The following is a 110060-nucleotide window of genomic DNA, read 5'->3' as shown; positions in this document are numbered from 1 at the left end:
TGCTGAAGGTGACGGCAGTGCCGGCGATATTGATGGCGATCCCTTTCGGCGGGATGGTGGCTGTGCAGATCTCCGGCCTCGTCAACCAAGTCGGAGCCAATTCATTGGTCGGATCGGTGACAGGTGTGGCGGTGCTCCGCCAGGGTGCGCCACTGACAGCCGGCTTGTTGATGGGCGGCGCTGCCGCCGCAGCGATCGCCTCTGATTTCGGGGCCAGGGCGATTCGTGAGGAACTCGATGCCTTGCGGTCCCTGGGGATCGACCCCGTGCAACGACTTGTGGTGCCGCGCGTTCTGGCGTTGCTGCTGGTCACGCCGATTCTGGTCGTGATCATCATTGCGATGGGTGTCGGGGCGGCATTCGTGATTGCGACCGCGTTCAATGGTGTGACACCAGGCAGTTTTTGGCTGTCCTTCGGGTCGTTTACCAAGGTGATTGATCTCTGGTTCACCCTCGGTAAGGGCTTCATTTTTGCCGCAATTGTGGGGGTGGTCTCCTGTCAGCGAGGCATGGAGGCCAAGGGTGGTCCGCGGGGTGTTGCCGATGCTGTGAACGCAGCGGTGGTACTCAATGTGATCTGCATTGTGGCGGTCAATCTTGCGATCACTCAGTTGCAGACGATGTTCTTCCCGATGGTGGTGGCGTAGATGGCCGGCGCGCCGCAGCATCGTCTCGACGCACTATCCACGCGATGTGTAGGCATTGGACACAAAATCCCGATGGCGCTGCGCGAACCTTTCCGTGCCACTGGGCAGTGGGTCACATTTATTGCACGGACGGTGTGGTTGCTCCCGGTCACGGTGCGGTTGTACCGGCGTGAGACGTTACGGGTGATGAACAACCTGGCCTGGGGTCGGGGGTCAGTCATTGTCGATGGCGGCGTGATCAGTGTGCTTGCGGTACTTGGCATTGCGGTCGGTGGCATGGCGGCGATCGAAGCATTCTCCATCATGAATCTGATGGGGCTCGGGGCACTCGCCGGCATCATCGGCGGGTGGGGGAATGTCCGTGAGATGGCTCCGCTGGTCGCTGGAGTGGCGTTCGCTTCTCAGGCGGGTTGCCGGATGACCGCGGAGATCGGTTCCATGCGGATCGCCGAGGAAATCGACGCCACTGAGGCCATGGGACTGAGGTCGATCCCATTTGTGGTCGGTACCCGTCTCATCGGTGGACTGATGTGTGTCGTACCCGGATACCTGCTCGCGCTGGTGGTCAGTTTCGTGACGTGTGACACCGTCATTCGCGTTTTCTACGGCCAGCCGGGCGGCACCTACAATCACTACTTCGTCGAGTTTCTCACCCCGCATGATATCGGCGCCTCGCTGATAAAAGCGGCTACCTACTGCACCGCAGTGACGATAATTCATTGCTACTACGGCTATTTCGCCTCCGGAGGGCCCGTAGGTGTCGGGGAGGCATCGGGCCGGGCTATCCGTGCCAGTCTGGTGACCATCTTGGTGTTAGACCTGGCGACCACCATCATGCTGTGGGGCCTACGACCCGAATTCGTGTTTAAGGCGTAGGGGGCCACCGTGTTGTTTCGCATGTCGGCAGAGGCTGAAGCGCGCAGGCTGAGCATCATCGGTCTCGCGGTGGTCTTATGTATTGCCGCACTAGGACTATGCATTGCCGTCAACCCGTGGGCCGGTCGGTCGGCGAACCGCCTATCTATCGTGATTGACCTGCCGTACGTCGGCGAGGGGGTGACGGCGGGGGCCCCCATGATGATGCACGGCGTAACTGTCGGAAATGTCGCCGGCGTATCAACTCGCGCCAATGGCAGGGTCCGGCTCGATGTCGACCTGGAGGCCGGCCCCACCGCGGGATTGACGGACACGATGGGCGTGGACTTCCGTCCCGCCAACTACTTTGGCGTAACCGGTATCAATTTGGTTGCAGGCCAGGGCGGTAAGCCACTGCACAACGGCATGCACATCACCGCCACGCCGCAGGGCAACTTCACGCTGCAGGCGCTGCTGTATAGGGCGGGCGAGATTACCAACGGTCTAGTGAGCCCGCAGCTTGTTGATGTGATTAACCGGGCCACTCGCTACACCGATGGGCTCAATCCTCTGATCGAGGCTGTGATAACCGCGGCCCGTTCGGTTGCGGCGGTCCAGACAGTCAGCACCGAGCAGCTGCTGAGGAACACCGCGGGAATCAGTGTGGCATTCCCAGGGTTCGTGGACGCGGCCACCGTTGCGGGTTACGGCTTCAATCAGCGCTCAGGTTTTGTGAACTTCAACATGTCTGCGGCGAACGCGATGCCCGGGCAAGATGTCGTCCCGGTTGTGGCCGAACCCGGAATGCCTGTCACTGAAGAATTTTGGAACAAACGAGCATTGCCGTCCATTGATCTGCTTGCGAAGGGGTTTTTCGGAGCTGTCGGAAAGCTGTTGTCATCACACACCGGCGAGTTGCTTCCGGTGGTCAACGTGATCCGGACACTCACCGACACGGTGCCTGGTCTGGTAACACCTGCGGGCCTCAGCGACACCTTGGTGGAATTGAGGACACGTTTCGAGAAGCTGTACGGAGGATCACCGGAACAGCGTGCTTTGCAGGTTCATATCGTGCTCGATCAGATACCCGGTGTGCAGGCACCGATTAGTGCGATGGGTGGCCCATGATCAAACCCAAGGCTGCACTGTGGCGTTTCATGGTCAGCGGTGCCATTGGCACCGTGCTGCTGATCTTGATCATCAACGTATTGCGACAACCCGTTTCCAGTGAAACCCGCTCCTATACAGCAGAGTTCACCGATGCCTCCGGTCTGAGCCTGGATGCGGATGTTCGTTTTCGTGGGGTGCGTGTCGGCAAAGTCAAGGGCATACGGCTGGTGCGCAAGGAAGGGCAGAGCATTGCTGAGGTGGAATTGAGCCTGGACAAGCGCTACGCCGTGGTATCCAAGACGCGGCTGGCGATTAAGTTCCAGTCGCTCACCGGGCTGCGCTATCTCGATCTCGCTGATCCTGTTGATTACGCACCCAGTGAGAACGTGGTGGCTCGAATTCCGTTGAGCATGACTCATTCTTCGTTTGACGTCACCACCTTGTTCAACGGGTTGCAACCGGTCTTGGCGACCTTGAGCCCCAGCGATATCGACAACTTCACGGACAATGTCGCTTCGTTTATGGAGGGCAATGGTGGCGGCCTTGGACCGATGCTGGATAGCGTCCGCAAGCTGACCCAGTTCGTGGCCGATCGACAGCAGGTCATCGCAACTCTGATGCGCAACCTCAGCGCGATCGCGGAAACGTTCGGCGGGCATTCCAGAGATCTACTACAGATCCTGGACTGGGTAAATCGGCCTGTGGACAACGCACTCGCGGTGATCGACGAGTTCCGAAAGTCCGAGTTATACGGGCCGGAGTTCACGTCTGTGACGGTTCAGCTGCTGGCCAATGCAGGCTTCACCCCGGGGAAAGCAGATATGGACAAGGGGATTGACCGGGCGATCACGGTGTTTGACGACTACAGCGATGCATTCAAACGCGTACCGGTGATGTGGGACAACGTCGAGCCGCCCGGGCCTCCCGGAATGCCGGTGCCGTGCTCCCGTGGACGGGCGCAATTGCCTGAGTCGATGGACGTACTACTGAACGGTCAACGGGTGGTCCTGTGCAATCGCTAAAGAAGCTCACAAATCCGACGATTGTCGGCGTGCTCGCGTTAGGCATGGTCGCGATGGTGGCGTTGGCCGCCGGCATCATCTATATCAACCCACTCAACCATCGGCCGGTGGTTTTCTACACAGACGACGCCGCATCGGTGCGGCCAGGCGACAGTGTGCGCATCGCCGGTATCACCGTCGGAAAGGTGGACAGCCTCGCGATCGAGCCGAATCAGGTTCAGGTTCGCCTGAGTGTGGAGAAAGACGCCTTCGTCGGCGATCAGTCACAAGTTCAGGTTCGTATGCTCACGGTGATCGGTGGCTACTACGTGAACCTGGTGTCGCTGGGCGACAAACCGTTGGGACAGAAGTCTATTCCACTTGAACGGGTGACCATGCCCTACAACCTGATGAAAGCACTGGCCGGTGCCACCAAGATTACCGAGAACGTCAATCCGAAGCCGATCCGTGAATCGCTGGACAAAATTCAGGCCGGCCTGAGCGGAACCAACGTGGAGACGCTATCGGCGGTTGTCAACGCAGGCAATGCTCTGACGGAGACGATCGACAAGCAGCGCGGGCAGATCTCGCAGATCCTTGATCTCTCGGACGAATACATCGAGTCATTGTCCGGCTACCGCGACAAGCTCAAGGATCTCATCCTGAAAATTTCGATCATGGAGCAGACACTTGTGCTGTACGGCAAGGGATTTGCTGGTGCCATGAAGGGCATGGGTGACGTCTCGGATGCGATTCTGGCGCCTACTGGCAAATTCTGGGTCAACCACCGTGAGGAGTTCATCCAGAAAGTTCGCGAGTGGCAGAACCGAGTTCGACGGTGGGTCGATAACAACAGCAGACTCGTCCCTCGACTGCGCCGGGTGCGTGACAAGCTCGAGCGCGTCCTGGACGCGCAGAACGCTCGTCCAGAGTTGCTCGCCACCGATTTGTGCATACCGATGCCTGGAAGCGGTTGCTGATGAATGTTATCGCGGTTCGTCGAACTCTCCGTTGCATCGTGGCCACCGCGGTAGCGGTCGTGGCCATCGGTGCCAACTCGTCATGCGCACCGCTAGCTCGGCATGAAGCCTCGTACTGTGCGTTCATGCCGGACGCGATCGGGCTCTATGTAGGTAACCCCGTCACTCAGATGGGTTACCGCATAGGCAAAATCGTCTCGATCCAGCCAGGTCCCAGCCATGTCCGCGTTGGCTTCTCCATAACCGGAGGACGTGAATTCCCCGGCGACGTCAAGGCGATCATCCGGTCGACCTCAATCCTCGCGGATCGCTCCCTGGAACTGGTCGGCAATTACTCCGGAGGACCACGGCTCAACGCCGCCAGTTGTATCCCGCTCAATCGGTCTGTGTCACCGAAATCGTTGTCGGAGATCATTGGGTCGGCGGACATCTTCCTTAACGCCATCAACTCCAGCGGCTCGGAGAACATCGCAGACACAGTTCGTGGGTTAGATCAATTGGCACACAACAATGGAGCAGGGTTCGGCCGCTTGCTGACCGTGTCGTCCGACTTGCTCGATGGCCCCGATCGGCAGATCAGCAACATCGGCTCGATCGTTCGGAACACCGCGCAGCTGACATCGGCGTTGGAAGACATCACAGGGCCGATGAAGGAGATTCTGCTGGATGCACCGACCACGACCGTAGACATCGTGACTGCGCTGGACGGCGCGACTCGACTGGTCGGTGCGGACGCCATCGGAAAGGTTGGCCCACTTATGGAATTGGTCGCCACACTGGAATCCAGACTAGGCGACGAAACACAGATCACATTGGACAGAGTGAGCAATGCCCTACGGAAAATCAGCCCGCATGCCAATGCCCTTGCCGGCGTGTTCAACGGGGTGCCTTGGTGGATCAACACGGCGGCAAATCACTTTAACGCCAAACAGTTCGGCACGTTCAACATCGCGTACCGACCGCCATTGTTCCGTGTCGCAACCCACGACAAGCTGGCACTCTGCGGCGCGATGAATGCGTCGATGCCCGGCAGCTGCGCGGACGCGAACGGCCAGCCTTACGCCGTCGACGTTGCGCTGCTGCAGTACGTACTCCAGCAGGCTGGCCACTCGTGAGCCGCCGTCAAATCCGGGCAGCGGTTGCCGGGGCCGCGACAGCCATGTTGGTCGTTTCTTGCTCATCGCTGTCGGTGAACTCGATACCCCAGCCAGGCGGTAACCATCGGGGTGGCTATGACGTTGTTCTGGAATTTGCCAGTGTCCTGAATCTGCCGAACCGGGCGAAAGTGGTCCAAGACGGCGCCACAGTGGGGGTGGTCACCAAGGTCGATCTCAAAAGCGATCACGTTGATGTGACATCGCAGATCGATCCTGGCATCAACATCCCGGCGAATGTTCGTGCGACACTTCAGCAATCCACGGTGCTGGGTGATACCTACGTTGCGCTCACACGTCCCCAGGCAGGTGACCCGACGCCACTGGTGGTCGATGGCGGCCGAATCCCTTTGGCGCAAACAGTGTCTCCGCCGCAGCTTGAAGACACATTGGCGAATATGGCGAACTTCGTTGGCAGTGGAGCGATCCAGCGGGTGCAGGACACGATCATCGGCATCAACCGTGTGACCCCGTCGAATCGAGAAGACCTGCGCAACCTGGTGAGCCGGGTTGCGGTGGACCTGGCGGACCTTTCCAACAACGTGGATATGGTCGACAAATGGCTTGACGGCGTATCGAGAACTACCGATGTGATGAGCCGCAACCTGCCTACATACAGGTACTGGTTCTCGCCGGAAGGCATGCTGGGATTCGACCGGTCGACAGTGGTTGCAAGCTACATCGGCACTGTACTTCCGTCGGTCGGGAGTATTTACAGCGGAGGGTTCTGGCTGGTTCCGTTGCTTAGATCGCTGAGCAATGCGGTTGGAGCGGTTCAACAGAGCAAATGGAGCTTCGAAGACGAAGCGCCTAAATGGCGAAAGTTGTTCATCGAGGACTTCTTTCCCGTCGATAAGTACCCCGCAATCAACATCACCTCGATATCCGGGCCCGACGGGCGCGAAATGATTGGCAACGTACAGGATGTGCTGCGCATACTGGGAGCGACGCCATGAGAGTCGCCAAGAACATACTGTCCTTCGCAATGTTCGCGATGATTATCGCGGTCGCGCTTACATACATCGGGTCGTTCGGTATCCGGCTGGGGTTACCGAAGAATCGCATCAATCTCACGATGGACGTACCGGATAGCGAAGGTGTGGTGGTTGGCTCCAGTGTGCTGCTGCGCGGTGTGGCCATTGGCAAGGTGACCGGTGTTTCGACCTCGGTGAGCAATGCCACCATCGATTTCTATCTCGACCCCGGGCAGCGCGTTCCCGTCGACAGTGATGTGCGTCTGGATAATTTTTCTGCGCTCGGTGAAGCCTACGTCGGCTTTCGGCCGCGGTCCGATGACGGCCCTGTGCTGACGGACGGTCAGCGCATCGCGGCGCAGACGGTAACTGTGCCGCCCTCGATCTCACAACTTGCCGCCACGGTGGTCCGCGTACTCAACCAGATGGATCCTGCGCAGCTCAAAAGGATCCTGAATGAAGCGGACGCTTCCTTGCCGGATCCAGGCCGCGTGCTACCCAACCTATCGCGCGCGAGTTTGCTTACCCGAAACATGATGATGAGCATGGACGGAAAAGGGCAGGAACTTCTTGGCAATCTTCAAAATCTGCTGCGCAATGCTGGGTGGGTCGGCCCCACGTTGGCAGAAATCGGGCCGCCGTTGCGGTCTGTAGGAGATGGAATATCGGGCGCATTTACCGCCATGATGAATGTTGTCGCCTGGAACAATCCGCACAACGTTCAGCTGTTTCAAAAGTTCCTCGCGCGCCTCCAAAACTTTCTGGACACCCGGGCGCCTGATCTCAAAGTTATTGGTAATGCACTACTTCCGCAGTTCCAGGGAATCGGGGGAGCGTTGATGAACTTCGACACGGCACAAATCCTGAGTAACGCATTATCAGGCATACCCGAAGACGGCGCGATCACCCTTCGTGTATCCATGCCCGACCGCTAGGCCGAGGCCACTCCGATAACCCGAAAGGAAGTTTCATGTCAGTTGTCGATACCGAACCCGAAAGCACGCCTGTGACGGAGAGTCATGACCGGGCTCAGCCAGACGATCCGCCTGCCGATGTGACTGCCGCAGGCGGTCGTGCGAGTCTGTCGGCTAAGCAGCCACGACAGGTGTCCTTCACGCTGCGCAGCGTGATCGTCGCGGTCGTGATCTTCCTGCTGACCGGCGTTGCGGTTGCGCTTGGCTGGCTGTATGCCGGTGCGCAGCAGAAGTTGGACGAGCAGGCCGTGGGTGCCGGCAATAGAGTGCGGGCCGAAGAGATCGCTACTGGCTATGCCACGAATGCCGCAGATATGGATTACCAGGACTTCAAGGCGTGGAAAGTCAAGCTGGTCAACGGAACTTCCCCGGACCTGAAGGAGAAGCTGACAAAGGCTGCTGACTCGATGGAGCAGATTCTGGCGCCTTTGCATTGGAAGTCGACGGCCAAGCCATTGGCTGCAAAGGTTCGCTCGGACGCCGGTGGCATATTCACCGTCGATGCATTCGTCAGCGTGCTCACCAAGACGATGCAGGCGCCCGAGGGGCTGCAGTCCACTGCTACGTACAGCATCACGATCGACAGCAACAACGACTGGCAGATCACCGACGTTGGTGGTATCGACTCTGCTCTTGGCAAATAGCCTCGGTAGCATGATGATTCGCATCTGGAGTAGCCGGTTGATGGCCGTTGTGGTCGCGACACTGATTTGTTCGGGGGAGGTTCTGACGGCGGCAGCCAGTGCTGATCCGGGTGGCGGCTACGACCCAGTTGCCCACTTCGACCAGCCGCAGCGGCTGCCCGTGATCACTCCGGTGGCCAGCAATTGGCAACCGCAGTTTCCGTTTCCGTTCGATCAGACGAGTCGATACGTGACGTCTGTGGATGTCAACGCGGTACGAGAGATGTGTCAGTGGTTCGACGCCCAATACGATGCCGTGAAACATCAAATCGAGGGACTCAACGACAGTTTGGTTCGCAACAACGGCCACTACGATGCTCCCGGGGTCCAGGAGCAGGCGGATATCGTCATCGCCAACATTGACCAGTCGGTGGATTTCCTGGCTCCGCGGGCGCAGGCACTCACCCAGAGCTATGACCACGCGGGTGATATGTATTTCCCTATATACCAAGGGGATAGCTTCTTCGGTCTGTGGCAGCAATTGTCCAATGTCGGTAACGGCATCAAGGCACGTCAACCGACCTGGTTCACGGGACCGTCGTACCACCGGGTCATGCACTGGGGAAGCAAGATCCATCGTTCCCATGCCTGCAGCTGAGTATCACCGTTGGACGCGAACGACGAGGAGATGCACATGCCGACAGCGGAGTTCGGTAGAGCGCGCCGTGGTTCAACACCGGGGCCCGTCATCGTAGTTGTTGCTTCGTTAACGATCTGCAGTGCCGCAACTATTTTCGCTGTGCCGGCCATCGCAGAACCCGCACCCGAAGTGACGCAGGCTGTCGTCGATGCACGCGGCGGCACCTCGTGTACACCGCTGCGCTACAACCCGGCCGTAGAGCACGCCGCTGACATCATCAACCGCTCCACCTACTCATACCTCAACCACACAGCCGAGAATGTCCCGGCCGACGAGCCGCACCAGAAGGCGATTGTGAAGGATCTCGGTGTCAACGCGAGCAGGACTGCATCGTTTCAGGGCGCGGGACGCAACGTGGCGGATGCCATCAAAGGGGTGTTGCTGGAGGGACGTGACGCGTTCCCCGACTGCGCCTACACCGATTTCGGAGTGAGCCGCCTCTACGAAGAACAATCGGACTTCACCCTTGTCGTGGTTGTTTTGGTGGCGACATGAATCCAGGGAAGGCTATGAGACGTCCCATGACTGCGACGGCGTGTGGCGTGGCGATGCTCATGCTGTTGGCTCCGCCACCTGAGGCGTGGGCGGATGATCCTGTCGTCTATGAAGTTCTGTCCGACAGCGTTCAGGTTGCGAATATCGAGTATCAGGCCGCAACCGGCCGGTTAGCCGTCGTGAGTGCGGCACTGCCGTGGCGCACCGACGCATTGGTGCGTTCGGCCCGTGGTGCGCCTCCGGAAGGCAGCCAGGTGCGGGCGGATTGGCGATCTTCCGCGGCTGTGGCTCGGTGGGTGACGGTACGGATCATCTACCAGGGGAAGGTCATCTGTCAGAACACCATGGACGTTGGCAATGCCGCGTGTTACGGCGTCACTCCGCGGATCACATAGGACGCCATGATGATTCGGGATACAGATGCTGAGGGCGATGTCGCGGTAGACGATCGGGATATGGAGCATCGGCCATGAAACGTCGCTGCAGGGCAATGGTCGCCCTGAGTTCGCTCCTTCTCGTCGTGGGCCCGGTGGCAGCGGCTCACGCCGAGCCACCGCCACCGGAAGTTGTCCCTGATCCGTTCCCCGATGTTCGGTACTACGACGAGCTCAACGCCAACGATTTCGCTCAGCCTGGCGGGGTGTGGTTCATCGGACCGGCCGGACAGAACTGCGGTATTTGGGGGCGGGGCAGCTTCGGCTGCTCCGGCGTGATCCCAGGAGCCCCGGCGGGAACTAGCCACATCGGCTGGATCGATGGCGACCGGGCAGTGCACTACGACTGGTCCATGGCCGTCAGATTCCCTGCCGCGGAAGCAGGACAGCCCTTGCCGGCGCGCAGCAAGATCACCCATCAGGGGACAACTTGTGCGGTAACCCCCGACGGGCGAACCTACTGCGAGCGTGGCCCGATGCGTTTCGTCCTAGAGCCCACCAGGACCTGGCTGTCGGCCGCCTGGACGGATTTGAGCTGGACGGAACTGGGGCCGGCTTCGTGCAGTCCGCCCGGTGGGGGGCGCTGTTACCGGTGAATCAGGACCGCATAACAGACTGCGTTGAGGCGTCTGTCACCTAAATTTCCGGGAACCTCCGCGTGCGCGGCAACGTTGAGCAAGGCAGACTCAACTACTACGCGGTATGGACGCCGACGTTCAGGACGCAAAGGAGAGACACATGGCGTTGTTGCTTCGAGAAGCCATCGGCGACACCCTGCGGAACGCTCGATCCGGGCAGGGGAGAACGTTGCGTGAGGTATCGGACTCGGCGCGCGTCAGCCTGGGATATCTGTCCGAGGTGGAACGTGGCCGCAAGGAAGCCTCCAGCGAGCTGCTGGCCGCGATCTGCGGCGCGCTCGATGTCCCGCTGTCGGAGGTGTTATCCGAGGTCAGCGCGAGGCTGGCGCATCGCGAGGCTGCCGCCGCGGCTCCGCAGCCGGCAGTGACGACAGCGGCCGGCTCACTCAGTGGGATCGATGTCGCGACCAAGGTGGTCATTCCGCAGGTTCGCGCAATGGCAGCCGCCTAACTTACTGTGGCGGTCGCATTGTTTTGCGCCCCGTAGGGGGTGTGGGGATCGGCATGCAACAGATAAGTTGGGACCCACGCAGTCGTAGGTGGCGACGACTACCGGCATCCAAGCAGAAGGCGGATCGATCTCATGGCTAACCCGTTCGTCAAGGCGTGGAAGTACCTGATGGCACTGTTCAACGCGAAGATTGACGAGAACGCAGACCCCAAGGTGCAGATTCAGCAGGCCATCGAGGAGGCCCAGCGGAACCACCAGGCGCTCTCGCAGCAGGCCGCCTCGGTGATCGGGAATCAGCGCCAGCTGGAGATGCGCCTCAACCGTCAGCTGGCCGACGTTGAGAAACTTCAGGTCAACGTTCGTCAGGCGCTGACCTTGGCCGATCAGGCCACCGGCTCGGGAGATGCATCCAAGGCGACCGAGTACAACAACGCCGCCGAGGCGTTCGCCGCCCAGCTGGTCACCGCCGAGCAGAGCGTCGAGGACCTCAAGGCGCTGCACGACCAGGCGCTCGCCGCCGCGGCCCAGGCCAAGAAGGCCGTTGAGCAGAACGCGATGATGCTGCAGCAGCGGATCGCCGAGCGGACCAAGCTGCTGAGCCAGCTGGAGCAGGCCAAGATGCAGGAGCAGGTGTCCGCGTCGCTTCGGTCGATGAGCGAGCTTGCCGCCCCAGGCAACACCCCGAGCCTGGACGAGGTGCGCGACAAGATCGAGCGCCGCTACGCCAACGCCCTCGGTCAGGCCGAGCTGGCACAGAACTCGGTGCAGGGCCGCATGATCGAGGTACAGCAGGCAAGTGTGCAGATGGCCGGGCATTCGCGTCTGGAGCAGATCCGCGCCTCCATGAAGGGTGAGGCCTTGCCCACCGGTGGCACGGCGACCTCGGCGCCTGCGACGGCACCAGAGCAGGCCAACCCCGCCAATCCGCTGGGCCAGCAGTAGTTTTCTCTCTTTTTCCGCTTCAATCCGCCGAGTGGGGTCGCAGCCGCGCCCACTCGGCGGATTTGTTGTATGGACAATTCACACTCGGCGACCGCCGAATTTTCGGGCACAATGTGAACATGACACCCCAGCCGCCCCGTCGCACCGCGGTGCAAGGAGGCTGGGAGCAGCTGCTGCGCCGTGTGGTCAACAACGTCAACGATCTAGGCGAGGAACTCGCCGCACGCATGCGCGTGATGTCCGACAAACGCGAGAAACTGCTGCGGAAGCGGCTGCGGGCCAAGCGGTGGAGTATCCGCTGGGCGCTGGCCTGCGCGGCCGGGCTGCTTGTCACCACGGTGCTCGCGACCACCGGCGCACCGCCCTGGCTGCTGATCATCCCGGCGCTGCTCACCGCCGGTTGTGCGATTCCGGCCACGTATCTGTTTGTGCGGTACCGATACCTCAAGGCTGAGCCGTTGCCGCCGCCGCGCCCCGGGGTGGAACGACGGTTGCCGTCAATAGGTTCGGTGGCGCGTCCGCCCATGGCGGCCCTGGATGCGGCCGAGCGCTCGCTGTTCTCTCTGCTGGGAGTGGTGGAGCGCGGCAACATGATTCCCGACAGCGAGGGGCGGCAGATTCTTGCGGCGGCCAATCAGGCTGCATATGTGATGGCCGCGACCGCCAAGGAAGTGGTGTCCATGGAGCGCGCTGCGGTCGCGGCACCGCATACCCGTGAGTATCTGCAACCGACTATCAGCGCGTTCACCGCGCAACTCGACACCGGTGTGCGTCAGTACAACGAGTTGGTCACCGCAGCAGCGCAGTTGGTGTCGGCCGGAAATGGCGGGGCGGTCCTCGCATCGCCGATGTCACGCGATCCGCTTCTCGATGACCTGGTGTCGGCGACCGACCGTCTCACCGGGTGGGCGGGCGCCCTCGACGAGCTCGGCCAGCTGTCAGGGTAATCCCCGATCTTTCCCTGATCTTCGAGTTCCGGGGTTCCTCAGGTGTCGATCTCCCTGCCAGGCTTGCTTCTATCGCAGTGAGTCGAGAGAACGGTGGGTACCTGTGTTGTGGAAGATCATTGGCGTGCTCCTGGTCGTGTGGCTGGCATTTCTGGTCGTGGGCGCCATCTTCAAGCTCGTGGTACCGATGCTGGTGGCGGGTCTGGTGATTCTCGGCGGTGTCTTGCTGTACCGCGCGGTCACCGATGCGGACAAATCCCGGCTGCCCTAGAGCCGTGGACGTACGGACGGGAAAACTATCCCCAGCAGGCCCCGCAGAAAACCGAGAGTGACGCTGAGGACGTCGCCGTAGTCACGCCAGAGCGTGATCTTTCCGTCGTCCGAGTGCTCGGTGACTCCGACGACCCAGAATCCGATGTGTAGCGGGCCCACGATGATCACGTCGGTGCGCTCGGTCATCACGGTGTTTCCGGTGGCGGTGATTCGGTGAATCTTGACGCCAAATCCTGCGCCGGGCCAGTTCGTGGCGGATAGCACGCGCAGCACCGCTTTGCGCCCACGCACCGCGGGCAGGCCTACGTTCTCCCATCGGACGTCGTCGGCGAGGACGGACTCGAGTACTGCCAAATCGCCTAGACCTGCAGCGTCCCAAAGGGTTTCGACGGCGGCAGTAGGATCGGTTCTTGCCAGAATGTCGGTCATCAGCCAACGCTAGCGAGCGGCCTGGCGCGGGAGAAGGGGCATGGCCAGATATCGGGGTGTGACCCCAGGCTCGGTCAGCGGATTCGTACGACGGTTTTCAGAACCGTGCCCGCAGTGACGGCACCACGATGCCGACGAGGCCCCGCAGGAAAGCGCGAGATACCGCCGCGAAGTCGAAGTAGTCGCGCCACAGGGTGATGGTGCCGCGCTCACTCACCTCGAAGACGCCGCACACCCAGAACTGTGTGCGTAGGGGGCCGAAGATCAGGGCGTCGTGGCGCTCGTTCATCACCGTGTAGCCGTTGGTGGTGGTGCGGTGAATGTCTACCTCGAAACCGAATGACGTGTTCTCTAGCGCCCCGAACAATCGAAGAACGGCCTGTTTGCCGCGGATGGTGGGGAGGCCGACATTTTGATAGACGATGTTCTCGTCCAATACGTCTCGTGCGAAGTCGATGTCGTCGTTCTGTACGGCCTCGAGAAATCGGGTGACAATCGCTCCGGCGTCCAGTGTGGTGGGCGATCCCGCGGTAACCATGAGACTAATTTATGTTAGATAATCTCAGTGCGCCAGAGTTGGTCGCAATGCGGGAATGGCGATACCGAGTAGGCCGCGCACGAAGCCGACCGTGATGTTCAGGACATCCGCGTAGTCACGCCACAGGGTGATGGTGCCGCGCGGCGTCACTTCGAACACCCCGCAGACCCAGAATCCGACATGTAGACGACCGACGATGAGGATGTCGGTGCGCTCGGTCATCACCGTGTTGCCGGTGGCGGTGATCCGATGAATCTTCACGTCGAAACCGACGCCGGGGAGGTTGAGTCCGGACAAGGCGCGCATCACCGAAGAGCGCCCACGAATCGCAGGCAAGCCGACATTTTCCCAGCTGACGTTCTCATCCAGGACGGTGTCGATGGACGCCAGATCGCCGAGCCGCATGGCGTCCCAGAGGCCTTCCACGATCTCCGTGGGGTTGATGGTGGTGAGAGTGTCCGTCATGCGCCCGACGCTAGCGGCTGTCGAAGGCTTTGGATAGAGGGCTGAACCAGACTTAGAAGCCGGGCCGCAGTGCGGGGATGGCGATACCGGCCAGGCCGCGCACCGTGGCCTTGAACATGTCGAACATGTCGAAGTAGTCGCGCCACAAGGTGATCTTTCCGTCGTCCGACACCTCGAAGACGCCGCATACCCAGAACTGCAGGCGAAGTGGTCCGATGACGATGGCGTCGTGGCGCTCGTTCATCACACTGTTCCCGTTGGTGGTGGTGCGGTGGATGTGCACTTCGAATCCGAACTGCGGCCTGGTGAGTGGCTCGAACACCTTAAGAGTCGCGCGACGCCCATAGATGGTGGGCAGACCTACGTTCTGATAGACGAGGTCCTCGGCCAGCACCGATCCTGCGAAGTCGATGTCCTTGGTTTGCAGGGATTCCAGGAATCGGGTGACGGTCTCGGCTGGAGTCAACGTGGTCGGAGCCAGCGTGGCGTCGGTCATGCGTTTCAACCTAGCCCGAATCGCTGTGGCAGGGTAGGGCGGTGCGTGTTGCCGTGGTCGCCGGTCCGGATCCCGGGCATGCCTTTCCTGCCATCGCGTTATGCCTGAAATTCGCGGCGGCCGGGCACGACCCTGTGTTGTTGACGGGAACACGCTGGCTCGATCAGGCCCGCGCCGCCGGCCTTGAATCGGTAGAGCTTCTGGGACTGCAGCCGCGGGTTGCCGATGACGACGCAGACGCGGGCGCCAAGATTCATCAGCGGGCAGCCCATATGGCGTTGGCCAATCTCGATCAGCTGGGAGAACTGGCGCCGGATCTCATCGTCTCCGATGTGATCACCGCCTGTGGAGGCATGGCCGCCGAGTTGCTCGGTGTGCCGTGGGCGGAGCTTAACCCGCATCCGTTGTACCTGCCGTCAAAAGGATTGCCGCCGTTGGGAAGTGGGCTGGCTCCCGGTGAGGGTTTGCGCGGCAGGCTGCGTGATGGGTTGATGCGTCGGTTGACGCAGAGGTCGATCGATGAAGGTTTGCGGCAGCGCTCGTGGGCACGAGTAGAGATCGGATTGCCCGCACGCGACCCCGGACCCGTTCGACGGTTGATCGCGACATTGCCCGCACTGGAGGTGCCGCGTCCCGATTGGCCGCACGAGGCGGTCGTAGTGGGGCCCTTGCATTGGGAGCCCACCGACGTTGCGCTGCGGCCGCCGCCGGGTACGGGCCCGGTGGTGGTGATCGCGCCGTCGACGGCCTTCACCGGGGCCGAGGGGATGACCGAACTGGCTGTACGGGCTTTGGATTCAGCGGGCGCGCGAGTGGTTGTGTCCGCGCTGGATCCGCCCGCATCGGGCCTGCCCTCGTGGGCGGTTGCCGGGCTGGCGCGTCAGGATCTATTGCTCGCCGGTGCTGATTTGGCCATTTGCGGTGGGGGACACGGCTTTCTGAGCAAGGCATTGTTGGCCGGGGTGCCGGCGGTAGTTGTTCCTGGTGGCGGTGACCAATGGGAGTTGGCGAATCGCGTTGTGCGGCAAGGCAGTGCTGAGCTGGTGCGGCCGCTGACCTGCGAGGCTATGACGTCGGCGATCGGCAAGGTGTTGGGTGAGCAGCGCTATACCGAGGCTGCTCGCCGGGCCGCTGCCGGCGCCGCGGACGTCGCAGATCCGGTACGGGTGTGCCAGGACGTGGTGGCGGCCCTAAAGTGACCGTGTGCGTCTGACGGAGTTTCATGAGCTTGTCATCGGCCGGTTCGGTGGGGTCTACGGCTCGTCGGTGCTGGTCGATCATGTGTTGACCGCCCTCGGTGGACGGACGGCGTCGCAGGCAGTCGAAGACGGGGTAGAGCCGCGGGATGTGTGGCGGGCGCTATGTGCCGATTTCGATGTCCCGCGCGATCAGTGGTGATGACTCGATGACACGCCGCATCGGCGCGCCTGCTTGATTCGAACAGATGTTCGCCTTACTCTGATTGCAGTCGAAGAGACGATCCGCGCAGGTAGATCGCTTGTCGGTGGGGTCGGTTAGCGTCCACCTCAACCGATCGGCAACCCGAATCGGACCGATCTTCGAACACCGAGACGAAATGGAGAACACCATGGCGCAGGCACCGGATCGCGAGAAGGCGCTCGAACTCGCGCTCGCACAAATCGACAAGAGCTTCGGTAAGGGCTCGGTCATGCGGCTTGGCGACGAGGTCCGTCAGCCCATCTCCGTGATCCCGACCGGATCCATCGCGCTGGATGTGGCGCTTGGCATCGGCGGCCTGCCGCGTGGTCGCGTGGTCGAGATCTATGGACCGGAATCCTCGGGTAAGACCACCGTCGCGCTGCACGCGGTCGCCAACGCGCAAGCCGCCGGCGGTATCGCCGCGTTCATCGACGCCGAGCACGCGCTCGACCCCGAATACGCCAAGAAGCTCGGTGTCGATACCGACTCGCTGCTCGTCTCTCAGCCGGATACCGGTGAGCAGGCTCTGGAAATCGCCGACATGCTGGTGCGTTCCGGCGCCATCTCCCTTATCGTGATCGACTCGGTGGCGGCTCTGGTGCCTCGTGCCGAAATCGAGGGTGAGATGGGTGACAGCCATGTCGGTCTGCAGGCTCGTCTGATGAGCCAGGCCCTGCGCAAGATGACCGGTGCGCTCAACAACTCGGGCACCACCGCGATCTTCATCAACCAGCTCCGCGAGAAGATCGGTGTGATGTTTGGTTCGCCCGAAACCACCACGGGTGGTAAGGCTTTGAAGTTCTACTCGTCGGTGCGTCTTGATGTGCGCCGTATCGAGACCCTCAAGGACGGCACCGATGCGGTGGGTAACCGCACTCGCGTCAAGGTGGTCAAGAACAAGGTGTCGCCGCCGTTCAAGCAGGCCGAGTTCGACATCCTCTATGGCAAGGGCATCTCCAAGGAGGGGTCGCTCATCGACATGGGCGTGGAGCAAGGCTTCATTCGTAAGTCCGGTTCCTGGTTCACCTACGAGGGTGAACAGTTGGGCCAGGGCAAGGAGAATGCCCGCAACTTCCTGCTGGAGAACGTCGATGTCGCCAACGAGATCGAGAAGAAGATCAAGGAAAAGCTTGGTATCGGAGCGGTGCTGACCGATGACGAAGTCGTCCCGGCCCCAGTCGATTTCTGATTCTCCTTCCAGGGAATCCCTAGACGAACTGCGAGCCCGGGTCGCGTCGGTCCCCGAAGCCCCGACGCGTGAACCGGTTGACTCGCGGGACGAGCAGGCGTGGTCATATTGCCTTCGCCTGTTGACAAGTCGCGCGCGTACCCGCGCCGAGCTGACCGAAAGGCTCACTCGGCGCGGGTACCCCGATGAGGTTTCCACTCGAATCATGCAACGATTGGCGACCGCCGGCCTGATCAATGACGCTGACTTTGCCACCCAATGGGTGCAGTCGCGGCATACCTACGCAGGAAAAGGCAAGCGCGCCTTGGCTGCGGAGCTTCGGACCAAGGGAGTGTCGGCCGAGAATGCGGCCGCGGCCCTTGCGCAGATCGACGGGGATGCCGAGCGATCACGTGCGGTACAGCTTGTCGCCAAAAAACTCAGGTCAGAAAATCTCGACGACGGGGGTATCAAGGCCGCTCGGCGATTGGTCGCTATGCTGGCGCGTCGCGGATACGGCCAATCCATGGCGTATGACGTGGTGAAGAACGCCCTTGCTTCCGAACAGGACCGACGCAACGTCGGATAAGCGGCCTGCGCGCAGACCGCTTATAGACCGAACGGACGTGCTGGGGCCTCGGGCGGTGGGTTGCCGTCGTCAGGCGCGTTGGATCTCATGCTCATTGAGGCTTCGGCCGACGGCGACTGCACACCCGGCAGGCACGGGACCTGGCGGGAGATCGTCTTGAATGGCCCGATCTCGGTGTCCTCATTAAGCATGGGGAGCGGACCACAATTCCCCTTGAAGTGCGCGTCCATGGTGAACGGAGTCGGGTTCACGCAGGTGAGATTCATTCCAACCGGCGTCGCGACCTGCAGGCAATCGAAGTTCAACGGAGCTCCGTAGGCCACCGGCGCACCCGTGAGTGCAGCCCCTGCGCACGCCGCTCCGAAAACGGCGGACACGCCAACGGCCAATACGATGTTTCGCATGGGAGTTATGGTAACGAAGTGATACCTGTTACGTAATACCTCGATTGTGATAGTTGAGTAAGAATCGGTCCTGTGATGCAGCTGTGAAGGTCATTCAGGTGTTCTTGGCGTAATGCCGTGCCGCCTTCGCCCTGTTACCGCAGGTCGCCATGGAATGCCATCGGCGCGCCCCGTTCTTGGATGTGTCATAGAAGAACAACACGCAGTGCGGATGGGCGCACTGTTTGATCCGGTCGGGGGAGTCGGACAGCAGGGTCAACAGGTTGTCGGCCGCCAGCCAGGCCGGAAGCCAATGCGATTCGGGCACCTCGGCGGTGTCGACCGGCCCGTCAGGAGTCAGTGAGCGGCGGATCGCACCGTGAGAGAGCACCGCATTGACCTCGCCGGCCTGGTCATCCTTCACTGCGCGATAAATGGCGTCGCGAGCAAAGAGCAACGACTCCTGGGTCTTCTCGTTGGCGGCACATCGGTCGTGAAGATTGTTGGTATGCAACCAGATTCGTAGACCGCCGAGAGTGCTGAGCAGATCCTGCAGCCCATCGCCGCTCATCCACCGGGTGTTCAGCAGGTCCAGTGCGAGCGGTTCGCCGAGATGGGGACGTGGATCGGACATGGCCTGAGGTTATCCGCCTCCTCTCTGGTGGAGCGTGTTGCATGAATTCTAACCGATAAAATGAGATAGATGGTTGACAGGGTGATTCATCGCGTTTAGCTTCTAACCCATAAAGTAACTTTGTCAGTTAGAGAGGGCTTCTTATGGGCACTGCCATCGCACCTCGTGTGGCCACCGGTCATATCGGATTGAACGTCAGTGATCTGGAGCGCTCGGTCGCGTTCTACCGGCGAGCGTTCGGGTTCGAACAGCTCGTTGTGAGCGCTGACGGTGCGCAGCGGTTCGCGTTCCTGGGATTTGATGACGGACCCGTGCTTACCCTCTGGGAGCAAAGCAACGGGGAATTCTCCGCGGCCACACCGGGCTTGCACCATTTGTCATTCCAAGTGGATTCGGTGCAGCAGGTGCGTGAGGTGGAGGCGGTTTTGAAGGAGCTCTCGACGATTTTCGTGCATGAGGGAGTCGTGGCGCACCAGGAGGGCGCATCCTCCGGTGGGATCTTCTTCACCGACCCCGACGGGATTCGCCTCGAGGTATTCGCGGCGACGGGCGTCGACCAGCATGGGGCGCCAGCCGGCGACGCGCCAACATGCGGATTCTTCTGAGATGACGTACCACCCCGGCGAGCTTGCCGTGCAGCGCCGAATGGGGCAGTCCGACAGCGCTGCTCGAGTCGGGCGGATCATTTCGGCGCAGATACCGGAGGTTGCGGCGGCCTTTCTCGCCGCCCAACCGCTGGTGTTCGTGTCGGCACGCGATGACGGTGGCCGGATGTGGGCGAGCCAGATCGTCGGGCCGCCGGGTTTCGCACATGCCACCGATGCGCAGACCATTGCGATTGACGGTGTGCCGGGCCCCGGCGACCCCCTGGCCGAGCCGCTGCAATCGGAGCGCAAGATCGGCATGATCGCGTTGCAGCCGCAGCGCCGGCGCCGGATGCGTGTCAACGGCACCGCCGTGCCGTCGGGGCGTGGTCTTATCGTCACCACCGATCAGGTGTATTCGAACTGCCCCAAGTACATCGCGCGACGCGATGTCTCCGGGATCGGTCCGGGTCTGCTCGGAGAGCCGCGCCACTCGACTGCCCTGAACGACGCACAGCAGCAGACGATCTTCGCCACGGACACCTTCATCATTGGCACCGCCGATAGCGAAGGCAATGCCGACGCATCGCACCGCGGGGGCAATTCAGGGTTCCTGCGGGTGCTCTCACAACGCGAGCTGCGGTGGCCCGATTACCTGGGCAATTCGATGTTCATGACGCTGGGGAACCTGCACGTCGATCCCCGGTGCGGTCTGCTGATACCGAACTGGCGCAACGGATCAACCCTGCAGCTCACGGGGACCGCGCGCCTCAACTGGGATGAGGGCACCTTCGCCCCCGGTGCGCAATGCTCTGTCGACTTCACCGTCGACGAGGTCATCGAGACCGTCAACGCCAGCCCCCTACGGTGGGGTGAAGCAGATCCCTCGCCCGCCAACCCGCCTCTCTGACAAAGAAAGACACATCATGCGTCCACCGCTGCCGCCGTTCGATATCGAATCTGCCCACCAGAAGGTCCGGGCCGCCGAGAATGCCTGGAACACACGTGATCCCGAGATCGTCGCCGCCGCATACACCGAGGATTCGGTATGGAGAAACCGCGACGAGTTCATTACCGGACATGCTGAAATCGTCGCCTTCTTGACCCGCAAGTGGGCCAGGGAGAACGGGTACGCGCTGCGCAAGGAGCTGTGGGGATTCCGGGAGAACCGGATGGCGGTGCGCTTCCAATACGAATGGCACGACGAGGCCGGGCAGTGGTGGCGCAGCTACGGCAACGAGCTGTGGGAGTTCACCGCGGAAGGGCTTATGTCACGGCGAGAGGCCAGCATCAACGACACCCCAATGGCTGAGGCAGAACGTCGCATCTTCGGTCCGCGTCCGGACGGTGACGAGTTGCCACTGCCGATCCGGTGATTACTCCCCGTAGTCCCGGCGTAGATCCTGATGAGCGGGATCTACACCACGGGTCTCCAGCAGATCCTTGGTGACCAATCCGGGCTCGGGCTGTGCGTGCGGAACCTCCAAGAGGCTCTTCTTCTTTCGGCCTTCACGCAGCTGCCGCTCGATGTTGGTGGCCAGCGACGACAACGCGAAGTTGATGATGATCATGATGATCGCCACCACGACGAGCGCGGGCAGATAGTTTCCGTAGTACGACGCCGAGCGGATGCCCGAACGCACCACCTCGATGTATCCGAACGCATAGCCGAGCGCGGAGTCTTTCAGCGCGATGACCATCTGAGAAATCAAGGCGGGCAGCATTGCGGCGATCGACTGGGGGAGCAGGATCAGTCGCATCATCTGCGATTTGCGCATGCCCAGCGCGACCGCGGCCTCGGACTGCCCCTTCGGTAGCGACTGAATACCCGAGCGCAGAATCTCGGCGATGACCGAGCCGTTGTAGAGCGACAGCCCCGTTACCACGGCGGCAAACGCCAGGTACTCGGAGGGGAAAATGGCCTGCTGCCCGTACAGGTAGTACGAGAACACCATCAAGATGAGGACTGGGATCGCCCGGAAGAATTCGACGAGAGCACTGGAAATCCAGCGCACCGCCCGATGTTCGGAGAGTCGGCCAATGCCGAGCACCGCGCCGAGGGCCAGTGCGAAAATGATCGACAGTGCCGCCGCGCTGATGGTGCCCACCAGCCCGGGCAGGATGTATGTGGTCCACGTGTCGGGATGCATGAAGGGTGACCACTTTTCGGCGGTCAGCTGTTCATTGGCGATAAGTGTCCAGATAACCCACGCGCCGACGGCGCCCACCAGCGCGGTGAACGCCACGGCGATAACTCGATTGACCGCCCGGGCCTTTGGGCCGGGCGCGTCGTACATGACGGTGGCGCTGCCGGTCATCGCTTTACCGCCAATCGCTTCGCGAAGTATCCGAAGGTCAGTCCGATCGTCAGCGTGATCACCATGTATCCCGCCGCGATGATGAGAAAGATCCAGACGATCTGATCGGCGAACAGTTCGATCTCCGATCGCATCAGCAGGGCAGCCTCAGCCACCCCGATCGCAGATGCGATCGAGGTGTTCTTCACCAGCGCGATCAGCACACTGCCCATGGGAGCCAGGACCGACCGCATGGCCTGCGGTAACACGATGAGTGTCAAGACCTTCCAGAACGGCAATCCCAGGGACCGGGCTGCCTCGGCCTGGCCCAATGGCACGGTGTTGAACCCGGAACGCAGCGTCTCGCATACGAAAGTTGCCGTGTACATAGAGAATCCGAGAACCGACAGCCAGAAGTTGTTGTTCTTGATGAAGTTGGAGTTCTCGGGTGCCAGCGCGATGCCGAGGTTCTGGTAAAGCCCCACCGAGCAGAACAGAATGATCAGGGTCAGCGGGGTGTTGCGGACCAGGTTGACGTACCAGGTGCCGAAGATTCGCATGATCGGTACCGGTGAGACCCGGCATTCGGCCAGCAATGTGCCCCACACCAGGGCGCCCACCGCAGAAAAGAATGTCAGCTTGAGTGTCGTCCAGAACGCCGGCCACAGTTGCGGCCCCATGTTCGCCCAGAGTGCGTTCACGCGGCCTCACACGCCTTGTCGGCGACGGGCCGGACGCCGGTGATCTTCTCGACCGCGGCCGGTGAGGGGTTGGGCCGCAGCGCGTAGGTGCCGCCGGTGGCGCGCTTCTCCCAATCGTCGATGGTGCTGTCGCCGAGAGCCTCCCGCAGATCGGCATCCCAGGTTCCACTGGCGATCATCTTGTCGAGCGCGCGATCGATGGCCTCGATGGCGGCGGTATCGCCCTTGGCCAGACCGATCCCGTACACCTCCCTGGAGAACGGGTCGCCGTTCTTCTTCTGCTTCTTGGGTTTCCCGATGCACAACGGCTTGCTCAGCTCGTAGTTCATCTGAATCAGCTTGAACTCACCCTCGTACCGCTTGGCGTAGCCGGCCAGGATGGTCTCGTCGGTGGTGAGCGCATCGACCTTGCCCCGCCGCAGTGCCTCCACGCACGAGGAGTACGAATCAAACTCTTGCAGCTGCGTGCCGGTCAGCAGATTCTTGACGTTCTGTGCGGGCGTCGAGCCGGACACCGAACACAGCTTCTTGCCCCGGTTCAGGTCGTCCAGCGTGGTCAGCGAATCATCGGCCTTGCGTACCAGGAGCCCTTGGTAGGTAATGAGATAGGGGCCTGCGAACGACACCTTCTGCGCGCGGCTGTAGTTGATCGAGTAGCTCCCGGCGATCATGTCCACCGTGCCGTTGTCGATGAGTTGCTCACGCTGCGCAGACGGTGTCTCATACCAACGGATGGCCGGGTGCTTGACACCGAGTTCGTCGGCGATGGCATTGACCACGTACTCGGAGATCTTGACGTCGAATCCGCTCATCTTCTTATCGGGGTGCTGCAGGCCCACCCCGGGCTGATCGAATTTGGTACCGAGGATGACGGTGCCGCCCCGGATCGATCCAAGCAGTTGACGTGGCTCGGTGCTGCCGCAGGAACTAACCAGGGTCGCCACCAGGGCCACCGCCGCCACCAGTGCGGTGTGCCGTCGCATCAGTACTTGAGCTTCTTCGCGCAAGCGGCCCATCAATGGCCGAGGATCTTTCCGAGGAAGTCCTTGGCGCGTTCGGACTTCGGATTGGTGAAGAAGCTCTCCGGATCCGTGTCTTCGACGATGGCACCGTCGGCCATGAAGATGATGCGGTCGGCGGCCTTGCGGGCGAAACCCATTTCATGGGTGACCACCAGCATGGTCATGCCCTCTTTGGCCAGCGACACCATGACATCGAGAACCTCGTTGACCATCTCGGGGTCCAGTGCAGAGGTGGGCTCGTCGAACAGCATGACCTTGGGGTCCATGGCCAGCGATCTGGCGATTGCGACGCGCTGCTGCTGCCCGCCGGACAGCTGTGCCGGGTACTTGTCCTTCTGGCTGGCGATTCCCACGCGTTCCAGGAGCTCGATGGCGTGCTTGCGCGCGGACTCCTTGTCCTTCTTGCGAACCTTCATCGGCGCGAGCGTCACGTTGTCGAGAATTGTCTTGTGTGAGAAGAGGTTGAAGGACTGGAAGACCATTCCCACCTCCGCGCGCAGGTTGGCCAGCGCACGTCCCTCTTCGGGAAGCGCCTTGCCGTCGATTCGGATGGTCCCGGTGTCGATGGGTTCGAGACGATTGATGGTGCGACACAAGGTTGACTTGCCCGAGCCGGAAGGCCCGAGGATGACAACGACCTGACCGCGCGGGATTTCCAGAGTGATGTCCTTGAGGACGTGCAAGTCGCCGAAGTGCTTGTCGACATGCTCGAGGGAGATCATCGGGGTGCTTGTTGCGGGGGCGTTTTCCCCGCTCGTTGAGGTGTCGGTGCTCACCGGCATGGTCAGACAATACGGGTTCCCCACACTTTCGCAGCGTGGAACGCAGGGGTCCGCGAATCGGACGGTCTGTGATCGGGCACCTCGCCTGACCGGTGTCAGCAAACATCTGCAATACTGATGTCATGCGGACGCGACGGCGGCCTTCCGTCGAAGGCCCGCGAATCAAGGCGTTCGCAAGAGTTCTCGCATCTGTTCTGTTCATCGCATCTTTTCTGGTTGCGATGATCAACGGGGCAACTGCCTGGGGCTGGATTGCGGCAAGTTTTGGGCTGGTTTGCGGGCTGTTTCTGCTGCCCAGCTCGCTAATGCGTTTGGTCACGCCATCGAGGCAGGTGACCGTCGATGCGGGGCGGCATCTGCGCGACAGCGAGATCCTCGAGCGGCCCCGGCCGCGGCGAGATATCTCATTTGCAGTCGTCACCGCGCTGATCGTGATCGTCATCGTGCTCGGTGTTGTCGAAGCATTCGCCGCGCCCGGGCTCCCCGAATCGTGGATGTGGGCCGGCTGGTGGATGTGGATAGGCGTGAACGCCGTCTGCAGCATCGACGATTGGTGGCAGGGCTGGCATATCCCGGAGCGTGGGGTGCGATGAAGCCACGCTGGCGGCACCGGCGCCCGTCGGCGCGGGAAATGGCCTGAACGCGGGCACGTACCATAAGTCCGTGACCAGTACCGTGACTTCCGATCAGTCGGCGGTCCGGACGTACCAGGTCCGCACCTACGGCTGCCAGATGAATGTGCACGACTCCGAGCGGGTGTCGGGCCTCTTGGATGCGGCCGGATACGTCAAGGCTCCGGATGGCACCGACGCCGACATCGTCATCTTTAACACCTGCGCGGTGCGCGAGAACGCCGACAACAAGCTGTACGGAAACATCAGCCACCTGGCGCCCCGTAAGGCCGCCAACCCGAACATGCAGATCGCTGTCGGCGGCTGCCTCGCGCAGAAGGATCGCGAGGGGATGCTCAAGAAGGCGCCGTGGGTCGACGTCGTCTTCGGCACCCACAACATCGGTTCGTTGCCCACCCTGCTGGAGCGTGCGCGCCACAACAACGAGGCCCAGGTCGAGATCGTCGAGGCCCTCGAGCACTTTCCCTCCGCGCTGCCCGCGACGCGCGAGTCGGCCTACGCGGCCTGGGTGTCGATCTCGGTGGGCTGCAACAACACCTGCACTTTCTGCATCGTGCCCTCCTTGCGCGGCAAGGAGATCGATCGTCGTCCCGGTGACATCCTCGCCGAGGTGCAGGCTCTGGTGGACCAGGGTGTGCTGGAGGTGACGTTGCTCGGCCAGAACGTCAACGCCTACGGCATCAACTTCGCCGATCCCGACATCGCCCGCGATCGTGGCGCTTTCGCCGAGCTATTGCGTGCCTGTGGCCGCATCGAGGGGCTGGAACGAGTGCGTTTCACCTCGCCGCACCCGGCGGAATTCACCGACGACGTCATCGAGGCCATGGCCCAGACACCCAATGTGTGTCCGCAGCTGCATATGCCGCTGCAGTCCGGTTCTGACCGCGTCCTGAAGGCGATGCGCCGTTCTTACCGATCCGAGCGCTTCCTGTCGATCATCGACAAAGTGCGGGCGGTCATGCCGGACGCCGCGATCACCACCGACATCATCGTCGGCTTCCCCGGCGAGACCGAAGAAGACTTCGAGCAGACACTCGAAGTCGTGCGGCGGGCACGTTTTTCTAGTGCGTTCACCTTCCAGTACTCGATTAGGCCGGGCACCCCGGCTGCCGACCTTCCCGACCAGCTGCCGAAAGCCGTTGTGCAGGAACGCTATGACCGGCTCATCGTGTTGCAGGAGTCCATCACGCTGGAAGAGAATCAGAAGCAGATCGGTCGACAGATCGAGGTGCTGATCGCCACCGGAGAAGGGCGTAAGGACGGTGCGACCGCGCGGATGAGCGGACGCGCCCGTGACGGCCGGCTGGTGCACTTCCGGCCGCTGGGGCACATCGACGGGGAACTGCGTCCCGGAGACGTCATCACCGTTGACGTGACCGGCGCGGCGCCGCATCACCTGATCGCCGACGGGGGAGTGCTCAGTCATCGGCGCACGCAGGCGGGTAACGCACACGAAACTGGTAAGAAGCCGTCCACATCGGGAATTGGCTTGGGCATGCCGGCCATTGGAGTCCCCAAGGCGGCAGAGCAGATTGAGGTTGCAGGGTGCGGGCTATGAGCGACGCGGAATCCGGAAAAGAAGATGCCGAATTCGAGGAGTTCCGCAGAGACATCGATGCGGCCGAAAAGAAGGTCGCCGGTGAGATCGATCCGGGCGCCCGCGCCATGGTGGTGGCCGTCCTGGTCTTTGCATTGCTGCTGACTTTCGTACTGCCGCATACCGGGCACGCTCGGGGATTCGACGTTCTGGTCAACGGGGCGATTGCAGACCAGGAATCGGTGCGTGTGCCGTCCAGGATCTTCGTCTGGCTCGCCATGGTCTTCGGTGTCGGGTTTTCCATGTTGGCGTTACTGACGCGCCGCTGGGTGCTGTCCTGGATCGCACTGGCAGGTTCGTTTGTCGCCAGTGTGATTGGCATGCTTGCAATTTGGACCCGTCAGACCGCCGGGGCCGGGCATCCCGGTCCGGGGATAGGTTTGGTGGTCGCCTGGATCGCCGTCATTCTGTTGACCTTCCACTGGGCACGTGTGGTGTGGTCACGTACTGCCGTGCAGCTGGCGGCCGAACAGCAGCGCCGTGAGGCCGCCAAGCGTGATCAGCGCACCTTCCTCGATGACGCCTTTGACGACGATGAGGGCGTGCAGTAACTAGCGGCTCTTGACCGCGGCCACCGCCGCATCGGCCCATTCCTGCCACTGCTTAGCGCTGGCACGGGCCTTCTCGGCATCCTTGGCTTTGCCCGCGGCTTCCGCCTTGGCAGCCTGCTCCTCGAATTGGCGTGCACGATCGCGGAACTGTTCGGCGCGGGCCTCTGCCTCGGGGTCGCCCCAGCTGGACTCGCCGGCGTCGCGCACCTTCTTCTCCACCGCGCGCAGCCGCCGTTCCAGATCGGTCTGCTGCTCGCGCGGGACCTTTCCGATGGCATCCCATTTGTCACCGATAGCCCGCAGGGCCGCCCGAGCACCATCTACATCGGTCTCCGGATCGATCTTCTCGGCCTCGACCAGCAACGCGCGCTTGGCGTCGGCATTGGCCACGAATTCGGCATCGCGGGAAGCGGACTCGGCATTGCGCGCCGAGAAGAACTTGTCCTGAGCAGCCTTGAAGCGGTGCCACAGGTTGTCGTCGGTCTCCCGGGGAGCCCGCCCGGCAGCCTTCCAGTCGTTCAGCAGGTTCCGGAACGCCGCCGCGGTGGCACCCCAGTCGGTGGAATCCGAGAGTGCCTCGGCCTGCTTGCACAGGTCTTCTTTTTTCTCTCGTGCCCCGGCGCGTTCGCGATCGAGCTCGGCGAAGTGTGCGCCGCGCCTGCGGTTGAACGTCTCGCGTGCCGTGGAGTACCGCTTCCACAGAGCGTCGTCGGTCTTGCGGTCGACGCCGTGGATGGACTTCCACTCGTCGAGGATGACGCGGATCCGGTCTCCGGCAGCCTTCCACTGCGTGGAGTTGGTCGCCAGCTCCTCGGCTTCGGCGGCAAGCTCCTCCTTACGGGAGACGCTCGCTGAACGCGCCTCGTCGCGCTGTGCGCGTGCCGCCGCGGCCTGGGCATCTGCAGACTCCAGGAGCCCCGACAGCCGTGCCGCGAGCGCATCCACATCGCCGAGGACAGCGGCGTCGGGCAGCGTCTGCGCAAGGTGCTCGGCAGCGGTTTTGATTTTGCGTGCGTCGCCGGAACCCGAGCCGAGCCGCAGTTCCAGCAGCTGGATCTCCGTCTCCAGGTCTTCGAACCGGCGGCCGAAATGCGAGTACGCCGCATCGGCGTCTCCGGCCTGCCACGACCCGATCTGACGCTCGCCGGCGGAGGTGATCAGCCAGACGGTGCCGTCGTCATCTACGCGGCCGAACTTGTGCGGGTCACCATGATGAGCGGCAGGGGCGGGCGCCGATGCCGCGGGACGCCGCGGCATCGGATGAGGTTTCGGCCCCGGCCGGGGGACGGGGGCAACGCTCTCTTGCTGTGTTGAGAGTTCCGGCTGGGTCTGATCGGACATGAAACCTCTTCCTACAATTGTTGCCGCGCAACACGGCGCCCTAAGCTCACTACACCGTTCATTCAAACAGGTGTCATCGCCGCACGGGCGAACATATGCCAGATGATTCCGCAAGGAGGCCGCGATGTCCCAGGCGGATATCGCGTCGGCACTCGCCGTCGGAGCCGCCGCGGCCGTCGCATTCGGCGATGTCATCCACCAGCGCACCGCTCACGCCGTACCCGCCGATGACATCGGAGCATTGGGCCCCATCACCACGTTATTGCGGCATTGGCCCTGGTGGCTGGGCACGCTGATCAGCCTCGTCGGCTTCGGGCTACAGGCCGCCGCGCTCGGTGTGGGCTCGGTTGTGCTGGTGCAGACGATCATGGTTTCCTCGTTGCTGTTCGCGCTGATCATCGAGTCGAGGTGGGCCAAACGCAGGGTCACCGGATATCAGTGGGGAGCCGCGATTCTGCTCGCCGGCGCCATCTCCGTCGTGGTGTCGGTGGGCAACCCGGTGGCCGGGGTGCCACATGCCACACCGCAGTTGTGGATGCAGGTTGCCGCCGTCATCGGACCGGTCACGCTGCTGTGTCTGGAGGGCGCCCGGCGGTGGCCCGGCCCACGCAGGGCGGTGCTTCTGGCGGTGACGTCGGGGATCATGTGGGGACTGATGGCCGTTCTCACCAAAGGTGTTGTCGATTCGCTTGGCCACGGCATCGTCGGGCTGCTGATCAACCCGGAAAGCTACGCGCTGGCGGCGGTGGGCATTACCGGGGTGGCGCTACAGCAGTCCGCCTTCCACGCCGGGACTTTGGTGGCCTCGCTGCCCACGATGACGGTGACCGAGCCCGTGGTCGCCTCGTTGCTGGGCATCTTGGTACTGGGTGAATCGTTTCGCACCAACACCTTTGGTGCCATGATGCTCGTGTTCGCAGTGGCGATCATGATTGCTGCGACGGCGGCGCTGGCGCGTAGCGAGGCGGCCGTGCAGGCGCGAGTGAGTGAAACGACCGGAAAGATGCCACCGACGACCCCGAAGGTTTCCTAACGCCGTGGCTCTTTCGATAGCGATTTGCCCGTCGACCCCGCTGCTGGTGCCCGAGCTGGGCGGAGAGGCCGCCACGGAAACCGCCGAGCTGCGCGAGGCCGCCATCACCGCGGTGCGAAGTCTGCCCACACAGTGGATAGCAATTGGGGCAGGGCGCGGACGGTACGGCAGCGAAGTGTCGGGCACATTCGCCGGATACGGGGTTGACGTGCGCGTTTCGCTCGCATCGAGGATCTCCGGACCTGTCGAACTCCCGCTGCCGGTGCTCATCGCCGGATGGCTGCGGGCACATCTACCGGCCGCCACGGCGGAGGCGCGGCTGATCTCGGGCACAGACGGTGTTGCCTTCGGACAGGCATTGCGCGACGAGATCCACGCGATGCCGACGCCTCCGGGTGTACTTGTCATCGCCGACGGCGCCAACACCCTCACCGACAAGGCGCCCGGGGGCTACCGGCCCGAGTCCGGTGCCGCGCAGCAGGGCCTTGTCGATGCGCTCACCCAGGGGGACGCGGCCGCGTTGCGCCGCGTGTCGGATGTCATCACCGGGGGCTCCGTCTACCGGGTGCTTGGCGGATTGGTGGGGTCGGATCAGGTCCAGGCTCAGTGTCTCTACCAGGGCTCCCCGTACGGGGTCGGATACTTCGCGGGCACCTGGCAGGTGTCGTGATGCGGCCCATCGCGGTCATCGGCCCCACGGCTACGGGCAAGTCGGCACTCGCATTGGATATCGCCGAGCGACTGGGTGGCGAGATAGTCAACGCCGACGCGATGCAGCTGTACCGCGGTATGGATATCGGTACGGCCAAGGTGCCCAGGGTCGACCGCCGGGGCATTCCCCATCACATGCTCGATGTGCTCGAGGTGACCGAGACCGCCACCGTCGCGACCTATCAGCAGGAGGCCGTTACGGCCATCGATGCTCTGCTGGCGAGCGGGCGTGTGCCCGTGATCGTCGGCGGATCGATGATGTATATCCAAGCGTTGCTTGATGATTGGGCGTTTCCGGCCACCGATGCGCAGGTGCGGGCACGCTGGGAGGAGAGGCTGGCGCAGATCGGAGTCGCCGCGCTGCACGCCGAGCTCGCCGTGCGCGACCCAGCGGCGGCAGCCATCATCTTGCCCACCGACGGGCGCCGCACGGTGCGGGCACTAGAGGTGATCGAGCTCACCGGGCAGCCGTTCGCGGCGTCCGCTCCCACCATCGGCGCACCGCGCTGGGACACGTTGATCGTCGGATTGGACTGGGAGACCTCGAAACTCGACGAGCGGATCGCGCGGCGCACCGACCTGATGTTCGAGCAGGGGTTTGTCGCGGAGGTTGAGCAGCTGCTGGACGGCGGATTGCGCGAGGGCGTGACCGCGTCACGGGCCATCGGATATGCCCAGGTGATCGCGGCGTTGGACGCCGGGGGAGGCTCCGATGACCTGCTGCAGGCGAAGGAGCTGACGTTCATGGGCACCCGGCGCTATGTGCGTCGTCAGCGATCGTGGTTCGGTCGCGATCACCGCATCATGTGGCTTGCGGGCGACGGCGGTGACGCAGCAGCACTCTGCGGCGAAATTGAGTCGCGGTGGCGCCTATCCTCGAATACGTGAAGTTCACCAAGGGCCACGGCACCCAGAACGACTTCGTGGTGTTGCCCGACATCCACACCAAGCGGGATCTGACGGTGGCCGCCGTCCAGGCGCTATGCGATCGGCAACGCGGCCTGGGCGCCGATGGGGTGCTGCGCGTGACCACCGTGGGCGCTGCCCTCGAAGGTGGGGTGCTCGACGAGAAGCCTGCCGGAGTGAGCAGCGAAGACTGGTTCATGGACTACCGCAATGCGGACGGTTCCATCGCGGAGATGTGCGGTAACGGTGTGCGGGTGTTCGCGCACTACCTGCGTTCGGTGGGGCTGGAACATCGGGACGAGTTCGTGGTCGCATCCCTGGCCGGGCCCCGGCCGGTGCGTATCAACTCCTGGAGCCAGCTCACGGCCGACGTGACCGTCGACATGGGACCGGTGAAGGAGTTCGGCGCCGGCGAGGCAAGTGTGGGCGGTCGGCGGTTCTCCGGTCTGGCCATCGACGTGGGTAATCCGCATCTGGCGTGTGTGGACCCGGACCTGACCGTTGAGGATCTGCGCATACTCGACGTGGGCGCCCAGGTCGGCTTTGACGAGGTCCTGTTTCCCGACGGGGTGAACATCGAGGTGCTCACGGCCCCCGTCAACGGCACGGACGCTGCCGTCGGTGCGGTGCACATGCGGGTCCATGAGCGCGGGGTCGGTGAGACACGTTCCTGCGGAACAGGAACCGTGGCGGCCGCCTATGCGGCGCTGCGCCACCTCGGGCAGTCGACCGGTGAGATCGTCGTCAACATCCCGGGCGGACAGGTCCGGGTGACGGTCACCGCCGAGTCCAGCTTCCTGCGCGGGCCTTCGATGCTGTTGGCCGATGGCGAGATTTCCGACGAATGGTGGGGCGGCATTGGCTCCTGCGGATAATTCGGATGCGATCGATGAGCCACAGGTGGGAGCATCGGTGCGCGATGAGCGACTCGCGCGAAGAGCAGACAGCAGAGACATGAATTCGACGTCCTATCAGACACCCACCGATGGCGAACTCGCCCTCGAAGACCGCGCGGCGCTCAAACGTGTAGCCGGGCTCTCCACCGAACTTGCCGACGTCACCGAGGTCGAGTACCGGCAGCTGCGCCTGGAACGGGTTGTGCTGGTGGGTGTCTGGACCGACGGGACCTCCCAGGAGGCCGACGCCAGCATGGCCGAACTCGCCGCGCTGGCCGAAACCGCCGGCTCTGAGGTGCTCGAAGGTTTGATTCAACGTCGCCAAAAGCCCGATCCGGCAACATATATCGGTTCTGGCAAGGCGATAGAGCTGCGGGAGATCGTGCTGGCTACCGGTGCCGACACCGTGATCTGCGACGGCGAGCTCAGCCCGGCACAGCTGGTGGCTCTGGAGAAGGCGGTGAAGGTCAAGGTCATCGATCGCACCGCGCTGATTCTGGATATCTTCGCCCAACACGCCACCAGCCGCGAAGGCAAGGCACAGGTGTCGTTGGCGCAGATGGAATACATGCTGCCGCGGCTGCGCGGCTGGGGTGAATCCATGTCTCGTCAGGCCGGTGGTCGTGCCGGTGGTGCCGGTGGCGGCGTGGGTACCCGTGGCCCCGGTGAGACGAAGATCGAGACCGATCGGCGCCGAATCCGTGAGCGCATGTCCAAGCTGCGTCGCGAGATCCGCGACATGAAGAAGGTGCGCGACACCAAGCGCAGCCGTCGGCTCGAAAGCGATGTTCCGTCGATCGCCATCGTCGGATACACCAATGCCGGTAAGTCGAGCCTGCTGAACGCGATCACCGGAGCCGGGGTGCTGGTCCAAGACGCACTGTTCGCAACACTCGAACCGACAACCCGACGCGGAACATTCGACGACGGACGCGAATTCGTCATCACGGACACCGTTGGTTTCGTACGGCACCTGCCCACCCAATTGGTCGAGGCCTTCCGGTCGACCCTGGAGGAGGTGGCCGACGCCGACCTGCTTGTCCATGTGGTGGACGGCTCGGACGTGGCGCCTCTGGCCCAGATCGAAGCGGTACGGGCGGTCATCAGCGACGTCGTCGCGGATCACGATTCGTCGGCGGCGCCGGAGCTGTTGGTGATCAACAAGATCGACGCGGCCAGTGATCTTGCGCTGGCGCAGTTGCGCCGTGCGCTGCCCAAGGCGCTGTTCGTGTCGGCGCACACCGGCGACGGCGTCGCCAAGCTGCGCGACGCGCTCGCCGAGACGGTGCCCCGCGGAGATGTGCCCGTTGACGTGGTCGTCCCGTACGAGCGTGGTGACCTGGTGGCTCGGATTCATACCGACGGACAGGTGCAATCCACCGAGCACCTCGCGGCCGGCACACGGGTGATCGCGCGGGTGCCGCAGGCGCTGGCCGCCAGCCTGCTGGAACTGAAGTAGCGGCTCTAGTCGCGCTCGACGAGACGCGGCGGGACGTACGCCCGCACAGGCGGCGGTGTGCCCTCGAACCGTTCGATCTGCACCAGCACGTGCTGACCGGTGCAGCCCTGAGCCAACGACGAGGTGCCTGCGTCATCGGTGAGTACGTTCGGATTGCCGTGTAGACAGGGCGAATCGGGGTCGGCCGGATCGATCGGATCGAACCAGGCGCCGGTGGACAGCTGCACCACGTGGCGGCGCAGACCCTCGTCGAGAACGGCACCCGCCAAGCAGGCGCCCCGGTCGTTGAACACCCGCACCACGTCGCCGTCGGAGATACCGCGTTCGTCGGCGTCGGCCGGGTGTATGCGGATGGGTTCGCGTCCCTGAACCTTCGAGCGTTGGCTGGTGCCACCGAAATCGAGCTGGCTGTGCAGCCGGGTGCGGGGTTGGTTGGCGATGAGGTGCAGTGGGAAGCTTTGGGCGCGTTCTCCGTTCAGCCATTCGGTGGGCTCGTACCACTGTGGGTGGCCGCCGCAGTCGGCGTATCCGAATCCGTCGATGGTTTCCGAGAAGATCTCGATGCGCCCGCTCGGGGTATGCAGCGGGTGCGTGTCGGGGTTCTCCCGAAAATCCGATAGCAGAGTCAGGCCCGGATCGGTGGGCAACTGCAGGTAACCGCGCTCCCAGAACTCGTCGAAGGATGGCACCGAGAAGTCCCGGGCGCCGGCCCATTCGGTGTACAGGTGGCGAAGCCACTGTGCGGCGGTACGTCCCTCGGTGAATTGCCCGCCGAATCCGAGCCTGTCGGCCAGTGCCGAGAATGTCGTGTAGTCATCGCGAGAGTTGGCGTATGGCGGCGCTGCGGCCTTCATGGCCACCAGCAGTGGGTCATTGCGACTCCCGGAGAAGTCGTCGCGTTCCAGGCTGGTGGTGGACGGCACCACGATATCGGCGTGCTTGGCCATCGCCGTCCACACCGGATCGTGCACCACGACGGTGTCGACGCGTGCCAGACCACGACGCAGCCGTGGCAGGTTCTGATGATGGTGGAATGGATTGCCGCCCGCCCAGTAGACGCATTTGATGTCCGGCAGCGTGAGTGTTTGACCGTTGTAGGCCAGCGTCTCACCGGGGCGCAGCAGCAGCTCGCTGATGGCTGCGACCGGAATGAATGTGGTCACCGGGTTCGGCCCCTGCGGAAAGGTGGGCAGTGGGCAGCTGATCGGGGCCAATCCGGCCTCGTTCATCGAGCCATAACCGTGGCCGAAACCGCCGCCGGGAACGCCGATCTGGCCGAGCATGGCCGCCAGGGTGAGCCCCATCCAGGGCGCCTGCTCGCCGTGGCGCACCCGCTGTAGTGACCAGCTGACCGTGACCAGGGTGCGTCCGGCGGCCATGCGCCGCGCCAGTGTGCGCAGCTCGTCGGCCTCCAGATCGCTGACGCTCGCCGCCCATTCCGGGCTCTTGGGCACGCCGTCGTCGAGGCCCAGCAGATAGCGTTCGAATCGTTCGTAGCCGGTGCAATACGTGTTCAAGAAGGCCAGGTCTGCGAGCTCTTCCACGGCCAGCACATGGGCCAGCGCGAGCATGACCGCGACATCGGTCCCGGGAACGGGCGCATGCCATTCGCATTCGCCGTCGATGTCATCGCGCAACGGACTGAACGAGACGATGCGGCCACCGCGGGCGCGGAACCTGTCGAGGGCGGCACGAGCCGGATGCGCCGTGGTGCCGCCGTGGTTGACACCCGTGTTCTTCAAGGCGATTCCGCCGAATGACACCAACAGATCGGTGTTCTCGACGATGACATCCCATGACGTCGACCTCTTGAACAGCCCATCATGGGTGCCGACGACGTGCGGCATGATGACGCCGGTTGCGCCCAGGCTGTAGGAATGGCGCGAAAAGGTGTAGCCGCCGAGCAGTTTCAGAAACCGATGTACCTGACTCTGGGCGTGATGGAAGCGTCCCGCGCTGGCCCAGCCGTACGAGCCGCCGTAGATGGCTTCGTTGCCGTGGGTGTCGACGACGCGTCGCAGTTCGTCGGCCAGTAGTTCGGTGAGCTCATCCCAGGACACCTCCACGTACTCGTCCGAGCCGCGGGCGGTACTGGGGCCGGGCCCGTCCCGCAGCCAGCCGCGCCGCACAGACGGTGCGGTAACCCGGGCCTGGTGGCGGATCGAACCGGGAATGTTCTGCAGCAGCGGGGACGGGTCCAGATCGGTCGGGATGGGTGTGACACCGATCACTTCACCGTCGCGGACCTCGGGCGTGAATGCACCCCAGTGGGTATGTGAAAGCGCCGGCCTGGTCACCTCAATCAGCCTAGGCTTTCTGTCCGTCGAAACCGGGTAGGCGAGTACCAACCGACCAGTGGGTTGGTATACATTCTGCCAAGTACGTAAATCCAAACCGGAAGGTGATCATGGCCGGCGCCGTTAAGTTCAAACGCACCATCTTCGAACCCGAGCACGAACTGTTCCGCGAGTCGTTCAAGACCTTCCTGGAACGGCATGCAGAGCCTTACCGGGAGGAGTGGGACGAGAACAAGATCGTCGACCGCTCGCTGTGGGTCGAGGCCGGCAAGCAGGGCTTTTTGGGCACCGATATGCCCGAGGAGTTCGGTGGCGGCGGACTTGTCGATTTCCGCTACAACGCGATCATCGGTGAAGAGATCACCAAGGCCCGTCAGTCGGGTATCGGTTTCACCTTGCACAACGATGTCGCGGGCCCGTACTTCCGGGACCTGGCCAATGACGAGCAGAAGGCCCGCTGGTTCCCGGGATTCTGTTCCGGTGAGCTGATCAGCGCCATCGCCATGACCGAGCCGGGGACCGGTAGCGACCTGCAGGGCATCAAGACCCGCGCGGTCAAGGACGGCGACCATTACATTCTCAATGGCGCGAAGACCTTCATCACCAACGGCATCAACGCCGACCTGGTGATCGTGGTCGCACAGACCGACCCCGAAAAGGGCGCGCTGGGCTTCAGCCTGATCGTCGTCGAGCGCGGCATGGAGGGTTTCGAGCGCGGCCGCAAGCTCGACAAGATGGGTCTGGACGCTCAAGACACCGCCGAGCTGTCCTTCACCGATGTTCGCGTGCCCGCCGCCAACCTGCTGGGCGATGAGGGCCAGGGCTTCATCTACCTCATGCAGAACCTGCCGCAGGAACGCATGTCGATTGCGGTCGTCGCAGCCGCAGCCATGGAAACCATGCTGGACGCGACCATCCAGTACACATCCGAGCGTAAGGCGTTCGGTAAGCCGATCAAGAGCTTCCAGAACAGCCGGTTTGTGCTGGCCGAGCTCGCCACCGACGCCACGATGATCCGGATCATGGTCGACGAATTCATCACGCTGCTCAACAAGAAGGAGCTGAGCGTCGAGCAGGCCGCGATGGCCAAGTGGTACAGCACCGAGAAGCAGGTTCACCTGATCGACCGCTGCCTGCAGCTGCACGGTGGTTACGGCTTCATGCGTGAGTACCCGGTGGCACGTGCCTACATGGACTCTCGTATCCAGACGATCTATGGCGGAACCACCGAGATCATGAAGGAGATCATCGGGCGTTCGCTCTAGTCGCGAATGCGTATTCGTGACGCCACGGCTGCCGACGCGGCCGCGTGCGCAGCGATCTATGCGCCGTATGTCACCGACACGGCTATTTCGTTCGAGGAGGTGCCGCCGTCGGATGTCGTTCTTACCGAACGCATCCAGACGGCGGCACACCGTCATGCCTGGCTAGTCGCCGAGGATGCCGGAGAAATTCTCGGGTATGCCTATGCGGTGCCATGGAAGTCCCGCACCGCCTATCAGTGGGCCTGCGAGGTGAGTGTGTATGTCGATGGTGCACACCGGCAACGCGGGGCGGGCCGTCAGTTGTACGCGGCGCTGTTGGATCGGTTGCGCTCTCTTGGGTATCGCACGGTGCTGGCCGTTGTCGTAGTGCCCAATCCGGCGAGTGAAAAGCTACACCTGGCAATGGGATTCGAGCAGGTGGCGTTGTACCGGCGCATCGGTTACAAGCTGGGCAGCTGGCACGACGTGGCACACTTCCAGCTCTTCTTGACGTCTGCCGACGATGATTCCGCGCCCGGGTTGCCGCCCGGACCGGCCTAGACCTTGCGGATGACGGTGACGACCTTGCCGAGGATGGCGGCGTCGTTACCGGGAATGGGCTCGAACAGCGGGTTGTGCGGCATCAGCCACACCTGACCCGTCGTCCGCTTGAATGTCTTGACGGTCGCCTCACCATCGATCATCGCTGCCACGATGTCGCCGTTGTCGGCGACGTTCTGCTGGCGGACCACCACCCAGTCGCCATCGCAGATCGCGGCGTCGATCATCGATTCGCCGACAACCTTGAGCAGGAACAGTGATCCCTCGCCGACAAGCTCGCGGGGGAGCGGGAACACATCCTCAACGGCCTCCTCGGCCAGGATCGGACCACCGGCGGCGATCCGCCCCAGCACGGGCACGAACGTGGGCTCCGGCAGATCGCCTGAGCCCACCACATCGGTGGTAGCCGACGGGGTGTGGGAATCATCGATTCCCCGAACGTCAACGGCGCGTGGACGGTTCGGGTCACGCCGCAGGAAGCCCTTCTGTTCGAGGGTGCGTAGTTGATGGGCGACCGACGACGTCGAGGTGAGCCCGACGGCGTCTCCGATTTCGCGGATGCTCGGGGGGTAGCCCCGTTCATTCACCGATGCGCGGATGACCTCCAGGATGGTCCGCTGGCGCTCGGTCAGTGAACCGGTGGCGGGTCCCTTGCTGGGTGTATCGCTCATGGGCCCGAATCTAGACCTGTCGACGACATTTATCAAACATGTGTTCGATGCGTGTCGCCAAGAATGGTCGGCGGCTCGACTATTTGGGGCATTTGCGCTGGTCAAGGCCACTTGTCGGTGGCGAATGCTACAAATCGATCACATGTTCGGACACCGAACACATGATCGAGTACATTCGAACATAAGAGCGAACGGGCTTACCGATCGACAGGACAGGAAGGGCATACAGATGAGCACAAACGTTCTGACCACGCCGCGTCTTCGCACCGCCGAGCACGCATCGCGCGAGTGCGCCCCGCAGGTGCGCGCGTACAGCGCGCAGTACCCGCTGACCCAGCGTCGGGCGCTGCCGGTGCGCACTGTCGCCTACCGGAGGCCTTCCGGTCGGCCAGTTGCCTACCGGGGTAACGGCATCCGGGTCTCGTCGGTGCCGCATCGGGTACATCGTCGTAGCACGGTGAGCCTTAAGGCCACGATCGTTGTCTCGGTGGGCGCTGCAGTGGCGACCATGTGGCTGTTGATGCTCGGCCAGGTCAGTGCTGCCGGAGTTGGGGGAGTTGGCGTGCCGGAGCGCGTGGCGGTTGTCCAGGTCGCTCCCGGAGAGACCCTGGCCGATGTGGCCTCGCGTGTCGCGCCGGACGCGCCGCGCTCGGCGGTGGTGTCCAAGATCCGTGAACTCAATGAACTCGACTCGGCGACAGTGCAAGCCGGTCAGACGCTGGTTTCTCCGGTCGGCTGATCGGCGAACGGGCGTGACCTTCGAACGTGCGGGAGCACGGGTATCCTCGACACCGGTCTGGGCGCGTTGCGCTGTGCGTCAGCTCACCCAGCCCAACGACTTGGAGTCCAGAACCGGCGAAGGAGCAGTAATGCACTGTCCGTTCTGCCGGCATCCAGACTCGCGCGTAGTCGATTCCCGTGAGGCGGATGAGGGTCAGGCGATACGGCGACGTCGATCGTGCCCGGAGTGCGGCCGTCGTTTCACCACCGTCGAGACCGCTGTGCTCGCCGTTGTGAAGCGCAGCGGGGTCACCGAGCCGTTCAGCCGCGACAAGGTCATCAAGGGCGTGCGCCGTGCCTGCCAGGGCCGCGACGTCGACGACGACGCGTTGAATCTGCTTGCTCAGCAAGTCGAAGATGCCGTCAGGGCCGCCGGGTCCCCAGAAATTCCCAGCAATGAGGTGGGGCTGGCCATCCTTGGCCCACTCCGCGATCTGGACGAGGTCGCGTACCTGCGTTTCGCCTCGGTGTACCGCGGATTCAGCTCCGCTGAGGACTTCGAACGCGAGATCGCCGCGTTGCGCGCGCATCGTGACGCACCGACAGGGTCCTAACCCAGATGGTGGCACCGCCCGTCACTAGTCCAACGTCAGTGATTGATCGGCGACGACATGGCCACCGATCGTCACCCAGCCCTCCGGGCTCCATTGCGTGAGAATCTGTGAGCCCTTGCCCTGATTGACGATCAGATCGCGGCTCAACAAGTCGGTCATCCGCGCCGCCACCGACCCGGTTGCTTCGTCCTCGTCGACTCCCAGATCGAATGCGAACACCCGCGATCGCACCAGACTCGCGTTGCGGTCCTGCCACGCCCATACGCAGTGCAATAGCTCGTCGGCGTACTCGGCGGGATCGGCGGCGTCCACATCCGTGGGAGAGCCCAGCTCGTGGAAATCGGTCTCGGGTGACCACTCGGACCGAGCGCGTATCCACGTGCGGTCGTCATAGCTCACCTGGAGCACGCCCGCGGGAACCTGAAGGGTGTTGACCGGTGTCCCGCGTTCACGCAACCACCACGCCAATCCGACTGTCGGATGCCCGGCGAAGGGCAGCTCGGCGGCCGGGGTGAAGATCCGCAGATGTGCGGTGTTGGATCCTTCGGCGGGAAGATCGACGAAAACTGTTTCGCTGAAACCCAGCCGGGTGGCGACCTCCTGGCGTGCCGCCGCTGGAACGTCGGCACCATTGACGATCCCCAGGGGATTGCCGAAGTTGCCTGTCTCATCGGTGAATACGCGAACAACCGCGACATCAACACTCATGCGTCGACTCTACGTCTCGCGCGTGTTGCGCACCGGGGATACCCCGTGAACTGCGCAATCCTTCGGTACCGCTTGAGCTCTCGTGGCTAGGTGGCGCTGCGCTCGTCGGTGCCCATGGCGTCGAGCACCGCCATCCGGGTCCGTGCGGCCCCACTGATCGTGTGCTCGGTGATGCCGGTCCGCAACAGTCGGCGCAACTCATTCTCGTCGTATTCGGCGGGCTCGGTGGAGGCGATGAATTGGCGAACGATGTTGATGAATCGATCTGGGTCGTCGTGGAAGGGGAAATGCCCGGAGTGCTCGAAGATCTCCAGTGTCGAGCCGGGCATGGCCGCATGGGCGAAATGCCCGTGGCTAACCGGGATCACCAGGTCGTCGCTACCCCAAATCAACTGCACGGGAACGGACTCGGTCAAATAACATCGGTCCAGCATGGTAACCACCTGGCCGCGCCAATCCACCACGGCCCGCAGCGTCCGGGTGAACGCGGCCGAGGCCCGGGGCTCGGGTAGGTCGGCGAGAACCCGCAGGACATCGGGGATGTCGCGGCCCATTCCTGCCCGTCCCAACGTCGCGCCGGCTAGTGCGCCGGTCAGCCGGATCATCGGCATCGCCAGCGGCAGTCTCAATAACCCGATCGCATCTCCGATGACGGGCAATGAGGCACACCGCAATACGATGTTGACGTCCTTGGTCACTCCGCCTGGCGCGACCAGGATGAGTCTCTCCACCAGGTGGGGGAATTGGTAGGTGAACTGCATCGCGACGCCGCCGCCCAGCGAATGACCGACGACGGTGACTTTCTCGATGTCCAACACGGCCAGCAAGTCCCGCATGCCATTGGCGTAAGCCGCCACCGAGTGGTCAGCGCGTGGTTTATCCGACTGGCCGTGCCCCAGCAGATCCGGGGCGATCACGGTGAAATGCTCGGCGAGCTGCGCGTGCACGCTGTCCCATGTCGCGGAGTTGTCGCCGATACCGTGGATGAGCAGAAGTGCAGGTCCCGATCCTGCGATTCGAAAGGCGCGCCGATACCCGTGGATGGTGCGGAAGGCCATCCGCGGACGCGTCGATGCGTCGGTGGCCGATTCGGCATTGTCGCCGACATCGGCACCCTCGATGTGCCCGGTATCCGGCACCGGATGCAGGAGCCGCGGCGGAGGATTCATGTGAAGTATTTTGACCCTTCGCCGCAAATTTGGCGCGGCGAGCGGACAACAGGCTTAGAGAACAGGCCCGTCGCCGGACGGATCCTCGCCGAACTTGGCCTGTTCAGCGAGGAATCGCTCGAACTCTCCGGCCAGTTCGTCACCGCTGGGAAGCTCTTCGTCCCGTGCCAGCAACGAGCGATTTTCCTGTGCCGCGACAAAGGCGTCGTACTGGCGTTCCAGCGCGTGGACCACCTGGGCGACTTCCTCGCTGCCTTCCACCTGCTCGTTGATCTGGTTGCGCACCTTTCCGGCCGCCTCGGTAAGTGCCTGCAGAGGCAGATCCAGATCGCCGGTCCTGGCCACTTCTTCCAGAAGGCGTTGTGAGGCCTCCGGGTAGTCGGTCTGTGCCAGGTAATGCGGAACGTGGACGGCGAAACCGACCACGTCGTGGCCATGCTGAGCCAGACGGAACTCCAGCAGGTTGGAGGCGCTGCCCGGTACCTGGACCTCATCGATCCAGCCCGGGTGCTCATCGAGGGTCTTGCGGTCGTTTCCGTGCGCGGTGAGGGTGATGGGGCGGGTATGCGGTACCGCCATCGGAATCGCGCCCAGCCCAATGGTCTTGCGTACACCGAGCTGATCGGCCAGCAGCCGGATCGCGGTGACGAAACGCTCCCACTTCAGGTCGGGCTCCAGCCCGGCCAGCAGCAGGAACGGTGTGCCCTTGGTGTCTTTGAGCGCATACAGGTTGAGTTCGGGCGTGGCGTACTCGGTGAAGTGATCGCTCTTGAACGTCATCACCGGCCGGCGAGAGCGGTAGTCGAGCAGATCGTCGATGGCGAAGGACGCAACCAACTCGCTTTCCAGCGTGTCACGCAGATGCGCGGCAGCCAGCTTCACGGCGTGACCGGAGTCGGAGAAGCCCTGCAACGCGTGCACCAGAACTGGTCCGCGCCCATCGGCGGAGGCCAACTGTGGACCCGGGAATTCCAGCTCGTACATGCCACTCTGATCGGGTCTGTACGGCTGCTGCTCCCCGTCGTTACTGCTTGTCATGGTTCGCCTCCCTTCGCGTCCTCGTCCCACCAGTGTCCCTTACCGGCAGGCAAACGGCGAATGTACCTATGGGCTCAACGGCCCAGGCGGGATGCGAATTCCGGATGTGGGCGCTATTCGCCCAGCGCGAAATCCCTCAGGCCTTGAACTGGTTGAGCGCGCGGATCTTGTTCATCACATCGAGCGCGGCGACTTTGTAGGCCTCCGAGAACGTCGGGTAGTTGAAAACAGCGTCGACCAGGTACTCGACGGTGCCGCCGCAGCCCATCACCGCTTGCCCGATGTGGACCAGGTCGGTGGCATCGGAGCCGAAGATGTGCACTCCGAGCAGCCTGAGGTCCTCGGTGGACACCAGCAGCTTGAGCATTCCGTAGGAATCCCCGGCGATCTGACCGCGCGCCAGCTCGCGATAACGCGAGACACCCACCTCGTAGGGAATCGCGTTCTTGGTGAGTTCAACCTCGGTGGCGCCCACATAGGACACTTCGGGGATCGAGTAGATGCCGATCGGTTGTAGATCGGTCATGCCTTTGGAGGGCTCCCCGAACGCGTGGTAGGCCGCGAGGCGGCCCTGATCCATCGAGGTGGCCGCCAACGCCGGGAAGCCGATCACATCACCCACCGCGTAGATGTGGTCGACCTTGGTCTGAAAGTTCGCGTCAACCCAGATCCGGCCGCGGTTGTCGGCCTCGAGCCCGGCCCGGGCGAGGTCGAGCTGATCTGTCTGCCCCTGTCGTCCCGCGGAGTACATCACGGTGTCGGCAGGGATCTGTTTGCCGCTGGCCAAGGTGGTCATGGTGCCCGAATCATTGACGTCGACGGCGGTGACCTCCTCGCCGAAACGGAATGTCACGGCCAAGTCGCGTAGGTGAAAGCGAAGGGCCTCAACAACTTCGGGATCACAGAAGTCCAACATCGAGTCGCGTTTCTCCACCACGGTTACCTTGGTGCCCAGGGCGGCGAACATGGAGGCGTACTCGATTCCGATGACGCCCGCGCCGACCACCACCATGGATCCGGGGATGAAGCGCAGATCCAGGATGCCGTCCGAATCCAGGACGCGGCGCTCGTCGAACGCCACACCGGCGGGCCGGGCGGGCTTGGTGCCGGTGGCCAGCACGACGTAATCGGCATGCAGTGTGGTGCGCTCGCCTCGCGAGGGTTCCTCCACCACCACGGTGTGCTCATCGGCGAACCGCCCGATGCCGCTGATCAGGTCGATGCGATTGCGCAGGAGCTGAGAACGCACCACCTCGATTTCCTTACGGATGACGTGTTCGGTGCGGGCCAGTAGATCCTCGGGAGTGATGTTCGCTTTCACCCGGTAGCTCGCGCCGTAGAGCTCGCGCTGGTTCATGCCGGTCAGGTAGAGGACGGCCTCGCGCAGCGTCTTTGACGGGATGGTTCCGGTGTTGGTGCAGACACCGCCGAGCATGTTGTCGCGTTCGACCACGGCCACCGACTTGCCCAGCTTGGCCGCGGCGATGGCGGCCTTCTGGCCGCCGGGGCCCGATCCGATGACGACAAGGTCGTAGGTGGGGGTTTCTGCTGCCGTGGATGAGCCGCTTGCGCGAAGACCGTTGGTCATGGGTGTACTCATACGCCGATTCGTCTAACCATGCATGCCGTCCGTGTCACGGTGACATGAACAGTTGTCCCTACCGAATCTCGCGCGCGCCTCCGAGACCCCGGAGGGTGCCGATGGCAGCATGTGACCGTGACGGCATCGCGGCTGGTAGCGACGATGGTTGTGGCTGGATGCTGCGCCGCGACATCGCCCGCGTGCACGCGGGCAATCGACGGAACGGCCACGGAGTCATCGGGTGGCGCATCGTCCCCGTTGACCACCACGACGGCGCCCTTGCGGGCACCTGCGGGCCCGGTGGGGGCGCTTCTGCTGGCGCCCACGGACTTCCCGCATCAATATCCGGCCACCACGCTGGACCCCGGCGCCGCCGGTCTGGCACTCCGCGATATCCGGGGGGTGCCCGATGCGGCCACCGTCGCCCCCACCACATGCACGCCGGAACCCGTTCCAGCGGTGCCGCAGGACGCGGCGGTAGCGGTGGGTACCAACGAGTCCGACAATTCGACCATCACGGTGGCGGTACTTCGCGTGCCGCAACCGCTTGCCACCTACAAGACCCAACTGGAGCGTTGTACTTCGTACACCTTCACCGACCCGGACCAGGTCACGAGCACGGTGACGGCCTCCCAAGCAGTGGCTCCGCCCATCAACGCCGATGATTCGGTGGCAGTCAACCAAACGGTGTCGCCGTCGGGAGCGGGCAACGGCACACAAACCACCCTGTCGCTCATCGCGCAGATCGCCGATATTCGAATCCAGGCCACCTACATGACTTTTCAGGGCACCGAGCCCGATGCGGTGCTCCTGGATCAGGCCTTCACCGCGGCTGTACTCAAAGTGCACGACAGCTTCCACTGATCACGGGCTTACCGGTGTGACCGCGTACCCGTGAGGTGCGGTGGAACGGCCCAGGTGCTCGATCTTGGCGACGAAGGGCGATGTCATCGCCCGCACGAGTGTGCCGTAGCCGATACCGAAGGCGATCTCGTCTCCGACCACCACCTGGTGATCACCGACGTCGATCACCAGGTGGTCGCTGCTCATCCCGAGGACCGTGATGCCCTCAGGTGGCTGCAGGCCATCCGGGTCCACGTCCTGGCGGCCGAGGGCCAGGATTGCCTGGCGCACAGTCGCACTGCCGGTGCGGGCCGGAGCTTCGCCGAATGCCGCCTGAGCACGATGCCCCCAGGGTTGAGCGGGTTTCATCGCGACCTCGATGACTTCTGCACTCAAGGTGAAGGCATTCGTATGCAGGCCCGGGATCGGTGTCCGGTACAGCGGGTCGACGCCGAGAAGAATGGCTTCACCGAGCCGGAGTTCGTCGATCCGGCCGACGTCGTGGGTGCGCAGCGCCCAGTTCAGGTTCGCAGAGTTGCCGCCTGAGACGACCTCGAGCGAGATCCCGTGCAGCGCCTCGATGTCGTCCGCGAGTCCTGTGAGGATGCCCATGTTCCGGTCGTCGGGCACGACGCCGCTCTGACAAGCGAGATTGGCACCGAGCCCGGCGAGCCGCAACGAGGAGTGGCCAAGAACGGCCCGCGCAGCGTCGGGGGCGTCGTCCAGCGCGATGCCCTCACGCAGGTCGCCCAGCTCGATCATGAGCACGACGGCGTGTACCCGCTTCTGTTGGGACGCGGCCTCATCGAGCGCGGCCAGGACTACGGCCTCGGTGTTCAGACTGACATCGGCGACGTCAACGATCCGAGCCACTTGGCTGAGCATGGGTGAGCGGATCAACGTGCGTAGCGGTAGGCGGTCGAGTACGGCCAGCCGAGCGAGGTTCGGTATCCGGGAATCGCCGAGGCCACGGGCGCCGCCGCGCAGCATCGCCGCACCGACTCCCGGCGAGCCCAGCACTGCCTTGGTGATGCCGGTGACCCGTATGCCCACCCCGGTAAGCCGGTCAACCAGGATCCGCGTGTTCTGCTCGACCTTGTCGAGATCGGTCTCAAGCCGAAGTGTCACACGGGGGTGATCGTGTCGGCTTTCCCAGCGAGGACAGGGAAAGCCGTCAGCACCATCTCGACCAGCTCCGACGCGGGGCGTGTCAGCGGGTCGGTAACTGGGAGGCCGAGCTCCGAATGATGCTCGGAGATCGCATTGTTCAGTTCGTCGCCGATCATTTCCTCGTGGTTGATCGTGACTCCGATGACGCGAGTATCGACGAACGCCTCGATCAGTGCGATCTCGCTGGCTGCGGTCGGCATCGGCACCATGGGGAAGTCGCCGAGCACCTTACGTTTTGGTGCGTGCTGCACGATCACGCCGGCCGGGCGGCTGCCCCGCAGGATGTGGGCCGACGTGATGTACGCGGGGTGGCTTAGCGCGCCCTGGCCCTCGACCACGATCACATCAGGGTCTTCACCCTCGAACGCGGCGACGACTTGGTGCTCGACTTCACCCGAGCAGAACTGGGGGACCAGCGCGTCCAGCGCGACACCGTACTTCCCGCCCTGGATCAGGGTGGTCTGACCGGTGCCGACCATGACCGCCCTGATGCCGCGTGCATTGAGAGCCTGGACCAGCAAGGTGGCGGTGGTGCGCTTCCCGATCGCTCCATCCGTACCCAGGATCGCGATTCTTGGGCAGGTGACGTCGAAGATCCGGCCGGAGAACAGGTGCAGGTCGCGCTTGGACTTTGGTTGGCGTACATCGGTGATGGTGACTCCGGCGATCACGGCTGCCGCCACGAATTCGGCGTCGTCGTTGAGGAACTCGTGCAGGCCGTTGATGATGTGCATCCCGCGGGCGATGCCGTCTAGCAGTACGAGCCGCTGCTCGTTCGACAGCAGGCCGTCGGCAGGTGCCAGCCCACAGATCAGGTAGTCGGGTACGCGGCCGGCGTGAGCGACGGACTCGTCCAGCGATGCCAGCACCGGGATGCCGTTCGAGGTGCCGTCGAGGAGTCTTCCGGCATCGACTCCGGCCCGGAGGCTGTCGATGACACTGAGGATCTCGTACTTCTCCGAGTGCCGCACCAGGCCGTTGGCGGTCTTGCCGTCCTGCTCACCGAACTGTCCCTCGCAGTAGACGATCGCGGTGGAGCCAACAGGCATCGGGAAGGGAGCCGCCGGAAGGATCCCTTCGCTGCGTTCGGATGCACCGAGAAAGGGGGTACCGCTTGTGAGTGAAGACATGAAATCCTCTGAGAAGTCTCAGAGGAGGCGACGGGATCGAGGCGGGGCGGTAAGCCCAACATCCAGCGAGTGGTCTGCCCTGAGGGTCGGCAAGATTACCAACGCCCTGATGCTACCCGATCCGCAATGACTGCCCTGCTCTCGGCGGCGGCCGTGGGTACGTTGTCCACAACTGCGGCGGCATCCACAGGTTCCCGGACGTGCTGTCACAACGTGAGGTCGCCGGGGCGGCGTTGACGGTCCTGGGTGTCACGGTGCGGGCATGACATCTCTGATTCCCGGCCCGCTCGGTCGTCCCGACTTTCGATTGAATCGGCCCTCTGCCCTGATTGCCGCGCTGCCGGCGATGCTGGGGTTCATCCCGGAAGATTCTCTTGTCGTCGTCACACTCGCCGGTGGGCTTGTCGAGGCGATATTGCGCAGGGATCTGCACGACCTGGACGGCTCCGACTACGCGGCGTTCGAGGTGCTGGCCGAGGTGTTGAGCCCGGGACCGGCGGACGCGGTGATCGCGGTGGTCATCAGCGCGGACATCGACGAGCATGAGGCCGGTGACATCATCCGGCGGCTAGCCAAACATCTAGAACGCCAAGGTATCTCGTTAATCGCTGGCCATACGGTAGACCGTGTCGGGCCTCAGGGCTGGTGGCGGTGTTATGACGGATGCGGCGCGGGCGGGCCCGTCGATGACCCGGAGTGTTCGCCGTTGACCGCGGCCGCGGTACTGGCCGGCAGGACCGTGCATCGACGCAGGGAGGATCTCGTGGCGCTGATCGCACCCACCGACACTGCGCGTACATGCGCGCTGGCGGTCTCTCTGCGGCGGCCGTCTCAGGGACAGGGCCCCGGTACCGTGGTGGATCGGCGTGCCGTGAATCGAGTGATGCGGGCGGCGTGCCGAACGGCGGAATTCCGTTCACTGTCCAACCGTGAGCTGCTGGCGATTGCTCGCTCCCTGACGGTCGTGCGGGTTCGAGACACGGTGTGTGCCTTGGCTGTCGGTGTGCTCTCTGATGATGTGGAACGCCTGTGGTTGGCACTGAGTCGATTGTTGCCGGACCCCTGGCGTGCGGAAGCGTTGGTGTTGTTGGGATTTAGTGCCTATGTGCGCGGCGACGGTCCACTGGCTGGTGTCGCGCTGGATGCCGCGATCACGGCCCGGCCGGACCATCGTCTGGGGCAGCTCCTGATGTCAGCGCTGCACTCCGGTATGCGCCCCGACGAGATTCGTGCTCTGGCCGATACCGGCTTCCGGCTGGCTCACGAGCTGGGAATCAGCCTGCCGCCCAGGGAAGTCCGAGGTGTGAGCTAGACCTTCTCCACCATGACGGCGTGTGCCATCTCGTGCGGTAACTCGACGCTCTCATGGCCGGGAATGACGATGATGACGCCCTCGGGGGAGGACTCCACGGTGACGCGCGCATTCGGCACGATGCCGGCGTCCTTGAGGCGCGTCAGCAGATCGGTATCGGCCTGCACGTGTTCGGCCAGGCGGCGCACCACCACGGCGACCTGTGAGCCCCCGGCAATCTCGGTGAGCCGCACCGCGCTCGCATTCTCGGACCGGTCAGGGGCGACACCCAGCTCGGAGAGACCGGGAATGGGGTTACCGAACGGGGAAGTGGTCGGGTTGTTGAGCACTGTGAGCAGTCGGCGCTCGACGTCCTCGCTCATCACGTGTTCCCAACGGCAGGCCTCGGCGTGCACGTCTTCCCACGGCAGCCCGATGATGTCGACCAGCAGGCACTCGGCCAGCCGGTGCTTGCGCATCACCGAGACCGCCAGTGCGCGGCCCTTGTCGGTGAGTTCCAAGTGGCGGTCGCCGGCGACGTTCAGCAGACCGTCGCGTTCCATCCGCGCCACCGTCTGGCTCACGGTCGGGCCGCTCTGCTCGAGCCTTTCGGCGATGCGGGCACGCAGCGGCACCACGCCCTCTTCTTCGAGGTCGTAGATCGTTCGCAGATACATTTCTGTCGTATCGACAAGATCGTTCACCACTCGCCCCTTACGGTCGTGCTTAGTCTACCGATCTACAACGCAAATCGGGGCGCTGCGCTTCCAGAACGCAGCGCCCCGAGGGCAGGGTAGTAGGTCAACTAGCTCGCGTACGAACGCAGGCGTTCTGCGCGGTCGCCGTGGCGCAGCTTCGTCATGACTTCGCGCTCGATCTGACGCACCCGCTCGCGAGACAGTCCGAACAGCTTGCCGATCTGGTCGAGTGTGCGGGCCTGTCCGTCATCGAGCCCATACCGAAGCCGGATGACCTGCTGCTCGCGCTCGTCGAGAGTGGCCAGCACGCTGCGCACATCCGAGTGCAGGAGCTCGGCGATGACGGCGTTCTCCGCCGACATGGCCTCGGTGTCCTCGATGAAGTCGCCCAGAGGCGCTTCCTCGTCGGTGCCCACGGGCATATCCAGGCTCACCGGATCCCGGCTGTGGTCCAGCAAATCCCCGATTTTCTCCACGGGAATGCCGGACTCCTCGGCCAATTCCTCGTCGCTGGCCTCGCGGCCGAGTCGCTGGTGCAGCTCGCGCTTGATGCGAGCCAGCTTGTTCACCTGTTCCACCAGGTGCACTGGCAGGCGAATGGTGCGGCTCTGATCGGCCATGCCACGGGTGATGGCCTGACGAATCCACCAGGTGGCGTAGGTCGAGAACTTGAATCCCTTGGCGTAGTCGAACTTCTCCATCGCACGGATCAAGCCCAGGTTGCCCTCCTGGATGAGGTCAAGCAGCGGCATTCCGCGTCCGGTGTAGCGCTTGGCCAGCGACACCACCAGCCGCAGGTTGGCTTCCAGCAGATGGCTGCGCGCCGCGCTGCCCTCCCGCACGATGGCCGCCAGATCCTTCTTGCGGGCCTCGCCGAGGCGTTTCTTGGTGTCCAGAAGGTGCTGGGCGTACAACCCCGCCTCGATCCGTTTGGCCAGCTCGACTTCGTCCTCCGCCGTGAGCAGAGCAGTCTTGCCGATGCCGTTCAAATACACCCGAACGAGGTCGGCGGCTGGACTTTGGGTGTCCAGATCGTCGGACTCAGTAGTACGGGCCGGACGGGTCGTGGCGTTTGCCATCGCTGCCTCCTAGTTGATCCGTAGGTCTCATGAGTTGCAACGCCCGGGTGGCCCAGAAAGTTCCTGAGGTTCCCAAATGGCGCCGTCACTGACCTGCGGATTTCGAGCTAGCAGCTGAGAATGTCCTGAGAATTGACATAGCTGTCCCTAAGACGGGCCAGCGGAGCCTTCCGGCGGGGTGTGCGGTTGCGGCGGAGGCGCGGGATCAATCGCTCGGCGTTCCGCCGTGGGAAACAGCGAGTGCCGTTGTTCCTGGGGCCCGTAGCGGCGCGGTTCCTCGGCCTTGCGGGCGGGCCGGTCGTTGGCGATGAGCACCGCCATCCAGGGCAGTGGGATCGATGCCGCCAAGATCGCCAGCGAGATCCACCCGTTGTGCCACACGCTGTAGGCCCAGGCGGCGCCCAGTAGTGCCGGGATCCGGAACGCCATCAGCGTCAAATAGCGGCGTACCCGGGCGCGGTGTTGTTCTTCGACCGAGACCGCGGCCGCTGTGATGAGTACAGGGTGGCCGTCGTCATCGAACGACAGCTCTTTTCTCATATCTCCAGGATGTCACAATGTAGGGATGGACACGCAGACGCTCGAGCGTCCGGACACCACCGTCGACGAGAGCACCGACAGTGACAGGCCGAAGGTCTTTCACTACGTCAAGAAGGACAAGATCGTGGAGAGCGCGGTCATGGGAAACCATGTGGTCGCGCTGTGCGGTGAAGTTTTTCCCGTCACCAAGTCGGCCAAGCCCGGCTCGCCGGTGTGCCCCGACTGCAAGCGCATCTACGAAATGATGAAAAAGGACTAGCAGCCTTCGGGGGCCTTGTCCGGAGCCGCCTCATCAGGGCTGCTCGGGGCGGTGTTCTCACCATTTTGGGGGCTCAGCCATTCCCGGAGCTGCCGGGCGTGGGTGGCCCCGGCCGGCCAGTTCTCCTCGATCGCGGCATTCAGTTCGGCGCCCAGCACGATCGCGAATCCGAGCATGAACGCGAACAGCAAGAACGCGATGGGCGTGGCCAGCGCGCCATAGGTGTATCCGGTGCGGGTGATCCAGTTCAGGTAGAACCGCAGCCCCAGGCTGGCGATCACGAAGAACGTCACCGCCAGCAGCGCACCGATCCACAGCCGATGCGAAGGAAGCGGCCGCGGTAGGGATACCCGGTACAGCAGCGTCACCAGGGCCACCAACGCGATGCCGAACAGCGGGAAGTAGCCATAACGCAGCAGCGCATTCCACGAGTCGGGTACCACCTCGGCGATCCGCTTGGGTCCGAGGGCGATGACCGGCAAGGTCACCACCGCCATCGCCAGCGCGGCGACGTACAGGCCCAGCGCAAAGAACCGCTGGCGCACGGGATGGCGCAGCGGTGTCTGGTCGTGCGCCTCGACGACGGAGTCCACGAAGCTCGAAATCGCCGAGGACCCTGCCCACAGCGAGATGACGAATCCGATGGACACCACCTCGCCGCGCCCGTCGCGCATGATGTCGATGATGGTGGGCTCGATGATCTCGGTGACCACGCTCTTGCTGAAAACACTGTTGGCCACCCGCAGGATTCGCTCCTGAATCTCGGGCAGCGTGTCCGGTCCGAACAGCGGCCCGACGAACGTCAGGCTCCCCAGGATGCCCAAAAGCAGCGGCGGCAGCGACAAGACCTGCCAGAAGGCGGCCTGCGCCGACTGCGCGAAAATCGAGTCGTCCCAACTCTTTACGGCCGTGCGGCGCATTACGTGCAGGACGTCTCGACCGAACGAGACATGGCGTGGCTTATCACTCATGGCCACACCAGCATTCCTGATGGGATGGTCAGCAGTACTTACCGGGGGTGAAACCGCGGTGACTAATCCTCGTCCGGACCGCTGATGTACAGCACCGCCGACATCGCGCTCAGCTTCTCGGAGTGCTCATTGGCATGGTGCTGGCAAAAGAGCAGCTGCGCTCCCGACGGGAGTGTGGCGCGGACTCGAGCAGCCGCACCGCAACGATCGCAGCGGTCAGCCTTCGTCAGCTCTGGACTGGTCAGAGTTGCGTTCATGGCTCCTCCGTATCTCTCCTGAGCTTTGCGGTCCGGTTAACCGCTCGGCGCCTATGTATGTACTTTGTCAGACGTTTGGGGGGTTTCGGTTGTTCCCCGCGTGTGTCCGGTGTGTCGCGGCTCACGTCGAGGGCGTTACAGCGTTGAGGCAGGCTGGTGTGATGCAGTCGATGCCGCCGGGTGAACCCGAACTCGTTCACATCTGTTCCGTCGAGGAGTGGGCTTTGGCGGGTGAAGAGGGGGAGCATCGGCCCACGTCACTGGCCGAAACGGGATTTATTCACCTTTCCGAGCCATACCAGGTTCACCTTCCGGCCAACCGCTTGTATCGCGGAAGGTGTGATCTGGTCGTATTGTCTGTTGCCCTGAATCTGCTTGACTCTCCGGTACGTTGGGAACCGGGCGTGCCGAGCGACCCCGAATCGATGCTGTTCCCTCATCTGTACGGACCGCTGCCGATCGCCGCAGTTACTTCCGTGGCGAACTTCCGGCCGGGATCGGATGGCTTTTTTGAGCCGCTGGCACCTAAGCACTTCCTAAGCTATCAACGTGGTAGCTAGACTGGCGTAGTTCGTCGGTCTTGAGATAAGGGGGTAACCGCGGTGGCCTCTTCAAATCACCCGCTTAAGACCGTGCTGGCCGATGAGCCCGCGGTCGGCGCCTCGTGGCGCCCAGAGCTTGCTGCGATGTTCAACCAGGGAGCCGTCACGGACGACACCCTGAGCCTCGCCTTCACCGAGATCGTCGCCGAGAACTTTCGTCCCGGAGCGCTGCCCGTCGAACTGATGCGCCTTCGTGAGGCGGGCACCGTCGTCGTGCCGCACGGCGTGTCATTGGGTCTTGCCGGAGCCGATCTGCCCGATGCCAAGCGCGTCAAGCACCTGGCGGCCCTGGCCGCGGAACTTGATGCTCCGATGGTCAGCGAGCATGTGGCGTTCGTACGGGCAGGCTTTGAAAGTGGGGGCCAGCACGGTGTGCTCGAAGCGGGGCACCTGGTGGCTCCGCCGCGCACCACATTGGCTTTGGATGTGTTGGTGGACAACGTTTCCCGAGTGCAAGACGACCTCGGTGTGCCGTTGGCGCTGGAGAATGTGGCCACCACCTTGCAGTGGCCCGAGAACGAGCTGAGCGAGGCCGACTACCTGCGGGAGCTGTCCCGGCGCACCGGCTGTTGGCTGGTGCTCGACGTGCCCAACCTGTACGCGACGGCGGTGGCCTCGGGCACCGATCCCATCGCGCTGCTGCGCCGTTTCCCCCTTGAGCGTGTCGCGTACGTGCACATCGCCGGTGGCCGGTTCGAGGGTGACCTGTACTGGGATACCCACTCCGACACCATCATCGACCCGGTGGCGGATCTGCTCACCGAGCTCGTGGTGCTCACCTCGGGTCGCGGCCTGGGCGTGCTCATCGAACGCGATGGATCGATCGACGAAGCCAGCGTGAGCGCCGACCTTTCGGTGGTCCGCCAGGCGATCAAGGCCGGTGTTGTTCATGCTTGACAACCGCGAGGTCTTGCGGCGCCGTCAACTGTCGGTGCTGTCGGATCTGCTTGCCGGTAATGCCCCGTCGGGTTTCGACGAGTACACGGCGCTGACCGCCGGTGTGCAACTGCGGAGCAAGCGGCGTTTCGACGTCGCCAATGCGGTGCCGTGGCTCGCTGAACTGCCCAACTGGGAGTACGAATTCGAGCAATACGCGCGCCTGCACTCCATGAGATGCTGCGCGCTGTGTGACGCCAAAGAGTTTCGCATATACAGCTACGAGCTGCCGCGGCTGCGCGACTGGATGATGGATCGCGAGGTCGCCGAGGGTCTTCGCCGGATCGCCCTCGTGCGTCGCGGAGGTCGGCGGGAACTTCAGATCGCATTTGGAAAGAAGCTGCGCTACTTCGCATTACGGCCGGAGCGGGCTGAGGCGTGATGACCGCTGTCATCGTCATAGTGACGGTGGCAGTGCTGCTGGTTGTCGGGTTGGGCTTCTTCGTGGTGACCAATTCGGGTAGTCGGCCGCGAAATCACCCTGATGCGCTAGATCATCAACAGACTGGCTACTCGGGTGCCAGCTATGGGCCAGACGCCGGAAGCTAGCCAGTGATGCTGGACGCGTGCAGATTTCGTACCGTCGGGGAAGACTGCACCTGTTGTGGATCCGGATAGGTTCCGAGTAGGCGGTCGGCGGTTCCCGAACTGGTGACGGTAAACCAGTAGTTCTCATTCTTGAAGTGGTGGTACCGGTGGTTTCGCCAGACCGCGCGATAGATCGCGTGACGCGGTTTGTAGTCGGTGTGGACGAGGTAATGCGTCCACTCGTAGAACACCAGGAACAATGCCACCGTGAGTGCGAAGGTGAGTCCAAGTTCCGTGCGCGGGAACGCAAAGAACGCGGCTAGGGTCAGTCCGATGATCACCACGACCAGACTTGGCCAGGGGATGAACACCAGCGGGATGTCCCGCGGATCCTGATGATGCAGGCGGTGATCACGAGCGAGCCGCGAGTCGATTTTCACCGGTCCCACCGAGCGTGGGCGCCAATGCAGTATCCCGACGTGGATCAGCCACTCGGCGACGGGGGAGATGGCCACCAGCACAACGGGTGTGATGGCATCGGCGATGGTCCAACCGCCGATGGAGAGTCGGGCGCCCAATAGTGCGGCGGACCATACAACAAGCATCCATGGGGTGGGGTGCTTGACGAATTCGACAAGGGCATCGCGCAGAGTCATCGACTTTCGTGCGGTACGGGTCATTTCTGGTTCTCCGATTCGTCCATGAGTTCCTCCAGGAGTTCGTCAAAGGCCTTGGTGCCCAAGGCAAGCATTGCAACGGCGGCCTCTTGCGCGGCGTCAGGATCTTGCGCGGCAATGGCTTCGGCGAGTGCGCGGTAGTGGCCGATGTCGCCGACTTCGGCGGCCATCACGTTGACGAGGACGTCCAGCGCCCGCACATAGGAGTCGCGCATGGTGTTGAACACCAGCCGGAAGGCAATCGAGTCGGCGGTGTCGATGACCAGCTCCCAGAATCCGAGCGCTTGCCACATTCGTTGCAGCGGATCGTTTTCCGATTCCAGGTCGACGGTCATTGCGCGCAGTCGATCTGCGACACCGGGGCTCTGGTGAGATCGTTGTGCGGCCAAGCGTGCCACCTGAGGGCCGATAATGGCCCGGGCTTCGATGACGCTCGCCAGCGTGCGGCGATCCACATCTCCGCCGTAGGCGAGCAGTAGCGGCAGCACGTCGAAGCCGGCGTCGCTGCGGTAATCCCGGATCACCGTGGACCCGCCCTGACGGATGTGAATCAGGCCCGAGCGCTCCAGACGGCCCAACGCTTCGCGGACCGCGGTGCGAGACACCCCGAGGGCTTCGGCAAGTGCGCGCTCGCTGGGCAATGTGTCACCCGGGGTGCGGTCACCGGTGAGGACCTGTGCCGCGAGCTGACTGAATATCTCATCGGGTATCGACTGCCGGGCGATCGGCTGCAGTGCCATGCCGTCACGGTAGCACCGCGATTGGTAAGAGGTCTAGTGGTCTGACCAATTTTAGTGCGCGATGGCGTCGGCCTCGATCTCGACCAGTAGCGCCGGATCGATGAGCGCCGACACCTCGACCATGGTGGCCGCCGGACGGATATCGCCGAAAAACTCGCCGTGGGCCAAACCGACCTCACGCCACCGCCCGATATCGGTGACGAAGATGCGGGTCCGTATGACATCGCCCAGCGTGACGCCCGCCTGGCTAAGTGCCGCCTCGACCCGGCGCAGCGCCTCGCGGGTCTGTTCGGCGATGTCGTCACCGCCGACAGGCGCTTGGCCCTGACGCGCCGCCGTGGTGCCCGCGACGGCTACGTGTGGGCCGACCCGCACCGCACGCGAGTACCCGACCGCTGCTTCCCATTCGCCGCCCGACGAAATGTTCACGCGTTCCATGGCGGCAGCGTAAGCGGCGGGGAATAGCGGCGGCGATCGATTAATTGCACTGCGATGTGACCGGACGCATACGCATCGGAATTCAACTGCGCCCCGCAAAGGCGCAGAACTACAAGCAGTGGCGCGACGCCGTGCTGCGTGCCGAGGACAAGGGCGTGGACGTCATCTTCGGCTATGACCACTTCCATTGGCCCGCAGGCGCCCTCAGCAGTGCCGGAGTGGTACTCGACGAGGTGCAGCCCGACGTCAACAATTTCGAGGGCTGGACCGCCCTGGGTTCGTGGGCCGAGGTCACGTCGCGGGCCGAGATCGGGCTGCTCGTGACGGGGGTGGGCTATCGCAATCCCGATCTGCTGGCCGATATGGCCCGCACCGTCGATCACATCAGCGACGGTCGGCTGATTCTCGGGGTCGGCGCCGGCTGGTACGAAAGGGACTACACCACCTACGGATACGAGTTCGGTACGGCGGGTTCTCGATTCGATCTGTTCGAGGAGAGCCTCGAACGCATCGAGAGCCGGTTGGGTCAGTTGCTGCCTGCGCCGGTGCGTCCCATCCCGATCTTGATAGGTGGCGGCGGAGAGAAGCGCACCATTCCGCTGGTGGCTCGGCACGCCCATATCTGGCATGCGTTCGCCGATGTGGACACCTATCGTCGCAAGAACGACATCCTGATCGCCGAGGCCGAACGAATCGGGCGTGACCACAACGACATCGAGCGTTCGACGAGCTGGGGGTTGGATCCCGCACGCGGGTTGACGGCCGCGGAGGCCGACGCCTATGCGGAGGTGGGTGCGAGGTTGTTCACCGTGGGGATCGATGCCGACAAAGATTACGACCTCTCGGTACTCGATGCTCCGCTGGCCTGGCGCGATTCACGCTCCTAGCGGTTGAATCAGCCAGTGCTCGCCGATCTCCAGTGCGGTGGGTACATCCGCGGTCACCACGGTGGGCGCCGCAGCAGGTGAGAGCCGATTCTCCGGGCGCCAGGTGACGTCGGAAGGCACCAGGATGAATAGGCCGTCGTGGTCGCCCACCGGGCCGAAACCCGGTGCGGGTTCGCCGAACGGCAGCAGGCCCAGCTTGTCGCGTAGGAGTCGCTGAGTCTCCAGCACATCCGAGACCCCGAAGCCGACCTCGCTGATTGCGCGGATATCGCCGACACCGAATGGACGATCGACGCGGTTGTCGAGGATGTTGCGTTCGATGAGTTCGAGGACAGCATTGTCGGGACCGGTGAAGTAGATGCTGCGGGCCTGCCAATGGGGTGCGCAGTCGAATTCGTCATGCCATTGGTTGTCGGTCTGTAAGGAGACTCGCTCCGAGAGCCACTCCTTAGCGGCCGGCAGGCTTGCGGCGGGGATCGTGAAGGCGATGTGATGCGCCCCGTGATACGCCGGTCCCGGAATCATCGTCAGAGTGCTGCTCCCGATGCGGACCGTGGCGCGATCCTGGTCGAGTTGTACCGGCAATTCCAGGGTTTCGGCGTAGAAACGTGCGGCAGCGGGTACGTCAGTGGCGGTGATCAGTACATCGCGAATCTTTATGACGCCACGCTATGACCTCATGCTTACTTGAGATCAAGTGAGCGGTTGGAGATCACCCAGAATCGTCGGCAAGAACTCCGCGACCGTGGGATGGATGTGCACGGTGCGCTGAAGTTGTCGCGCGGGCACCCCGTACTGCATGGTGTCGAGCAGACAGTGCACCACCTCGTCGCCGCCCACCCCGAGGATGGTCGCGCCCAGGATGAGATCGGTATCGGCATCGACCAAAACCTGCATGTAGCCGTCGGTCTCGCCCTTTTCGAGGGCACGGCCGACCTGACTCATCGGCTTGCGGCCGACGAGTACGGAGTGTCCCGAGCTACGTGCCTGCGTCTCGGTCATGCCGACGCGGCCCAGCGGCGGATCGGTGTACAGGGCATAGCAGGGCAGCCTGTCGGTGACCCGTCGCGGATCGTCGTCGAGCAGATTCGCCGCCACGATCTCGAAGTCGTTGTACGAGGTGTGTGTGAATGCCCCGCGGCCGTTGCAGTCGCCCAGGGCCCAGATGCCCGGAACATTGGTGCGCAGCTGGTCGTCGACCGTGATGTATCCACGATCGTCAGTGGTCACGCCGGCGTTCTCCAGGCCCAAATCGTCGGTGTTGGGCCGACGCCCGACCGCGACAAGCACATGAGAGCCGACCACTTCGGGCGGACCCTGTGTGCAGTCGACACCGACTCCGACTCCATCGTCTGTGCGGGACAGGCTGATGCAGGAGGCATTGAGCCGGAAGGAGATTCCCTCACGTTCCAGGACTTCCTGGATGATCGCCGAGGCGTCGGGGTCTTCACGTTCCACGAGCCGTGGCCCGCGGTGCACCACGGTGACCTGGCTGCCGAACCGGCGATAGATCTGCGCGAATTCCAGCCCGACATAGCTGCCGCCGATGACGACGAGATGTTCGGGGATGCCGTCGTATTCGATGAGTGAGCTGTTGGTCAACAGCGGAACATCGTCGACACCGGGCCAGTCCGGCACTACCGCCCGGCCGCCGACGTTCAGAAACACCTTGTCGGCGGAGATGATTTCGTCGCCCACGGCGAGCTCGGTGGGGGAGATGAAGCGTGCGTGCTCGTGGTAGATCGTGCAGCCCAGGTCCTTGAGCCATTTCTCGCCGCCATTACGGGACGGCAGGATCACCGAGTCCTTGCGTTCGCGCGCACGGGACATGTCCATGCTCACCGCGCCGTCGACGACGACGCCCCACCGCGCGGCGTCGCGTGCCATATGGGCGGCATGTGCGCTGGCGACGAGCGCCTTGGTGGGGCGGCAGCCCGTGTTTACGCAGGTGCCGCCGAACAGGTGGCGTTCCATGATCGCCACCGTCATCCCCGCGCCGCGTAGGCGGGCGGCCAAGGACGGGCCGGCCTGGCCGGCGCCTACGACGACGGCGTCAAAATGTGTGCTCACGTGGCAAGCACCAGGGTGATCGCCACGGCCGCCGCAACCGTGATCGCATCCTCGGTCAGTGCGGCGGGCAGGTCCTTACCGAAGGTCTCGGCCAGCTTGCCCCGCGCCCAGGCGCCGCCCAGGGTGCCGACCACCGCACCGATCGCACCGAGCAGTAGACCGATGATGAGTCCGGGAGAGGTGCCGCCCGCCAGGGTGCCGAACACCGCCCCGTAGAAGGCGCCCAGCACCACCCGTGCCGCGAACGCGGGCGGCGCCTTGCGGCTCGGCGTCTTGGGTAGCTTGTCGTTGACGATCTCGCCGACGGCCAGCACCGTGGCGATGATGGCGAAGATCAGGCTTGCCAAGAACGATGCCCAGGTACCCTCCACCAGAAGACATTTGGCGAACGCTGCCCAGCTCAAAACGGCAAGTGGGGTCATCGCGCGCAGGCCCGCGACGATTCCGATGAGAAGTGCAGCTACATACAAACCGGTCATGAGGTCTCCCGATGCGTTTGGCCGGAGCTTGATGCGCTAGAGCGTAGACCCGCAGGGTGGCTTTCGCGTCAGAACAGTGTCGGGTCGTCGAAACCCGGGGTGTGTTCGAGTCTGAGCAGTTCGCGCTTGGTGACGACACCGCCGTAGGCGGAGAAACCATGCAGGCTGTGATCGGCGGCCAGCACGCGATGGCAGGGGACAAGGAGCGGAATCGGATTGCGGCCCAACGACTGTCCGACGGCCTGCGCTGCACCCGGTGCACCGACGGCTGCTGCCACCTCGCCGTAGCTGCGGGTCGAGCTGGGGCCGATGGCCCTTGTTACCGCGTAGACCTCGCGATCGAAATCGGTGATGCCGCCAAGGTCCAGTTGAACCCACTGCAGATCGTCGTCCTCACCGGCAAGGACACGCTTCAGGCCGTCGATGGCCTCGGCCACGAAGGGCGGCGGCACCAGCTCGCTTCCCGCGGGACGCCGAATCCTGGCCAGGGTGGCCGCATCGTCGTGCTCGGGCAGCTGCAACGCAACGATGCCCGTGTCGCTCCACGCGATGGCGCAGGTGCCAATGGCGGTGCCGAAGAAGCAATGGCCGACAGTGCTCACGCTGCCCAGTATGGCCGGACCCACCGACAGGTTGTTGTCGGTGGGTCCGCGCCGTGGGGTGTCGCGACCGTCATTCCAGTGCGCGCCGCAGCTCCGCGATCGCGGCGGCCTTCTCCTCGGCGGTGAGATCGGGATCGCTCGTGACGATCTCGATCTTGTGCTCGATGAACGCGAGCTCATCCGCCCTCTCCCGGTGCCGGCGGCTGAGTTCTTCGAACTCCTGCCGCCGGTCGGCGATGGGGCCGGTACCGGGAGGGGGAGGCGATCCGTTATCACTCATGATCGGCTGCTCCTGCTCGATCAACTCTTGACCACGAAAGAGTAATTCGGGTCCAGGAACAGTGGCGAGAATCCATGTCCGTCATTGCGAATCGTCGAGTCGGCCGCGCGCAGCAGCGCCCATTGGCCCCAGGTTCCGGCCGCATCGCGGCCCACCAGCATCGTGTTGAGGAACCCCAGCCAGCGGGTGTTGGTGTAGCTGTTCTGGAACGTCTCGACGATCGGTCCCCAGCTGCCCACCCAGCCGGAGGTCTGTTCGGCGGTCGTGGATTGATAGTCGAAGCGGTACACCAGATCCCACCGGTTGGCCGCGCGGTTGTGCAGCAGCACCTCGTTGCGCCACCGGTTCGGTGCGATTTCGAACGATTGATTCCAGACGAGCAGGGTCTGCAGACCCCAGCCGTGCGACGAGGTGCTGCGCAGGTACGCCGTCAGGTTCGCGAACGGGATGTCGGTCTGCCAGTGATCCGAGCGTGCCCAGTCGAACACCTTGAAGCGGGCGATGTCCTGCGCGTGATAGGAGACGAACGCCTCGACACCCTTTTGTGCCCGGTTGGTGGCGGTCAGATACAGGTAGTCGGCCACGTTTCCGCCCGGCTGGTGTGGGCAGACGATCTCGTAGTAGAACGAGGTACCGCGGGCGAAGCGGGTGCGAAAGCTGTTCGTGTAGAACATGCCGTAGCCGACACCGCCCGGGGGTGGGGTTATCCCCGCGGCCAGTTCGGCGATGTCCGCCACCCCGGCAGCCTCGGCCAGTGTTTCCTCGGCCTCGCGGCGGGTGGCCGCCGAAAGCTTCGGATGTGATTGCAGCACAGCCAGCTTCGATGCCAGGAACGCCCGTTCTGCGTACGGGTCTTTGGCGGTCTCGGCGGTCAGCTTGCGAAACTTGCTGCGCCGGTCGGCGACCTCGCAGTCCAGGGGTGCCGGCGCGGTCACTTCCTTCTCCAGTGTTGCGGTCATGGTGTGTCCTTCGATTCCAGCCCGATGACTGTCACCGGGGTGGCACCATGCTGTGCGAGTGGACATCCGCTCGACATGCGTAGCGGGCTACTCCATTCCGGATACCGTGCCGATCAGCACTCGGTTCAGCGTGTGTACAGAATCCGTTGCTTTGGAAGAACGCCCGGGTGCAGAGTTTCCGATAGACATCCGCGAGAGTGAGAGGTGCAACATGTCCGAGAATCCAGAGATCGGCAGATTTCAGATCTCGTCGTGTGGGACGGACTCCACATCGACCATCGCTGTCCTCGATACGGCCACCGGCCAGGTTTGGGTACGTCAGATATTTAACGGAATGGGCGGCGACAAGGCATTGCTCAAGCCGGAAAATCTTGGGAAACCGTTGTGGGCTTTGCCGCCTAGATGAGAGCCCCGGCGCGGGCGAACGATCGGCCGTCAAACGACCACATAGGCGTCCGTCAGTACTTATCGGTACTCACGGACGCCTAGTTGTGGTCTCATCCACTGTTCGCAGCTTGATCGCAGTCAGTGACGATGTAGCTGACCGCTAGTCCAGGTAGTCGCGCAGCACCTGCGAACGGCTCGGGTGGCGCAGCTTCGACATGGTCTTGGACTCGATCTGCCGGATGCGCTCACGGGTCACCCCGTACACCTGACCGATCTCGTCGAGCGTGCGCGGCTGGCCGTCGGTGAGACCGAACCGCAGACGCACCACGCCGGCCTCGCGCTCGGAGAGCGTCTCCAACACCGACTGCAGCTGATCCTGCAACAGGGTGAAGGACACCGCGTCCACCGCGACCACGGCTTCGGAATCCTCGATGAAGTCGCCGAGCTGCGAGTCGCCCTCGTCGCCGATGGTCTGGTCCAGCGAGATGGGCTCACGCGCGTACTGCTGGATCTCCAGCACCTTCTCGGGCGTGATATCCATTTCCTTGGCGAGCTCTTCGGGTGTGGGCTCGCGGCCCAGGTCCTGGAGCAGCTCACGCTGAATGCGGCCGAGCTTGTTGATGACCTCGACCATGTGCACCGGGATACGGATGGTGCGGGCCTGGTCGGCCATCGCGCGGGTGATGGCCTGACGGATCCACCAGGTCGCGTATGTCGAGAACTTGTAACCCTTTGTGTAGTCGAACTTCTCGACCGCGCGGATCAGACCCAGGTTGCCTTCCTGGATGAGGTCCAGGAACGCCATGCCGCGACCGGTGTAGCGCTTGGCCAGCGAGACCACCAGGCGCAGGTTGGCCTCCAGCAGATGGTTCTTGGCCCGGTCGCCGTCACGGCAGATCCAGGACATGTCACGGCGCTGTGCGGCCGGAAGCTTCTCGCCCTTTTCGGCCAGCTCGGTGACGATCTGGGTCGCGTAAAGGCCTGCCTCGATCCGCTTGGCCAGCTCGACTTCCTCTTCGGCGTTTAGCAGGGCCACCTTGCCGATCTGCTTGAGGTAGGCGCGCACCGAGTCCGCAGAAGCGGTGAGCTCGGCGTCCTTGCGAGCCTGGCGCAGCGCCTCAGACTCTTCCTCGTCCCAGACGAAATCGCCTGAGGCCTTGTCCTTCTCAGACGGCTCGTCACCTTCGGCCTCAGCTTCGGCCTCGGGCTCGGGATCGGCGGCAACCTCGGCGAGGTCGGCCTCGATGTCCACATCGTCGGCGAGATCAGGATCCAGATCCTCGCCGGGCTCGATGTCGGCGTCCTCGGGGCTGCCCTGCGGTTCGAGAGAGGGATCAACTGCCTTGGCCGCGGCCTTCTTGGCCGGCGCTTTCTTGGCGGGTGCTGCCTTCTTCGCGGGCGCGGCCTTCTTGGCGGGGGCCTTGGTCGCAGCCTTAGCGGGCGCCTTCTTGGCCGGTGCCTTCTTGGCCGGTGCCTTGACGGCAGCCTTCACCGGTGCCTTCTTGGCCGCTTCGGTTTCCGGAGCTGCTGCTTTCGTGGCTGCCACTGACGCCCTTTCCTGGCTGCTTCGTCGACGAGCATGGGCATGCAAAATCGAGAATTCGGCTGTCTGCTTGATGTTCGCCGCGAACGTGGGGGACCCGCGTGCGGCTAGGTGTTACATCGCTGTCTGCCATTGTAACGACAACACCGCAGAACCTGTGAAAAAGCTAAGGTGAAACGCCAGCGTGTGCGGCCATCGCCGCGCCGACGATTCCCGCTGTGTTCTGCAGAGCAGCCGCCACCACCGGGGTGCGATTGGTCAGCAGAGGCACCCATTTGTCGGCCTTGCGGCTAATGCCCCCACCCACGATGAACAGGTCGGGCCACAGTGCGTTCTCCACTGCCTCCAAGACCTTGGTGACCTCGGGCGCCCACTGCTTGTAGCTCCAGTCGTTCTTTTCCTTCACCGACGATGCGGCACGATGCTCGGCTTCCATGCCGCCGACCTCGATGTGTCCGAACTCGGTGTTGGGCAATAGGACTCCATTGTGGAGGACTGCGGATCCGATCCCGGTTCCGAACGTCAGGAGGACGACGACGCCCGACTGATCCTTGCCCGCGCCGTACCGATCCTCGGCGAGCCCGGCGGCATCGGCGTCATTGAGCACGGCGACGGTTTGGCCCCCCAATTCGGCGCTGATGATGTCGTGGACGTTGACGCCCAGCCACGATTTGTCGACGTTCGCGGCGGTGCGTGCCTCGCCGTGCACGATCACGCCCGGGTAGGTCACGCCGACGGGTCCGGTCCACGAGAAATCACGCACGACTGTGGCGATGGTCTCTGCGACGGCCTTCGGCGTGGCGGGCTGGGGAGTCGGGTACTTCACCCGTTCGCCGATCATCTCGCCGGTTGTCAGGTCCACGATGGCGCCCTTGATGCCGCTGCCGCCGACGTCGATTCCGAAGCCGCGCTGCTCGGACGTGTCGGCTCCCGTCGTGGGTGCGGCCAGTCCGGATTCGGTGGCGGTCATCGGCGCTCCTTGGTTCTGGATCTACATCGTTCGCGGACCGGGCCGCGAACGATGTACGGAATGCACGGAATGCGAGTGACACCCTAATGCCCCGGGGGACGCCGCGCGTGTTGCTCGGGCCTGTGCTGCGATAGACGCGTGGGAATCGAAGCGGGAGCGCTGCGTTCGTTGGCGGTACGGCTGGCCTCAGAGGCCGCCGAATTCGTGCGGCATCGTCGTGGAAGCGCCGATTGGGCGGCTTCCGTACGGACCAAGACCTCCGATACCGATCCGGTGACCCTGGTGGACACCGACTGTGAACGGCTGCTGCGCCGCCGACTGTCGGCGTTGCGCCCCGATGACTCCATCCTGGGGGAGGAGGACGGCGAGACCGGCGGTTCATCGCCGGAGGCCGGCGAGGGGCACGTGCGCTGGGTGATCGATCCGATCGACGGCACGGTGAACTTCGTCTACGGCATTCCCGCCTACGCCGTGTCGGTGGCCGCACAGGTCGACGGAGTGACGGTGGCGGCTGCTGTGGCCGACGTCGCGGCCGATCGCGTCTTCTCGGCGGCGTCAGGCCACGGTGCGACGGTGCGTGAGGCCAATGGCCTGCAGTGGCCGTTGGAGTGCAATCCGATCCGGGAGACGCGGCTTGCGCTGGTGGCCACGGGCTTCGCTTATTCGGCGGTGCGGCGGGAACGTCAGGCGCAGCTGGTCGCGCAGGTGTTGCCCAAGGTGCGCGACGTGCGGAGGATCGGCTCGGCAGCACTGGATCTGTGTGCGGTGGCCGAGGGGCGTGTCGATGCTCAATACGAACACGGGCTGGGACCGTGGGACTGGGCGGGAGGTGCCCTCATCGCACGCGAGGCCGGTGCCGTGCTGGTGTTGCCGGACAAGGATGCCGTGAGCGCCGACGGTGCCCTCATCTCGGCCGCGGCGCCCGGAATCGCCGAGGAGTTCGGTCGGCTCCTGACCGATATCGGCGCGATGGCGCCGATTCCCGGCTAGCAGGTGCTCTGCCGGGCCTTGAGGATGAAATCAGAGTTGGCCTGGTTACCGGACTTGAGGCTGTTGAGCGCTGAGGTGACCGCATTGCCGGAGGCAAGCTCGGTGAACTCACTGCCGAGCGCGAGATCCACCGAATTGTCGGATCGGTTGTCTTCGATGAACTCGACACACGGCGCCACCAGCGAAAGTGTCAGCGCGTTGGCGTACCCGGACTCCCCGAATCGGATCTGTCCGACGCAGTTCAGACGGGATCCGCTGGGGTAGAACGGGTCGTTATCGGCGGTCGGCGAGGGGAATCCCAGGTCGCGCAGCGTGGCGGATACATCCCCGGCCTGACCGGCCTGGCCGTTGGCGTTGAGGACACGAGCCTTGACGTCGTTGAGCATGGCCGGGCTGGTTCCTGACAGCGAGGACCGCGACACCGGCTTACCGATGGTTCCGGAGCCGGGCTCGGTCTGCTGAGCGGGCGGGTTGCACGCCGTCGCCTCTTTGACCGGCGCTTCCCGGGTGAGCGCCGAAGCCCAGACGAACACGGTGACGACCAGGAGCGCTATACCCACGCATAGGGCTGGCAAATAGTTCCGTCGGCGGAACGGGCGCCCGTACTTGTCTACCGAGGTGCCCTCGGTGATGTCTGCGACCACGGATGGCACTCTAGGCCAGCGGACTTCCAGGCGACAGACGACGAAATAGACTGGGCGTCCACTAGCTTGTGATGCAAATCACACAAAGAACCGACGGGATCCGGGCACTAATAGTTTGTGATGTCCGTTTCAGCCTGGTACAAAGCCTTGCTGCGCCTATGCAGAAGCTTGATGACGAGATGTTGATAAGGGGATGGACGCATGGCTACCGACTACGACGCTCCGAGGCGATCCGACGCCGACGATGTGTCAGAGGACTCGTTAGAGGAGCTCAAGGCTCGTCGTAACGAAGCACAGTCGGCGGTGGTCGATGTCGATGAGGCGGAAACCGCCGAATCGTTCGAGCTACCAGGTGCCGACCTGTCCGGCGAGGAACTTTCGGTTCGGGTCATCCCGAAGCAGGCCGACGAGTTCACGTGTTCGAGCTGCTTCCTGGTGCATCACCGCAGCCGGCTGGCCAGTGAGAAGAACGGCCAGCTGATCTGCACCGACTGCGCGGCCTGAGGTTCGGAGCTAGTCGCGGCTCGGCCGCGCACTAGCTCCGCAGGGCCGCCAGCACCCGATCGGGGTGGCGGCTGCTCACCAGCCAGTAGGGGGTGGGATCGTCGGCATCGTCGAGTACCACCAAAACCAGCGGGCCGATCCATGCGCGGTGCACGACGAAGGCCGCCGGATCGAGCTGGCGGCCAAGTGCCGCACTTTTCGCACTGGGCGGGATAGCCGCCGACTTGGCGATCACGCCGACCGGCAAGTGGGCCGAGCCCGCTCGCAGCTCGGGTGCGCCGTCGGGACCAGCCGCAACCTCTACGCGGATCCTGCTGAACCACAACAAGGCTCCCGCGACGATCGCGAACAGGATCGGGTATGGCACCCAGTTGGGCAGCTGCCGCATGCTCTGGTTGATCTCCAGCGCGAGCAGCGTTGCCGCGCCGAAGCCGGGCAGCGCCCACCACCATGGAACCCAGAGCCGCTCGGAGTAGCGGATGGGTGGCGCGTCGCTGGGGGAGTCCGTCACGCGGCCAAGGGTAGTCTGGGCGATCGTGCCCACACCTACGAGATTGGCCATCGTTCGCCTGGACCGCGAACTGCCTCTGCCCTCCCGCGCGCATGCCGACGATGCGGGAGTAGATCTCTATAGCGCCGAAGACCTCGTGATCGAACCCGGTCGTCGGGCGCTGGTGGGCACCGGTATCGCCGTGGCTATCCCATCGGGGATGGTCGGGTTGGTGCACCCCCGTTCGGGTCTGGCTGCGCGCGTGGGTCTTTCGATCGTTAACAGTCCCGGCACGATCGACGCCGGGTACCGTGGCGAGGTGAAGCTCAGCCTGATCAACCTGGACCCCGAGGCCCCTATCGTCATTGCCCGTGGCGACCGGATCGCCCAGTTGCTGGTTCAGCAGGTCGAGTTACCGGAGCTGGTTGAAGTGGATTCATTTGACGAGGCCGGTCTGGCGGTGACCACCCGCGGCACGGGTGGGCACGGGTCCAGCGGCGGACATGCGAGCTTGTGATGGCTTTACACCGCAGTGGTGGTCTCAACGACCTGGACGATTCGGCCGACGCCTCCACAACGGGGTCGGACGAATCGTTTGACGGCCCATACGAGATCGAGGATTTCGACAGCCCTGAGGACGCGGGGGTCGGACGCCTGGACCTGGGTTCGGTACTCATCCCCGTGCCAGAGGCCGGACAGATTCAGGTTGAACTGACCGCCACGGGTACGCCCGGCGCGGTTTTCGTGCTCACGCCCAACGGGCGCTATTCGGTGGCCGCGTACGCCGCACCGAAATCCGCAGGCCTGTGGCGCGAGATCGCGGGGGAGTTGGCTGAATCGCTCCGCAAGGAGGCCGCGGAGGTCTCCATCGCGGACGGTCCGTGGGGCCGGGAGGTCGTCGGGGTCGCCGAGGGCGGCTCCGTGCGCTTCATCGGGGTCGACGGTTACCGATGGATGATCCGCTGCGTGCTGCAGGGTCCCGCCGAGACATTCGACGCACTGGCACAGGAGGCCCGCGACGCGGTGGCCGACACCGTCGTCCGCCGCGATGACAGCCCGTACCCCGTACGGACTCCGCTGCCGGTCGCGCTGCCCGAACCGATGCTGGAGCAGCTGCAGGCGGCGCAGGCCCAGGCGATGGCAGAAGCCGAAGCCGAGGCACTCACCCAGGAACCCGCACCGCAGGACGATCCGACACCGGCGGCCCGCCGCAGCGTCTCGGGATCGGCCATGCAGCAGCTGCGGTCCACGATCACCGGCGGCTAGTCAGGATCGAACCGGAACACCGACAGTGTTCCGGCCAGCGCCTCGAACTCATCCGGAGTTCCGTGGCGCACCAGTCCGGCGTTTTTCGCGAACCGCACGCCCACGGGAACCTTGACGGCAAATACCCGCAGCGCGCGCCGGGCAGTTTCGGGCGGCACGCTGACGATCCTGACGTGTTGGACACGGTGTCGCCGGGTGAGAGTTCCTGAGCCGGCCGCGGCGGCATTACGCGGCCAATCCGAGCCCGGATAGCCCCCGACCGCGTAGAGGTGACCATCCATGTCGAACGGTGTGATGGGGGTGGGACGGGGACGACCCGTCGTGCGGCCCGGCACGGTCAGCACCATCGCCGGACCGGTCGGGATGCCGATGCGGTGAAATGCCCGCACCAGCTTGTTCATCGGTTTAAGCCACCGCGGCGGGATGCTGGTCATGGCCGTCACCGGTTCCGTGGTGCGGACTCGGGGTACGTGAACTCGGCCCGGAATCTGTCTGCCCAAGCGGCGAAGGGCTCCGCGGAACGCCCGAGTATCCGGTTCACCTCCTGCGTGACGACCGCCGGCACCGTGACCGTGGCGGCCTGCATCGCCAGGTACGCGTCGGCGAACTCGGTCGCAAACCCCAGGCCCGCGAAGTGCTGACGCACGAGATCGTCGGAAACCTGCAGGTACTCCAACGGCCGATGCAGAACATCCCCGAGTACCGCGACGAGATCGGTGTTGGTGAATGCCTGCGGACCGGTCAGCGGAATGCGCTGCCCGACGAGGTCGTCCGTGAGCAGCGCGTGCGCCGCGATCTCGGAGATGTCCCGATCCGCGATCGGGGCGCTTGAGGCGGACGCATGCGGTCCCCGGACCACGTTGCCCGCCGTGAGCTGGCCCGCCCACATCCCGAGGAAATTCGACGCGAAGATGGTTGGGCGCAAGCTCACCCACTCCACTCCGGAACCGACCGCGTACTGTTCCACCTCCTTGTTTCGGTCGCCACGGAACCGCGACGGTTGTCGGGAGAAGTCGTCGTCGCAGTTGATCGCCGAAAGGGCAACCAGGCGGGTAACTCCTTCGCGTACAGCCTGATCCACAAAATCGGCGAGATCTTCCCCAAGGGCCCGGGAATTCAGGAAGATGGCGGTGGCGCCGCTGATACCGGCGCGCGCCGACTCGATGGTTTTCACCTGCGGCGAGAAATCCCCATGCTCGGGGTGGCGGGTGACCGCGCGTACCTCGGCGCCCGCCCTTGCCAGTAGGTCCACCAGCGGGCGCCCCACATTGCCTGTTGCGCCGGTGACGAGAATTGTCATGTCGGATACTCCAATTCGGGAGGTTCGGATGGCTCTGCATGTTTCGGCCAAAGCGGCCACATGAGTACGACGGGACGCGAGCGCGCAAAGTTACGAGATTTGCCCGGTTGGCTTGGTAACTTTCCCGGCCGTGGAATCGTCGCAGTGACATGAGTTTCTCGTCCACGCACGACGCGCTGGTGGCCGCGGCCTGGCGCGAGCATTACCCCTACCTGGTGAATCTCGCCTATCAGATGCTCGGCGATGTCGGCGATGCCGAGGACTGCGTCCAAGAAGCGTTCGTGCGGCTGGCCCGCGCGGATGAGACGCAGATCGACGAGCCGCGTGCGTGGTTATCGGTGGTGACCGGTCGGTTGTGCCTGGACCAGCTGCGTTCGGCACGTATGCGCCGCGAGCAGACGGGCATCGCGTCGATAGTGGAATCCGTTGCACCGCTCTATGTTTCGTCGACTGCAGATCCGGTCGACAGGGTCACTCTGGACGACGAGGTGCGAGGTGCCCTGTGGGAGGTGTTGCGAGCGCTCAGTCCCGGCGAGCGGGTCGCGTTCGTCTTGCATGACGTATTCGGAGTCCCGTTCGAAGAGATCGCGTCGACGGTGGGTCGCCCGGTGGGCACGTGCCGCCAGCTTGCCCGGCGCGCCCGGACCAGATTTCAGCAGTCGTCGTCGCGCATTGGTGACGTCACCCGTGCTGAGCACCGGGAGCTGATCGAAAAATTCGTGACCGCCTGCGCCAACGGCGACCTGATCGGCCTGATGGGGGTGTTGGATTCCAGCGTCTGGGGGGTCGGCACCATCATCGGAGACCCCGCACCGGCACCGCAGGTCAACCGCGGACGCACCGATGTCGCCACGAATCTGCTCATGTACCTGGGTCATGGCGCCACCTTGGTGGGTGGGCCGTTCGGGCAACCAGTTCTGCTGGCCTTCATGCAGCGCAGGCTCTTCGCGGTGGTCACCTTGACGGTGCGTGACGGCGTGGTGCTCAAGATCGAGGCCACGGCCGACCCGGCGGCACGAGGACGCTGAGTCAGATATCGCTCAGTGCACCGACGCAGGCCTGTCCCAGGCAGGACGGGTCCGCGCCCAGCTGATCGAGGGTAAACGTGCGCAGCGCACCGCGCGGCGCCCAGGACGCCCAGTCCTGGCCGACAGCAAGCGGATGTATCGGATCATCGGTGGCCGCTGCCACCGCCAGCGGTACGGCCAATCCACGGATGTCGTCGGCCGTCGGGTTCACAAAGCCCGACACCGCATCCATGGCGTTGGGTAGGCCGGGCCACTGGGCGGCCCATGATCGGGCGAGCTCAGCGCCGAGCCATGCAGGACTGCTGGCCTGCATGGCGGCTGTCACCGCTGCCAACCCGTCGGCACGCAGCGATTCCGCGGTGACCCGGGCGGACACCGAAGCAGGCGAGTTTTCCGGCTTGCCCGTCCACGCGGGCATCGCCGCCAGCACCGCCAGCGCGGCCCCGGGGTTCTGCAGCGCCCACGTCAGGGCCACGGCGGTGCCGATGGACATCCCGCCGACGACGATCGGGCCTTTGCTGGCCGCCCCATCGAGTGCTCGCAGATAGCCGTTGACCAGGTCATTCGGTTCTGGGTGCACCGCCACCAGGGCAGCACCCGCATCGCTGAGCGCGGGGCCGAACGCCCGGATGATGAAGTCGTCGTCGGAGCCCGTGCCGGGCATGAGAACCGCTGTGTGGCCCTCAAGTTCGGGGGATGGGCCGCGTGCGGCAAGACCGTTGATGGGCGTCACGCACCTGATCTTGCCCGGTGTGCGGGACACCCCGAGGGCCGCCTGGCATCGGGGCGTGCAAAGGTCTACCGTGGCGGTTGCACCGATGAGCCGCTTGCGCCAAAGAGGCTCCACGAGCGATCACACGATCGGGCATGTTGAGAGGCCAGGACGAGAAGTGGCTACCACAGGCGGTTATCTGCGTCGACTGACTCGTCGGCTGACAGAGGACCTGGAGCAAGTAGACGCCGAGAAAATCGGTGACGACGCCGCCGCCACCGGTGCTCAGCGCGTCATCGATTGTCAGCGCGGCCAAGAGGTCACCATGTGCGGAACATTGCGCACGGTGGAAACCAACTCCAAGGGCTGCGTGGCGGGCGTGAAGGCCGAGCTGTTCGACGGCACCGACACCGTGACGCTGGTCTGGCTGGGTCAGCGCCGCATTCCGGGTATCGAGTCGGGCCGCACCCTGCTGGTGCGTGGTCGGCTCGGCAAGCTCGAGAACGGCGGCAAGGTAATTCACAACCCGTACTACGAGATTCAGCGCTAAGTGCCGGAAACCCCAACGCACGAGCCTGAGGAAGGCTCGGCTGATTCCGGCGAGCACGAGGGCCCGCATCTGAGGATCAGCGTGCCCGGGACCAAGCCCGAGGAGCCGGGAAGCTCGCCGCTGCATGAAATGTGGCATCAGGCCGGGGGCTGGCAGGGAATCGTCTACTCGTCGATTCCGGTCATCGTTTTCGTTGTCGCGGTCAGCGTGTCCTCGCTGATGCCCGCCATCGTCTCGGCCCTGGTCGCAGCGACCCTGATCCTGATCTGGCGCTTGATCCGGCGCGAGTCGCTGCAACCGGCATTCTCCGGGTTCATCAGCGTTGGTATCAGCGCGCTGATCGCCTACCTGCTCGGAGAAGCGAAGGGCTACTTCCTCATTGGGATCTGGGCCAACTTCTTCTGGGGCACCGTCTTCCTGGTGTCGGTAATCATTCGCCGACCGATCGTCGGCTATGCGTACAGCTGGGCGACCGGGGGCGACATGTCGTGGCGCGCCAACCGGCGCATCGTGATGGCCTTCGATATCGCCACGGTGTCCTGGATCGTGTTGTTCGCCACCCGATTTGTGGTGCAGCAGTGGCTGTACCTCGCGGGTAACACGGCCTGGCTGGGCGGCACCAAGATCGCGATGGGCTGGCCATTGACGGCGGTCGGCGCGTTGATCACCCTGCTGGTGATCCGCTACGTGCGCCGCCACACGGAGAACGCGCTCGAGGAATCCCCGAGCAGTCCCTAGCCGAGTACTACGCGGTGGAGCTCGTCCTCGATATCCGCGGTGGCGACCAGGATCAGCTCGTCGCCGCCTTCGAGGGGCTCATCGGGCTGCACCGGAATGACCCGTGATCCGCGCAGGATCGCCACCAGCACCGCGTCGCGGGGGAGCTCCAGTTTTCGCACCGGCTTACCGGCCCACGGGGTGTCATCGGGGAGGGTGATCTCTACCAGGTTGGCCTGTCCGCGCCGGAACTCCATGAGGCGCACCACGTCACCCACGGCGACGGCCTCCTCGACGAGAGAGGCCAGCATGCGCGGGGTGGATACCGCGACATCGACACCCCAGGCGTCATCGAAGAGCCACTCGTTGCGCGGATCATTCACGCGGGCCACGACGCGCGGTACCGCGAACTCGGTCTTGGCCAGCAGGCTCAGCACCAGATTGGCCTTGTCATCACCGGTCGCGGCGATCACCACATCAAAGGTATGCAGCTCTTCGGCCTCCAGCAGGCTGATCTCGCAGGCATCACCGAGCCGCCAATGTGCCTCGGGTACCGCCTCCGGATCGATGTGCTCGGGGTTGCGTTCCAGCAGGGTGACCTCGTGCCGGCTCTCGATGAGCTCGCGCGCGATGGAACGCCCGACGGCGCCCGCGCCTCCGATAGCGACCTTCATCGGGCACTCCCGTGGTCGTCGTCAGCATCCTCGCCCGGTGGTTGCGCCGCGATCGCCAACGCTTCGGCGGCCCGTCCCGACACCGCAGAGACATACACCTCGTCGCTGTCCTGGATGACTGTCTTGGCGTCCGGAAGCAGACCCGTGCCGAACCGGATGATGAAGGCCGCTCGCGCGCCGGTGGCCGTCTCCAGCGCCGTGATGCGCTTGCCGATCCACTCTTCGTGCAGAGCCAGCTCGGTGACCACGACCGAACCGGACGGATCACGCCACTTGGTGGTGTCACTTTCCCTCGTGAGGGCGTGCAGCAGACGATCGGTCGTCCACGGCACGGTGGCGACGGTGGGAATGCCGAGCCGCTCGTAGACGGCGGCGCGCTTCGCGTCGTAGATACGGGCCACCACACGCTCGACGCCGAAGGTCTCACGGGCCGCCCGGGCCGAGATGATGTTCGAGTTATCACCGGAGGAGACCGCGGCGAATGCCTGTGCCCGCTCGATCCCGGCCCGTAACAGAACATCGCGATCAAAACCCATGCCGACGATGCGTTCGCCGGTGAACTCGGGGCTGAGCCGGTTGAAGGCGGAGGCTTCCTTGTCGATGATCGCCACCTCGTGGCCGATCCTGGCCAGGCCTCCGGCCAGCGCGGCGCCCACGCGCCCGCAGCCCATCACCACTACTCGCACCGGAAGACCTTTCTGGGTAGGCGTTCGTCTTAGTACTTGTCGCAATACTGAACGCCGCGTCACGGCACCCGACACAGCGATGTCAAGTGAGACCGTACCGCGATTGCTCGCGTGGCCTAATGTTGGCGTTCGTGTCTACGCTTTCCAAGCTGTCGACGGCGGCTCGGCGCCTGGTAATCGGCCGACCGTTTCGCAGCGACAGCCTTGGCCATACCCTGCTGCCGAAGCGCATCGCGCTACCGGTTTTCGCCTCCGACGCGCTGTCCTCGGTGGCGTACGCGCCCGAGGAAATCTTCCTGGTGCTGTCGGTCGCGGGGATGTCCGCCTATGCGATGACACCGTGGATCGGGCTCGCGGTCGCCGCCGTCATGATGGTGGTGGTAGCGAGTTACCGGCAGAACGTGCACGCGTATCCATCCGGTGGTGGTGACTATGAGGTGGTCACCACCAATCTCGGGCACACCGCGGGCCTGACGGTCGGCAGCGCCCTGCTGGTGGATTACGTACTGACTGTCGCTGTTTCCATGTCCTCGGCGATGTCGAACATCGGCTCGGCCATTCCGCTTGTCGCGCAACATAAGGTGACGTTCGCGGTTGTCGCCATCGTGATCCTGATGTCGATGAATCTGCGCGGCGTCCGCGAATCGGGGGCCGCGTTCGCAATCCCCACGTACGCCTTCATGGTCAGCATGTACCTCATGTTGGGCTGGGGGCTGTTCCAGATCTACGTACTCGGCACCCCGCTGAAGGCGGAATCGGCCTCCTTCGAGATGCATGGCGAAGGCAGCGGCATCATGGGTTTCGCGCTGGTATTCCTTGTCGCACGGGCCTTCTCGTCCGGCTGTGCGGCATTGACGGGTGTGGAAGCGATCAGCAATGGCGTGCCGGCCTTCCGGAAACCCAAGTCACGCAACGCGGCCACGACGCTGTTGCTCCTCGGCGGCATTGCCATCACCCTGTTCATGGGCATCATCTTGCTGGCCGAACGCACCGGAGCCAAGATCGCCGAGGACCCCGCCACGCAATTGGTGGGTGCGCCCGCCAACTACCACCAGAAGACCCTGGTCGCGCAGCTGGCCGAGGCGGTGTTCGGTGACTTCCGAATCGGCTTCCTGTTCATCACCGTGGTGACCGCGCTCATCTTGGTGCTCGCCGCCAACACGGCATTCAACGGTTTCCCGGTGCTCGGATCGATTCTGGCGCAGGACCGTTATCTGCCGCGCCAGCTGCACACGCGCGGTGACCGGCTGGCGTTCTCCAACGGCATCATCTTCCTGTCGGCCGTCGCGATTTTGTTCGTGGTGGCGTTCAAGGCCGAGGTGACCGCCCTCATCCAGCTCTACATCGTCGGTGTCTTCGTGTCCTTCACGCTCAGCCAGATAGGCATGGTGCGGCACTGGACCCGCCTGCTCACGACCGAGACCGATCCTGCGGTGCGCGGCAAGATGTTCCGCTCGCGCATCATCAACACCATCGGCTTCATCATGACCGGTGCCGTTCTGTTGGTAGTCCTGGTCACCAAATTCCTTGCCGGAGCGTGGATCGCGATCCTGGCGATGGGCCTGCTGTTTGTGCTCATGAAGATGATTCACAAGCACTACAACACGGTGGCGCGCGAGCTGGACAATCACGAGGGTGAGGTGGTGCTGCCCAGTCGCACTCATGCCGTCGTCCTGGTCTCCAAGGTGCATCAGCCCACGCTGCGCGCCCTCGCCTACGCCCGGGCCACCCGTCCTGACGTCCTGGAGGCCATTACCGTCAGTGTCGACGATCGGGATACGCGAGAGCTTGTCAGGGATTGGGAGACAAGCGATCTCAGCACCCCGCTGAAGGTGATCGCTTCCCCGTATCGCGAAATCACCCGGCCGATCCTGGACTACGTCAAGCGCATCAGCAAGGAAGCGCCGCGCACGGTTGTCTGCATCTTCATCCCCGAGTACGTGGTGGGGCATTGGTGGGAGCAGGTGCTGCACAACCAGAGTGCGCTGCGACTCAAGGGACGCCTGCTGTTCGTTCCCAATGTCATGGTCACATCCGTTCCGTGGCAGCTTGACTCGTCCGAACGTCGCCGCGAGCTCGACGAGCAGTCCGCGCCCGGCGATTCACGGCGAGGGTTCGACTCCTAGATGGCAATGGGCGAAATTCTCGAAGTCCAGACCGGCGGCCCTGCCAATGGAGGCAGCGTGGTGGCCCGGCACGACGGGCGCGTCATCTTCGTCAGATACGCGCTACCGGGCGAGCGGGTACGGGTACAGATCACCGATGACCGGCAAGCCAGCTTCTGGCATGGCGCCGCCATCGAGGTACTCGACCCGTCACCGCACCGCATCGACCCGATGTGTCCCATCGCGCACGGTAGTGGCGAATCTGGTTGCTGTGATCTGTCTTTCGTCGACCCCGCATATCTGCGCGAGCTCAAGGGTGATGTGGTGAGCCAGCAGCTGGCGCGGCTCGGAAAGTACGACTGGCAGGGCGTGGCCGAACAGATCGGCGCCGGAGACTCCACGGGGTGGCGGACCCGGGTGCGTTTGGATGTGAATGCCCTGGGCCAGCCAGGCTTTCACCGGTATCACAGCGACGAGCTGGTGACCGACCTGCGCTGTGCCCAGGTGGTGCCGGGATTGCTCGATGGGCTCGACGAACCGGCACTCGGCGCGGAGGGGCCGCTGCACGCCGTGATAGACGATCAGGGGCGCCGACATGTTCTGCGTGGGCGATCGGTGGTCGAGGGCGAGGATGTCGCGGTTCAGAAAGTAGGGGACCGGCATTGGTTGGTGCCGGTGACGGCTTTCTGGCAAGCGCACCGCGACGCGGCGAACACCTACAGCCGACTGGTCGCCGAATGGGCCGAGCTGGAACCGGGGATGAGTGCCTGGGATTTGTACGGTGGCGTCGGGGTCTTCGCCGCGGTGCTGGGAGAAGCGGTGGGAGCCAAGGGGCGTGTGGTCAGCGTCGATACCTCCCGGCCGGCATTCCGCAGCGCCAAGAATGCCCTGGGAGATCTGCGACAGGTCAGCATGATCTGCGGATCGGTACGCCATGCCATGCGCGACTTGGGTAAGGCCGATGTCGCCGTGCTGGACCCGCCGCGGGCGGGCGCCGGCCGTGAGGTCATCGGGCGAATCGCCGAGGCGGGCGTACCAAGGGTTATCCATATCGGTTGTGAGGCAGCGGCATTCGCGCGCGATGTGGGCTTGTACCTGGAGCGTGGATATCAGGTGCGTGAGCTGCGGCTGTTCGATGCGTTCCCACTGACTCACCACATCGAGAGCTTTGCGCTACTGACCCGATGAGACAGCGGCAGGTGTAAAGATCTTATAAAGTGGGGCCCTAGGTGTGCCGGGAAGTCTGGTCGGCGAAGCTTTGCCCTGCGACAAGGAACGGACACCGAGCCATGCGCCTGCGCCAACGCGTCTTCACCCGCGGATCGTGGGCGGAGTCCTCTCGCGTCGCCGAGATCCTGCGTAAGGAAACCGTCGGCGGTGTGCTGCTGGTGGTGGCCGCGGTGACCGCACTGCTGTGGGCCAACTCGCCGTGGAGCTCTTGGTACTACCGGCTGGGGGCCGTCACGGTCGGGCCGGAGCGGTTGCACCTGAACCTCACCCTGGCGGGCTGGGCCACCGACGGCCTGTTGGCCATCTTCTTCTTCGTCGTGGGTGTCGAACTCAAACGTGAGTTCGTGGCGGGCGATCTGCGCGACCCGGGACGAGCCGCGTTGCCGATCGTCGCGGCTGTCGGCGGCATGCTCGTTCCGGCCGCCATTTATCTGGCGGTCAACGCATCCGGTGGTGGAGAGGCCATGCGTGGCTGGGCGATACCGACGGCCACGGATATCGCCTTTGCGCTCGCTGTGCTCGCCGTGATTTCTACCCATCTTCCCTCGGCGCTGCGTACCTTCTTGCTCACCTTGGCGGTGGTTGACGACCTGCTGGCCGTCATCGTGATCGCGGTGTTCTATACCGATGAGCTGCACTGGGCGCCACTGGGCCTGGCGCTCATCCCGCTCGCGCTGTTCGCGGTGGCGGTGCAGCGCCGCCGCCGGGAATGGTGGCTGCTGGTGCCGCTGGCGCTGACGACCTGGGCGCTGGTGCACGCCTCGGGGGTGCACGCGACGGTGGCGGGTGTGCTCCTGGGATTCACCGTTCCCGTCCTGAGGCGTGATGGCCGTACCGATGTGCACGGGATGGCCGAGCGGTTCGAGCATCGGATGCGACCGGTGTCGGCGGGGGTTGCGGTGCCGGTGTTCGCGTTCTTTGCCGCGGGTGTCACCCTGGGCGGCTTCGCCGGGCTATGGCAGGCGCTGCTGGATCCGGTGGCCCTGGGCGTTGTGCTGGGTCTGCTGGTGGGTAAGCCGATTGGCATCTTCCTCACCACCTACCTGCTGGCGCGGTTCACGCGGGCCAACCTCGACGACGACCTCAGCTGGCTCGACATCGCCGGTGTGGCGCTGCTCGCGGGCATCGGCTTCACGGTGTCCCTGCTCATCGGTGAACTGGCATTCGGTACCGGATCAGCTGCCGAGCACGTCAAGGTGGGTGTACTTGCCGGATCGCTCACCTCCGCGGCAGTCGCCTCCGTGGTGCTACGGCTGCGTAACCGCGCGTATCGGCGGATCGAGGCCAAGGAGACCCTTGACGCCGATCACGACGGAGTGCCCGATGTTTTTGGTTCCGCTCCAAGCGACCGAATCTGAATCGCTGCGTAGACTGACCTGATGCTTGACGACATCAGAGGACCGGGTGACCTGCAGGGTCTCTCGAAGCGAGAGCTGGACTTACTCGCCGACGAGATCCGCGAGTTCCTGATTCATAAGGTCGCCGCGACCGGTGGCCATCTCGGACCCAACCTGGGCGTCGTCGAGCTGACTCTGGCCCTGCATCGTGTCTTCGAATCCCCGTATGACCCGATTGTCTTCGACACCGGTCATCAGGCGTACGTGCACAAGATCCTCACCGGGCGTTCCGGCGACTTCGACACGCTGCGGCAGAAAGACGGTTTGTCTGGATATCCATCGCGTGCCGAAAGCGAGCACGACTGGGTGGAATCCAGCCACGCCTCGACCGCGCTGTCTTACGCCGATGGACTCGCAAAAGCATTTGAACTGACCGGGCAACGCCGCCGACACGTGGTCGCGGTGGTCGGCGACGGCGCGCTCACCGGCGGTATGTGCTGGGAGGCCCTGAACAACATTGCCGCCGCCGAGCATCGGCGCATCATCATCGTCGTCAACGACAATGGACGCAGCTACGCGCCGACCATCGGAGGGCTCGCCTCGCACCTGGCCGGGCTGCGGCTCACCCCCTCATACGAGAAGGTGCTCGACGAGAGCAAGAAGCTGCTGCGTGGCATGCCGGTGGTCGGACCGCTGGCGTACGCGTTGATGCACAGCCTCAAGGTGGGGGTCAAAGACGCGGTGTCGCCGCAGGTGATGTTCACCGATCTGGGCATCAAATACGTTGGGCCCGTTGATGGACACGACGAGCAAGCGGTGGAGGATGCGCTGCGCCGCGCCCGCGGTTACGGTGGCCCGGTCATCGTGCATGTGATCACTCGCAAGGGTATGGGGTACGCGCCGGCCGAGGACGACGAGGCCGAGCAGATGCATTCCACCGGCATCATCGACCCGAAAACGGGCCGCTCCATCAAGGCTTCGGCGCCGGGCTGGACATCGGTGTTCTCCGACTCGCTCATCGAGGTGGCGAGCGAACACCGCAACATCGTGGCGATCACCGCGGCCATGCCGGGCCCCACCGGGCTCAGTAAGTTCGGTGAGCGTTTCCCCGATCGGCTGTTCGACGTCGGTATCGCCGAGCAGCACGCCGTCACCTCCGCGGCCGGGCTCGCGATGGGTGGCCTGCACCCCGTGGTCGCGATCTACTCCACCTTCCTGAACCGTGCGTTCGATCAGGTGATGATGGACGTTGCGCTGCACAAGCTTCCGGTGACGTTCGTGCTGGACCGGGCCGGCATTACGGGAAGTGACGGGGCCAGCCACAACGGCATGTGGGACCTGTCGATCCTGAACGTGGTGCCCGGGATGCGCGTCGCCGCCCCGCGTGATGCGTCGCGGCTGCGCGAAGAGCTGACCGAGGCCCTGGCGATCGACGATGGACCGACCGCGCTGAGGTTCCCGAAAGGCGAAGTCGGCGAGGATATCCCGGCGGTCGAGCGCCGCGATGGTGTCGACATATTGGCGCGGCCACTCAGCGGATTGCACGCCGATGTGCTGCTGGTGGCGGTCGGCTCGTTCGCGTCGACGGCGTTGGCGACGGCCGAGAGGCTCGGCAAGCAGGGGATCGGCGTGACCGTCGTCGACCCGCGCTGGGTGCTTCCGGTGCCCGACCATGTGATCGAGCTGGCTCGCCAGCACCGATTGGTGGTGACCCTGGAGGACAGCGGCGTACACGGGGGAGCGGGTAGCGCGGTAACCGCGGCGATGCAGGATGCCGATGTGGATATCCCGGCCCGGAATATCGGTGTGCCGCAGCAGTTCCTGGATCACGCATCGCGGGGTCAGGTCCTTGAGCAGCTTGGTTTGACCGATCAGCACATTGCCCGCAAGATCACCGGGTGGGTGGCCGCGATGAGCCGCGAGATCGGGGAGAGCACCGTGAACCCCGCTACGCAGCAGGTCGACTAGTTATCCGATGAGACTCCGCTTTTCGATGCGCTCTGCGAGTGGCGAGAATCGCCTGCTTAAGCGGTCAGTGCCTCGCTGAGTATCGGGACCGTCAGTTCCCGCTGCCATGGGCGTGCGCCGTGCCCGGCGAGTAGTTCCTCGACGTCCCCGCTGCCGTCCCAGTCCCAGCAGAGGCGTCGCACGATCTCCGGGGTGACGATGTTCTCCACGGGTACCGCGATCTGCTCAGAGAGCGTCGACAGGGCCGCGCGCGCGGCCTCCAGGCGGGCGTAGGCCTCGGGCTTGCGTCGTGACCACCGCGATACCGGCGGTGGCCCGATGGTGGGTTCATTCACCGGTGGCGGGGTGTCTGCGTTGCGTGCCTTCGTCAGCGCCGCGAGCCATCGATCGGCCTGCTGTTTTTGCCGGGGGCCGCCGAAGACGGGGAGGGCGATCAGCTCGTTACGTGTCTTCGGGTCTGCCATGGCTGCTTCGACGATTGCCGAATCGGGAAGCGTGCGGCCGGGAGCCACATCGCGTGCGCGTGCCAATTCGTCACGGCTGAGCCATAATTCGCGTACCGCCGCCAACTGTCCGGGCTTGCGTACCTTGTGGATTCCCGAGGTGCGACGCCAGTTGTCCCGTCGGGTCGCCGAGGCCGGTGTGTGGGCAAGGTACTCGAACTCCTGCCGGGCCCATTCGGTCTTGTCCTGCTCGGCGAGAACCTCGGCAATCTTCTCGCGCAGCTCGACGAGCACCTCGACGTCCAGTGCCGCGTAGTTGAGCCAATCGTCCGGTAGCGGCCGTTTAGACCAGTCGGCGGCGCCGTGTCCTTTGGCCAGACCCAGCCCCAGCAGTCGATGAACCATCGCGGCCAGGTTCACCTTCTCGAACCCAGCCAGTCGGCCGGCCAATTCGGTGTCATAGACCGACGGCGGTCTCATCTCCAATTCGGCCAGGCAGGGCAGATCCTGGTCGGCGGCGTGCAAGATCCACTCGTCGGCGCCCAGCACCTCGACGATTGGTCCGAGTGCGTCCGGAACGTTGGTCGGGTCCAGCAGCACCGTGCCGGCGCCGCGTCGACGAATCTGGATCAAGTAGGCCCGGTTGGAGTATCGGAATCCCGAGGCTCGCTCCGCGTCGACGGCAAATGCGCCCGTTCCGGATGCCAAACGTTTTGCCGCCATGCGGATTTCATCCGTTGAGGCGGTGATCGGCGGCACCCCTTCGGCGGGGCGAAGCAGTGGCGTCGGTTCGGGAAGCTCGGATTCGGTGTCCATATCTGAGTCAGCAGCGTAGGCGCTAAGCGCGGTGGCGCGACCCCAGGTCGGTCACACCTACCGGTGGCAGGCCGGCCGCGTGCTCCAACACCTCGCAGAATGCTTCGACGTGGGTCTCGATATCGGTACCGGTGGCGGTCCAGGACGCCCGCAGTTCCAACTGGTGAGCGCGCCCCGGGCCGGCGATATCGCCGTAGCGGACCGAGGTGGTTGCGGTCACGGTGCCACCCAACGCCGTCAGATCCGTGGTGCGGGTGTTCAAGGCATCCACGAGCCAGCTCCACGCAACTTCCGGTAGCAACGGGTCCACGGCTTCGGTGGCGTCCAGATCGGCCTGGATGTAGGCGACCAGCCGCATCGTGCCGTTCCATGCCTCGTCGCCCTCCGGGTCGTGCAGCAGGATTAGCCTGCCGAACGCATCACCCTCGGATTGTTCGGGCACGTTATCGGTGTCGAGGTGCTTGATTTCCGCGCCGAGCGCATAGCTGAACGGAGCCAATCGCTGCGGGGGACGAATAGTGCCCAGCTCGATCTCCGGACGCACGGTCACGGAGTTCATCGCGTCGACCGCCGCGCGGAACGGGGCTGGTTCGGCAGACGTCACAGCAATGGACGGTAGCGCGCCGGGCCGACATGCTCCCGCAGGCGCGCCGTGCAAGGTTGCCATGGCAGCATGGGCAGTGATGACCGGATTGAACGAAGATCGCGCGACGCAGGCAAAAACCCGTCGTGAACTGCCGCTTTCTCCCTATCTCGCGGCTGCCGCCGGAAGGGCTCCCAGCCATCCCCCGGTGTGGTTCATGCGGCAGGCCGGGCGTTCGCTGCCCGAGTACCGTGCGGTGCGCGCCGACCACGCCATGCTGGACGCTTGTTTTAATCCTGAACTGGTTTGCGAGATCACGCTGCAGCCGATCCGTCGGCACCAGGTTGATGCCGCCATCCTGTTCTCCGACATCGTGGTCCCGCTCAAAGCGGCCGGCATCGATCTGGACATCGTTCCCGATGTGGGTCCCGTGATCGCCAATCCGGTGCGCACCACCGCCGACGTGGCGAAGCTGCCACGCCTGGAGCCCGGGCAGGTCGAGGCCGTCAGTGACGCCGTGCGGCTGCTGGTCGCCGAGCTGGGCGAGACCCCACTGATCGGTTTTGCCGGCGCCCCCTTCACGCTGGCCTCCTATCTGGTCGAGGGCGGACCGAGTCGTCACCATCAGCGCACCAAGGCGCTGCTACAGGGCGACCCGCAGACCTGGCATGCGTTGATGACCGCGTTGACCGATGTCACCATCGCGTTCCTGCGTGCACAGCTCGACGCCGGTGTGGACGCGCTGCAGCTGTTCGACTCGTGGGCAGGCGCGTTGTCGCTGGCCGACTACCGCTCAGCCGTGTTACCTCACAGCACAAGGATTTTCGATGAATTCGCCCACGCGGGCGTACCCATGACGCACTTCGGGGTGGGCACCGGCGAGCTATTGGGTGCCATGGGGGAGGCCGGCGCCACTGTGGTCGGTGTGGACTGGCGCACCCCGTTGGATGTGGCGGCGGGTCGGGTCGGCGCCGGAAAAGCCTTGCAGGGCAACCTTGATCCGGCAGTACTGCTGGCCGGATGGCCTGTGGTGGAGCGCGAGGTGCGCCGGATCGTGGCCGAGGGCGGCCGGGCGGTGGCCGCCGGTGCCGCCGGACATATCTTCAATCTGGGACACGGGGTGTTGCCGGATACCGATCCGGTGGTCCTCACCGATGCGGTGGCGCTGGTGCATTCGTTGTGACCTCAGCGACGCGGTCGTCCGCACCTTCCATTGCCGTTGTGGGGGGCGGTATTTCGGGGCTGACCGCGGCGTATCGGCTGCGGTGCGAGCTCGGCGACGACCCGCGCATCACCGTGTACGACCCCGCCGAGCAGCTGGGTGGAATTCTTCGCACCATCACCCTGGGCGAGCATCGGGTCGACATCGGCGCCGAGGCATTCATCACCCGGCGTCCCGAGGTGCTGGATCTCCTGGATGAACTGGGGTTGGCCGACCGCAGGATCGACACCACCGGCGCACGACCGCTCATCTATGCCGGCGGTCGTCTGCACCCGCTGCCCGCGCGGACGGTGAACGGCATACCGGCCTCGGGGTCCTCGGTGGTCGGTCTCGTCGACGAGGAGACCGTGGCGCGCATCGACAGCGAGCCTGAGCGCGATATGCACTGGACCGTGGGAGCCGATCCCACCGTTGCCGACCTGGTCTCGCTGCGATTCGGGCCGCAGGTGGTCGCGCGGCTCGTCGATCCGCTACTCGGTGGCGTGTACGCGGGTTCGGCCGCGACGACGGGCCTGCGCACGGCGGCGCCCGGGATCGCCCGTGCCCTCGACGAGGGGGCGGGCAGCCTGCTGGTCGCAGCCCGACAGGCGTTGCCGCCGATCTCGGCCAACGGCATCTTCGGTGCGATCGACGGCGGTTACGCGGTGCTGGTGGAAGAACTCTGGCGCCGCGCCCGCGCCGAACATCGGCGGCTCGCGGTGACCGGCATCGCGCGTGACGGTGAGAGTTGGGCGGTAACCGGCGACGGCGCATCCGATCACGCGGACGTGGTCGTTGTCGCGGTGCCCGCGCCTCGCGCGGCGGACATCCTCGATGCGGTGGCACCCGAATCGGCGGCGGCGGCCCGGGCCGTCCCGGTGGCGTCCTCGGTGGTCGTGGCACTGACGTTGCCCGGTGACGCCCCCATTCCGGCCAACTCCGGGGTGCTCGTGGCATCCGGAGAAGCCCTGCACACCAAGGCCGTAACGTTCTCGACCGGTAAGTGGGGAATGCGCGGACGAAGCACCCAGGTGGTGCGGTTGTCCTACGGGCGTTTCGGCGACACCGTGGCGCGGGCCACCAGCGACGATCAGCTGCGGCACTGGGCCGTCACCGATCTCGAAACCGTGCTGGGTGCGTCGGTGACGCCCATCGATACGGCGCTGGCCCGCTGGATCGACGCGATGCCGCAGTACGGTCCCGGCCACGCCGATGTCGCCGATGCCATCCGCGCCGGGTTGCCGTCGGGGATCGCCGTGGCGGGCTCGTACCTGGACGGCATCGGGGTACCGGCTTGTGTGTCCTCCGCCTCTCGAGCGGTACAGGACAGCGTGGCACGATGGGGGCATGGCTAGCCTCGATTTCGACACCCTCAACTCGACCATTCGCTACCTGATGTTCTCGGTGTTCCAGGTGCGCGAAGGGGGGTTGGGCGAGGACCGGGACAGTGCCGCCGACGAGGTGGCCACCCTGATCAAACGGCATGAGGACGATGGTGTCGTGGTCCGTGGCATCTACGACGTGGCCGGTCTGCGCGCCGACGCCGATTTCATGATCTGGTCACACGCCGAGTCCATCGAGAAGCTGCAGGCGCTGTACAGCGATTTCCGTCGCACCACCGCCCTGGGTCGGGCCATCACCCCGGTATGGAGCAATGCGGCCCTGCACCGGCCCGCCGAATTCAACAAGAGCCACATCCCGGCGTTTCTCGCGGGGGAGGAGGCCGGCGCCTACATCTGCGTGTATCCCTTTGTGCGCTCCTACGATTGGTACCTGCTGCCCGATGAGGAGCGGCGCAAGATGCTCGCCGATCACGGTATTGCCGCGCGTGCCTACAAGGATGTGCGTGCCAACACGGTGCCCGCCTTCGCGCTCGGCGACTACGAGTGGCTGCTGGCCTTCGAGGCGCCCGAGCTGTATCGCATTGTCGACCTGATGCGCGATTTGCGTGCCACCGAGGCCCGGTTGCACGTGCGCGAGGAGACGCCGTTCTTCACCGGCCCGCGGGTCTCTGCCGAGGAACTCGTCGCCCGCCTGCCCTAGACCATTTCGCCGAGACCGAGGTTATGGCGAATTTGTGCGAGACGAAACCACCACAACCTAGGTTTCGGCGGGCTGCAGGCGCAGGGAGATCGAGTTGATGCAGTAGCGCTGGTCGGTGGGCGTGGGGTATCCCTCGCCCTCGAACACGTGCCCCAGGTGGCTGTGGCAGTTGGCGCACAGCACCTCGACGCGGCGCATGCCCAGTGACTTGTCCGGCTTCAGGATCACGGCGTCCGAGTCGGCCGGGTCGAAGAACGACGGCCAGCCGCAATGGGATTCGAACTTCTCGGTGCTGCGGAACAGTTCGGCCCCGCACGCCCGGCAGGCGTACACGCCCTCGGTCTTGGTGTCGGTGTATTCACCGACGAACGGGCGTTCGGTACCGGCGCGGCGCAGCACCGCGAACTCGTCAGGAGTCAGCCGCTCCCGCCACTGCTCGTCGGTCAGATTGACCTTCGGGTCGTTCGATGTCGTCATCGTCCGCTGACTCCTTAGTGCCTATCGCCGCGCTCATCCAGTCTGGATCCAGCCCGCTATCCAGTGTGCCAGCGGCCTTGGCATCCCGATACCGAAGCACCAGCACCATCATCACGACGATCAGCAGCAGGCACCATCCGTAGGTGATCTTCAGATACTCCAGGGCGCGTCCCGTGGTGGGCCAATGCACCAGCAGCCAGCGATCCATGGAGAAGAACCCGTAGATCGCCAGCCAGGCCGGCCAGTTCCGCAACACCGAGTTGGGCAGCACGATCGTCATCACGAACGGGAACAGCGCCATCGAGTAGTAGCCCTGGCCCAGCCCCAGCAGCAGGAAGGACGCCGTCAGCACCACACCGCCGGTGGTCAGCGCCCAGAACCGGGGGTCGCGGCGGCGGTAGTACTTGTACAGCAACCACACACTCACCAGGGCGATCAGTAGGAATGCGATGCGCAGCAGGGCGGTCAATGGTGCGGGAAGCCCGTAGTACACGGCGTTTCCGGCGATGGAGCTGTTGAAGTAATCGCGGGTTTCGCCCAGGTATTTCACGGTGCGCCGCAAGTAGTCCCAGCCGTCGACGATCCTGACCTTGTGCGGGCCGAACATGGCGACCGCGTTGAAGAACGCGGGTATGCCGAAAGCGGCCACGAATACCCGCCACTGCCGGTTGAGTAGCGGCAACAACAGCAGCGGTAACAGCAGCGGTTTGATCACCAGCGTCAGCCCGATCGCGACACCGGCCAGCCAATCGGACTTCGCGTTCCCATTCAGCAACCAGCGGAAGAACAGCACCTCGAGCAGCAGCATGACGCCGTTGATGTTGGTGAAAACCAGTGTGTTGGTGACACTCTCGGTGCAGAACATGGCCAGCAGCAGCGCGGGCGCGGCCACCGAGGCCAGCGTGAAGTTGAACAGCCGCAGCAGGAAGTAGGCCGCGATCACGATGGCGACGGCGTTGATGCTGATGAACCAGTACCGCGACGCGTCAACGGGCAGATATGCGAACGGGGAGAGCAGCAGCGTGCCGCCGGGTGGGTAGATGTAATGCGGATCGACGTAGCTGAAGTTCTCGTTGTACACCGGCTGATGCCGTTTGAAGGCGATGACGGCCCGGTACACCGGCCCGAAGTCGTCGGTGATGTAGCCGTTGGTGCCCAGCACGTAGGCGCGGTGAATGATCGACATGATCGCGACGGGCCACAGCACCGACCGCAGGATCGTCGCGACCGATGGCGGTGCGGTCGGAGGTTTCAACGAGTTCTTGAAGCCCGAAATGAACGTATCGACTGACACCACGCAGGCACCGTACCTTGAGCGCCCAGTGCAGCTCCGGCAAGTACGACTAGGCCGGGCAGAACGTGTCGGTCTCGGGGAGCTTTCCGTCGTTGAGATATGCCAGGGCGGGCGGCTGTGCGCATCCGGTGTAGACAATCGCGCCGTGGCCGATGCCCTGCCACATGACGCGCTTGCTGGCCGCCTTGGCGTTGATGATCACCGCGGCGGTCGCCGAGATGCCCTCGCTGCCGGAGATCGGGTCGTGTTGTCCGCCCAGGATGAGCACGTTGATCTTCAAGTCCTGCGGAGGGTTCGGCTTGGATCCGCTGGGCCATTGCAGGCAGTTCACCAGTTCGAGGGCGGACGTGCGCCCGAACAGCGGGTACTGCTTGCCCCAGGCCACCACCAGCTCGCGCACCCGGTCGGGGGTGGGCCGTGCCAGCGAGTCACTGCACGAGTTCACGAACTGCCCGTCGGAATCGCGCAGCGCGTTGGCCCGGTCCACCAGCGGGGTGAGCGCGCCGCTATCGGGACCGCGCGCCGCGTTGAGCGCATTCGCAAGGTTCTGCACGACGGCGGCGCCGTCGCCGATCGGATATGCCAGCGCGGTGGTGATCGCCCTGACAACCGTCGCGCGCGACCACGGCAGCCCGCCGTTTTGAGCGCGGTTCAGCAGGTCGCCGACGGCACCCGCGGGATCGGGTCCCAGCGGGCAGTTGTTCGCCACACACTGGGCCGCGAACGCGTCGAATGCCGATTGCTGGCCCTTGAGCCGCTGCTCGGCGGCGGCCTCGGCGGTGATATCGGCGGCCACCGGCGAGTCGAGCATCAGCCGGGCGACCTTGTTGGGATGGGATCCCGCGTACGCCAGTGCAACTCGGGCACCGCTGCCGATGCCGAGGAGCGCCAGGTTGGGCACGTCCCATTGGGCGCGGAGCGCCTCCAGGTCCTCTGCGGCATGCGCGTCGTTGTAGGCGGAGTCGCCGGGGGAGATGGTGTCGGTGCAGTTGGTGGTCGCCGTTTCGACGATCTTGCCCAGGCTCGCTACCGGATCGTCTCCGCCACGGTTTTGCGCCAGGTCCCGCATATCCCGCAGATCCCAGGTGTCACGGCACGTGATGGCGTCGGATCGTCCGATACCCCGGCGATCGACCGCGACGACGGGACGCTGTTTGAGCACCTGTGCACCGGGCCCGTTGAGCCATGTCGCCAGCTGCACCGAGGACGGGAGATCCGAGCCGGTGGTGAACACCAGCGGGCCCGCGTCGGCAGGTGTCTGCGAGGTCTTGGCGCGCACCGCGCCCAACGTCACGCTGCCCGGTGCGCCGTTGATCGGATCCAGCGGGGCCTTGTACTCGGCGCATTCGAGCGTGAACGTCGGCGATGTGGTGATGTTGGCGCTGCCGAGCACCTCACGGGTGCAGTCCTGCCAGGACAGGTCGACCTTCGGCTTGTCGATAGACGGCGGGCCATCCGGCGGCGCCGTGGTGGCGGGGCCGACATTTCCGTGGCCCTCGTCCATGGCGAAATGCGGTCCCGCCGAGGGGCCGGGAGCACACCCAGCCAGTATCACGGCAACCGCCATCGCCCCCGTCAGCCGTGCACGCATGCCGACCACAGTATCGGGTGAATGTTCCTCAAGCCCGGACGTGCCGCGTGAAGAGGTAGCCGTCCGCATCTGCGAGCAGCAACACCCGCCGCCATGACGTGAGTACCTCGGCAGGGCTGGACACGATCCGGAACCCGCCGCCGCCGACCGTGGTGGGCGCCACCGTCAGGCACAGCTCGTCGACGAGATCGGCCGCGAGCAGGGTGCCGAGCAGTGATGGACCACCCTCACACAGCACCCGGGACAGACCGCGCCGATGCAGCTCTGCCAACGCTGCGCGCAGATCGACCTTCCCGGCATGCTCGGCGACGAGGACCTGCGCATCGGGCACGCGAGAGGCAACGTTCGCGGCCCCGGAAGCCGTCGTCACCACGATGGACGCGACCTCCGACTCGGTGAACAGGGGAGTGCTCGGGTCCACCGTTCCGGACCCCGTGACCACGGCAATCACCGGAACCTCGCCCTGCCCGCGGGCCTGGCGGCGCTGGCGCAGGCCTACCGGCAGATGCGCGCCCTGATAGCGCTCGGTTCGCACGGTGCCCGCCCCGACGAGAATCACATCGGAGTTGGCGCGCATGGCCGCGAACACCGCGCGATCGCTGTCGCCGCCAAGCCCGCCGGACAAACCGGTCACCGTCGCTGCGCCGTCCAGGCTGCCGATCATGTTGGCGCGCAGACAAAGTGCATCGCCACGGGGGTAGTCGTAGAGGTCGGCCAGCTCGCCGGGATCCACGGGCGTCCCGGTCGTCAGCTGTGTGAGCTGTATCCCAGCCGAGCCCCGAATCACCTGTTCACCGTCACTGTCGGCCACAAGGAGATCTCAACACGCCGTTACGCTGCCCGTGTGACTGATCCGCAATCCGGTGCCGTTTCGGGCCATTCCCCGTCGCTTCGCTCGCCCGGGAACCTCCAGCACCTTGCCGACCGGCACCCCACCGTCTCCAACGAGCGGCTGATTGCCCAGCTGGTGCCGCCTCCGACGTTCACTTCGGTGAGTTTCGACTCGTATCGGCCCGACCCCAACCAGCCGACGCAGGCCGCGGCGGTGGAATCGTGCCGCGCTTTCGCCCAGGAGGCGACGATCCGTCGTGCGGGTAAGAAGAAGCTGTTCGGCAAGCGCGAGGTACTGCCCGGGGTCGGGATCTATCTCGACGGTGGGTTCGGTGTCGGTAAGACGCACCTCTTGGCGTCGATCTATCACACCGTCCCCGGACCCAAGGCGTTCGCGAGCTTCGGAGAACTAACGCAGGTAGCAGGAGTTTTCGGCTTCCTGGAGTGCATCGAGTTGTTGTCGGACTACACCGTGGTGTGCATCGACGAGTTCGAGCTGGACGACCCGGGCAACACCACGCTGGTGTCGCGGCTGCTCTCGGAGCTGGTGGCGCGCGGAGTGTCGATAGCCGCGACCTCCAACACACTGCCCGAGCAGCTCGGTGAAGGCCGCTTCGCGGCACAGGACTTCCTGCGCGAGATCAACACGCTGTCGGCGATCTTCAACACGGTGCGGGTCGAGGGGCCCGATTACCGGCATCGCGATCTACCGCCGGCTCCCGAGCCGCACACCGACGACGAGCTTCGTGAGCTGGCGGCGTCCATCGATGGCGCCACTTTCGACCAGTTCGACGATCTGTGCCGGCACCTGGCGAGCATGCATCCGTCGCGCTATCTGACGCTGATCGAAGGGGTGACAGCGGTGTTCATCGCGGGCGTGGAGCAGGTGCACGATCAGGCGGTGGCGCTGCGGATCGTGGCCCTGACGGACCGTCTGTACGACGCGGGCATTCCGGTCGAGGCTTCAGGGGCCAAGCTGGACACGATCTTCGACGACGAGATGGTTGCCGGCGGGTTCCGCAAGAAGTACCTGCGTGCCACCTCGCGGCTGCTGGCGCTCAGCGCGGCGCCGCTACCGAGTTCTCTATGACCCGCTGCATCACGTAGTCGTTCTCGAGGCGCTCGCCCACCTGGAACGTTTTCGTGCCGCTGCGGCTGAAGCCGTGTTTGGCGTAAAAGCGCTGCGCGCGTTCATTTTCCTGATTGACGCCCAGCCAGACTCCCGTCGCTCCGCGCGCGGCGGCTTCGGTAAGGGCCGCGTCCATCAGCGCGCCCGCCACGCCGGCCTGATGGAATTCGGGCAGCACATACATCTTGGAGAGCTGCATCGCGGGCCGCAGGGTGACGGCCCGCTGCACGTCGGGATCCTCGGCGACGCCGTCCACGAGCATCGCGTACCCGACGATGACGTCGTTCTCGCGTGCTGCCAGTACCCGGTGTTCCCGGATGTACTCATCGAAGTTTCTCGTGCTGAGGTTGGCCTCGATGAACGCCGCGATGTCCTCCGGTGTCGAGGAGGGGGGACACGCGAGCGGGAAGGTGCGGGCGGCGACGGCCGCGACTTCTGCGCTGTCGGCAGCCGTCGCGGTGCTGACCTGAATCGGCATGACCGGCACGCTACCTATACTTGGCGCGGTTCCGAGACGGCGACCCATGTTGATGACCAACCCTGAGGAGCACCATATGACGCGGCGCGTGACGGCCTTCGGCGAGATTCGTGACGCCGTGGTGGGGCAGGGCCTGCGCACACTCGCCCGCACCACACCCTGGGTGGAAACCGAGCTGGTGGGTATCGCACAGGTGGTCAAGCCCGGGGACGTGTGCCTGGACGTGGGTGCGGCTGCCGGTTTCTACACGGCCGAGCTGGCGCGTCTGGTGGGGGCAGACGGCCTGGTGTACAGCTTGGAGCCGCTGCGGTTCGCCCACGCCACCTCGTCGGCGGCGCTGGGTCTGCGCAGTGCGCAGAACGTGCGCCGACACGCGGTGGCGCTGGGCACCAATCCTGGTGAACAGGTCATGAGCGTTCCGCTGCGCAATGGCAAGCCCATCACCGGTCGGTCCTTCGTCGATGCCGGGGCCGACGGGCTGGGCTCGAACGCCGAATTCGATGAGCACATCCGGGTGGTTGTCGACACCGAGACGTTCGACGGGTTCTGTGACCGGTTGAGCATCAAACGGATCGATTTCGTGAAGATCGATGTCGAGGGTGCCGAACTCGACGTTCTGGTCAGCGGTGAGAAGACCCTTGAGCGCACCCGGCCGGCGATGATGCTGGAGGTCGAGGATCGCCACATGGCGCGGTTCGGGCGCACCGCCGAGGACATTGTCGCGTGGTTCGCGGCGCGGGACTACCGGATGTCGGTATGGAGTGCCGACTCCTGGAGGCCCGTCGACAAGGTCACCGAGAGCTTCCGGAATTACCTGTTCCAGCCCCGCTGAGCAGCTCGCCCGAGGTGTATCAGAGGTCCCACTGAGCCAGGTGAACCTGGGTTTGAGACGACCGCAGCACGATGTGGCGCACGGGCCCGCGGTAGACATCCCAGTACACCGCTCCACTCACGGTCGAACCCTGCGGGGCGTTGTGCAGCGCGTAGTTCAGATCGTCGGGCTCATCGGTGCGTTGCGGCTCGTAGGCATCGCCGGTCTCCGGTGAGACGCCGCCGAGTTTGAGTGCCATCAGCAACGCGTACGCGTTGGGCACCTTGGTCGGCCGGATGGTGACGTACGCCTTCCAGATGATGCCGCGTGGGGGAGCCATGCCGGCAGGAACGCCGGTGGGCTCGATGTTGTGCACGGTGACATCGGCGCCGATGGTGCCGTAATCGAAATGCAGGGTCTCTCCGATGTGTCCGATGGGCGCCACGCGTTCGGGTTGCGCAGTCGCGGTCGGCGCGCAGGCCATGGCAATGGCGGCGAGGACGGCGAGGAGTCGGAGTACAGGGCGTAGACGCACCCAGCGATCTTGGCACACGCCGTGCCGGGGACGGTGCCACATGGCTCTTCCGTATTCGCCCGGTAAGAGGTCGCCGACGACCTACCATGTCCTGATTGGAGCGGTCCGCCAAACCGGAGGGGACGTGAGAATGCGCGTATTGGTCACGGGCGGTACCGGATTCGTGGGCGGATGGACGGCGAAGGCTATTGCCGATGCCGGGCATCAGGTCCGTTTCCTGGTGCGTAAGGAAGCTCGGTTGCACACCACGGTGGCGACGCTGGGCGTCGACGTATCCGACTACACCGTCGGCGATATCACCGACCGGGAATCGGTCGAGACGGCGCTCGACGGATGCGATGCGGTGCTGCACAGCGCGGCCATGGTCAGCACCGACCCCACCGAGGCCGATCGGATGATGGCCATCAACCTCGAGGGCACCCAGAACGTTCTTGGGACAGCAGTTGACCGTGGGTTGGACCCGATCGTGCACGTTTCGAGCATCACTGCGCTGTTCCGGCCCGGTCTGCGGACGTTCAAGGCCGATCTGCCCGCGGCGGGAGGCAGCGACGGATACGGCCAGTCCAAGGCGCGGGTGGAGCTGTACGTGCGTGAGCTGCAGGACTCTGGTTCGCCGGTGACCATCACCTACCCGGGCATGGTGCTCGGACCTCCCGTCGGTGATCAGTTCGGTGAGGCGGCCGAAGGTGTGCGCTGGGCTCTGTTGATGAGGTCGGTGCCGGGGCGCAGTGCGGCATGGTTGGTGGTCGACGTCCGAGATCTGGCCGCCTTGCACGCCGCTCTGTTGGAGCCCGGTCATGGCCCCCGGCGCTACACCGCGGGTGGCCATCGGCTGGAGGTGGACGAGCTGGTGAATCTGTTGACCGAGGCGGCGGGCAGTACCGTGCTGGCCGTTCCGGTGCCCGACTCCGTGTTGCGCGTGGCGGGGACGGTGATGGATCAGCTCGGCCGGTATGTGCCGCTCGGCACCCCGATGACCGAGGCAGGCATGCAGTACTACACGCAGATGCCCGGGTCCGACGACTCGCCCAGTGAGCGTGAACTCGGTATCACCTACCGCGATCCGGGAGAAACTTTGGCGGACACCATTATTGCGTTGCGCAGACAGAAGACCACCTCGAAGTTGTTCGGCTTATGGCCCTTCTCCGAATAGAGCGCACCAGCGCGCTGTCCGTCGCCGAAGCGTTCGAGCGCATCACCGACTGGCCGCGGCACAGCGAGCACATCCCACTGACAACGGTATCGGTGACGAGCGATCCGCCGGCCCGGGTCGGCACCACGTTTGTGGGGCGAACAGGGTTAGGGGCCATAGGTTTTGACGACCCGATGACGGTTACCCGATGGGAGCCGCCGCGGGTTGGGAGCCCGGGGCGCTGCCGGTTGGAGAAGACGGGCCCGCTTGTCCTGGGGTGGGCCGAGATCGAGGTACATGCCCAGGGCGGTGGTGCACGCGTGGTCTGGACCGAGGACGTGAGCATTCGAGGTCTGCCCCGCGTCTTCGACCGGTTGGCGAAGGCGGGCGGGCAGTGGATGTTCGGCCGCGCGATCGACGGATTACTGCGCTAGCGCGCCGCGCGCCACTTCGCGATGGCGGTTCCGATCTCCGTGACGGGTGGCTCGCCGTAAATCCACTCGCGGGCGATGCGATGCCAGTTGCCGGTGACATTGAGCTGACCGAGCACGCCGAAGGTGTAGAAATCCGCGCGACGAGAGAAGATGTGCTCGGGAGGCAGGTTTTGGCGGCGCATGCCGGAGAACTCGCCGGAGCGCGGGTCGACCGCAAGAATCATTGCACTGGAGGCGATTTCAGGGGTAATGGTCATCTCCTCGTCAACGAGATTCCATCCCGAAGCCGCGTGACAGTACTCCAGACAGTCCTGTGGGCTGACGTCTGCATGCGGGTCGATGATCCCGCGCGCGACCATCGCCTCGTACATGTCCTCGGCGCGGCCCTCGGTGGCGGCGCGCATGATGTGTCGTTCGAAGTCAACGTGTTCTGGGTTCATCCGGTTGTACAGGCCGAAGTCCACGAATCCCATGGTGCCGTCGGCCGCACGCAGGATGTTCCCTGGGTGCGGGTCGCCGCAGAAGTCGTTGTCCTGGAACAGCGATCCGATATAGAACCGGAAGATCAGCTCACCGATCCGGTTGCGTTCATCGTCGGGGAGTGTCTGCATGACAGGGAAGGCCTGGCCGTCCAGGAACTCCGTCACGAGAACCTGTGACGTGCACATTTCGGATACACAGTCGGGGATGACGATGAAGGGGTGTCCGCGATAGCGTTCGGCGATTTCGTGCTGCGTGCGTGCCTCCCGCAGGTAGTCGAGCTCGCTTTCCAAGTTCATGGAGATCTCTTCCATGAAGGCCGAATTCGACAGCGTCGGTACGGCTTTGCGCCAGAACTTGGTGAAGAGCGCGAGGTTCTGCATGTCTGCGCGTACCGCGTCGTCCACGCCGGGGTATTTGACCTTGACCGCGACCTCGCGGCCATCGTGCAGGACTGCCCGGTATACCTGGCCGATGGATGCGGCCGCGACCGGAGTCTCGTCGAAATCGCGGAAGTTCTTGCCGAGCTTGCCCAGGTTGGACTCGATGATCGGCAGCATCACCGTGAACGGCTCACGTGGAGCCTGATCGCGCAGTCGTGCCAACTTCTGCCGGAAGCGTTCGCGATGGGCCTCCGGCACCATGTCCACTTCCAGCATCGATAGCAGCTGGCCGAGCTTCATCGCCGAACCTTTGAGGCTGCCCAGCACGGTGACGAGCTGGTCGGCCGCCTGCAGTGTGGACCGCTCGGCGAGTAGCGCGCGCGCTTTTTCTGATCGTCCGATCATGGAGATGCGATTGCTTGCGGTACGCACCGCCTGCCCGGCCGCGAGCTTGCCCAGCGCACGGCCGCGGGTGATGCGTGCCAGGGGGATCCCGTCGGTCATGCGGTGCCACCGCGTGTGCTGGTGAACGCCAGATGCAACGGTTGGTCGGGATCAAGCGTCAGGCCGTTGAACTCGGCGATCGACGCGGCAAGTCCGGACAGCACGGTGGTCAGGTATTCGACGAACCTCTCGATGGACATCGGTTCGGCACGTTGCTGATTGGGGCCCAAGAACCATTCGGTGGCGGTGCCGATGGCGCCCGCGGCAGAGGTGACCGCCAGGTCGGCATCGTCGATGTCCACCGTCTCGTCGTCGATCGCATTCGACAGTATCTCCGCGATGTCATGCGTCATCTGCTGCGCGGTCTCCACCAGACGCTCGGTGCCGTCACTGGAATTGACGAAATGACCGTGCACGATGAAACGCAACACATTCGGGTGATCAGAAATCATGCGGGCGTACTCGTTGGCGCCGTGCTCAACCAATTCGCGGGCCGAGTCGGTCATCAGATTGATCCGATCCATGGCCGCGTTCCACACCATGTCCTGCACGCGTTCCAATACGGCGCTGTGCAGATCGGCCTTGTCTTCGAAGTATCGGTACAGCTTGGGTTTGGCGACTCCCGCCTCTCGGGCGATATCGTCCATGCTGACGGTGGAGCCGGTCGCGTCGATGGCGCGAAACGCGGCGTCTAACAACTCTTCTCGGGCAACCTTGCGGCGGTCGCCACGTCGGGCGGCGACGGGGCCGACCTTCGACGCGATGGCTGTACTCACACTCTCCACGCCTCTCATCACCAGTGATGGTACGTGTGCCTGGTCCGAGTCTTGCCGGTTCGGGCGACACACACGTGCTGCCTATTGTGCTCACGCGGTTCCATATGGATACTACCAGTAGTACTCAGAGTACTACTATGAATCGCCAGGTCAGACGTCAATGGAGACGTCTCAGGAAGGAGTTCCGTCATGGCTGTTGTCGAGCAGGGCCGGCGAGGTGTCGCGGCGCGTGAGTTGCCCAAGGTGCGCCGGATGAACTTCCGGTTCGGTGATCCGGCCCCCATGAAGAAGCACTATGTCGAGGGCGACATCGTCTTCAGTCACTTGGTGTCGCTCCTTTCCGGCGCGTTTCCTCCCGGCGAGGAATCCTTCATCAGGTCCGTGCGCAACTACGCCGACCAGATCACCGACCCGGTGTTGAAGAAGCGGGTGGCGGGCTTCATCGGGCAGGAGGCCATGCACGGCCGCGAGCATCGCAAGCTCAACGAGAAAATCATCGATATGGGCTACCCCCTGGTCCGGATCATGAATTTCGAGGAGGGCAGCCGGCGCGAGAAGTTCCTCATCGCGCTGGAGAGACGTGCGCCCAAGATCGCACATTTGGCGATGACGGCGGCCGCCGAGCACTACACAGCCGTGCTTGCCCAGCGGGTGCTCTCCAGTGTTGAGCTGCAAGAGATTCCGATGTCCGCCGAGGTGCACCATCTGCTGAACTGGCATGCCATGGAGGAGATGGAGCACAAGTCCGTCGCTTTCGACGTCTATCGCTCGGTGGGTGGCCCGGAGTCGGTGCGCATTGGTGTGATGTCGCTGATTTGGGCGGGCACGCTGCCCGTGATGACACTGGCCGTCCTGGCCTCGATCCTCACCGATCCGAGCGGATGGAAGCCGTTGGCGGTGCTGCGGCAGACCATCGATGTGTATCGCGGTCCGCTGGTCAAGGGGTTGATGCGTGATATCGCCGAATACATGCGGCCTGGATTTCATCCGGACGATGTCGACACCGAGGAACTGCTCGAAAAGTGGCAGGGAATCCTTTTCGGTTCCGAGGGCGAGCTGAATGATCGCTTGCCGGGGCGCCGCGCGGTGGGCCAGTGACAGCCGAGGCCATCCGAGTCACCGGCAGCGATGCCACCGGGAATACCGTCCTGGAGGTTGAAATCTACGGCAGTACACACGTTCTGGACTGGCCGCCGGGCAAAAAGCTGCTCGACGTACTACTGGATGCGGGTATCGACGCGCCCTACGTGTGTCGCGAATCCGCCTGCGCCACCTGCATGTGCTCGGTGCAATCGGGTAAGACGCGGATGCTGATGAACGAGTCTCTGATCGACAGCGAGGTGGCCGAGGGGTTCACGCTGGCGTGCCAGACGCTTCCGGAATCCGATCGGGTGCACATCTTCTTCGATGCGTGAGCAAGGACCTCGCGCGTTGTGGCGCACCCCTGAAGGCGTAGCCGGGCCTTCACGGGTGGGCATGAATCAGCGGGGATAAGCTGGGGATCTGCTGATCGGATGAGGTGGATCGACTATGGCGACATTTGACCTGCTGGTGCGCGGGGGCCTGGTGTTCGACGGGACGGGTGCGCCCGGCCAAGTGCTCGACGTCGGGGTTCGAGGCGGCAGAGTGGTATCCATGGCACCAGATCTTTCGGGTGCCGAGGCCGACGAGGTCATCGATGCCAACGGCAAGTGGGTCATTCCCGGCATGGTCGACGTGCACACCCACTACGACGCCGAGGTGCTGGTCAGCCCGGGGCTGGGCGAATCGGTGCGGCACGGCGTCACCTCCGTCATCTACGGCAACTGCTCTATGTCCGCGGTGTACGCCGACCCCGAGGACGTCGCAGATCTGTTCGCCCGGGTGGAGGCCCTGCCGTGGGACGCGGTTCACTCGGCGCTCAAGGAGCACAAGGATTGGGACGGGCCACGCGGGTACCGCAGGTTCATAGAGTCACTTCCGTTGGGCGCCAATGTTGCAACGCTGATCGGACACTCTGATATCCGTGCCGCGGTCATGGGGCTGGCGCGTGCGACCGACTACGACGAGCGCCCCACACCCGAGGAACTGGCGCGGATGCGCACGATGGTGTCCGATGCGCTCGACGCGGGTTTCGTCGGCCTGTCCACCGATCGGCTGCGGTTCTCCAAGCTTGAGGGCACCCGGTTCGCCGGTCGGCAATTGCCATCCACCTACGCGACCTGGCGCGAGTACGGCGCACTGTATGACGTGGTGCGCCGTCGGGGCGCCGTGGTGCAGTCGAATCTCGACGTGGAGAAGCGGCCCGAGACCGTCATGCACTTCCTGCTCAGCGGTGCCCGCCCGTGGCGTCGTTCGCTCAAGACCACGCTGCTGGCGGCCTTCGATCTGAAGAGCAACAGGTCGGTGATCAAGCTTCTCAAGGCGGCCACCGGTGGCCTGAACCCGCTGCTGCGCTCCCGGGTGAACTTCCAGCTCCTGGCGGTGCCCTTCCATCTGTATTCCGACGGTATGGATTTGGTGATCTTTGAGGAGTTCGCCTCGGGCACGGCGGCGTTGGATATCCGTGATCAGCTCCAGCGCGTCGACCTGATCAAGGATGAGGGATATCGTCGCCGGTTCCGCAAGGAGATGGCCCAGAAGTACGGAGTGGTGGCCTGGAACCGCGACATGTACGACACCGAGATCGTCGGGTGTCCCGATGCATCGGTGGTGGGCAAGTCGTTCGGTCAGGTGGCCGACGTGCGCGGAGTGCAGCCGGTGGACGCCTTCCTGGACCTGGTGTCCGAGTACCCGGGAAAGGTGCGCTGGCACACCACGATCGCCAACGACCGAACCGATGTGCTCAACGAGGCCATCAAGTACCCCCACTTCCAGCTGGGTAACAACGACTCGGGGGCGCACCTGCGCAACATGTCCTTCTACAACGCGGGGCTGCGCTTACTCAAGCGCGTCAAAGAGGCCTGCGAGGCGGGTACGCCGTTCATGCCGCTGGAAGCCGCGGTGCATCGGCTCACCGGTGAGCTCGGCGAATGGTACGGATTGGACGCAGGGCGGTTGCGTATCGGCGACACCGCCGATATCGCGGTCATTGACCCTGAGGGACTTGATGATTCGCTGGAGGATTACCACGAGCACTACATGGATGAATTCGGGGTGTCCCGGCAGGTGTGCCGCAACGACAAGGCGATCGCAGCCACGGTCGTCGGTGGCCGGCGGGTGTACTCCTACGGCACCTTCGTCGAGGGCTTCGGCAGTACGGTCAAGGCGGGTAGGTTCCTCGCCACGAGCTAGCCGAGCCAGCCCATGTTCTTTCCGAAGGTCTGGGCCGCCGGGGACAGCGAGCCCAGCTCGCTGCAGCGCTGCACGTAACCCTGGATCGCCATCATGAACTGCATCGGGTTGTAGACATCTTCTTCGTTGGCCCATTGGTTGTCGCCGGCGTAGCGAAAGATGCTGATATTCGTCGCTTCCCAGATACTTCCGTCGCCCGGGTCCCTCATCCGGTTGACCAGCTCGCAGATGACCCAGCCGTGTTCCTCGTCGACGACATGCCAGTTGGAGAAGTAGTGCGGCATCTCCGCCCCGGGGAACTCCGACATGGTCTTGACCATGGATTCGCGGATGGCCTCCCGACCCTCGAAGGTGCCATAGGTCGGTTCGATGTAACTGGCGTTCGCGGCGAAAAGGTCCGCATACCTGGCCCACTCGCCCTTGGGGCCTATCTCATCGACCACCCGAAGGTGATGGTCGAACATGCTCTGCAGCTCGTCGCGTGACCACTGTCCCATGGCGGGGACCCTAACACCGCGGTTCATTCCGGATCCGGGCTTTCGGCGGTATCGATCCGGAACTGAAAGCGGCGCACAGAAATTCGTGCGTCTACAGCAGTCCGAGCTGCCGCAGATCCGTGGCGTACTTGACGATGAGGTCCCGGGTGAGGTGGGGAATGTCGGTGTTCTGGGTGGCCTGGACGCCCTCGCGGAATCTGATGGCGGGGAGGAATGCACCGTTGTGTGCGTGCTGCGGATACCGGTACGCGTGCAGTAGTGGTAGCAGGGAGTGTTGCTTTTGTTTTTCGGGTAGGCCGCGGATGGCGGTGTCGAAGCGGTCGAACCAGTCGCTGTAGTTGTCGATGCGCTGGATGGGATATCCGGCGTCGATGAGCCAGTCGACGAAGTTGTCCAGTGAGATGCCGTCGGAGTGCGGGTTCACCGAGTCGTACGTGTGGAAGCTTTCCGAAGCCGCGACCGTGATGCCGAGGGAGGTGATGGCCGACGCCGTGAAATCAGCGGGTAGTCCGTCATAGTGGGCGCGTGGGCGTTCGCCTGTCGCGTGTGGCTGGTAGAAGGAGCCGGGTGCGATGCCGGTGGCGATCAGGCTGAGGATGAGGCGGGTGAATTGGTCGGGGACGTTGAGCTGGCCGGTGTAGTGGCTGTGGGCCAGGATCATGTCGGAGCGGAATACTGCGACCGGCAGGCCGCATAGGTCGTGTGCCTCCCGCAGCAGCACCTCACCGGCCCACTTGGCATTGCCATATCCGTTCGCGTATCCGTCGTCGATGGGCCTGATCGCACTGATGGTGCGGATGTCGGAGTCCTCGTCGAACACCTTGGGGTCCACCGAGATTGCCACCGCCACCGTCGACAGATAGGTGACGGGTTTGATCTTGGTGGTCAGCGCCAGCTTGATGATTTCCGCGGTGCCAACGACATTGGGGCCGAACAGCTGCCGGTAGGGCAGTACGTGGTTCACCAGGGCGGCGGGGTGCACGATGATGTCCACGGTGTCGGCCAGGCGTTGCCAGGTGTCGGCATCCAGTCCCAGGTTCGGGTCACCGATATCGCCGGCAAGTACCTCCAGGTGCTGTTCGGCCAGCGCACGGAAGTGCGTCAGCAGTCCTGCATCGCCGGTGTCGAACGCCTCTTCCAGGCGGCGGTAGGCGGCCTGCGCATCTTTGCCGCGAACGATGACGATCAGCTTTCCGCCCGTTTTGTCGAGGCGCTCAAGCCATTCCAGGGCCAGGAACCGTCCTAGATAGCCATTGGAGCCGGTGAGTAACACGGTCTGGGGGGTTCCGACGGCCCTCGGGAGCGCAGGGGCGGCACGGAGCGTGGCCTCGTCGATGAACTTGTCCAGGGTCAGGTCGGCGGCGCGGATCTCGGTGTGCCCGGCTCCGTGGACCGTGTCTGCGGTGGGACGGTCGCCACCCGAATGGCGTTGCTCGTCAATGAATTGCGCGACACCGCCGAGGTCGTTGGCGGCACTGACGATGACACCGACGGGAACCTCGACGCCGAAGATGTCCCGCAGTAGATCCGAGAAGGACAGGGCGGAAAGAGAATCGCCGCCGAGGTCGATGAAGTGCGAGTCCGGGCCCACCTCGGCCACGGGCAGGCCCAGCAGTGCCGTGACCGCACGTTGCACGGTCTCAAGGACCGGCTTGCCCTCGTGCCCAGCGGCGTGAAGGGCTTGCAGCTCGAGCGCCTGGGCACTCGCGATATCGGAGTACAGCTGTTCCAGGCGGGCGCCGTACTTCTCGTGCAACTTCGGCCGGGCCAGCTTGGCGATACCGGTCAACAGGCCGTTGGCGGCGGTGAAGGGTTCGGTCTCCACCAGGAAATCGCGCGGTACCTCGTACGGCTGCAGCTCGGCTTCGCGTGCGACCTGCTGAAGTGACTCAGCGATCAGGCGTTTGAGTAGTTCGTCGTCTCCATGGCTTTGGTCAAAGGCCTCGGAGGTAGGTACCACCACGGCCAGCAGGTAGGACCGATCGCTGCTGCCGTAGACGCAAATCTGTTGCACCAGTGGACTGTTGGCGTACTCGGCTTCGAGGTTGGCGATCGCGACGAACTCGCCTTGCGACAGCTTGATCACGTTGTTGCGCCGGTCGACGATTTGGATCTTGTCGGGTTCCAGCTCGGCGACAATATCCCCGGTCTTGTAGTAACCGTCCGGGTCGAACACATCGGCCGTGACGTCGGGACGCTTGAAGTAGCCGCCGAATACCGACTCGGCCTTGACCAGCAGCTCACCTCGCGGGTGCGGTTTGTCGGTCGAGAAGTAGCCCAGCTCGGGCACATCGACGAGCTTGTAGTCGATGACGGGGGGACGCTGGATGCGTCCGTTCCGCACGATGACTCCGGCCTCGGTGGAGCCGTAGCCGTCGGTGATGCGGGCGTCCAGGCAGGATTCGATGAATGCTGCCAGTTCTTCGGATAGTGGTGCCGATCCGCAGACGATGGTCAAAACGCGTCCTCCGAAGAGGTTTTCACGGATATCGCTCTTGACTTCGGCATCGAGGGCGGCCAGGTCGGCCGCGGCGTCCACTCCCGCACGGCGTTCGACTTCATTGCGGTAGCGCTGAAAGAGCATGTCGCACACGCGGGGAACGAGAGTCACCACGGTGGGCCGGGTGAGGGTGATGTCTTCGAACAGGGTGGACATATCGCTGGATGCCGCGAAGTAGGCAAGTCCACCACAGGCCAGGGCCGTGACCAGGCTGCCGCGTCCCATCACATGGCTCATCGGCATGAAGTTGAGATTGATCAACGGAATCTCGGCTTTGGAGCTCAAGGTGTCGGCCCTTAGCCATGGTTTGGCGACCATCTTCTCGGTGTACGTCGCACCCTTGGGTGTGCCCGTGCTTCCGGAGGTATAGATCACCAGCGCCAACGGATCGGTGCCGTCCTCGGCGGTGAACAGCGGCGCCTCGGGGAGGGCACGGCCGTGTCCGATCACCGCAGACATCACCTCGACCGAGATCGGTAGGCCGGCCTCGGCTATCCGGTGTTGCGCCGACTCGACACTGTCGCGCTGTGCATCGACACCCGGGTGGTAATCGAAGACCGTGATATGCCGCAGCGATGGTGTGACGAGCGCTGATTCTATTGCCGCATCCAATAACTCGGCGCTCACCGCCAGCACCGAAGGTTCTGATTCGGCAAGGATTGCGGTCCAGTTCGATGCGGCCGCGCTGGTCTGCAGCGGTACCGCCACCGCGCCAAGATGGATGCACGCGAGATCGACCGCGGTGTAGTCGACGCTCGTGAAGCCGAGCATCGCGACGAAGTCGCCCGCGCGCACCGGAGTGCTCGGGTCGTGATGCCACGCAGAAGCCAGCGCGCGCGCCATGCCCCACAGTTCGCCGTAGGTGATGGTCTCGAACTCGGGCAGGGCGCGAAGTGTCGACCGACCTGTCTCATCGGTGATGAGCTCCTGAACCCGGTGCCCCAGGGCCGGCCGGTCGGCGTATCCGTCCATGATGGTGGCGACCACCTGGGCGAGCCGCAGACCTGGCGCGGCGACCGCGGCGTCTACCGCAGTATCGGGTTTGGCGGCCCGGAACTGCGGATCCTCGGTGAAGAGCCGCCTGACACGGTCAACCAACCGCTGACGACGTGCTTCCCTGGTAGTGGCAGCGGTGGCCTCGATCGTCATATCGGGCAGCTTACGAAACCCTGGATTCTGTAAGTGCGCGGGCTCACCTGGACCTACAGGAGCCCGAGCTGTTCCAGGTCGGTCGCGTACTTGACGATCAACTGCTGCGACAGATGCGGAATGTCTGTGGTGCCGTCCTGTCCGACCGAACCGATTCCAGCGGCCTGCACCGCGTGCTGGAAACGCTTGGCCGGAACGACGCCGTGGTCTTCTGCGCCGGACGGCTGCTCGAACGCGTGCAGTAGTGGTAGCAGGGAGTGCTGCTTTTGTTTTTCGGGTAGGCCGCGGATGGCGGTGTCGAAGCGGTCGAACCAGTCGCTGTAGTTGTCGATGCGCTGGATGGGATATCCGGCGTCGATGAGCCAGTCGACGAAGTTGTCCAGTGAGATGCCGTCGGAGTGCGGATTGACGCAGTCGTAGGTCACATACGCCTCCGGGCCCTCCGGCACCTGCGTGCCCAGCGTGGTGATCGCCTCGGCGGTGAAGTCACCCGGTAGTCCGTCATAGTGGGCGCGTGGGCGTTCGCCTGTCGCGTGTGCTTGGTAGAAGGAGCCGGGTGCGATGCCGGTGGCGATCAGGCTCAGGATCAGGCGGGTGAATTGGTCGGGGACGTTGAGCTGGCCGGTGTAGTGGCTGTGGGCCAGGATCATGTCGGAGCGGAATACTGCGACCGGCAGGCCGCATAGGTCGTGTGTCTCCCGCAGCAGCACCTCACCGGCCCACTTGCTGTTGCCGTATCCGTTCGCATACAGCTCGTCCACGGGTCGCACCGCGCTGATGAGCCGGATGTCGGACTCTTCATCGAAGGTGCTCGGATCGACGTACGCCGCGACCGCCACCGTCGACAGATAGGTGACGGGTTTGATCTTGGTGGTCAGCGCCAGCTTGATGATTTCCGCGGTGCCAACGACATTCGGGCCGAACAGCTGCCGGTAGGGCAGTACGTGGTTCACCAGGGCCGCGGGATGCACGATGATGTCCACGGTGTCGGCCAGGCGTTGCCAGGTGTCGGCATCCAGTCCCAGGTTCGGGTCACCGATATCGCCGGCAAGTACCTCCAGGTGCTGTTCGGCCAGCGCACGGAAGTGCGTCAGCAGTCCTGCATCGCCGGTGTCGAACGCCTCTTCCAGGCGGCGGTAGGCGGCCTGCGCATCTTTGCCGCGAACGATGACGATCAGCTTTCCGCCCGTTTTGTCCAGGCGTTCAAGCCATTCCAGTGCCAGATAGTGGCCCAGGTAGCCGTTGGAGCCGGTGAGCAGCACGGTCTGGGGGGTTCCGACGGCCCTCGGGAGCGTGGGGGCGGCACGCAGGGTGGCCTCGTCGATGAACTTGTCCAGGGTCAGGTCGGCGGCGCGGATCTCGGTGTGCCCGGCTCCGTGGACCGTGTCTGCGGTGGGACGGTCGCCACCCGAATGGCGTTGCTCGTCAATGAATTGCGCGACACCGCCGAGGTCGTTGGCGGCACTGACGATGACACCGACGGGAACCTCGACGCCGAAGATGTCCCGCAGTAGATCCGAGAAGGAGAGGGCCGAGAGCGAATCGCCACCCAGATCGGTGAAGTGCGCGTCTGCGGAGAGTTCGGCCGACGAGACGCCGAGCAAGGCCTGTGCGGCCTTGAGTACCGTCTCCAGCGCGGGCTTGTCGGGATCGACGCTGTGCAGCGCGCGCAGCTCGGCGGCCTGCTGTTCGGCGATGTCGGCGTACATCTGTTCCAGACGATCGCCGTAGTGTGCCTTGAGGTTCGGGCGAGCCAGCTTGGCGATACCGGTCAGCAGTCCGTTGCCCTGGGTGAACGGCTGCGGCTCGATGATGAAGTCGCGTGGGATTTCGTAGGACTGCAGCTGGAGCTCTCTGGCGATGTCCTGCAGGGATTCGGCGATGGTCGCCTTGAGCGCCGTCTCGTCACCCTTGGCGGCGGCGACGGCGTGAGGTGTCGGTACGACGACCGCCAGCAGGTAGGACCGCTCGCTGCTGCCGTACACGTAGATCTGGTGCACCACTGGACTGTTGGCGTACTCGGCTTCCAGGGTCGCGACCGCGACGAACTCGCCCTGGGACAGCTTGAGAACGTTGTTGCGGCGATCGACAATCCGGATGTTGTCGTGCGCGAGCTCGGTGACGATATCGCCGGTCATGTAGAAACCGCTCTCGTCGAAGACGCCCGCGGTGACCTCGGGCCGCTTGTAGTACCCGAGGAACATGCCGTCCGTCTTCAGCAGCAGCTCGCCCCGCGGATGCGGTTGGTCGGTGGAGAAGTAGCCCAGCTCGGGCACATCGACGAGCTTGTACTCAATGACCGGGGGCCGCTGCACAATTCCATCGCGGAACACCATGCCGGCCTCGGTGGATCCATAACCGTCGGTCAGATGCAGCTCGAAACAGGACTCGATGAACTCGCCCAACTCATCGGACAATGGCGCCGAGCCCACCATGACCGCCAGCACGCGGCCACCGAAGAGGCTGTTGCGGATCTCGGATTTGACGTCTGCGGCCACCGCGTCCGCATCGGCGGTGTGGTCGCCGGCCAGGCGGCGATCCACCTCTGTCTGGAACCGTTGGAAGACCATGTCGCAGACACGGGGGACCAGTGCTAGAGCGGTGGGGCGAATCAGCTCCATGTCTTCGAAAAGTGTTGACATGTCGCTGGATGCGGCGAAGTACCCGAGGCCACCGGTGGACAGGGTGGAGGTGAGGGTTCCGCGGCCCATGATGTGACTCATCGGCATGAAATTCAGGCCGATCATGGGCAGGTTTTCGGTCCCAGCCATGACGTCTTCACGAATCCACCAGCGGCGCACGATGTTTTCACTGTGCATGGCGCCCTTCGGAGCACCGGTACTGCCGGAGGTGTAAATGAGCAGGGCCAGCGGATCGTCGCCCCGAGAGGGCGCGTAGAGCGGGGCTGCGGGAAGGTCGGTGCCGCGGGCGATCACCGCATCGAGTGTTTCGATGGCGATACCGGTTCCCGCAAGCCGTGCCCCGGCGGCCTCGTACGCCTCGCGTTGCGCATCGACTTCAGGGGTGTAGTCGAACACCACGACCTGTTTGATCGAGGGGGTCGCCAGTACGGATTCCAGTGCCACGCCGATCAATTCGACACTAACGGCGAGGGTGTTGGGTTCGGCCTCGGCCAGGATGGTGGTCCACTGTGAGGCCGGCGCGCTGGTCTGCAGCGGCACTGCCACTCCGCCGAGAATCATGATCGCCAGATCCAGCACGGTGTAGTCGATGCTGGTGAATCCGAGGGTCGCCACCAGATCGCCGCCCTTGACCGGGTGGGCTGGGTCGTGGTGCCACGACGCGGCGACGGATGTTGTCCGTGACCATAATTCACCGTATGTGGTGGTTTCGAAACGGGGGAGAAGACGCTGGATGGTCCGGCCGTCATGGTCGGTGACCAGTTCGCGTGCCCGCTCGCCCAGCGCGGGGCGCGTGGCGTATCCGGTCATCAAGGTCGCGATGGCTTCGGAGAGGTGTAGACCTGGGCGCAACACCTGCTCGGCGACAGCGGGGTCGGGCAGGGTGTCGCGGAACTGGGGATCGCTCTCGCGCAGATTCTCGATACGACGGGTCAGCTGCTCCAGCTGCGGGTCGGTGTCGTTGTTCACGGTCATGGGCAGCCTCACATCAACAGAGTGTTCTTTGGAAGTCTGAAAAGTAGATTACCTAAACTAACGATATATCTAGATGTGGTATTCCTCACAATCGGCCGCCATCGTCGGGGTCGCAAACTCGTCAGATGAGTTGACCGTGAGGCGGTTGCGCAGGAAGTGTGCGATGCGCGGCATGGCCGTGCGCTACCTGCCATGGAAGATGGCATGGCGGTACGGGCAGTGGTTGCTGCCTGGGGGCGTGCGAAGACGACTGTCTAGCGCGTGGCTCGGGTGAACTCCACGATGTCGCGCCACCGGCTTCCGGTGGCAGAGGTGAAGTCGAAACCCTCTGGTTCGGCGAGGGCTCGCAGCTCGGAGATGCCGAGGCGATCGGGGTCGAGGAAGATTTCCTGGAAGATCAGGCGCCCGCCGGGTTTGAGTGCCTTATGCAGTGAGCGGATGCATGCCGTTTTGTCGGGAACTTCGCCGATCACGCTGGCGAGGAAGGCGACGTCAAAAGATTTGTCCGGGAAGGGAAGTCCATTGCCGGCATCGCCCGAGTGAAATTCTGCGTTCCGGTGTCCGGCCCGATCGAGTTTGCGTTTGACCTTGTCGAGCATCTCCGGCTGTACATCGAAAAGGTCCAGGTGGCCGGCAGGGAGTCGCGGGGCGATCTGCACGCTGAAGATTCCCGGGCCCGGGCCGATCTCCAGCACACGTTCGTCGCCCCGTAGCGCCAACCGCTCGGCCACGCCGGCCGGATTCACGAACTTTCGATGAATCGGATTATCGAGAATGAATGCCGCCTGGTGTGGAAACGGAAGGTCGCCGACCCGGCGCACCTGGCGTACCACGGTGTCCATCCATGTCGTAGGCATGGAATAAGGGTACCCTTACTCGTGCTGCGATGGGGCTCTCGCTAGTGGTGCCCGCCACCACTACTACTGCCACCGCCACCACTACTACTGCCACCGCCTCCGCTACTACTGCCACCGCCACCGCCACTGCCGTATCCGCCACCACCGCTGCTGCCGCCCGCACTGGGTGCCTGCGTCGCGGTGCTGTAGGTCGGAGCCTCCCGCGTGGGCGCTTCGCGGGTGGGTGCCACGGTTTCAGGCGCTGATGCGCGCGACGGCTGTGTCTCTTGCTCGACGGGTGTCTGCTTCACCGGAGCCTCGGCGGTCGGCTGCGGGGCAGGCTCTGTCGTCCGCGGCGCGGGTGCCTCGGACGATGGGGCTTCGTACGTCGGCGTGCTCCGTTGCTTGGTGGGCTCAGGCGCGGCGGACGGCTCGGCCGTCACCGATGGTGGGGTGGAGACCGTTTGACGTGGCGTAGACGTCGCCGGTGTCTCGTGAGTCGGACTGGCCGGCGTGCTCACCGGCGCGGACGTCTCATCCTTCGTGGTGGGCGCCGGAGCCGCAGACGTGGTGGAGGGAGCCGGTGCACTGGTGGTGACGCTGCCCGAAGGCCCCGATGTCGGCGCCGGTTCGTGTGACGGTTCGGTCGACGGTGCCGGGCTCGTCGTGCCGGTGGTCGCACGTGGCTCCGAGGATGGTGCGGCAGTCAGGGGCGGGACGGTAGGCAGCGACGGGGGAGTGAAGTCCTCCGGCACCAGCTTGGGTGGCGCCGTAGGTGCAGGCACAGTCAATACCGGTGGAGCGGAAGGCTTTACGTCGACGGGTGATGTCGATGTCGGCGACTTCTCGGGAGCCGGAGCCGGGGCTGCGAGTTCCTTACTGAAGTTTCGGACCGACTTGGTCGAGAGGTCTTTTATGAGGTCTTGCGACGGGCGGGCGGACTTGTCCTCGGTCAGGAATTGCGCCAGGGACGCATCGAGGTTCACCACCGGCTCGGCCAGGGCCGGGCGATCGGTGATGCGGGCCACGGGCGACCAGTCACGCTCTAAGGGGTTGTCCCAACCCCGATTGAGATTCCAATCCCGGTACTGAGCGGGGTTGATTCCATGGGACTGGTCCCAGAGGTTGCGGCTGTACACGGGGTTGGTGTTCTGGAATTTCCAGTCGTAGTACTGCCGATACGGGTGGTACCTGTCGTACCAACCCTGGTCGCGGGGGTCGTCGTCGCGGAACTGACCCCACTCGTTGCGCCCGTCACGATCGCGGCCGTCACGGTTGTAGCCCGACCAGTTGTAGCCGTCCCAGTTGTAACCC

The 110060-nt window shown here is 64.1% G+C and carries 121 protein-coding genes and 2 pseudogenes (2 of these 123 only partly in view); 66 read left to right on the top strand and 57 right to left on the bottom strand.

Going from position 1 to position 110060, the window contains the following annotated elements:
• The 17 genes and pseudogenes from MSTE_RS15040 to MSTE_RS14960 form a co-directional block, all read left to right on the top strand.
• Positions 1-647, top strand: a pseudogene (locus MSTE_RS15040) (MlaE family ABC transporter permease) (its annotated part extends 142 nt beyond the left edge of the window); the annotation flags it as partial.
• 72 nt (positions 648-719) lie between these two features.
• Positions 720-1523, top strand: a complete 804-nt coding sequence (locus tag MSTE_RS15035) for an MlaE family ABC transporter permease (protein ID WP_096505936.1) — start codon at positions 720-722, stop codon at positions 1521-1523.
• Between the two features lie 21 nt (positions 1524-1544).
• Positions 1545-2630, top strand: a complete 1086-nt coding sequence (locus MSTE_RS15030; protein WP_096502370.1) for an MlaD family protein — start codon at positions 1545-1547, stop codon at positions 2628-2630.
• Positions 2627-3634, top strand: coding sequence for an MlaD family protein (locus MSTE_RS15025; RefSeq protein WP_096502368.1), 1008 nt, complete (start codon positions 2627-2629; stop codon positions 3632-3634). The genes MSTE_RS15030 and MSTE_RS15025 overlap by 4 nt, the downstream gene beginning before the upstream one ends.
• A gap of 44 nt (positions 3635-3678) precedes the next feature.
• Positions 3679-4593 carry an MlaD family protein gene (locus MSTE_RS15020; RefSeq protein ID WP_096505934.1) on the top strand — a complete coding sequence of 305 codons (915 nt, stop codon included), beginning with the start codon at positions 3679-3681 and terminating at the stop codon, positions 4591-4593.
• A 125-nt stretch (positions 4594-4718) separates the two neighbouring features.
• Complete coding sequence (locus MSTE_RS15015) at positions 4719-5708, top strand: MlaD family protein (RefSeq protein ID WP_231896895.1); 990 nt, start codon at positions 4719-4721, stop codon at positions 5706-5708.
• A gap of 44 nt (positions 5709-5752) precedes the next feature.
• Positions 5753-6703 (top strand): MlaD family protein, encoded by a 951-nt coding sequence (locus tag MSTE_RS15010; RefSeq protein ID WP_193442099.1) that lies wholly within the window; start codon positions 5753-5755, stop codon positions 6701-6703.
• Positions 6700-7656, top strand: a complete 957-nt coding sequence (locus MSTE_RS15005) for an MlaD family protein (RefSeq protein WP_096502364.1) — start codon at positions 6700-6702, stop codon at positions 7654-7656. Before MSTE_RS15010 ends, MSTE_RS15005 begins: the two co-directional genes overlap by 4 nt.
• Before the next feature lie 35 nt (positions 7657-7691).
• Entirely contained in the window at positions 7692-8339 is a 648-nt protein-coding gene (locus MSTE_RS15000) for a hypothetical protein (protein ID WP_231896894.1), read from the top strand.
• Between the two features lie 40 nt (positions 8340-8379).
• A complete protein-coding gene (locus MSTE_RS14995; RefSeq protein WP_096505930.1) occupies positions 8380-8976 on the top strand; it encodes a hypothetical protein in 597 nt (198 codons plus the stop codon).
• 141 nt (positions 8977-9117) lie between these two features.
• Positions 9118-9513, top strand: coding sequence for a hypothetical protein (locus tag MSTE_RS14990; protein WP_231896892.1), 396 nt, complete (start codon positions 9118-9120; stop codon positions 9511-9513).
• 26 nt (positions 9514-9539) lie between these two features.
• Positions 9540-9908: a hypothetical protein gene (locus tag MSTE_RS14985; RefSeq protein WP_096502362.1), complete on the top strand. Its 369-nt coding sequence runs from the start codon at positions 9540-9542 to the stop codon at positions 9906-9908.
• A gap of 74 nt (positions 9909-9982) precedes the next feature.
• Positions 9983-10543, top strand: coding sequence for a hypothetical protein (locus MSTE_RS14980; RefSeq protein ID WP_096502360.1), 561 nt, complete (start codon positions 9983-9985; stop codon positions 10541-10543).
• Between the two features lie 142 nt (positions 10544-10685).
• Positions 10686-11036 (top strand): transcriptional regulator ClgR, encoded by a 351-nt coding sequence (clgR, locus tag MSTE_RS14975; RefSeq protein ID WP_096505926.1) that lies wholly within the window; start codon positions 10686-10688, stop codon positions 11034-11036.
• Between the two features lie 132 nt (positions 11037-11168).
• On the top strand, positions 11169-11978 hold the full coding sequence (gene pspA, locus MSTE_RS14970) for a phage shock protein PspA (protein WP_096502358.1): 810 nt from the start codon (positions 11169-11171) through the stop codon (positions 11976-11978).
• A 119-nt stretch (positions 11979-12097) separates the two neighbouring features.
• On the top strand, positions 12098-12925 hold the full coding sequence (gene pspM, locus MSTE_RS14965) for a phage shock envelope stress response protein PspM (protein ID WP_096505924.1): 828 nt from the start codon (positions 12098-12100) through the stop codon (positions 12923-12925).
• A gap of 103 nt (positions 12926-13028) precedes the next feature.
• Entirely contained in the window at positions 13029-13196 is a 168-nt protein-coding gene (locus MSTE_RS14960) for a hypothetical protein (protein WP_162291328.1), read from the top strand.
• Here MSTE_RS14960 and MSTE_RS14955 read toward each other — a convergent pair.
• The 4 genes from MSTE_RS14955 to MSTE_RS14940 form a co-directional block, all read right to left on the bottom strand.
• Positions 13193-13627, bottom strand: a complete 435-nt coding sequence (locus MSTE_RS14955; protein ID WP_096502356.1) for a limonene-1,2-epoxide hydrolase family protein — start codon at positions 13625-13627, stop codon at positions 13193-13195. The genes MSTE_RS14960 and MSTE_RS14955 overlap by 4 nt on opposite strands.
• 97 nt (positions 13628-13724) lie before the next feature.
• A complete protein-coding gene (locus tag MSTE_RS14950) occupies positions 13725-14165 on the bottom strand; it encodes a limonene-1,2-epoxide hydrolase family protein (protein WP_096502354.1) in 441 nt (146 codons plus the stop codon).
• A gap of 24 nt (positions 14166-14189) precedes the next feature.
• Entirely contained in the window at positions 14190-14630 is a 441-nt protein-coding gene (locus tag MSTE_RS14945) for a limonene-1,2-epoxide hydrolase family protein (protein ID WP_096502352.1), read from the bottom strand.
• Between the two features lie 52 nt (positions 14631-14682).
• Complete coding sequence (locus MSTE_RS14940) at positions 14683-15126, bottom strand: limonene-1,2-epoxide hydrolase family protein (protein ID WP_096502350.1); 444 nt, start codon at positions 15124-15126, stop codon at positions 14683-14685.
• Positions 15127-15167: 41 nt separating this feature from the next.
• On the opposite strand from MSTE_RS14940, the gene MSTE_RS14935 reads away from it, so the two are divergent.
• The 4 genes from MSTE_RS14935 to recX all read left to right on the top strand — a co-directional run bounded on the left by MSTE_RS14935 (position 15168) and on the right by recX (position 18323).
• Entirely contained in the window at positions 15168-16325 is a 1158-nt protein-coding gene (locus MSTE_RS14935; protein ID WP_096502348.1) for a glycosyltransferase, read from the top strand.
• A 4-nt stretch (positions 16326-16329) separates the two neighbouring features.
• Positions 16330-16524: a DUF3046 domain-containing protein gene (locus tag MSTE_RS14930; RefSeq protein ID WP_096502346.1), complete on the top strand. Its 195-nt coding sequence runs from the start codon at positions 16330-16332 to the stop codon at positions 16522-16524.
• Between the two features lie 190 nt (positions 16525-16714).
• On the top strand, positions 16715-17755 hold the full coding sequence (gene recA, locus MSTE_RS14925) for a recombinase RecA (protein ID WP_046255862.1): 1041 nt from the start codon (positions 16715-16717) through the stop codon (positions 17753-17755).
• Positions 17721-18323: a recombination regulator RecX gene (gene recX, locus MSTE_RS14920; protein WP_096502344.1), complete on the top strand. Its 603-nt coding sequence runs from the start codon at positions 17721-17723 to the stop codon at positions 18321-18323. Before recA ends, recX begins: the two co-directional genes overlap by 35 nt.
• A gap of 20 nt (positions 18324-18343) precedes the next feature.
• Here recX and MSTE_RS14915 read toward each other — a convergent pair whose 3' ends face one another.
• Positions 18344-18727 carry a hypothetical protein gene (locus tag MSTE_RS14915; protein WP_096502342.1) on the bottom strand — a complete coding sequence of 128 codons (384 nt, stop codon included), beginning with the start codon at positions 18725-18727 and terminating at the stop codon, positions 18344-18346.
• A gap of 94 nt (positions 18728-18821) precedes the next feature.
• Positions 18822-19340, bottom strand: coding sequence for a CGNR zinc finger domain-containing protein (locus MSTE_RS14910; RefSeq protein ID WP_096502340.1), 519 nt, complete (start codon positions 19338-19340; stop codon positions 18822-18824).
• 143 nt (positions 19341-19483) lie between these two features.
• Here MSTE_RS14910 and MSTE_RS14905 point away from each other — a divergent pair, with 143 nt between their 5' ends.
• The 3 genes from MSTE_RS14905 to MSTE_RS14895 are packed head-to-tail and all read left to right on the top strand — an operon-like array spanning position 19484 to position 21300.
• Positions 19484-19945, top strand: coding sequence for a VOC family protein (locus tag MSTE_RS14905; protein ID WP_096502338.1), 462 nt, complete (start codon positions 19484-19486; stop codon positions 19943-19945).
• Position 19946: 1 nt separating this feature from the next.
• Positions 19947-20834, top strand: coding sequence for a pyridoxamine 5'-phosphate oxidase family protein (locus MSTE_RS14900; protein ID WP_096502336.1), 888 nt, complete (start codon positions 19947-19949; stop codon positions 20832-20834).
• A gap of 13 nt (positions 20835-20847) precedes the next feature.
• Positions 20848-21300, top strand: coding sequence for a nuclear transport factor 2 family protein (locus MSTE_RS14895; RefSeq protein ID WP_096505920.1), 453 nt, complete (start codon positions 20848-20850; stop codon positions 21298-21300).
• Here MSTE_RS14895 and MSTE_RS14890 read toward each other — a convergent pair whose 3' ends face one another.
• The 4 genes from MSTE_RS14890 to gluA are packed head-to-tail and all read right to left on the bottom strand — an operon-like array spanning position 21301 to position 24666.
• A complete protein-coding gene (locus MSTE_RS14890) occupies positions 21301-22242 on the bottom strand; it encodes an amino acid ABC transporter permease (protein WP_096502334.1) in 942 nt (313 codons plus the stop codon).
• Positions 22239-22922: an amino acid ABC transporter permease gene (locus tag MSTE_RS14885; protein WP_096502332.1), complete on the bottom strand. Its 684-nt coding sequence runs from the start codon at positions 22920-22922 to the stop codon at positions 22239-22241. Before MSTE_RS14885 ends, MSTE_RS14890 begins: the two co-directional genes overlap by 4 nt.
• Entirely contained in the window at positions 22919-23938 is a 1020-nt protein-coding gene (locus MSTE_RS14880; RefSeq protein ID WP_096502330.1) for a glutamate ABC transporter substrate-binding protein, read from the bottom strand. Before MSTE_RS14880 ends, MSTE_RS14885 begins: the two co-directional genes overlap by 4 nt.
• Positions 23938-24666, bottom strand: a complete 729-nt coding sequence (gene gluA, locus MSTE_RS14875) for a glutamate ABC transporter ATP-binding protein GluA (protein ID WP_162291655.1) — start codon at positions 24664-24666, stop codon at positions 23938-23940. The genes MSTE_RS14880 and gluA overlap by 1 nt, the downstream gene beginning before the upstream one ends.
• Positions 24667-24947: 281 nt before the next feature.
• On the opposite strand from gluA, the gene MSTE_RS14870 reads away from it, so the two are divergent.
• The 3 genes from MSTE_RS14870 to MSTE_RS14860 all read left to right on the top strand — a co-directional run bounded on the left by MSTE_RS14870 (position 24948) and on the right by MSTE_RS14860 (position 27506).
• The gene (locus tag MSTE_RS14870) at positions 24948-25319 is read left to right on the top strand and encodes a hypothetical protein (protein WP_096505918.1); all 372 of its coding nucleotides are present in this window, start codon (positions 24948-24950) and stop codon (positions 25317-25319) included.
• A gap of 70 nt (positions 25320-25389) precedes the next feature.
• Positions 25390-26916 (top strand): tRNA (N6-isopentenyl adenosine(37)-C2)-methylthiotransferase MiaB, encoded by a 1527-nt coding sequence (miaB, locus tag MSTE_RS14865; protein WP_096505916.1) that lies wholly within the window; start codon positions 25390-25392, stop codon positions 26914-26916.
• Positions 26913-27506, top strand: a complete 594-nt coding sequence (locus MSTE_RS14860; RefSeq protein WP_096502326.1) for an Rv2732c family membrane protein — start codon at positions 26913-26915, stop codon at positions 27504-27506. The genes miaB and MSTE_RS14860 overlap by 4 nt, the downstream gene beginning before the upstream one ends.
• On the opposite strand, the gene MSTE_RS14855 is transcribed toward MSTE_RS14860, so the two are convergent.
• The gene (locus MSTE_RS14855; protein ID WP_096502324.1) at positions 27507-28847 is read right to left on the bottom strand and encodes a DUF349 domain-containing protein; all 1341 of its coding nucleotides are present in this window, start codon (positions 28845-28847) and stop codon (positions 27507-27509) included.
• A gap of 124 nt (positions 28848-28971) precedes the next feature.
• Between MSTE_RS14855 and MSTE_RS14850 the strand changes: the two genes are divergently transcribed.
• The 5 genes from MSTE_RS14850 to hflX all read left to right on the top strand — a co-directional run bounded on the left by MSTE_RS14850 (position 28972) and on the right by hflX (position 33852).
• A complete protein-coding gene (locus MSTE_RS14850; RefSeq protein ID WP_096502322.1) occupies positions 28972-29880 on the top strand; it encodes a DMT family transporter in 909 nt (302 codons plus the stop codon).
• A 4-nt stretch (positions 29881-29884) separates the two neighbouring features.
• Positions 29885-30550, top strand: coding sequence for a class III extradiol ring-cleavage dioxygenase family protein (locus tag MSTE_RS14845; protein ID WP_096502320.1), 666 nt, complete (start codon positions 29885-29887; stop codon positions 30548-30550).
• Positions 30550-31479: a tRNA (adenosine(37)-N6)-dimethylallyltransferase MiaA gene (miaA, locus tag MSTE_RS14840; RefSeq protein WP_162291436.1), complete on the top strand. Its 930-nt coding sequence runs from the start codon at positions 30550-30552 to the stop codon at positions 31477-31479. The genes MSTE_RS14845 and miaA overlap by 1 nt, the downstream gene beginning before the upstream one ends.
• Positions 31476-32372, top strand: a complete 897-nt coding sequence (gene dapF / locus MSTE_RS14835; protein WP_096502316.1) for a diaminopimelate epimerase — start codon at positions 31476-31478, stop codon at positions 32370-32372. The genes miaA and dapF overlap by 4 nt, the downstream gene beginning before the upstream one ends.
• A 79-nt stretch (positions 32373-32451) precedes the next feature.
• The gene (hflX, locus tag MSTE_RS14830; protein ID WP_096502314.1) at positions 32452-33852 is read left to right on the top strand and encodes a GTPase HflX; all 1401 of its coding nucleotides are present in this window, start codon (positions 32452-32454) and stop codon (positions 33850-33852) included.
• Positions 33853-33857: 5 nt separating this feature from the next.
• Here the strand turns inward: hflX and MSTE_RS14825 are convergent, their stop codons facing one another.
• Positions 33858-36149, bottom strand: a complete 2292-nt coding sequence (locus MSTE_RS14825; RefSeq protein ID WP_096502312.1) for a molybdopterin-dependent oxidoreductase — start codon at positions 36147-36149, stop codon at positions 33858-33860.
• 110 nt (positions 36150-36259) lie between these two features.
• On the opposite strand from MSTE_RS14825, the gene MSTE_RS14820 reads away from it, so the two are divergent.
• Together MSTE_RS14820 and MSTE_RS14815 are read left to right on the top strand one after the other, a co-directional pair.
• A complete protein-coding gene (locus MSTE_RS14820) occupies positions 36260-37414 on the top strand; it encodes an acyl-CoA dehydrogenase family protein (RefSeq protein ID WP_096502310.1) in 1155 nt (384 codons plus the stop codon).
• Between the two features lie 6 nt (positions 37415-37420).
• Positions 37421-37954, top strand: coding sequence for a GNAT family N-acetyltransferase (locus MSTE_RS14815; RefSeq protein WP_096502308.1), 534 nt, complete (start codon positions 37421-37423; stop codon positions 37952-37954).
• Here the strand turns inward: MSTE_RS14815 and lexA are convergent.
• Complete coding sequence (gene lexA / locus MSTE_RS14810) at positions 37951-38625, bottom strand: transcriptional repressor LexA (RefSeq protein ID WP_096502306.1); 675 nt, start codon at positions 38623-38625, stop codon at positions 37951-37953. The two genes, MSTE_RS14815 and lexA, sit on opposite strands and share 4 nt — an antisense overlap.
• A gap of 229 nt (positions 38626-38854) precedes the next feature.
• Between lexA and MSTE_RS14805 the strand changes: the two genes are divergently transcribed.
• Positions 38855-39364, top strand: a complete 510-nt coding sequence (locus tag MSTE_RS14805) for a LysM peptidoglycan-binding domain-containing protein (RefSeq protein ID WP_096502304.1) — start codon at positions 38855-38857, stop codon at positions 39362-39364.
• A 130-nt stretch (positions 39365-39494) separates the two neighbouring features.
• On the top strand, positions 39495-39959 hold the full coding sequence (nrdR, locus tag MSTE_RS14800) for a transcriptional regulator NrdR (protein ID WP_030093814.1): 465 nt from the start codon (positions 39495-39497) through the stop codon (positions 39957-39959).
• A 24-nt stretch (positions 39960-39983) separates the two neighbouring features.
• On the opposite strand, the gene MSTE_RS14795 is transcribed toward nrdR, so the two are convergent.
• The 4 genes from MSTE_RS14795 to sthA form a co-directional block, all read right to left on the bottom strand.
• A complete protein-coding gene (locus tag MSTE_RS14795; RefSeq protein WP_096502302.1) occupies positions 39984-40667 on the bottom strand; it encodes a PhzF family phenazine biosynthesis protein in 684 nt (227 codons plus the stop codon).
• Positions 40668-40753: 86 nt separating this feature from the next.
• Positions 40754-41836, bottom strand: coding sequence for an alpha/beta fold hydrolase (locus MSTE_RS14790; RefSeq protein WP_096502300.1), 1083 nt, complete (start codon positions 41834-41836; stop codon positions 40754-40756).
• Positions 41837-41890: 54 nt separating this feature from the next.
• Positions 41891-42874 (bottom strand): proteasome assembly chaperone family protein, encoded by a 984-nt coding sequence (locus tag MSTE_RS14785; protein WP_096502298.1) that lies wholly within the window; start codon positions 42872-42874, stop codon positions 41891-41893.
• Positions 42875-43010: 136 nt separating this feature from the next.
• Entirely contained in the window at positions 43011-44462 is a 1452-nt protein-coding gene (gene sthA, locus MSTE_RS14780; protein WP_096502296.1) for a Si-specific NAD(P)(+) transhydrogenase, read from the bottom strand.
• Positions 44463-44585: 123 nt separating this feature from the next.
• Between sthA and MSTE_RS14775 the strand changes: the two genes are divergently transcribed.
• Positions 44586-45320, top strand: a complete 735-nt coding sequence (locus MSTE_RS14775) for a hypothetical protein (protein ID WP_162291435.1) — start codon at positions 44586-44588, stop codon at positions 45318-45320.
• On the opposite strand, the gene MSTE_RS14770 is transcribed toward MSTE_RS14775, so the two are convergent.
• Both MSTE_RS14770 and MSTE_RS14765 read right to left on the bottom strand, forming a co-directional pair.
• Positions 45321-46427: an alanine/ornithine racemase family PLP-dependent enzyme gene (locus MSTE_RS14770; RefSeq protein ID WP_096502294.1), complete on the bottom strand. Its 1107-nt coding sequence runs from the start codon at positions 46425-46427 to the stop codon at positions 45321-45323.
• Complete coding sequence (locus tag MSTE_RS14765; protein ID WP_193442028.1) at positions 46424-47599, bottom strand: DUF1611 domain-containing protein; 1176 nt, start codon at positions 47597-47599, stop codon at positions 46424-46426. Before MSTE_RS14765 ends, MSTE_RS14770 begins: the two co-directional genes overlap by 4 nt.
• A 262-nt stretch (positions 47600-47861) precedes the next feature.
• Between MSTE_RS14765 and MSTE_RS14760 the strand changes: the two genes are divergently transcribed.
• A complete protein-coding gene (locus MSTE_RS14760) occupies positions 47862-48911 on the top strand; it encodes a DUF4192 domain-containing protein (RefSeq protein WP_096502292.1) in 1050 nt (349 codons plus the stop codon).
• On the opposite strand, the gene MSTE_RS14755 is transcribed toward MSTE_RS14760, so the two are convergent.
• From MSTE_RS14755 to MSTE_RS14745, 3 genes are all read right to left on the bottom strand, one after another.
• Positions 48908-49594 (bottom strand): metal-dependent transcriptional regulator, encoded by a 687-nt coding sequence (locus MSTE_RS14755; protein ID WP_070923741.1) that lies wholly within the window; start codon positions 49592-49594, stop codon positions 48908-48910. The two genes, MSTE_RS14760 and MSTE_RS14755, sit on opposite strands and share 4 nt — an antisense overlap.
• 101 nt (positions 49595-49695) lie before the next feature.
• Positions 49696-50667, bottom strand: a complete 972-nt coding sequence (locus MSTE_RS14750; RefSeq protein ID WP_046254064.1) for a sigma-70 family RNA polymerase sigma factor — start codon at positions 50665-50667, stop codon at positions 49696-49698.
• A gap of 147 nt (positions 50668-50814) precedes the next feature.
• On the bottom strand, positions 50815-51207 hold the full coding sequence (locus MSTE_RS14745; protein WP_096502290.1) for a DUF3099 domain-containing protein: 393 nt from the start codon (positions 51205-51207) through the stop codon (positions 50815-50817).
• 25 nt (positions 51208-51232) lie between these two features.
• Between MSTE_RS14745 and MSTE_RS14740 the strand changes: the two genes are divergently transcribed.
• Positions 51233-51466, top strand: a complete 234-nt coding sequence (locus tag MSTE_RS14740; RefSeq protein WP_030093802.1) for a DUF3039 domain-containing protein — start codon at positions 51233-51235, stop codon at positions 51464-51466.
• Here the strand turns inward: MSTE_RS14740 and MSTE_RS14735 are convergent.
• The gene (locus MSTE_RS14735) at positions 51463-52437 is read right to left on the bottom strand and encodes a YihY/virulence factor BrkB family protein (protein WP_096502288.1); all 975 of its coding nucleotides are present in this window, start codon (positions 52435-52437) and stop codon (positions 51463-51465) included. The genes MSTE_RS14740 and MSTE_RS14735 overlap by 4 nt on opposite strands.
• A gap of 62 nt (positions 52438-52499) precedes the next feature.
• Entirely contained in the window at positions 52500-52694 is a 195-nt protein-coding gene (locus tag MSTE_RS14730; protein ID WP_030093800.1) for a DUF7455 domain-containing protein, read from the bottom strand.
• A gap of 161 nt (positions 52695-52855) precedes the next feature.
• On the opposite strand from MSTE_RS14730, the gene MSTE_RS14725 reads away from it, so the two are divergent.
• Genes MSTE_RS14725 through MSTE_RS25205 form a run of 4 tightly spaced genes read left to right on the top strand, consistent with a single transcriptional unit; the run spans position 52856 to position 54781 of the window.
• Positions 52856-53254: a DUF952 domain-containing protein gene (locus MSTE_RS14725; protein WP_096502286.1), complete on the top strand. Its 399-nt coding sequence runs from the start codon at positions 52856-52858 to the stop codon at positions 53252-53254.
• Positions 53255-53296: 42 nt separating this feature from the next.
• Positions 53297-54193: a DUF692 domain-containing protein gene (locus MSTE_RS14720; protein ID WP_096502284.1), complete on the top strand. Its 897-nt coding sequence runs from the start codon at positions 53297-53299 to the stop codon at positions 54191-54193.
• A complete protein-coding gene (locus tag MSTE_RS14715) occupies positions 54186-54614 on the top strand; it encodes a hypothetical protein (RefSeq protein ID WP_096502282.1) in 429 nt (142 codons plus the stop codon). Before MSTE_RS14720 ends, MSTE_RS14715 begins: the two co-directional genes overlap by 8 nt.
• Complete coding sequence (locus MSTE_RS25205; RefSeq protein ID WP_096502280.1) at positions 54614-54781, top strand: hypothetical protein; 168 nt, start codon at positions 54614-54616, stop codon at positions 54779-54781. Before MSTE_RS14715 ends, MSTE_RS25205 begins: the two co-directional genes overlap by 1 nt.
• Here the strand turns inward: MSTE_RS25205 and MSTE_RS14705 are convergent.
• From MSTE_RS14705 to MSTE_RS14695, 3 genes are read right to left on the bottom strand one after another with little or no spacing between them, the layout of a single operon-like run.
• Positions 54778-55440 carry a sterol desaturase family protein gene (locus tag MSTE_RS14705; RefSeq protein WP_096502278.1) on the bottom strand — a complete coding sequence of 221 codons (663 nt, stop codon included), beginning with the start codon at positions 55438-55440 and terminating at the stop codon, positions 54778-54780. The two genes, MSTE_RS25205 and MSTE_RS14705, sit on opposite strands and share 4 nt — an antisense overlap.
• A complete protein-coding gene (locus tag MSTE_RS14700; RefSeq protein ID WP_096502276.1) occupies positions 55437-56177 on the bottom strand; it encodes a FadR/GntR family transcriptional regulator in 741 nt (246 codons plus the stop codon). The genes MSTE_RS14705 and MSTE_RS14700 overlap by 4 nt, the downstream gene beginning before the upstream one ends.
• Positions 56178-56228: 51 nt before the next feature.
• The gene (locus tag MSTE_RS14695; protein WP_096502274.1) at positions 56229-56615 is read right to left on the bottom strand and encodes a RidA family protein; all 387 of its coding nucleotides are present in this window, start codon (positions 56613-56615) and stop codon (positions 56229-56231) included.
• Positions 56616-56671: 56 nt separating this feature from the next.
• Here MSTE_RS14695 and MSTE_RS14690 point away from each other — a divergent pair, with 56 nt between their 5' ends.
• Positions 56672-57502: an LLM class F420-dependent oxidoreductase gene (locus MSTE_RS14690; protein ID WP_096502272.1), complete on the top strand. Its 831-nt coding sequence runs from the start codon at positions 56672-56674 to the stop codon at positions 57500-57502.
• Here the strand turns inward: MSTE_RS14690 and MSTE_RS14685 are convergent.
• The 6 genes from MSTE_RS14685 to MSTE_RS14660 form a co-directional block, all read right to left on the bottom strand.
• The gene (locus tag MSTE_RS14685) at positions 57491-58162 is read right to left on the bottom strand and encodes a VOC family protein (RefSeq protein ID WP_096502270.1); all 672 of its coding nucleotides are present in this window, start codon (positions 58160-58162) and stop codon (positions 57491-57493) included. The genes MSTE_RS14690 and MSTE_RS14685 overlap by 12 nt on opposite strands.
• 33 nt (positions 58163-58195) lie before the next feature.
• The gene (locus MSTE_RS14680; RefSeq protein ID WP_096502268.1) at positions 58196-59572 is read right to left on the bottom strand and encodes an FAD-containing oxidoreductase; all 1377 of its coding nucleotides are present in this window, start codon (positions 59570-59572) and stop codon (positions 58196-58198) included.
• Positions 59569-60051: a DUF4126 domain-containing protein gene (locus MSTE_RS14675; protein ID WP_096502266.1), complete on the bottom strand. Its 483-nt coding sequence runs from the start codon at positions 60049-60051 to the stop codon at positions 59569-59571. The genes MSTE_RS14680 and MSTE_RS14675 overlap by 4 nt, the downstream gene beginning before the upstream one ends.
• A gap of 68 nt (positions 60052-60119) precedes the next feature.
• Positions 60120-60677 carry a methylated-DNA--[protein]-cysteine S-methyltransferase gene (locus MSTE_RS14670; protein WP_162291434.1) on the bottom strand — a complete coding sequence of 186 codons (558 nt, stop codon included), beginning with the start codon at positions 60675-60677 and terminating at the stop codon, positions 60120-60122.
• Between the two features lie 46 nt (positions 60678-60723).
• Positions 60724-60933: a hypothetical protein gene (locus MSTE_RS14665; RefSeq protein ID WP_096505908.1), complete on the bottom strand. Its 210-nt coding sequence runs from the start codon at positions 60931-60933 to the stop codon at positions 60724-60726.
• A 20-nt stretch (positions 60934-60953) separates the two neighbouring features.
• Entirely contained in the window at positions 60954-61892 is a 939-nt protein-coding gene (locus tag MSTE_RS14660) for a hypothetical protein (protein ID WP_096502264.1), read from the bottom strand.
• Between the two features lie 58 nt (positions 61893-61950).
• Here MSTE_RS14660 and MSTE_RS14655 point away from each other — a divergent pair, with 58 nt between their 5' ends.
• Positions 61951-62298, top strand: a complete 348-nt coding sequence (locus MSTE_RS14655) for a hypothetical protein (RefSeq protein WP_157997691.1) — start codon at positions 61951-61953, stop codon at positions 62296-62298.
• 141 nt (positions 62299-62439) lie between these two features.
• Here MSTE_RS14655 and MSTE_RS14650 read toward each other — a convergent pair whose 3' ends face one another.
• Together MSTE_RS14650 and ppgK are read right to left on the bottom strand one after the other, a co-directional pair.
• Positions 62440-63897, bottom strand: coding sequence for an RNA polymerase sigma factor (locus tag MSTE_RS14650; RefSeq protein WP_193442097.1), 1458 nt, complete (start codon positions 63895-63897; stop codon positions 62440-62442).
• Between the two features lie 91 nt (positions 63898-63988).
• The gene (gene ppgK / locus MSTE_RS14645; protein WP_096502258.1) at positions 63989-64792 is read right to left on the bottom strand and encodes a polyphosphate--glucose phosphotransferase; all 804 of its coding nucleotides are present in this window, start codon (positions 64790-64792) and stop codon (positions 63989-63991) included.
• Positions 64793-64951: 159 nt separating this feature from the next.
• On the opposite strand from ppgK, the gene MSTE_RS14640 reads away from it, so the two are divergent.
• Entirely contained in the window at positions 64952-65782 is an 831-nt protein-coding gene (locus MSTE_RS14640) for an inositol monophosphatase family protein (RefSeq protein WP_162291654.1), read from the top strand.
• On the opposite strand, the gene cei is transcribed toward MSTE_RS14640, so the two are convergent.
• Entirely contained in the window at positions 65779-66426 is a 648-nt protein-coding gene (gene cei / locus MSTE_RS14635) for an envelope integrity protein Cei (protein WP_030093782.1), read from the bottom strand. The two genes, MSTE_RS14640 and cei, sit on opposite strands and share 4 nt — an antisense overlap.
• A 201-nt stretch (positions 66427-66627) precedes the next feature.
• Here cei and MSTE_RS14630 point away from each other — a divergent pair, with 201 nt between their 5' ends.
• Positions 66628-66930: a DUF4193 domain-containing protein gene (locus tag MSTE_RS14630; RefSeq protein ID WP_005057245.1), complete on the top strand. Its 303-nt coding sequence runs from the start codon at positions 66628-66630 to the stop codon at positions 66928-66930.
• Positions 66931-66961: 31 nt separating this feature from the next.
• On the opposite strand, the gene MSTE_RS14625 is transcribed toward MSTE_RS14630, so the two are convergent.
• Entirely contained in the window at positions 66962-67474 is a 513-nt protein-coding gene (locus MSTE_RS14625) for a DUF3093 domain-containing protein (protein ID WP_193442027.1), read from the bottom strand.
• On the opposite strand from MSTE_RS14625, the gene dut reads away from it, so the two are divergent.
• Together dut and MSTE_RS14615 are read left to right on the top strand one after the other, a co-directional pair.
• On the top strand, positions 67467-67937 hold the full coding sequence (gene dut / locus MSTE_RS14620; RefSeq protein ID WP_164514086.1) for a dUTP diphosphatase: 471 nt from the start codon (positions 67467-67469) through the stop codon (positions 67935-67937). The two genes, MSTE_RS14625 and dut, sit on opposite strands and share 8 nt — an antisense overlap.
• The gene (locus MSTE_RS14615; protein ID WP_096502254.1) at positions 67937-68686 is read left to right on the top strand and encodes a DUF3710 domain-containing protein; all 750 of its coding nucleotides are present in this window, start codon (positions 67937-67939) and stop codon (positions 68684-68686) included. Before dut ends, MSTE_RS14615 begins: the two co-directional genes overlap by 1 nt.
• On the opposite strand, the gene MSTE_RS14610 is transcribed toward MSTE_RS14615, so the two are convergent.
• Both MSTE_RS14610 and MSTE_RS14605 read right to left on the bottom strand, forming a co-directional pair.
• A complete protein-coding gene (locus tag MSTE_RS14610) occupies positions 68683-69087 on the bottom strand; it encodes a PNPOx family protein (RefSeq protein WP_162291653.1) in 405 nt (134 codons plus the stop codon). The genes MSTE_RS14615 and MSTE_RS14610 overlap by 4 nt on opposite strands.
• Positions 69088-69125: 38 nt before the next feature.
• Positions 69126-69986 (bottom strand): NmrA family NAD(P)-binding protein, encoded by an 861-nt coding sequence (locus tag MSTE_RS14605; protein WP_096502250.1) that lies wholly within the window; start codon positions 69984-69986, stop codon positions 69126-69128.
• Positions 69987-70135: 149 nt separating this feature from the next.
• On the opposite strand from MSTE_RS14605, the gene sigI reads away from it, so the two are divergent.
• Entirely contained in the window at positions 70136-71014 is an 879-nt protein-coding gene (gene sigI, locus MSTE_RS14600; RefSeq protein WP_096502248.1) for an RNA polymerase sigma factor SigI, read from the top strand.
• Position 71015: 1 nt separating this feature from the next.
• On the opposite strand, the gene MSTE_RS14595 is transcribed toward sigI, so the two are convergent.
• Positions 71016-71678 (bottom strand): hypothetical protein, encoded by a 663-nt coding sequence (locus MSTE_RS14595; protein ID WP_096505904.1) that lies wholly within the window; start codon positions 71676-71678, stop codon positions 71016-71018.
• Between the two features lie 226 nt (positions 71679-71904).
• On the opposite strand from MSTE_RS14595, the gene MSTE_RS14590 reads away from it, so the two are divergent.
• On the top strand, positions 71905-72276 hold the full coding sequence (locus tag MSTE_RS14590; RefSeq protein ID WP_030093774.1) for an OB-fold nucleic acid binding domain-containing protein: 372 nt from the start codon (positions 71905-71907) through the stop codon (positions 72274-72276).
• Positions 72277-73014 (top strand): DUF3159 domain-containing protein, encoded by a 738-nt coding sequence (locus MSTE_RS14585; protein WP_096502246.1) that lies wholly within the window; start codon positions 72277-72279, stop codon positions 73012-73014.
• On the opposite strand, the gene MSTE_RS14580 is transcribed toward MSTE_RS14585, so the two are convergent.
• Positions 73011-73667, bottom strand: a complete 657-nt coding sequence (locus tag MSTE_RS14580) for a potassium channel family protein (RefSeq protein WP_030093772.1) — start codon at positions 73665-73667, stop codon at positions 73011-73013. The genes MSTE_RS14585 and MSTE_RS14580 overlap by 4 nt on opposite strands.
• Positions 73664-74353 (bottom strand): potassium channel family protein, encoded by a 690-nt coding sequence (locus MSTE_RS14575; protein ID WP_096502244.1) that lies wholly within the window; start codon positions 74351-74353, stop codon positions 73664-73666. Before MSTE_RS14575 ends, MSTE_RS14580 begins: the two co-directional genes overlap by 4 nt.
• Positions 74354-74484: 131 nt before the next feature.
• On the opposite strand from MSTE_RS14575, the gene MSTE_RS14570 reads away from it, so the two are divergent.
• The 4 genes from MSTE_RS14570 (at position 74485) to dxs (ending at position 80993) form a co-directional block, all read left to right on the top strand.
• Positions 74485-76479: an APC family permease gene (locus MSTE_RS14570; protein ID WP_193442026.1), complete on the top strand. Its 1995-nt coding sequence runs from the start codon at positions 74485-74487 to the stop codon at positions 76477-76479.
• Positions 76480-77646 carry a class I SAM-dependent RNA methyltransferase gene (locus tag MSTE_RS14565; protein WP_096502240.1) on the top strand — a complete coding sequence of 389 codons (1167 nt, stop codon included), beginning with the start codon at positions 76480-76482 and terminating at the stop codon, positions 77644-77646. It begins immediately after the preceding gene.
• 101 nt (positions 77647-77747) lie between these two features.
• Positions 77748-79046, top strand: coding sequence for a Na+/H+ antiporter NhaA (gene nhaA / locus MSTE_RS14560; protein WP_096502238.1), 1299 nt, complete (start codon positions 77748-77750; stop codon positions 79044-79046).
• Positions 79047-79067: 21 nt separating this feature from the next.
• Entirely contained in the window at positions 79068-80993 is a 1926-nt protein-coding gene (gene dxs, locus MSTE_RS14555) for a 1-deoxy-D-xylulose-5-phosphate synthase (protein WP_096502236.1), read from the top strand.
• Positions 80994-81049: 56 nt separating this feature from the next.
• Here the strand turns inward: dxs and MSTE_RS14550 are convergent, their stop codons facing one another.
• Both MSTE_RS14550 and MSTE_RS14545 read right to left on the bottom strand, forming a co-directional pair.
• A complete protein-coding gene (locus MSTE_RS14550; RefSeq protein ID WP_096502234.1) occupies positions 81050-82252 on the bottom strand; it encodes an HRDC domain-containing protein in 1203 nt (400 codons plus the stop codon).
• Positions 82253-82274: 22 nt separating this feature from the next.
• Positions 82275-82811, bottom strand: a complete 537-nt coding sequence (locus MSTE_RS14545) for a DUF3000 domain-containing protein (RefSeq protein WP_030093765.1) — start codon at positions 82809-82811, stop codon at positions 82275-82277.
• Between the two features lie 106 nt (positions 82812-82917).
• Here MSTE_RS14545 and hemE point away from each other — a divergent pair, with 106 nt between their 5' ends.
• From hemE to hemQ, 3 genes are read left to right on the top strand one after another with little or no spacing between them, the layout of a single operon-like run.
• Complete coding sequence (hemE, locus tag MSTE_RS14540) at positions 82918-84018, top strand: uroporphyrinogen decarboxylase (protein WP_162291433.1); 1101 nt, start codon at positions 82918-82920, stop codon at positions 84016-84018.
• Positions 84015-85391: a protoporphyrinogen oxidase gene (locus tag MSTE_RS14535; protein WP_096502230.1), complete on the top strand. Its 1377-nt coding sequence runs from the start codon at positions 84015-84017 to the stop codon at positions 85389-85391. Before hemE ends, MSTE_RS14535 begins: the two co-directional genes overlap by 4 nt.
• Entirely contained in the window at positions 85384-86079 is a 696-nt protein-coding gene (hemQ, locus tag MSTE_RS14530) for a hydrogen peroxide-dependent heme synthase (RefSeq protein WP_096502228.1), read from the top strand. Before MSTE_RS14535 ends, hemQ begins: the two co-directional genes overlap by 8 nt.
• A 57-nt stretch (positions 86080-86136) precedes the next feature.
• Here the strand turns inward: hemQ and msrB are convergent, their stop codons facing one another.
• Genes msrB through MSTE_RS14510 form a run of 4 tightly spaced genes read right to left on the bottom strand, consistent with a single transcriptional unit; the run spans position 86137 to position 90252 of the window.
• The gene (msrB, locus tag MSTE_RS14525) at positions 86137-86556 is read right to left on the bottom strand and encodes a peptide-methionine (R)-S-oxide reductase MsrB (protein WP_096502226.1); all 420 of its coding nucleotides are present in this window, start codon (positions 86554-86556) and stop codon (positions 86137-86139) included.
• Entirely contained in the window at positions 86489-87853 is a 1365-nt protein-coding gene (locus tag MSTE_RS14520) for a glycosyltransferase family 87 protein (RefSeq protein WP_096502224.1), read from the bottom strand. Before MSTE_RS14520 ends, msrB begins: the two co-directional genes overlap by 68 nt.
• Positions 87854-87899: 46 nt before the next feature.
• Positions 87900-89441: an alpha/beta fold hydrolase gene (locus MSTE_RS14515; protein ID WP_096502222.1), complete on the bottom strand. Its 1542-nt coding sequence runs from the start codon at positions 89439-89441 to the stop codon at positions 87900-87902.
• A gap of 28 nt (positions 89442-89469) precedes the next feature.
• Positions 89470-90252: a pyrimidine reductase family protein gene (locus MSTE_RS14510; RefSeq protein WP_096502220.1), complete on the bottom strand. Its 783-nt coding sequence runs from the start codon at positions 90250-90252 to the stop codon at positions 89470-89472.
• A 141-nt stretch (positions 90253-90393) separates the two neighbouring features.
• Between MSTE_RS14510 and zapE the strand changes: the two genes are divergently transcribed.
• Entirely contained in the window at positions 90394-91362 is a 969-nt protein-coding gene (gene zapE / locus MSTE_RS14505; RefSeq protein WP_408645922.1) for a cell division protein ZapE, read from the top strand.
• On the opposite strand, the gene MSTE_RS14500 is transcribed toward zapE, so the two are convergent.
• Positions 91331-91879, bottom strand: a complete 549-nt coding sequence (locus MSTE_RS14500; protein ID WP_096502216.1) for a GNAT family N-acetyltransferase — start codon at positions 91877-91879, stop codon at positions 91331-91333. The genes zapE and MSTE_RS14500 overlap by 32 nt on opposite strands.
• Before the next feature lie 76 nt (positions 91880-91955).
• Between MSTE_RS14500 and MSTE_RS14495 the strand changes: the two genes are divergently transcribed.
• Positions 91956-92711 (top strand): FkbM family methyltransferase, encoded by a 756-nt coding sequence (locus MSTE_RS14495; RefSeq protein ID WP_096502214.1) that lies wholly within the window; start codon positions 91956-91958, stop codon positions 92709-92711.
• A 19-nt stretch (positions 92712-92730) separates the two neighbouring features.
• On the opposite strand, the gene MSTE_RS14490 is transcribed toward MSTE_RS14495, so the two are convergent.
• The gene (locus tag MSTE_RS14490; RefSeq protein WP_096505902.1) at positions 92731-93225 is read right to left on the bottom strand and encodes a DUF1942 domain-containing protein; all 495 of its coding nucleotides are present in this window, start codon (positions 93223-93225) and stop codon (positions 92731-92733) included.
• Positions 93226-93355: 130 nt separating this feature from the next.
• Between MSTE_RS14490 and MSTE_RS14485 the strand changes: the two genes are divergently transcribed.
• Positions 93356-94378 carry an SDR family NAD(P)-dependent oxidoreductase gene (locus MSTE_RS14485; RefSeq protein WP_096502212.1) on the top strand — a complete coding sequence of 341 codons (1023 nt, stop codon included), beginning with the start codon at positions 93356-93358 and terminating at the stop codon, positions 94376-94378.
• On the top strand, positions 94360-94791 hold the full coding sequence (locus MSTE_RS14480) for an SRPBCC family protein (RefSeq protein ID WP_096502210.1): 432 nt from the start codon (positions 94360-94362) through the stop codon (positions 94789-94791). The genes MSTE_RS14485 and MSTE_RS14480 overlap by 19 nt, the downstream gene beginning before the upstream one ends.
• On the opposite strand, the gene MSTE_RS14475 is transcribed toward MSTE_RS14480, so the two are convergent.
• Both MSTE_RS14475 and MSTE_RS14470 read right to left on the bottom strand, forming a co-directional pair.
• A complete protein-coding gene (locus tag MSTE_RS14475) occupies positions 94788-96158 on the bottom strand; it encodes an ABC1 kinase family protein (protein WP_096502208.1) in 1371 nt (456 codons plus the stop codon). The two genes, MSTE_RS14480 and MSTE_RS14475, sit on opposite strands and share 4 nt — an antisense overlap.
• Positions 96155-96883, bottom strand: a complete 729-nt coding sequence (locus MSTE_RS14470; RefSeq protein WP_162291651.1) for a TetR/AcrR family transcriptional regulator — start codon at positions 96881-96883, stop codon at positions 96155-96157. Before MSTE_RS14470 ends, MSTE_RS14475 begins: the two co-directional genes overlap by 4 nt.
• Positions 96884-97063: 180 nt before the next feature.
• Here MSTE_RS14470 and MSTE_RS14465 point away from each other — a divergent pair, with 180 nt between their 5' ends.
• The 3 genes from MSTE_RS14465 (at position 97064) to MSTE_RS14455 (ending at position 100147) form a co-directional block, all read left to right on the top strand.
• On the top strand, positions 97064-97972 hold the full coding sequence (locus MSTE_RS14465) for a metal-dependent hydrolase (RefSeq protein ID WP_096502206.1): 909 nt from the start codon (positions 97064-97066) through the stop codon (positions 97970-97972).
• Positions 97969-98289, top strand: coding sequence for a 2Fe-2S iron-sulfur cluster-binding protein (locus MSTE_RS14460; RefSeq protein WP_096502204.1), 321 nt, complete (start codon positions 97969-97971; stop codon positions 98287-98289). The genes MSTE_RS14465 and MSTE_RS14460 overlap by 4 nt, the downstream gene beginning before the upstream one ends.
• A 115-nt stretch (positions 98290-98404) precedes the next feature.
• Entirely contained in the window at positions 98405-100147 is a 1743-nt protein-coding gene (locus MSTE_RS14455; protein ID WP_096502202.1) for an N-acyl-D-amino-acid deacylase family protein, read from the top strand.
• On the opposite strand, the gene MSTE_RS14450 is transcribed toward MSTE_RS14455, so the two are convergent.
• The 5 genes and pseudogenes from MSTE_RS14450 to MSTE_RS14430 all read right to left on the bottom strand — a co-directional run.
• Positions 100144-100644 carry a nuclear transport factor 2 family protein gene (locus MSTE_RS14450; protein ID WP_096505899.1) on the bottom strand — a complete coding sequence of 167 codons (501 nt, stop codon included), beginning with the start codon at positions 100642-100644 and terminating at the stop codon, positions 100144-100146. The two genes, MSTE_RS14455 and MSTE_RS14450, sit on opposite strands and share 4 nt — an antisense overlap.
• A 91-nt stretch (positions 100645-100735) precedes the next feature.
• Positions 100736-104293 (bottom strand): carboxylic acid reductase, encoded by a 3558-nt coding sequence (gene car, locus MSTE_RS14445; RefSeq protein ID WP_096502200.1) that lies wholly within the window; start codon positions 104291-104293, stop codon positions 100736-100738.
• Between the two features lie 53 nt (positions 104294-104346).
• Complete coding sequence (gene car, locus MSTE_RS14440) at positions 104347-107910, bottom strand: carboxylic acid reductase (protein ID WP_096502198.1); 3564 nt, start codon at positions 107908-107910, stop codon at positions 104347-104349.
• 254 nt (positions 107911-108164) lie between these two features.
• On the bottom strand, positions 108165-108752 hold the full coding sequence (locus tag MSTE_RS14435; RefSeq protein ID WP_162291650.1) for a class I SAM-dependent methyltransferase: 588 nt from the start codon (positions 108750-108752) through the stop codon (positions 108165-108167).
• A 131-nt stretch (positions 108753-108883) separates the two neighbouring features.
• A pseudogene (locus MSTE_RS14430) lies at positions 108884-110060 on the bottom strand (hypothetical protein); its annotated part runs 872 nt beyond the window's last position; the annotation flags it as partial.

Source organism: [Mycobacterium] stephanolepidis (assembly GCF_002356335.1).
Classification (GTDB): domain Bacteria; phylum Actinomycetota; class Actinomycetes; order Mycobacteriales; family Mycobacteriaceae; genus Mycobacterium; species Mycobacterium stephanolepidis.
The sequence above is the reverse complement of the archived record's forward strand: the minus strand, read 5'-3'. Positions and strand labels throughout refer to the sequence as shown.

What these genes read in the sequence shown, in the direction of transcription:
- MSTE_RS14630 (WP_005057245.1), top strand. Translation starts at nt 66,628, where the DNA reads ATGGCTACCGACTACGACGCTCCGAGGCGATCCGACGCCGACGATGTG.
- MSTE_RS15005 (WP_096502364.1), top strand. Translation starts at nt 6,700, where the DNA reads ATGAGAGTCGCCAAGAACATACTGTCCTTCGCAATGTTCGCGATGATT.
- MSTE_RS14785 (WP_096502298.1), bottom strand. Translation starts at nt 42,874, where the DNA reads ATGACAAGCAGTAACGACGGGGAGCAGCAGCCGTACAGACCCGATCAG.
- MSTE_RS14745 (WP_096502290.1), bottom strand. Translation starts at nt 51,207, where the DNA reads ATGAGAAAAGAGCTGTCGTTCGATGACGACGGCCACCCTGTACTCATC.
- MSTE_RS14595 (WP_096505904.1), bottom strand. Translation starts at nt 71,678, where the DNA reads ATGCCCGGCACGGGCTCCGACGACGACTTCATCATCCGGGCGTTCGGC.
- MSTE_RS14760 (WP_096502292.1), top strand. Translation starts at nt 47,862, where the DNA reads ATGACATCTCTGATTCCCGGCCCGCTCGGTCGTCCCGACTTTCGATTG.
- lexA (WP_096502306.1), bottom strand. Translation starts at nt 38,625, where the DNA reads ATGAGCGATACACCCAGCAAGGGACCCGCCACCGGTTCACTGACCGAG.
- MSTE_RS14615 (WP_096502254.1), top strand. Translation starts at nt 67,937, where the DNA reads ATGGCTTTACACCGCAGTGGTGGTCTCAACGACCTGGACGATTCGGCC.
- hemQ (WP_096502228.1), top strand. Translation starts at nt 85,384, where the DNA reads ATGGCTAGCCTCGATTTCGACACCCTCAACTCGACCATTCGCTACCTG.
- MSTE_RS15015 (WP_231896895.1), top strand. Translation starts at nt 4,719, where the DNA reads ATGCCGGACGCGATCGGGCTCTATGTAGGTAACCCCGTCACTCAGATG.
- MSTE_RS14905 (WP_096502338.1), top strand. Translation starts at nt 19,484, where the DNA reads ATGGGCACTGCCATCGCACCTCGTGTGGCCACCGGTCATATCGGATTG.
- MSTE_RS14605 (WP_096502250.1), bottom strand. Translation starts at nt 69,986, where the DNA reads ATGACAATTCTCGTCACCGGCGCAACAGGCAATGTGGGGCGCCCGCTG.
- MSTE_RS14485 (WP_096502212.1), top strand. Translation starts at nt 93,356, where the DNA reads ATGCGCGTATTGGTCACGGGCGGTACCGGATTCGTGGGCGGATGGACG.
- MSTE_RS15010 (WP_193442099.1), top strand. Translation starts at nt 5,753, where the DNA reads ATGTTGGTCGTTTCTTGCTCATCGCTGTCGGTGAACTCGATACCCCAG.
- MSTE_RS14790 (WP_096502300.1), bottom strand. Translation starts at nt 41,836, where the DNA reads ATGAATCCTCCGCCGCGGCTCCTGCATCCGGTGCCGGATACCGGGCAC.
- car (WP_096502198.1), bottom strand. Translation starts at nt 107,910, where the DNA reads ATGACCGTGAACAACGACACCGACCCGCAGCTGGAGCAGCTGACCCGT.
- sigI (WP_096502248.1), top strand. Translation starts at nt 70,136, where the DNA reads ATGAGTTTCTCGTCCACGCACGACGCGCTGGTGGCCGCGGCCTGGCGC.
- MSTE_RS14580 (WP_030093772.1), bottom strand. Translation starts at nt 73,667, where the DNA reads ATGAAGGTCGCTATCGGAGGCGCGGGCGCCGTCGGGCGTTCCATCGCG.
- MSTE_RS14910 (WP_096502340.1), bottom strand. Translation starts at nt 19,340, where the DNA reads ATGTCCGATCCACGTCCCCATCTCGGCGAACCGCTCGCACTGGACCTG.
- MSTE_RS14900 (WP_096502336.1), top strand. Translation starts at nt 19,947, where the DNA reads ATGACGTACCACCCCGGCGAGCTTGCCGTGCAGCGCCGAATGGGGCAG.
- miaA (WP_162291436.1), top strand. Translation starts at nt 30,550, where the DNA reads ATGCGGCCCATCGCGGTCATCGGCCCCACGGCTACGGGCAAGTCGGCA.
- MSTE_RS14705 (WP_096502278.1), bottom strand. Translation starts at nt 55,440, where the DNA reads ATGACCCGTACCGCACGAAAGTCGATGACTCTGCGCGATGCCCTTGTC.
- car (WP_096502200.1), bottom strand. Translation starts at nt 104,293, where the DNA reads ATGACGATCGAGGCCACCGCTGCCACTACCAGGGAAGCACGTCGTCAG.
- MSTE_RS14740 (WP_030093802.1), top strand. Translation starts at nt 51,233, where the DNA reads ATGGACACGCAGACGCTCGAGCGTCCGGACACCACCGTCGACGAGAGC.
- hflX (WP_096502314.1), top strand. Translation starts at nt 32,452, where the DNA reads ATGAATTCGACGTCCTATCAGACACCCACCGATGGCGAACTCGCCCTC.
- MSTE_RS14500 (WP_096502216.1), bottom strand. Translation starts at nt 91,879, where the DNA reads ATGCCGATTCAGGTCAGCACCGCGACGGCTGCCGACAGCGCAGAAGTC.
- MSTE_RS14855 (WP_096502324.1), bottom strand. Translation starts at nt 28,847, where the DNA reads ATGTCCGATCAGACCCAGCCGGAACTCTCAACACAGCAAGAGAGCGTT.
- MSTE_RS15035 (WP_096505936.1), top strand. Translation starts at nt 720, where the DNA reads ATGGCGCTGCGCGAACCTTTCCGTGCCACTGGGCAGTGGGTCACATTT.
- MSTE_RS14945 (WP_096502352.1), bottom strand. Translation starts at nt 14,630, where the DNA reads ATGACGGACACTCTCACCACCATCAACCCCACGGAGATCGTGGAAGGC.
- MSTE_RS14435 (WP_162291650.1), bottom strand. Translation starts at nt 108,752, where the DNA reads ATGGACACCGTGGTACGCCAGGTGCGCCGGGTCGGCGACCTTCCGTTT.
- MSTE_RS14695 (WP_096502274.1), bottom strand. Translation starts at nt 56,615, where the DNA reads ATGGAACGCGTGAACATTTCGTCGGGCGGCGAATGGGAAGCAGCGGTC.
- MSTE_RS14545 (WP_030093765.1), bottom strand. Translation starts at nt 82,811, where the DNA reads ATGAACTCCGTGACCGTGCGTCCGGAGATCGAGCTGGGCACTATTCGT.
- MSTE_RS14915 (WP_096502342.1), bottom strand. Translation starts at nt 18,727, where the DNA reads ATGCGAAACATCGTATTGGCCGTTGGCGTGTCCGCCGTTTTCGGAGCG.
- MSTE_RS14805 (WP_096502304.1), top strand. Translation starts at nt 38,855, where the DNA reads ATGAGCACAAACGTTCTGACCACGCCGCGTCTTCGCACCGCCGAGCAC.
- MSTE_RS14565 (WP_096502240.1), top strand. Translation starts at nt 76,480, where the DNA reads ATGGCAATGGGCGAAATTCTCGAAGTCCAGACCGGCGGCCCTGCCAAT.
- MSTE_RS14815 (WP_096502308.1), top strand. Translation starts at nt 37,421, where the DNA reads ATGCGTATTCGTGACGCCACGGCTGCCGACGCGGCCGCGTGCGCAGCG.
- pspM (WP_096505924.1), top strand. Translation starts at nt 12,098, where the DNA reads ATGACACCCCAGCCGCCCCGTCGCACCGCGGTGCAAGGAGGCTGGGAG.
- recX (WP_096502344.1), top strand. Translation starts at nt 17,721, where the DNA reads ATGACGAAGTCGTCCCGGCCCCAGTCGATTTCTGATTCTCCTTCCAGG.
- clgR (WP_096505926.1), top strand. Translation starts at nt 10,686, where the DNA reads ATGGCGTTGTTGCTTCGAGAAGCCATCGGCGACACCCTGCGGAACGCT.
- MSTE_RS14820 (WP_096502310.1), top strand. Translation starts at nt 36,260, where the DNA reads ATGGCCGGCGCCGTTAAGTTCAAACGCACCATCTTCGAACCCGAGCAC.
- recA (WP_046255862.1), top strand. Translation starts at nt 16,715, where the DNA reads ATGGCGCAGGCACCGGATCGCGAGAAGGCGCTCGAACTCGCGCTCGCA.
- MSTE_RS15020 (WP_096505934.1), top strand. Translation starts at nt 3,679, where the DNA reads ATGGTCGCGATGGTGGCGTTGGCCGCCGGCATCATCTATATCAACCCA.
- MSTE_RS14950 (WP_096502354.1), bottom strand. Translation starts at nt 14,165, where the DNA reads ATGGTTACCGCGGGATCGCCCACCACACTGGACGCCGGAGCGATTGTC.
- MSTE_RS14675 (WP_096502266.1), bottom strand. Translation starts at nt 60,051, where the DNA reads ATGACCGGTTTGTATGTAGCTGCACTTCTCATCGGAATCGTCGCGGGC.
- MSTE_RS14665 (WP_096505908.1), bottom strand. Translation starts at nt 60,933, where the DNA reads ATGAGTGATAACGGATCGCCTCCCCCTCCCGGTACCGGCCCCATCGCC.
- MSTE_RS14940 (WP_096502350.1), bottom strand. Translation starts at nt 15,126, where the DNA reads ATGACCGACGCCACGCTGGCTCCGACCACGTTGACTCCAGCCGAGACC.
- MSTE_RS14610 (WP_162291653.1), bottom strand. Translation starts at nt 69,087, where the DNA reads ATGAACAAGCTGGTGCGGGCATTTCACCGCATCGGCATCCCGACCGGT.
- MSTE_RS15030 (WP_096502370.1), top strand. Translation starts at nt 1,545, where the DNA reads ATGTCGGCAGAGGCTGAAGCGCGCAGGCTGAGCATCATCGGTCTCGCG.
- MSTE_RS14995 (WP_096505930.1), top strand. Translation starts at nt 8,380, where the DNA reads ATGGCCGTTGTGGTCGCGACACTGATTTGTTCGGGGGAGGTTCTGACG.
- gluA (WP_162291655.1), bottom strand. Translation starts at nt 24,666, where the DNA reads ATGATCTCCCTCGAGCATGTCGACAAGCACTTCGGCGACTTGCACGTC.
- MSTE_RS14890 (WP_096502334.1), bottom strand. Translation starts at nt 22,242, where the DNA reads ATGACCGGCAGCGCCACCGTCATGTACGACGCGCCCGGCCCAAAGGCC.
- hemE (WP_162291433.1), top strand. Translation starts at nt 82,918, where the DNA reads ATGGCAGCATGGGCAGTGATGACCGGATTGAACGAAGATCGCGCGACG.
- MSTE_RS14515 (WP_096502222.1), bottom strand. Translation starts at nt 89,441, where the DNA reads ATGCGTGCACGGCTGACGGGGGCGATGGCGGTTGCCGTGATACTGGCT.
- MSTE_RS14955 (WP_096502356.1), bottom strand. Translation starts at nt 13,627, where the DNA reads ATGACCGACATTCTGGCAAGAACCGATCCTACTGCCGCCGTCGAAACC.
- MSTE_RS14480 (WP_096502210.1), top strand. Translation starts at nt 94,360, where the DNA reads ATGGCCCTTCTCCGAATAGAGCGCACCAGCGCGCTGTCCGTCGCCGAA.
- msrB (WP_096502226.1), bottom strand. Translation starts at nt 86,556, where the DNA reads ATGACGACATCGAACGACCCGAAGGTCAATCTGACCGACGAGCAGTGG.
- MSTE_RS14730 (WP_030093800.1), bottom strand. Translation starts at nt 52,694, where the DNA reads ATGAACGCAACTCTGACCAGTCCAGAGCTGACGAAGGCTGACCGCTGC.
- MSTE_RS14850 (WP_096502322.1), top strand. Translation starts at nt 28,972, where the DNA reads ATGTCCCAGGCGGATATCGCGTCGGCACTCGCCGTCGGAGCCGCCGCG.
- ppgK (WP_096502258.1), bottom strand. Translation starts at nt 64,792, where the DNA reads ATGACCGCCACCGAATCCGGACTGGCCGCACCCACGACGGGAGCCGAC.
- dxs (WP_096502236.1), top strand. Translation starts at nt 79,068, where the DNA reads ATGCTTGACGACATCAGAGGACCGGGTGACCTGCAGGGTCTCTCGAAG.
- MSTE_RS14455 (WP_096502202.1), top strand. Translation starts at nt 98,405, where the DNA reads ATGGCGACATTTGACCTGCTGGTGCGCGGGGGCCTGGTGTTCGACGGG.
- pspA (WP_096502358.1), top strand. Translation starts at nt 11,169, where the DNA reads ATGGCTAACCCGTTCGTCAAGGCGTGGAAGTACCTGATGGCACTGTTC.
- MSTE_RS14465 (WP_096502206.1), top strand. Translation starts at nt 97,064, where the DNA reads ATGGCTGTTGTCGAGCAGGGCCGGCGAGGTGTCGCGGCGCGTGAGTTG.
- MSTE_RS14795 (WP_096502302.1), bottom strand. Translation starts at nt 40,667, where the DNA reads ATGAGTGTTGATGTCGCGGTTGTTCGCGTATTCACCGATGAGACAGGC.
- MSTE_RS14735 (WP_096502288.1), bottom strand. Translation starts at nt 52,437, where the DNA reads ATGAGTGATAAGCCACGCCATGTCTCGTTCGGTCGAGACGTCCTGCAC.
- MSTE_RS14765 (WP_193442028.1), bottom strand. Translation starts at nt 47,599, where the DNA reads ATGTCTTCACTCACAAGCGGTACCCCCTTTCTCGGTGCATCCGAACGC.
- MSTE_RS14660 (WP_096502264.1), bottom strand. Translation starts at nt 61,892, where the DNA reads ATGACCGCAACACTGGAGAAGGAAGTGACCGCGCCGGCACCCCTGGAC.
- MSTE_RS14700 (WP_096502276.1), bottom strand. Translation starts at nt 56,177, where the DNA reads ATGGCACTGCAGCCGATCGCCCGGCAGTCGATACCCGATGAGATATTC.
- MSTE_RS14475 (WP_096502208.1), bottom strand. Translation starts at nt 96,158, where the DNA reads ATGACCGACGGGATCCCCCTGGCACGCATCACCCGCGGCCGTGCGCTG.
- MSTE_RS14715 (WP_096502282.1), top strand. Translation starts at nt 54,186, where the DNA reads ATGCTTGACAACCGCGAGGTCTTGCGGCGCCGTCAACTGTCGGTGCTG.
- nhaA (WP_096502238.1), top strand. Translation starts at nt 77,748, where the DNA reads ATGCGCCTGCGCCAACGCGTCTTCACCCGCGGATCGTGGGCGGAGTCC.
- MSTE_RS14725 (WP_096502286.1), top strand. Translation starts at nt 52,856, where the DNA reads ATGCAGTCGATGCCGCCGGGTGAACCCGAACTCGTTCACATCTGTTCC.
- MSTE_RS14985 (WP_096502362.1), top strand. Translation starts at nt 9,540, where the DNA reads ATGACTGCGACGGCGTGTGGCGTGGCGATGCTCATGCTGTTGGCTCCG.
- MSTE_RS15025 (WP_096502368.1), top strand. Translation starts at nt 2,627, where the DNA reads ATGATCAAACCCAAGGCTGCACTGTGGCGTTTCATGGTCAGCGGTGCC.
- MSTE_RS14750 (WP_046254064.1), bottom strand. Translation starts at nt 50,667, where the DNA reads ATGGCAAACGCCACGACCCGTCCGGCCCGTACTACTGAGTCCGACGAT.
- MSTE_RS14980 (WP_096502360.1), top strand. Translation starts at nt 9,983, where the DNA reads ATGAAACGTCGCTGCAGGGCAATGGTCGCCCTGAGTTCGCTCCTTCTC.
- MSTE_RS14495 (WP_096502214.1), top strand. Translation starts at nt 91,956, where the DNA reads ATGACGCGGCGCGTGACGGCCTTCGGCGAGATTCGTGACGCCGTGGTG.
- MSTE_RS14860 (WP_096502326.1), top strand. Translation starts at nt 26,913, where the DNA reads ATGAGCGACGCGGAATCCGGAAAAGAAGATGCCGAATTCGAGGAGTTC.
- MSTE_RS15000 (WP_231896894.1), top strand. Translation starts at nt 7,692, where the DNA reads ATGTCAGTTGTCGATACCGAACCCGAAAGCACGCCTGTGACGGAGAGT.
- nrdR (WP_030093814.1), top strand. Translation starts at nt 39,495, where the DNA reads ATGCACTGTCCGTTCTGCCGGCATCCAGACTCGCGCGTAGTCGATTCC.
- sthA (WP_096502296.1), bottom strand. Translation starts at nt 44,462, where the DNA reads ATGACCAACGGTCTTCGCGCAAGCGGCTCATCCACGGCAGCAGAAACC.
- MSTE_RS14880 (WP_096502330.1), bottom strand. Translation starts at nt 23,938, where the DNA reads ATGGGCCGCTTGCGCGAAGAAGCTCAAGTACTGATGCGACGGCACACC.
- MSTE_RS14450 (WP_096505899.1), bottom strand. Translation starts at nt 100,644, where the DNA reads ATGGGACAGTGGTCACGCGACGAGCTGCAGAGCATGTTCGACCATCAC.
- MSTE_RS14550 (WP_096502234.1), bottom strand. Translation starts at nt 82,252, where the DNA reads ATGGACACCGAATCCGAGCTTCCCGAACCGACGCCACTGCTTCGCCCC.
- MSTE_RS25205 (WP_096502280.1), top strand. Translation starts at nt 54,614, where the DNA reads ATGACCGCTGTCATCGTCATAGTGACGGTGGCAGTGCTGCTGGTTGTC.
- MSTE_RS14870 (WP_096505918.1), top strand. Translation starts at nt 24,948, where the DNA reads ATGATCAACGGGGCAACTGCCTGGGGCTGGATTGCGGCAAGTTTTGGG.